Annotated in this window: 94 protein-coding genes (2 of these 94 cut by a window edge); 45 read left to right on the forward strand and 49 right to left on the reverse strand. The window is 41.0% G+C overall.

All coding sequences use genetic code 11. The features are described 5' to 3' along the window. Nucleotides 1-857 carry the 5' portion of a PhnD/SsuA/transferrin family substrate-binding protein gene (locus FW757_RS10710; protein ID WP_182794466.1) on the reverse strand. Its footprint begins 40 nt before the window's first position, so the window shows 857 of its 897 coding nt (coding positions 1-857); its start codon is at nucleotides 855-857; its stop codon lies off the left edge, out of view. Between the two features lie 221 nt (nucleotides 858-1,078). Here FW757_RS10710 and FW757_RS10715 point away from each other — a divergent pair, with 221 nt between their 5' ends. From FW757_RS10715 to FW757_RS10725, 3 genes are all read left to right on the forward strand, one after another. Next, nucleotides 1,079-1,942, forward strand: coding sequence for a S1/P1 nuclease (locus FW757_RS10715; RefSeq protein ID WP_182794467.1), 864 nt, complete (start codon nucleotides 1,079-1,081; stop codon nucleotides 1,940-1,942). A 31-nt stretch (nucleotides 1,943-1,973) separates the two neighbouring features. After that, a complete protein-coding gene (locus FW757_RS10720) occupies nucleotides 1,974-5,150 on the forward strand; it encodes a TonB-dependent receptor (protein ID WP_446441203.1) in 3,177 nt (1,058 codons plus the stop codon). 275 nt (nucleotides 5,151-5,425) lie between these two features. Beyond that, nucleotides 5,426-8,614, forward strand: coding sequence for a TonB-dependent receptor (locus FW757_RS10725; RefSeq protein WP_182760768.1), 3,189 nt, complete (start codon nucleotides 5,426-5,428; stop codon nucleotides 8,612-8,614). A 63-nt stretch (nucleotides 8,615-8,677) separates the two neighbouring features. Here the strand turns inward: FW757_RS10725 and FW757_RS10730 are convergent, their stop codons facing one another. Continuing rightward, the gene (locus tag FW757_RS10730; RefSeq protein ID WP_446441204.1) at nucleotides 8,678-9,109 is read right to left on the reverse strand and encodes a MarR family winged helix-turn-helix transcriptional regulator; all 432 of its coding nucleotides are present in this window, start codon (nucleotides 9,107-9,109) and stop codon (nucleotides 8,678-8,680) included. Nucleotides 9,110-9,238: 129 nt separating this feature from the next. On the opposite strand from FW757_RS10730, the gene hmgA reads away from it, so the two are divergent. Continuing rightward, nucleotides 9,239-10,540 (forward strand): homogentisate 1,2-dioxygenase, encoded by a 1,302-nt coding sequence (gene hmgA, locus FW757_RS10735; protein ID WP_446441205.1) that lies wholly within the window; start codon nucleotides 9,239-9,241, stop codon nucleotides 10,538-10,540. Nucleotides 10,541-10,547: 7 nt separating this feature from the next. Then, the gene (gene maiA / locus FW757_RS10740) at nucleotides 10,548-11,177 is read left to right on the forward strand and encodes a maleylacetoacetate isomerase (protein ID WP_182739507.1); all 630 of its coding nucleotides are present in this window, start codon (nucleotides 10,548-10,550) and stop codon (nucleotides 11,175-11,177) included. 6 nt (nucleotides 11,178-11,183) lie between these two features. Here maiA and FW757_RS10745 read toward each other — a convergent pair whose 3' ends face one another. Continuing rightward, nucleotides 11,184-11,417: a TIGR02647 family protein gene (locus tag FW757_RS10745; protein WP_145234371.1), complete on the reverse strand. Its 234-nt coding sequence runs from the start codon at nucleotides 11,415-11,417 to the stop codon at nucleotides 11,184-11,186. Nucleotides 11,418-11,598: 181 nt separating this feature from the next. Between FW757_RS10745 and FW757_RS10750 the strand changes: the two genes are divergently transcribed. After that, entirely contained in the window at nucleotides 11,599-11,901 is a 303-nt protein-coding gene (locus FW757_RS10750) for a DUF1496 domain-containing protein (protein ID WP_149979980.1), read from the forward strand. A 65-nt stretch (nucleotides 11,902-11,966) separates the two neighbouring features. Continuing rightward, nucleotides 11,967-12,233 (forward strand): VF530 family protein, encoded by a 267-nt coding sequence (locus FW757_RS10755; protein WP_145234376.1) that lies wholly within the window; start codon nucleotides 11,967-11,969, stop codon nucleotides 12,231-12,233. A 42-nt stretch (nucleotides 12,234-12,275) separates the two neighbouring features. Here the strand turns inward: FW757_RS10755 and FW757_RS10760 are convergent, their stop codons facing one another. Beyond that, entirely contained in the window at nucleotides 12,276-13,904 is a 1,629-nt protein-coding gene (locus tag FW757_RS10760) for a diacylglycerol kinase family protein (protein WP_446441206.1), read from the reverse strand. Between the two features lie 274 nt (nucleotides 13,905-14,178). Further along, complete coding sequence (locus tag FW757_RS10765; protein WP_182717589.1) at nucleotides 14,179-15,180, reverse strand: branched-chain amino acid aminotransferase; 1,002 nt, start codon at nucleotides 15,178-15,180, stop codon at nucleotides 14,179-14,181. A gap of 363 nt (nucleotides 15,181-15,543) precedes the next feature. Between FW757_RS10765 and FW757_RS10770 the strand changes: the two genes are divergently transcribed. The 7 genes from FW757_RS10770 (at nucleotide 15,544) to FW757_RS10800 (ending at nucleotide 21,965) form a co-directional block, all read left to right on the forward strand. After that, nucleotides 15,544-16,083: a sigma-70 family RNA polymerase sigma factor gene (locus FW757_RS10770; RefSeq protein WP_149980373.1), complete on the forward strand. Its 540-nt coding sequence runs from the start codon at nucleotides 15,544-15,546 to the stop codon at nucleotides 16,081-16,083. Then, the gene (locus FW757_RS10775; protein WP_149979977.1) at nucleotides 16,080-16,769 is read left to right on the forward strand and encodes an anti-sigma factor; all 690 of its coding nucleotides are present in this window, start codon (nucleotides 16,080-16,082) and stop codon (nucleotides 16,767-16,769) included. Before FW757_RS10770 ends, FW757_RS10775 begins: the two co-directional genes overlap by 4 nt. Before the next feature lie 174 nt (nucleotides 16,770-16,943). Continuing rightward, entirely contained in the window at nucleotides 16,944-18,536 is a 1,593-nt protein-coding gene (locus FW757_RS10780; protein ID WP_149979976.1) for a DUF4331 domain-containing protein, read from the forward strand. An 11-nt stretch (nucleotides 18,537-18,547) separates the two neighbouring features. After that, nucleotides 18,548-19,063, forward strand: coding sequence for an Ig-like domain-containing protein (locus tag FW757_RS10785; protein ID WP_149979975.1), 516 nt, complete (start codon nucleotides 18,548-18,550; stop codon nucleotides 19,061-19,063). Nucleotides 19,064-19,114: 51 nt separating this feature from the next. Further along, nucleotides 19,115-20,122: a hypothetical protein gene (locus FW757_RS10790; protein ID WP_446441207.1), complete on the forward strand. Its 1,008-nt coding sequence runs from the start codon at nucleotides 19,115-19,117 to the stop codon at nucleotides 20,120-20,122. Next, nucleotides 20,119-21,237, forward strand: a complete 1,119-nt coding sequence (locus FW757_RS10795; protein ID WP_446441208.1) for a HupE/UreJ family protein — start codon at nucleotides 20,119-20,121, stop codon at nucleotides 21,235-21,237. Before FW757_RS10790 ends, FW757_RS10795 begins: the two co-directional genes overlap by 4 nt. A gap of 140 nt (nucleotides 21,238-21,377) precedes the next feature. Beyond that, nucleotides 21,378-21,965: a GNAT family N-acetyltransferase gene (locus FW757_RS10800; protein ID WP_145234394.1), complete on the forward strand. Its 588-nt coding sequence runs from the start codon at nucleotides 21,378-21,380 to the stop codon at nucleotides 21,963-21,965. 91 nt (nucleotides 21,966-22,056) lie between these two features. On the opposite strand, the gene FW757_RS10805 is transcribed toward FW757_RS10800, so the two are convergent. From FW757_RS10805 to FW757_RS10825, 5 genes are all read right to left on the reverse strand, one after another. Then, entirely contained in the window at nucleotides 22,057-22,671 is a 615-nt protein-coding gene (locus tag FW757_RS10805; protein WP_182717593.1) for a TetR/AcrR family transcriptional regulator, read from the reverse strand. Nucleotides 22,672-22,808: 137 nt separating this feature from the next. Further along, nucleotides 22,809-24,218, reverse strand: a complete 1,410-nt coding sequence (locus FW757_RS10810) for an efflux transporter outer membrane subunit (protein WP_182783530.1) — start codon at nucleotides 24,216-24,218, stop codon at nucleotides 22,809-22,811. A gap of 5 nt (nucleotides 24,219-24,223) precedes the next feature. Beyond that, nucleotides 24,224-27,349 carry an efflux RND transporter permease subunit gene (locus FW757_RS10815; protein ID WP_182717595.1) on the reverse strand — a complete coding sequence of 1,042 codons (3,126 nt, stop codon included), beginning with the start codon at nucleotides 27,347-27,349 and terminating at the stop codon, nucleotides 24,224-24,226. 12 nt (nucleotides 27,350-27,361) lie between these two features. Further along, nucleotides 27,362-28,519: an efflux RND transporter periplasmic adaptor subunit gene (locus FW757_RS10820; RefSeq protein WP_182739500.1), complete on the reverse strand. Its 1,158-nt coding sequence runs from the start codon at nucleotides 28,517-28,519 to the stop codon at nucleotides 27,362-27,364. 408 nt (nucleotides 28,520-28,927) lie between these two features. Next, complete coding sequence (locus FW757_RS10825; RefSeq protein ID WP_446441209.1) at nucleotides 28,928-30,628, reverse strand: cyanophycinase; 1,701 nt, start codon at nucleotides 30,626-30,628, stop codon at nucleotides 28,928-28,930. Between the two features lie 339 nt (nucleotides 30,629-30,967). Between FW757_RS10825 and FW757_RS10830 the strand changes: the two genes are divergently transcribed. The 3 genes from FW757_RS10830 to iadA all read left to right on the forward strand — a co-directional run bounded on the left by FW757_RS10830 (nucleotide 30,968) and on the right by iadA (nucleotide 36,647). Next, a complete protein-coding gene (locus FW757_RS10830) occupies nucleotides 30,968-33,898 on the forward strand; it encodes a TonB-dependent receptor domain-containing protein (RefSeq protein WP_182717599.1) in 2,931 nt (976 codons plus the stop codon). Between the two features lie 163 nt (nucleotides 33,899-34,061). After that, complete coding sequence (gene yfcC, locus FW757_RS10835; protein ID WP_182717600.1) at nucleotides 34,062-35,468, forward strand: putative basic amino acid antiporter YfcC; 1,407 nt, start codon at nucleotides 34,062-34,064, stop codon at nucleotides 35,466-35,468. A gap of 12 nt (nucleotides 35,469-35,480) precedes the next feature. Next, nucleotides 35,481-36,647 (forward strand): beta-aspartyl-peptidase, encoded by a 1,167-nt coding sequence (iadA, locus tag FW757_RS10840; protein ID WP_182717601.1) that lies wholly within the window; start codon nucleotides 35,481-35,483, stop codon nucleotides 36,645-36,647. Nucleotides 36,648-36,674: 27 nt separating this feature from the next. Here the strand turns inward: iadA and FW757_RS10845 are convergent, their stop codons facing one another. The 3 genes from FW757_RS10845 to FW757_RS10855 form a co-directional block, all read right to left on the reverse strand. Continuing rightward, a complete protein-coding gene (locus FW757_RS10845) occupies nucleotides 36,675-37,973 on the reverse strand; it encodes a hemolysin family protein (protein ID WP_182717602.1) in 1,299 nt (432 codons plus the stop codon). Between the two features lie 131 nt (nucleotides 37,974-38,104). Continuing rightward, the gene (locus tag FW757_RS10850) at nucleotides 38,105-38,887 is read right to left on the reverse strand and encodes a substrate-binding periplasmic protein (protein ID WP_259398738.1); all 783 of its coding nucleotides are present in this window, start codon (nucleotides 38,885-38,887) and stop codon (nucleotides 38,105-38,107) included. 34 nt (nucleotides 38,888-38,921) lie between these two features. Further along, a complete protein-coding gene (locus tag FW757_RS10855; protein ID WP_446441210.1) occupies nucleotides 38,922-40,034 on the reverse strand; it encodes an arginase family protein in 1,113 nt (370 codons plus the stop codon). Nucleotides 40,035-40,463: 429 nt separating this feature from the next. On the opposite strand from FW757_RS10855, the gene udp reads away from it, so the two are divergent. Next, entirely contained in the window at nucleotides 40,464-41,219 is a 756-nt protein-coding gene (udp, locus tag FW757_RS10860) for a uridine phosphorylase (RefSeq protein ID WP_149979966.1), read from the forward strand. On the opposite strand, the gene cdd is transcribed toward udp, so the two are convergent. The 3 genes from cdd to ppc form a co-directional block, all read right to left on the reverse strand. Continuing rightward, nucleotides 41,200-42,132: a cytidine deaminase gene (gene cdd, locus FW757_RS10865; RefSeq protein ID WP_446441211.1), complete on the reverse strand. Its 933-nt coding sequence runs from the start codon at nucleotides 42,130-42,132 to the stop codon at nucleotides 41,200-41,202. The genes udp and cdd overlap by 20 nt on opposite strands. Nucleotides 42,133-42,180: 48 nt before the next feature. Continuing rightward, nucleotides 42,181-42,558 carry a hypothetical protein gene (locus FW757_RS10870; protein WP_446441212.1) on the reverse strand — a complete coding sequence of 126 codons (378 nt, stop codon included), beginning with the start codon at nucleotides 42,556-42,558 and terminating at the stop codon, nucleotides 42,181-42,183. Nucleotides 42,559-42,957: 399 nt separating this feature from the next. After that, nucleotides 42,958-45,603, reverse strand: coding sequence for a phosphoenolpyruvate carboxylase (gene ppc, locus FW757_RS10875; RefSeq protein ID WP_446441213.1), 2,646 nt, complete (start codon nucleotides 45,601-45,603; stop codon nucleotides 42,958-42,960). A gap of 220 nt (nucleotides 45,604-45,823) precedes the next feature. On the opposite strand from ppc, the gene FW757_RS10880 reads away from it, so the two are divergent. Genes FW757_RS10880 through FW757_RS10890 form a run of 3 tightly spaced genes read left to right on the forward strand, consistent with a single transcriptional unit; the run spans nucleotide 45,824 to nucleotide 47,547 of the window. After that, entirely contained in the window at nucleotides 45,824-46,189 is a 366-nt protein-coding gene (locus FW757_RS10880; protein WP_182717607.1) for a thiol-disulfide oxidoreductase DCC family protein, read from the forward strand. Beyond that, nucleotides 46,189-46,923 carry an SDR family NAD(P)-dependent oxidoreductase gene (locus tag FW757_RS10885; RefSeq protein WP_182717608.1) on the forward strand — a complete coding sequence of 245 codons (735 nt, stop codon included), beginning with the start codon at nucleotides 46,189-46,191 and terminating at the stop codon, nucleotides 46,921-46,923. Before FW757_RS10880 ends, FW757_RS10885 begins: the two co-directional genes overlap by 1 nt. A 9-nt stretch (nucleotides 46,924-46,932) precedes the next feature. Beyond that, entirely contained in the window at nucleotides 46,933-47,547 is a 615-nt protein-coding gene (locus FW757_RS10890) for a flavin reductase family protein (protein ID WP_145234432.1), read from the forward strand. A gap of 186 nt (nucleotides 47,548-47,733) precedes the next feature. Here the strand turns inward: FW757_RS10890 and FW757_RS10895 are convergent, their stop codons facing one another. Beyond that, entirely contained in the window at nucleotides 47,734-48,543 is an 810-nt protein-coding gene (locus tag FW757_RS10895) for a fascin domain-containing protein (RefSeq protein ID WP_145234434.1), read from the reverse strand. A 230-nt stretch (nucleotides 48,544-48,773) separates the two neighbouring features. Between FW757_RS10895 and FW757_RS10900 the strand changes: the two genes are divergently transcribed. Beyond that, nucleotides 48,774-49,748, forward strand: a complete 975-nt coding sequence (locus FW757_RS10900; protein WP_182717609.1) for a transposase — start codon at nucleotides 48,774-48,776, stop codon at nucleotides 49,746-49,748. Nucleotides 49,749-49,936: 188 nt separating this feature from the next. Further along, entirely contained in the window at nucleotides 49,937-50,455 is a 519-nt protein-coding gene (gene ycaC, locus FW757_RS10905; protein ID WP_145234438.1) for an isochorismate family cysteine hydrolase YcaC, read from the forward strand. Nucleotides 50,456-50,545: 90 nt separating this feature from the next. Here the strand turns inward: ycaC and FW757_RS10910 are convergent, their stop codons facing one another. From FW757_RS10910 to FW757_RS10930, 5 genes are all read right to left on the reverse strand, one after another. Beyond that, nucleotides 50,546-50,944 (reverse strand): hypothetical protein, encoded by a 399-nt coding sequence (locus tag FW757_RS10910; protein WP_145234441.1) that lies wholly within the window; start codon nucleotides 50,942-50,944, stop codon nucleotides 50,546-50,548. Nucleotides 50,945-51,014: 70 nt separating this feature from the next. Then, nucleotides 51,015-51,959, reverse strand: coding sequence for an ornithine cyclodeaminase family protein (locus FW757_RS10915; RefSeq protein ID WP_182717610.1), 945 nt, complete (start codon nucleotides 51,957-51,959; stop codon nucleotides 51,015-51,017). Nucleotide 51,960: 1 nt separating this feature from the next. Then, entirely contained in the window at nucleotides 51,961-53,046 is a 1,086-nt protein-coding gene (locus FW757_RS10920; RefSeq protein ID WP_182767320.1) for a M24 family metallopeptidase, read from the reverse strand. Beyond that, nucleotides 53,043-54,092, reverse strand: a complete 1,050-nt coding sequence (locus tag FW757_RS10925; protein ID WP_145234449.1) for a proline racemase family protein — start codon at nucleotides 54,090-54,092, stop codon at nucleotides 53,043-53,045. Before FW757_RS10925 ends, FW757_RS10920 begins: the two co-directional genes overlap by 4 nt. Nucleotides 54,093-54,297: 205 nt before the next feature. Next, on the reverse strand, nucleotides 54,298-57,291 hold the full coding sequence (locus FW757_RS10930) for a TonB-dependent receptor (RefSeq protein ID WP_182717612.1): 2,994 nt from the start codon (nucleotides 57,289-57,291) through the stop codon (nucleotides 54,298-54,300). Between the two features lie 330 nt (nucleotides 57,292-57,621). Here FW757_RS10930 and FW757_RS10935 point away from each other — a divergent pair, with 330 nt between their 5' ends. After that, on the forward strand, nucleotides 57,622-58,590 hold the full coding sequence (locus FW757_RS10935) for a dihydrodipicolinate synthase family protein (protein ID WP_145234584.1): 969 nt from the start codon (nucleotides 57,622-57,624) through the stop codon (nucleotides 58,588-58,590). Nucleotides 58,591-59,055: 465 nt separating this feature from the next. On the opposite strand, the gene FW757_RS10940 is transcribed toward FW757_RS10935, so the two are convergent. From FW757_RS10940 to FW757_RS10965, 6 genes are all read right to left on the reverse strand, one after another. Then, entirely contained in the window at nucleotides 59,056-59,277 is a 222-nt protein-coding gene (locus tag FW757_RS10940) for a hypothetical protein (protein WP_182717613.1), read from the reverse strand. Nucleotides 59,278-59,554: 277 nt separating this feature from the next. Then, nucleotides 59,555-60,346, reverse strand: a complete 792-nt coding sequence (locus FW757_RS10945; protein WP_182717614.1) for a Cthe_2314 family HEPN domain-containing protein — start codon at nucleotides 60,344-60,346, stop codon at nucleotides 59,555-59,557. Nucleotides 60,347-60,470: 124 nt separating this feature from the next. Then, complete coding sequence (locus FW757_RS10950; RefSeq protein ID WP_145234461.1) at nucleotides 60,471-61,139, reverse strand: GntR family transcriptional regulator; 669 nt, start codon at nucleotides 61,137-61,139, stop codon at nucleotides 60,471-60,473. A 135-nt stretch (nucleotides 61,140-61,274) separates the two neighbouring features. Further along, nucleotides 61,275-62,771 carry an aldehyde dehydrogenase (NADP(+)) gene (locus FW757_RS10955; protein WP_182717615.1) on the reverse strand — a complete coding sequence of 499 codons (1,497 nt, stop codon included), beginning with the start codon at nucleotides 62,769-62,771 and terminating at the stop codon, nucleotides 61,275-61,277. Nucleotides 62,772-62,784: 13 nt separating this feature from the next. Then, complete coding sequence (locus FW757_RS10960) at nucleotides 62,785-63,786, reverse strand: 4-hydroxyproline epimerase (RefSeq protein WP_182717616.1); 1,002 nt, start codon at nucleotides 63,784-63,786, stop codon at nucleotides 62,785-62,787. Next, on the reverse strand, nucleotides 63,786-63,968 hold the full coding sequence (locus FW757_RS10965; protein ID WP_145234469.1) for a hypothetical protein: 183 nt from the start codon (nucleotides 63,966-63,968) through the stop codon (nucleotides 63,786-63,788). Before FW757_RS10965 ends, FW757_RS10960 begins: the two co-directional genes overlap by 1 nt. A gap of 269 nt (nucleotides 63,969-64,237) precedes the next feature. Here FW757_RS10965 and FW757_RS10970 point away from each other — a divergent pair, with 269 nt between their 5' ends. The 4 genes from FW757_RS10970 (at nucleotide 64,238) to FW757_RS10985 (ending at nucleotide 69,169) form a co-directional block, all read left to right on the forward strand. After that, the gene (locus FW757_RS10970) at nucleotides 64,238-65,527 is read left to right on the forward strand and encodes an NAD(P)/FAD-dependent oxidoreductase (RefSeq protein WP_145234472.1); all 1,290 of its coding nucleotides are present in this window, start codon (nucleotides 64,238-64,240) and stop codon (nucleotides 65,525-65,527) included. A 25-nt stretch (nucleotides 65,528-65,552) separates the two neighbouring features. Beyond that, nucleotides 65,553-66,773 carry a M24 family metallopeptidase gene (locus FW757_RS10975; protein WP_182717617.1) on the forward strand — a complete coding sequence of 407 codons (1,221 nt, stop codon included), beginning with the start codon at nucleotides 65,553-65,555 and terminating at the stop codon, nucleotides 66,771-66,773. Nucleotides 66,774-66,917: 144 nt separating this feature from the next. Beyond that, entirely contained in the window at nucleotides 66,918-67,565 is a 648-nt protein-coding gene (locus FW757_RS10980) for a DsbA family oxidoreductase (RefSeq protein WP_138554903.1), read from the forward strand. A gap of 191 nt (nucleotides 67,566-67,756) precedes the next feature. After that, the gene (locus FW757_RS10985; protein WP_145234478.1) at nucleotides 67,757-69,169 is read left to right on the forward strand and encodes a YfcC family protein; all 1,413 of its coding nucleotides are present in this window, start codon (nucleotides 67,757-67,759) and stop codon (nucleotides 69,167-69,169) included. 89 nt (nucleotides 69,170-69,258) lie between these two features. Here FW757_RS10985 and ppiC read toward each other — a convergent pair whose 3' ends face one another. The 5 genes from ppiC to FW757_RS11010 form a co-directional block, all read right to left on the reverse strand. Further along, complete coding sequence (gene ppiC, locus FW757_RS10990) at nucleotides 69,259-69,537, reverse strand: peptidylprolyl isomerase PpiC (RefSeq protein WP_145234480.1); 279 nt, start codon at nucleotides 69,535-69,537, stop codon at nucleotides 69,259-69,261. 62 nt (nucleotides 69,538-69,599) lie between these two features. Next, complete coding sequence (locus FW757_RS10995; RefSeq protein ID WP_182717618.1) at nucleotides 69,600-70,511, reverse strand: hypothetical protein; 912 nt, start codon at nucleotides 70,509-70,511, stop codon at nucleotides 69,600-69,602. A 20-nt stretch (nucleotides 70,512-70,531) separates the two neighbouring features. Beyond that, nucleotides 70,532-70,957, reverse strand: coding sequence for a thiol-disulfide oxidoreductase DCC family protein (locus tag FW757_RS11000; RefSeq protein WP_145234484.1), 426 nt, complete (start codon nucleotides 70,955-70,957; stop codon nucleotides 70,532-70,534). 43 nt (nucleotides 70,958-71,000) lie between these two features. After that, nucleotides 71,001-73,373 carry an alpha-glucosidase gene (ygjK, locus tag FW757_RS11005; protein WP_182717619.1) on the reverse strand — a complete coding sequence of 791 codons (2,373 nt, stop codon included), beginning with the start codon at nucleotides 73,371-73,373 and terminating at the stop codon, nucleotides 71,001-71,003. Further along, complete coding sequence (locus FW757_RS11010) at nucleotides 73,363-75,132, reverse strand: MFS transporter (RefSeq protein WP_182717620.1); 1,770 nt, start codon at nucleotides 75,130-75,132, stop codon at nucleotides 73,363-73,365. The genes ygjK and FW757_RS11010 overlap by 11 nt, the downstream gene beginning before the upstream one ends. A gap of 68 nt (nucleotides 75,133-75,200) precedes the next feature. On the opposite strand from FW757_RS11010, the gene FW757_RS11015 reads away from it, so the two are divergent. The 5 genes from FW757_RS11015 to FW757_RS11035 all read left to right on the forward strand — a co-directional run bounded on the left by FW757_RS11015 (nucleotide 75,201) and on the right by FW757_RS11035 (nucleotide 82,293). Continuing rightward, nucleotides 75,201-77,702, forward strand: a complete 2,502-nt coding sequence (locus tag FW757_RS11015) for a hypothetical protein (RefSeq protein ID WP_182717621.1) — start codon at nucleotides 75,201-75,203, stop codon at nucleotides 77,700-77,702. Nucleotides 77,703-77,909: 207 nt separating this feature from the next. After that, nucleotides 77,910-78,722, forward strand: a complete 813-nt coding sequence (locus FW757_RS11020; RefSeq protein WP_182717622.1) for a hypothetical protein — start codon at nucleotides 77,910-77,912, stop codon at nucleotides 78,720-78,722. After that, nucleotides 78,723-79,763, forward strand: coding sequence for an extracellular solute-binding protein (locus tag FW757_RS11025; RefSeq protein WP_182717623.1), 1,041 nt, complete (start codon nucleotides 78,723-78,725; stop codon nucleotides 79,761-79,763). Further along, entirely contained in the window at nucleotides 79,763-81,262 is a 1,500-nt protein-coding gene (locus FW757_RS11030; protein ID WP_149981801.1) for an ABC transporter permease, read from the forward strand. Before FW757_RS11025 ends, FW757_RS11030 begins: the two co-directional genes overlap by 1 nt. 14 nt (nucleotides 81,263-81,276) lie before the next feature. Beyond that, entirely contained in the window at nucleotides 81,277-82,293 is a 1,017-nt protein-coding gene (locus FW757_RS11035; protein WP_182717624.1) for an ABC transporter ATP-binding protein, read from the forward strand. Nucleotides 82,294-82,381: 88 nt separating this feature from the next. On the opposite strand, the gene FW757_RS11040 is transcribed toward FW757_RS11035, so the two are convergent. Then, nucleotides 82,382-85,156 (reverse strand): collagenase, encoded by a 2,775-nt coding sequence (locus tag FW757_RS11040; RefSeq protein ID WP_182717625.1) that lies wholly within the window; start codon nucleotides 85,154-85,156, stop codon nucleotides 82,382-82,384. A gap of 423 nt (nucleotides 85,157-85,579) precedes the next feature. On the opposite strand from FW757_RS11040, the gene FW757_RS11045 reads away from it, so the two are divergent. After that, complete coding sequence (locus FW757_RS11045) at nucleotides 85,580-86,611, forward strand: LacI family DNA-binding transcriptional regulator (protein WP_149981804.1); 1,032 nt, start codon at nucleotides 85,580-85,582, stop codon at nucleotides 86,609-86,611. Between the two features lie 24 nt (nucleotides 86,612-86,635). Here FW757_RS11045 and gtfA read toward each other — a convergent pair whose 3' ends face one another. Next, complete coding sequence (gene gtfA / locus FW757_RS11050; RefSeq protein ID WP_182717626.1) at nucleotides 86,636-88,108, reverse strand: sucrose phosphorylase; 1,473 nt, start codon at nucleotides 88,106-88,108, stop codon at nucleotides 86,636-86,638. A 177-nt stretch (nucleotides 88,109-88,285) separates the two neighbouring features. Between gtfA and FW757_RS11055 the strand changes: the two genes are divergently transcribed. The 3 genes from FW757_RS11055 to FW757_RS11065 all read left to right on the forward strand — a co-directional run bounded on the left by FW757_RS11055 (nucleotide 88,286) and on the right by FW757_RS11065 (nucleotide 93,153). Further along, nucleotides 88,286-89,515 carry an MFS transporter gene (locus FW757_RS11055; RefSeq protein ID WP_149981806.1) on the forward strand — a complete coding sequence of 410 codons (1,230 nt, stop codon included), beginning with the start codon at nucleotides 88,286-88,288 and terminating at the stop codon, nucleotides 89,513-89,515. A gap of 167 nt (nucleotides 89,516-89,682) precedes the next feature. Beyond that, complete coding sequence (locus FW757_RS11060) at nucleotides 89,683-92,076, forward strand: TonB-dependent receptor domain-containing protein (protein WP_182717627.1); 2,394 nt, start codon at nucleotides 89,683-89,685, stop codon at nucleotides 92,074-92,076. A 129-nt stretch (nucleotides 92,077-92,205) separates the two neighbouring features. After that, nucleotides 92,206-93,153: a carbohydrate kinase family protein gene (locus FW757_RS11065; protein ID WP_182717628.1), complete on the forward strand. Its 948-nt coding sequence runs from the start codon at nucleotides 92,206-92,208 to the stop codon at nucleotides 93,151-93,153. A 91-nt stretch (nucleotides 93,154-93,244) separates the two neighbouring features. Here the strand turns inward: FW757_RS11065 and FW757_RS11070 are convergent, their stop codons facing one another. From FW757_RS11070 to FW757_RS11080, 3 genes are all read right to left on the reverse strand, one after another. Then, on the reverse strand, nucleotides 93,245-93,625 hold the full coding sequence (locus tag FW757_RS11070; protein WP_182739483.1) for an STAS/SEC14 domain-containing protein: 381 nt from the start codon (nucleotides 93,623-93,625) through the stop codon (nucleotides 93,245-93,247). A gap of 124 nt (nucleotides 93,626-93,749) precedes the next feature. After that, nucleotides 93,750-94,442 carry a cupin domain-containing protein gene (locus FW757_RS11075; protein ID WP_182831158.1) on the reverse strand — a complete coding sequence of 231 codons (693 nt, stop codon included), beginning with the start codon at nucleotides 94,440-94,442 and terminating at the stop codon, nucleotides 93,750-93,752. A gap of 21 nt (nucleotides 94,443-94,463) precedes the next feature. Further along, a complete protein-coding gene (locus tag FW757_RS11080; protein ID WP_182717631.1) occupies nucleotides 94,464-95,084 on the reverse strand; it encodes a glutathione S-transferase family protein in 621 nt (206 codons plus the stop codon). A 180-nt stretch (nucleotides 95,085-95,264) separates the two neighbouring features. Here FW757_RS11080 and FW757_RS11085 point away from each other — a divergent pair, with 180 nt between their 5' ends. Beyond that, nucleotides 95,265-95,783, forward strand: coding sequence for a TetR/AcrR family transcriptional regulator (locus FW757_RS11085; protein WP_182717632.1), 519 nt, complete (start codon nucleotides 95,265-95,267; stop codon nucleotides 95,781-95,783). Between the two features lie 81 nt (nucleotides 95,784-95,864). On the opposite strand, the gene FW757_RS11090 is transcribed toward FW757_RS11085, so the two are convergent. Beyond that, nucleotides 95,865-97,328 carry a carbon starvation CstA family protein gene (locus FW757_RS11090; protein ID WP_149981813.1) on the reverse strand — a complete coding sequence of 488 codons (1,464 nt, stop codon included), beginning with the start codon at nucleotides 97,326-97,328 and terminating at the stop codon, nucleotides 95,865-95,867. 244 nt (nucleotides 97,329-97,572) lie between these two features. After that, nucleotides 97,573-100,074 carry a S8 family serine peptidase gene (locus tag FW757_RS11095; protein ID WP_446441214.1) on the reverse strand — a complete coding sequence of 834 codons (2,502 nt, stop codon included), beginning with the start codon at nucleotides 100,072-100,074 and terminating at the stop codon, nucleotides 97,573-97,575. 591 nt (nucleotides 100,075-100,665) lie between these two features. Here FW757_RS11095 and FW757_RS11100 point away from each other — a divergent pair. The 5 genes from FW757_RS11100 (at nucleotide 100,666) to FW757_RS11120 (ending at nucleotide 104,294) form a co-directional block, all read left to right on the forward strand. Further along, nucleotides 100,666-102,180, forward strand: a complete 1,515-nt coding sequence (locus FW757_RS11100; RefSeq protein WP_182767328.1) for a curlin — start codon at nucleotides 100,666-100,668, stop codon at nucleotides 102,178-102,180. A 33-nt stretch (nucleotides 102,181-102,213) separates the two neighbouring features. Beyond that, entirely contained in the window at nucleotides 102,214-102,615 is a 402-nt protein-coding gene (locus tag FW757_RS11105) for a curli production assembly/transport protein CsgE (RefSeq protein WP_145234525.1), read from the forward strand. Then, nucleotides 102,605-103,045: a curli assembly protein CsgF gene (locus FW757_RS11110; protein ID WP_149981821.1), complete on the forward strand. Its 441-nt coding sequence runs from the start codon at nucleotides 102,605-102,607 to the stop codon at nucleotides 103,043-103,045. Before FW757_RS11105 ends, FW757_RS11110 begins: the two co-directional genes overlap by 11 nt. After that, complete coding sequence (locus FW757_RS11115) at nucleotides 103,046-103,819, forward strand: CsgG/HfaB family protein (protein ID WP_145234530.1); 774 nt, start codon at nucleotides 103,046-103,048, stop codon at nucleotides 103,817-103,819. It begins immediately after the preceding gene. A gap of 97 nt (nucleotides 103,820-103,916) precedes the next feature. After that, the gene (locus tag FW757_RS11120; protein ID WP_182767329.1) at nucleotides 103,917-104,294 is read left to right on the forward strand and encodes a DoxX-like family protein; all 378 of its coding nucleotides are present in this window, start codon (nucleotides 103,917-103,919) and stop codon (nucleotides 104,292-104,294) included. Between the two features lie 309 nt (nucleotides 104,295-104,603). On the opposite strand, the gene FW757_RS11125 is transcribed toward FW757_RS11120, so the two are convergent. The 4 genes from FW757_RS11125 to FW757_RS11140 form a co-directional block, all read right to left on the reverse strand. Then, entirely contained in the window at nucleotides 104,604-105,317 is a 714-nt protein-coding gene (locus FW757_RS11125) for a response regulator transcription factor (RefSeq protein ID WP_310736214.1), read from the reverse strand. 172 nt (nucleotides 105,318-105,489) lie between these two features. Continuing rightward, on the reverse strand, nucleotides 105,490-106,986 hold the full coding sequence (locus FW757_RS11130) for a trehalase family glycosidase (protein ID WP_446441215.1): 1,497 nt from the start codon (nucleotides 106,984-106,986) through the stop codon (nucleotides 105,490-105,492). Then, nucleotides 106,983-108,233, reverse strand: coding sequence for an MFS transporter (locus FW757_RS11135; protein WP_182794481.1), 1,251 nt, complete (start codon nucleotides 108,231-108,233; stop codon nucleotides 106,983-106,985). Before FW757_RS11135 ends, FW757_RS11130 begins: the two co-directional genes overlap by 4 nt. Nucleotides 108,234-108,334: 101 nt before the next feature. Next, complete coding sequence (locus FW757_RS11140) at nucleotides 108,335-109,342, reverse strand: LacI family DNA-binding transcriptional regulator (RefSeq protein ID WP_182717638.1); 1,008 nt, start codon at nucleotides 109,340-109,342, stop codon at nucleotides 108,335-108,337. A 256-nt stretch (nucleotides 109,343-109,598) separates the two neighbouring features. Here FW757_RS11140 and FW757_RS11145 point away from each other — a divergent pair, with 256 nt between their 5' ends. Next, complete coding sequence (locus FW757_RS11145; RefSeq protein ID WP_446441216.1) at nucleotides 109,599-111,869, forward strand: TonB-dependent receptor; 2,271 nt, start codon at nucleotides 109,599-109,601, stop codon at nucleotides 111,867-111,869. A gap of 187 nt (nucleotides 111,870-112,056) precedes the next feature. Here FW757_RS11145 and FW757_RS11150 read toward each other — a convergent pair whose 3' ends face one another. From FW757_RS11150 to FW757_RS11170, 5 genes are all read right to left on the reverse strand, one after another. Then, nucleotides 112,057-112,461 carry an MFS transporter gene (locus FW757_RS11150; RefSeq protein WP_446441217.1) on the reverse strand — a complete coding sequence of 135 codons (405 nt, stop codon included), beginning with the start codon at nucleotides 112,459-112,461 and terminating at the stop codon, nucleotides 112,057-112,059. A 35-nt stretch (nucleotides 112,462-112,496) separates the two neighbouring features. Then, nucleotides 112,497-113,129 carry an MFS transporter gene (locus tag FW757_RS11155; RefSeq protein WP_446441218.1) on the reverse strand — a complete coding sequence of 211 codons (633 nt, stop codon included), beginning with the start codon at nucleotides 113,127-113,129 and terminating at the stop codon, nucleotides 112,497-112,499. 123 nt (nucleotides 113,130-113,252) lie between these two features. Continuing rightward, on the reverse strand, nucleotides 113,253-113,858 hold the full coding sequence (locus tag FW757_RS11160) for a GDSL-type esterase/lipase family protein (protein ID WP_446441219.1): 606 nt from the start codon (nucleotides 113,856-113,858) through the stop codon (nucleotides 113,253-113,255). After that, nucleotides 113,859-114,383 carry a DsrE family protein gene (locus FW757_RS11165; protein ID WP_182794483.1) on the reverse strand — a complete coding sequence of 175 codons (525 nt, stop codon included), beginning with the start codon at nucleotides 114,381-114,383 and terminating at the stop codon, nucleotides 113,859-113,861. Nucleotides 114,384-114,415: 32 nt separating this feature from the next. Continuing rightward, entirely contained in the window at nucleotides 114,416-114,880 is a 465-nt protein-coding gene (locus FW757_RS11170) for a flavodoxin family protein (protein WP_182717641.1), read from the reverse strand. 97 nt (nucleotides 114,881-114,977) lie between these two features. Between FW757_RS11170 and soxR the strand changes: the two genes are divergently transcribed. Next, nucleotides 114,978-115,343 carry the 5' portion of a redox-sensitive transcriptional activator SoxR gene (gene soxR, locus FW757_RS11175; RefSeq protein WP_182717642.1) on the forward strand. Its footprint extends 96 nt past the window's final position, so 366 of the gene's 462 nt are visible here — the first part of the coding sequence; its start codon is at nucleotides 114,978-114,980; its stop codon lies off the right edge, out of view.

Below are 115,343 nucleotides of genomic sequence, written 5' to 3' on the forward strand. Positions count from 1 at the left end.
GCTGAACAATGCCAATATGGTTCAACATGATTAAAATAAGTCGACACTTGCTGCTTAGATAATTGGATTAATTGAGATTGGATAGCGCACAGCAAATCAGTGTTCTCATGCTGCATTTTAAAGTACCAACGTGTGCCTATTACATTATCGCTGATTGGAGTTATATAATTTTTAGAAAAATGCGCCTGATCTGCTTCCTTCCAAAAAGAGGCTATTAAATCAACCTGTCCATTGGCTAATAACTCCCTAAGCTCATTATGTGAACTGGCGTAAGTAATTTTTAAATTTTCAAGGTTGATCCCTAAATCTTTAAACTTTTGTTTAGGTAGTATATGCCCCGATCGGCTTGTAGGATAATCAAGTAAGCCAATCCGTTTCCCCAAAAAGTATTGCTTGTTAATTTTTGGCTTTTCTTTAGCTGAAATAAAAAACGCAGTATAACTTGGAAAGCCAACCACAGGCTGGTAGTTATAGGTCGATTCAGCTTTGAAGGCTGACATAATGTTGTTTTTTGCTAAAATTAAATCAGCAATACCTTTACCAATGAACTCAATGCTATCGGCAGTACGGTAACCCCATAAAGCGATCACTTCGCCATATTGTTTTGCTACAACGGGATCGTCACACAGGTTTTGTGTTAAAAAACGAGCAACCTTTTGCGACGAGGCATAGACAATTAATTGCAATTGGTTTTCTGTTGCCCTCGTCTGACAGCGACTAGATGTTTCAATTAAAGGCTTCAAGGTCCCCGTTGATGTAACCACACTCAGCTGGCCACTGAGCCAAACCAACAAAAAAAACAGTAACAAAACAGTAACAAAGAAGCTGTGTTGCAAAAGCAGCTGTTTAATTTTCAAAAGTTCAACAATCCAAAACGATTCATCCTCCTATTTGACCAATTTAAATTACTTATTACAACAAGTAATTTTACCCAAAACAGTTAAGCTTATGAATTGAAAGAACTATCAATGGGAAATTATGAATTTCTTTGAGTCCTTCCTATTTATCTCAAAATCAGGACAATTCGCGCCATAGAAGAGGCCGCTCTTGTCAAATAAGATCATTGAGGAAAACACAAATGTTACGCAAAATTACACATGGATTTAGTTATCTTTTAGTCGGCGCAGTACTTTTATCATCACAAAATGTATTGGCTTGGGGACAAAATGGCCACAGAATTGTCGGTAAAATTGCCGAAAATCACATAACAGACGCAACTAAAGCAGAGCTTAAAGAACTTTTAGAAGGGCAAAGCCTAGCGCAAATTGCTACTTGGGCTGATGAAATGCGCTCTGATCCGAGTCCTTTTTGGCAAAAAAAATCTTCTCGTTGGCATTACATTAACGCGCCAAGCAACTCATCTACATTTACTCACAGCCACGATGAAAATTTAAATAAAGATAATGTAAGCAACATTCTTGAAGGGATGTATTTTGCCATCGATACATTAAAAAACAAAAACAGCTCAATAGATGCAAAACGTTTTAGCTTACGCTTTCTTGTTCATTTAGTTGGCGATAGCCATCAGCCGTTTCATGCCGGACGTGCAGAAGACAGAGGTGGTAACCGTGTTAACGTTACCTTTTTTGGCCAGCCAACCAACCTGCACTCATTGTGGGACACTAAATTAATCGAAAATGAGAACCTATCATTCACTGAATTCGCGCAGTTTATTGATACTAATAATGCAGAAATAATTGCTGAGTACCTAGCCAGTTCACCAGAGCAATGGGTAACAGAGTCACACAATTTAGCTGACAAACTATACAAGCTAAATAATGACGAGATTGGCTTTAGCTACATTTACGAAAACACACCGATTATTAAAACTCGCTTACAACAAGCCGGTATTCGATTAGCAGGATTATTAAATACGTTATTTGATAGTTCAGCAAAACCGTTAGCAAAGGCACTTAAGATGTCAGCTAACACAAACAAGTAATAAACCTTAACTTTCCACGGGAATCAACAAAATGAATAAGCTTCGCCTTTCGAAATTAACTGGGGCTGTGATCCTAGCCTTAGGTGTTTCTACAAGCGTAATGGCAGCAGATACCTCATCCGCTATGCGTGGTAAAATTACTACACCTTCTGGCACTGCAGCTGCAAATGTGAAAATTAAAGTTATTCACCAACCAACTGGCACTGTAAGCGAATTAACAACCAATGAAAGCGGTACCTTTATTGCCAATGGTTTACGTGTTGGCGGCCCTTACACTGTGTTTATTGATTCAGACCAATTTACCGATACCATGCTTGAAAATATATATTTAGAACTGGGCGATACATATCGTCTTAATTCTCAGCTTCAAGCAGCTAACATCGAAAAAATTGAAGTATCAGGCTATAAAATTATTCAGCAATCTGGTGGTTCAAGCAGTACCTTTGGCGAAGATACAATCAATAACATGCCAAGCTTTAACCGTGACATTAAAGATATTGCCCGTCTAAATCCTTTAGCAAGTATCAATGGTAATGGCGAGTTAACTTTTGCGGGGAGCAACCCTCGTACTAACGGTCTAACTGTTGATGGTATCGGTCAAAACGATGACTTTGGTTTAAATTTTGGTGGCTACCCGACGTCTCAACCTCCTGTTTCACTTGACGCAATAGAGCAAGTTTCAGTTGACGTATCGCCTTTTTCAGCTTCTAAAGGTAACTTTGGCGGCGGTACAATAAACGCCGTAACGAAGTCTGGTACTAATGAATTCAAATTTTCAGGTTTCTATGAAACATCTACACCGGATATGGCCGGCGATGTTCAAACAATTAAAGAAGAAGATACTGATAAAGCCGGTTATAAAACTTATTCAACGAATAAAGTAAAACCGATTCAAACTGAACAACGTTTTGGTTTTAATGTCGGTGGCGCAGTTATTAAAGATGAACTATTTTACTTTGTAAACTACGCACAGTGGTCAAGTGAGCAGGATTTAGATTATGGCTTTAAGGATTCTGGTGCTGCAAATGAATTTAAAATAACAGAAGACAGCTACAATCGTTTTATTGCTATTTTAAATGACGAATATGGTTTAACCGATTCATTAGCAGGCGCGCCTGAAGACACCAACAAAAATTTATTAGTTAAACTTAGCTGGAATGCCAGTGATGAGCATCGCCTAGATTTCACATATCAATGGCAAGACGATCAAGCTGAGAAAAATGAGAGTAAAGGTGGAAATAGAGTAGTCTTAAAATCAAATACATATGCATATGTTACTAAGTTTAATAATTTTGCCACTAAACTTTATTCTGATTGGACTGAAGACTTTTCAACAGAGATTGGTATTGCCTATAAAGATGTGACCTCTGACAGTATTACTCGCTCAAACTTAGGTAGCATTACCGTAGAAGAAAATGGCAGAAAGGGCCCTAACTTTAATTTTGGTACTGATAGATATCGCCATGCGAACAAATCTGAAACTGAAAACTTAACACTGACACTTGATGCAACTTATCTAATGGACGAGCATGAAATTAACTTTGGTGCTCAATATGAGTCACTTCGTTTATATAACTTGTTTGCTGAAAACTCATTAGGTACATGGAAATTCACTAGTCTAGAAAATTTTGCTAACCGCGAAGTAAGTGCTTATGACTTCTCTTATCAAAATGCGTACACTAATAATTCAGCAGATACCGCCTATGATGTAACACGTAGTCAATTAGCTTTATATATTGAAGATACCTTTTACTTAAATGATGACTTAGAAGTGACAGCTGGCCTTCGCTATGAGCGCTTATCATCTGATGATAAACCGACTCTTAATGAAAGCTTTCTAAGCACCTATGGTTTTAGTAATCAAGAGAACCTTGATGGTTTAGATATTATTCTACCTCGCGTTGGCTTTAAATATTATGCAACTGAAGCATTAACTATTAACGGTGGAATTGGTCGTTTCCAAGGCGGTATTCCAAATGTCTGGTATAACAACTCATTTCAAAAAGATGGTATTACCCTCGTTTCTGCACCAAATAGTGTAATAAACGACTACTACCAAAATAACCCAGCAGATATCACTCAGGTCCCTGATGTTATTAAAAATTCGTTAGAGCAAGGGGCAGGAAGTACTGCTTACATTGATCCTGATTTCAAGTTACCTTCAAGTATTCGCGCTCAAGTTGGCTTTGAATATGAATTTGATTCTGAACTATTAGGTAATGGCTTTAAATGGCAGGCCGAAATTGCTTACCACAAAAAAGAAAATGAAGCTGTATGGCATAATACCTCTATCCGTCCTATCGGTTTAGCGGCTGACGGCGAGCGTGTAATTAATGAAACCATCTACAGTGGTGCATTGAAAGATAATGTTGATATTGCAATGACTAATTCAACCGACGATGGTCGCTCTATCATTATCTCTACTGGTATTGCTAAAGAATGGGATAACGGTTTATTTGTTTCTGCAAGTTATGCTCATCAAGATGTTACTGAGTCTTCTGTTGGATCAGCGTCGCAAGCCGAAGGTAACTATAAGCACAATATTACCGCTAATCGTAATCAAGATGTGGCAGCACGTGGCTTTTATGAAGTTGAGCATAGTTTCAAAATTAACTTAGGCTACAATGCTGAATTTATTGCCGGTTATGCGACTAAATTTAATATGTATTTTGAACGCCATTCTGGTCGTCCATTTAGTTATACAATGAATATGCATAAAGATGCTCACTTAGGTGACACAAGTTCTTTATTTAGTAGCAGTGCTTATTTGGCCTATATTCCAACGGGTGCTGATGATGCGAATGTCAATTGGGCTGATTCTGAAATGAATTGGGCACAATTAGCAGAGCGTTTAGATCGCGCAGGTATCTCTCAACGTGGCGGCATTATCGGTAAAAATACTGGAACGCAGCCTTGGGTTACCACCATGGACATCAGCATTAAACAAGAAATCCCTGGCTTTGCTAACGGCCATAGTGGCGAGCTATACCTTATGATTGATAATTTCGCTAACCTACTTAATAGCGATTGGGGTATAGAAAAAAGCTTGGGCTATTCAGACCAATCTATTTATGATTTTGGTGGTCTTGATGACCAAGGACGCTATATTATTGATAATAGCTTTGGTGGAGCTGATGTAAGAAACTATAGACAAATAACGAGCTCATCAACATGGCAAGCTAAGATTGGTATCAGCTACAAGTTCTAATTTTTAAAACTCTATGTAAAACCCGCTTTTAGCGGGTTTTTTTATGCATAAAGCACTGGGTTTCATACTTTTGTCATATTTAATGAGTAAATTGACCCATGGGTACTAAATTGCTCGAAAAACCGCAATTTTGTTCTAAACTACTTTTATTACAAATTTATGTGCAATGTAACTTATTTGTAATGAAATAATAGGGTACAATTTAGCTGCTTGGAAAATCCGAGTAAATTAATACCAAAACTAAAAAATATTACACCTTACACGGGAAATTAATAATGAAAATTCAACTACGCAAAACAGCACTTTCACTTGCTATCGCAGCTTGTGTTGGCGTAAGTGGCGCAGCGTTTGCAAATGAAACGACCTCTGCAATTAAAGGTCAGATCAAGGGACCTAATGGTAACCCTGCTGCAGGCACAAAAATTACTATCGTTCACGTTCCATCAGGTTCAACAAAAGAAACTGAAACAAACGATGCTGGTTACTTCACCGCGAAAGGTCTTCGTGTTGGCGGTCCTTACAGTGTTGTTGTTGATTCAGATGTATTTGCTGACCAATCATTTAATAACATCAACTTGCAAGTAGGTGCTGATTACCCAGTAAACGTAACGCTTGAACCACAATCGAGTATAGAACAAATTGTAGTCACTGGCCGTGCTATTAGCACAATGTCAGGTGGTACAGGTCCGGCTTCAACATTTACTCTTACGGACCTTGAAAACCAACCTGCAATTAACCGTGATCTAAGAGATATTATTCGAATCGACCCACGTGTTGCTATCGATGACAGCCGTGGCACAATCAACTGTGGTGGTGGTAACCCACGCTTTAACAGCTTAACGCTTGACGGCGTTCGTATGAACGATAACTTCGGTCTTAGCTCAAATGGTTACCCAACTGTTCGTGCACCTTTCTCTTTCGATTCAATCGAGCAAGTTGCGGTAGAGTTAGCGCCATTTGACGTTCAGTACGGTGGCTTCACATCATGTAACATTAATGCCGTTACCAAGTCTGGTGGTAACGAAATCCACGGTGGAGTTTTCTACGATTACACTAACGATTCGATGAAAGGCGACAAAATTGAAGGTGATAAAGTTGATAATGGCGATTTCAGCGAAAAGCGTTACGGCTTTAATGTTGGCTTACCATTAATTAACGATAAACTATTCTTGTTTACCTCTTATGAAAAACTTGAAGGTGTACAACAATTTAATTACTCATCGTTAGTTTCTTCTGATGAAATTGAGCAAATTAAACAAATTACTAAAGATGTATATGGCTATGATGCAGGCGCTACACCATCTAGTTCACCAGTTGAAGATGAAAAAATCTTAGTAAAACTAGATTGGAACATTAACGACAATCACCGTGCAAACCTTATCTATAACTATAACGATGGATTTACATTGTCACAATCAGATGCTGATGGTGATGAACTCGCTTTTGATAGCCATTTTTATGAGCAAGGCGCCGAGTTTACATCAATCGTTGCTTCTTTATACTCTGACTGGAATGATAACTTCTCTTCAGAAATCCGTTTAGGTAAATCAGAACTAGACGCACGAGTTGAATCTTTAGATGCAGCAAGTAGTTTCGGTGAGTTCCAAATCAGCACTGATAATGCAACTGTATACGTAGGCCCAGATGATTCTCGTCAATCAAATGACTTAAACTACGATACTACTACAGCTAAGTTTGCCGGTACTTACTACCTTAACCAACATACAATTACAGCTGGTTTTGAGTATGAAAAGCTAGAAGTATTTAACCAATTCGTACAACACACTGAAGGTGAGTGGCGTTTTGCATCAATTGATGCGTATAGAAATGGTATAGCTAATGCAGTTTATTATAATAACTCTGCAAGCACGAATAACCCTGATGATGCCGCAGCTAACTTTGCTTATTCACAAAATACATTTTATGTCCAAGATGAATACAGCTTCTCAGATATCGATGCTTCTCTAACATTTGGTCTTCGTTACGACAGCTATTCAAGTGATGATAAACCAACACTTAATCAGAACTTTACTAATCGCTATGGCTATAGCAACCAGTCAACTTTTGATGGTATTGATTTAATTCAACCGCGTGTTGGCTTTGAATGGTATGCAACTGATGCATTAGAAGTGCGTGCGGGGGTTGGCTTGTTCTCAGGCGGTAACCCAAATGTATGGCTATCTAACTCATACTCTAATGATGGTATTACCAATATTGGTACTTACATTAGCGATATCAGTAACTCTTATAAAGTTGGCTCTGGTGATGACGAAGTTACTCTAGTTGACTTATTTGATACGCCAAATGTAAATAGTGGCACTCCAGGTTATGAAGTTCCACAAGATATGTTTGATAAAGTTGCAAACACTGAAATTGGTTCTGGTGATGCAACTGCAAACGCAGTTGATCCTAACTTTGAAATCCCATCTGAGTGGAAGTACTCTTTAGGAGCAACTTACACAACTGAAAACGATTACGTGTTTGCTTTGGATTATTTGTATACCAAAAAACGTGATGCTGCTACGCTTGTAGATATTGCTTTACAAGATTCTGGTGATACTACTTTCGATGGACGCCCTATCTATGAAAGAAAGGAAGATCCATTAAACCCTGGTAAATATCGTAGTGGCGAACTATTACTAACTAATGTAAATGGTGACAGTGGTGATTCGTCGATCATATCCGCAGCAGTAAGTAAGTCATTCGATAGCGGTATCTCAGTACAATTCTCTTATGCTTATACTGATGCTAACGACGTAAATCCAATGACCAGCTCTGTTGCTAGTTCAAACTACGGTAACTTAGCAACAACTAACCCAGGAAATCCTGGAGTAGCTACATCAGATTACGAAATTCCACATCGCTTTACATTAAACCTTGCTTATAATCATGAGTTCTTCAATGGTTATAACACCCGCTTTAACCTATTTGGTGAAGCTTATAAAGGTTTACCATATAGCTTTACTTATAAGAGCAATAGAAACACAAATGCAGGTGATATCCAGTTTGGCGATAGAAACTCTAATGGCGCACGTCAATTGCTATATGTACCACTAGAAAACGATCCTAATGTTGTTTACAACATGAGCGCTGATGAAATTAACGAGTTTAACGACTTTATCGCTTCTGAAGGTTTGAAACGTGGTGAAATTTCTTCTCGAAATGCGCAAAACTCTGATTGGTTTGTTAAATTTAACTTCAAACTTACTCAAGAAATCCCAGGCTTTATGGACGGTCATAAAGGTGAAGCATTCTTCGTTATCGATAACTTAACTAATATGTTGAACGATGATTGGGGTGTATTGAAGAAAGGTTCTTTCGTTGGTAATAAAATGGTTGAAGTGAACGTCAATGACCAAGGTCAATACGTTTACTCAAACTTCAGTGCACGCAGTGCAGAGCAGTCAATACAACGCAATGCCTCTTTATGGGAAATGCGTGTAGGTGTTCGTTACACGTTCTAATTTGCTAAGGTAACTTACAAATTAAATTAATTTTAAAGCCCATCTTTTGATGGGCTTTTTGTTTTATTCATCTAATTTACTAGTTAACTTATCTAAACAACTAAGCAAGGTTTGATACTCGGCTTGAGTTAAAACATCCAATAGATTCTTCTCCCACGCTAAAGCAGCTGGGGCTAACTGCTGATACAAGCTCAACCCTTGCTCACTCAACGCTAACAAGCTGGCGCGTTTATCTGCCGGATCGATTAAACTCACCACATAGTGCTTATCTATCAATGCCTTAATTGCCCGTGATACAGTGGATTTATCCATTGCTGCTTGCTCACACAATGCTTTTGCGTTGCTTTGTCCAAACTGGGCTAAATTAAACAAAATACGCCACTGAGGAATGCTTAAATCACTTTGCTGTTGATACACGGGTGCAAACTGTTCACTCATTTTACTGGCTAAGTTAGCCAAACGATAAGGTAAAAATGTCTCTAAATCGAGAGCCATGGCGGCTATGTCCTGTTAATTTACAATCATGTTTAAGTGTCCATAAATATGTACAGTGACAAAAAGCATGATGTTTGAATTTAGTCTCACTTGAGAGTATCTTACAGTAAAACATAAAGGAGTCGAGTGATGACCAGCGAATTAAAATATATGACAGGATTTGGCAATGAGTTTGAAACCGAAGCTCTGTCTGGCGCATTGCCTATTGGGCAGTTTAGCCCGCAAAAAGTAAAATACGATTTATACGCTGAACAATTTAGTACCACCGCATTTACTGCGCCGCGTGCTGATAACCGCCGCACTTGGATGTACCGTATCCGCCCATCGGTTGTCCAAGGTGATTACAGCGCAATTGATAACGGTTTAATTCGCACCGCTCCAATTACCGAAGTCCCAACTCCACCTACGATGCTTCGTTGGGATCCAATTGATATTCCAACTACGCCAACCGATTTCATTGATGGTTTGATCACTATGGCTGCAAACGGCAGCGCCAATGGCCAAACAGGAATTGGCATCCATGTTTATGTAGCGAATAAATCAATGACTGATCGTTATTTTTATAATGCCGACGGCGAAATGTTATTTGTGCCGCAGCAAGGTCAGTTACTGCTGAAAACAGAATGTGGTAATTTAACGGTTAAAGCGGGTGAAATCGCAGTGATCCCGCGTGGCATTAAATTCCAAGTCGTTTTGCTCTGTGATACTGCTCGTGGTTATATCTGTGAAAATTATGGTCATGTTTATGTGTTAGCTGAGCGCGGCCCAGTGGGAGCCAACGGCTACGCTAACGACCGTGATTTTCAATACCCTGTTGCTGCCTTTGAAGATAAAGAAGGTGAGTTTGAGTTGGTTGCTAAGTTCAACGGTAATATGTTCCGCTGTGATATAGGCCACTCCCCTTTAGATGTTGTAGCCTGGACGGGCAACAGTGCACCCTATAAATATGATTTAGCACGTTTTAATGTAATGAATACAGTGAGCTTTGATCATCCGGATCCGTCTATTTTCACAGTACTGACATCACCATCAGGCACAGAAGGCGTTGCTAATATTGATTTTGCAATTTTTCCTCCACGCTGGATGGTGGCAGAAAACACTTTTCGCCCACCCTATTATCACCGCAATATTATGAGTGAATTTATGGGCTTAATTGAAGGCGTGTACGACGCCAAAGAGCACGGCTTTGTACCAGGAGGCATGAGTTTACATAATTGTATGTCACCGCATGGCCCAGAAGCTGATGTATTTGAAAAGGCCTCTAACGCAGAGCTTGAACCGCAACGCTACGAAAATACCCTCGCGTTTATGTTTGAATCACGTTACGTTATTTCACCAACAAAATACGCATTAGAAGGCAAAGAGCGCCAACCTAACTACACTGATTGCTGGCGAACTATTAAAAAACACTACAGTGGCCCACAAGGATAATTGAACCATGAAACTTTATACATATTTTCGTTCATCTGCCGCATATCGCGTGCGTATTGCGCTTAATTTAAAAAATATTAAGCATGAGTTAGTAACTGTTAACTTACTAAAATCTGAGCAACAAGCACCTGAATACCTAGATAAAAACCCACAAGGGTTATTACCTGCGCTGGAAACCAATGACGGTGTACTCGCACAATCGATGGCAATTTTAGAATACCTTGAAGAAACACATCCCGACACACCACTATTATTTGGTGATGCCTGGCAAAAAGCCCAGATCCGTAATTTATGTTATGCCATTGCCTGCGATATTCACCCTATTGATAACCTACGGGTACTGAAATATTTAAGCGGTGAACTTGGTGCTGACGATGCAATCAAAAATACCTGGTATCGTCATTGGGTAGAGGTTGGTTTTGAAAAAATTGAACAGCTACTTGATCATACAAATGAATATTGTGTGGGTGATAAACCTAGCCTTGCTGATGTGTGTTTAGTGCCGCAAGTATTTAATGCTTATCGTTTTAACGTCGATATGACTGCGTATCCGAAAATAGCAGCCATTTATGAACGTTGTAACAAGCTTGATGCATTTATTGATGCTGCACCACAAAACCAACCGGATGCAGCCTGATATTTTTTAATTACCCAACGCACTGTGTAGCACGGTTACGTGCTCTATCAGATCTAAGCCCAGATCGGTTAAGTAACCGCCATCTGGGCTATCTATAATACCTTTATCAAACAATCGTTGTGCCGCGCTTAATAAGCTTTCATCAGCATCACTATGTAACTTAATACCTTGCATTTTACTGGTTAATGGAAATTTTGCTAACAGTGTAAATTCGTCAATCATCGTTTGTTTAAATTGCATGTGTTCACCTTGTCTTTAGAAAATTATTTTTGTGGATTTTACCCTAACACATTTTATGGCCAAGTCACCCTAAAACCCTAAGTGGGCTGGTTTAAACGCATTTAATTGCAACTGAAACTAGTATTTTAGGGTAACTTAGGTATAAGCTTAGTGTAGTTATTTTTTAATGCAAAGGCTAAATATGCGAATTATAACGATTATAGGCATCTGTTTTATCAGTGTAATTTACTCGGCTAATAGTTTCAGTAATAATCAAAAACCAGCCTTGTTTCTTGACGCAAAAAATATAGTTAGCGAGCAGCAACTCTGTTGGTTTGAAGATCAACGCTACAGTGAAGGTGCAATTATTTTAATGGCTAATGTGCGGGTGATCTGTGCAGCAAAAAATCCTCATCACAATAATAGCGCGTTAAATTGGTTAATGCTCAACGAGCAAAATGAAATTATTTACCCAACCGCCCCTAAAACAATTCGCGTTAATTAATAGAATTGGTATCAACGCACAGTTACGTTACAATAGCAGCGACTTTTATCAAGCAATAGTGAATTATGAATCAGCAAGCAAACAACCCGTTACATGGCATTACACTCGAACAAATAGTAGTAAAACTCGAGCAAACACTTGGCTGGAAAGCAATGGGTGAGCATGTTGATATTCGCTGTTTTAAATCTGACCCAAGTGTAAAATCGAGCCTTAAATTTTTACGTAAAACACCTTGGGCTCGTACCAAGGTCGAGCAGTTATACCTCGATAACTGTGTCGATGCACAACCGCAAAACAGTGGCTTTGTGTGGCCTAGTATTAAAAAGAAGTAACAGCCATTGCGCGTTATAGCTTATAACGCGCAACAAGTTCAGTTACTCGACCTGCTCTTCTGCACAGATCACCGCCAGTGATTGCGGAGTAATTTCAATAGTTAGTTTATCAGCACTTTTAACTTCACCATCAAGTACATATTTTATTTCCTGAGTCGCCGATATTGCAACGCGGCGCGCATTGGTATGATGTGAATTAATCGCAAAATGTGCTTGGGTAATACTGCTAAATACCAGCTCAGCAATACTTAATACATTGGCTGATGCGTCTTGGTTTGGAGTGAGCCAATTAACATCGAGCAAGCCATCGTAATGATCTGGCTGTCCCCCACCTTGCGCTAGTAAAGTAGTAAAAGGTGCAGCATTAGCGACAATTAAACTATTGGTATGTATTTGCTGCGGCTCGTTATCATCTAGCTGTACGGTGAAATCTTGGGCTTTTTGTTCACCCAAAGCTTGCCAGAAGCCCTGTAAATATGCGAACTGACCAAGCTCATTTTTAGTATCCCGATCGGCTTTTTCAATCATGTGTTGTTCAAAGCCAATCCCTGCTAACAACAACATCAACTCACCATTGCAATATGCTGTATCCATTTGCTTGGTTTGCCCTTCAATAATCAAATCACATGCTACTTCCACAGGGATCAACTTTGACTTAATTCCCATTAACACATGTGCTAGAGCATTGGCCGTGCCAAATGGGATAATACCTAATTTACAGTCTGTGTTTACCAAAACACTTGCCACTTCTGCCACTGTGCCATCGCCGCCGCAGGCGATGATCATATCTGGTTTATCAGCTATCGCTTGTTTGGCCAACACAATCCCATTTTGCTCGACTGATGTGATCATCACTTTTAAGTTATAATAAGCAGATAAACGCGCAACAATTAAATGCTCTTTTTGCTGCCATAACTTAGTGCCGGAAACTGGATTAGCAATTAATACCGCTTTATTTTTGATTAATAACTCACCCTTTTTATGGCGTTTAACTAGTTGACGCAGTTGGTGTTTATTTAAATTAGCGGTTTCGCGTGTTTCTTTTATTTGCGCAAGCACTTGATGTACATCAGCCTCCTTATTTTGACTGAGTAAATAAGCCGCCATCACAAACACTGAACGACCACGACCCAACGCACAATGCACCACCACACGACGATTATCTTTAATATGATGGGCAATCCAGTTAATCGCTTGATTAAGCTGCGAACGTGTTGGGACTCGATGATCAAGCACAGGGATATTTAAATAGTTTATGTTTTCTTGTGTTGATGACCATTCAAGTCCATCAAATTCACAGGTTACATCTAAAATCGCGGTAATACCGTTATCTTTTAAAGTATCTATATCTGAAGGGAATAAGCGGCAGGCTAAAAATAAGTGTTCGTTAATTTGTTGTAATGGCGGTACTTTATCGTGCTTTCGGCTCCACGCGTTATAAACTTGTGCGCCCAATAAAAAAGGTATGAAAGCCCAACGAATGTAAAACGGGATAACACCGTTTTCTCGTTTACGAAAAATTTTTGCAATATTAAAAAAATAGGCACCGCTTACCAGTAATAGAGATAAAGCCGTCCAATAGAATAGCAGCGAAAAATAGCTAGGACTAACCTGCCACCCCATAATGATAAATACAATTGCCAGTAATAAGTAACTTATTGCGGCCCACATAAACGCTCCTTTTGTCGTTAGTTATACCCAAACAGAAATGCAATCTATGCGCCACTAATAAAATTTCACAGAAATAAATATTCATATATATTTCATAGCATTAAGATATCAACTGATTAGTTTAGTGATACTTGCTGTGTTTACATACGTTATTTTTACACACCTTTGCAGCTAACTTACACAGTTGAAAGTATAGATTATTAAATAATTTAGACCATAAAAAAGCCTAGGTTATAAATAACCTAGGCTTTTTATAAAAACATATCGTTTAACTTTACACGTCGATTTTGGTTAACCAGCCATGGGTGTCTGGTGCTTTACCCCATTGAATATCGTTAAGGGCTTGGCGCAAACGCATTGTCGTTGGCCCTGCTTCACCACTGCCCACTTTGTATTCTTTATCATTATGAATAAAAGTACCCACTGGGGTTAATACCGCAGCAGTGCCAGATAAAGCAGCTTCAGTACCCGGTTTTGCAGCACGCTCAAGTAATTCAGTGACTGTAAAATTGCGCTCGGATACTGTCATACCTAAATCTTTAGCTATGGTTAAAATACTGCTGCGCGTCACGCCATGTAAAAAGGTGCTATCTAGCGCTTTAGTAATAATTTCATTACCATCAATTAAAATAAAGTTTGCGGCACCAGTTTCTTGTACATCACCGCCTGGGCAGAATAGAATTTGGTCGGCTTGATGTTGCAAGCGTGCTGCCGTAATGGGTGCTAATGCACTAGCGTAGTTACCACCACTTTTGATCATACCCATGTGCGGGGCACAGCGCATACCATCTTCTTCTAGTAATACTCGCAGCGCAGTCGCGCCACCAGCAAAGTAATCACCCACAGGTGATAATAGCACATACAATAATGAACTTAATGACGGCACAGCCGCTTTACCAATGGCAGCTTCAGTACCGATATGAGTTGGACGAATATACATAGAGCCCGGTGGTAACGGCGTTTCATCAGCATACTGGCGGACAATATCAATGATCATTTTTTCAAGCTTGGCTCCATCAACTTCAGGTAAGCTTAATAAATGCGAGCTTTGTTTCATGCGGGCAATGTTAGCGTCCATGCGGAAAATATAGACTGAGCCGTCTTCATGGCGAAATGCTTTTAACCCCTCAAAACATGTACTTGAATAGTGAAGAACATGTGCACCAGCATGAAGTTCAATTTTATCTGACGGAACAACAGAGCTTTCGCTCCAAGCGTTATCAGTAAAACGTGCTTGAATCATCTGCGGCATAAATACGGTACCGAATGCGGCCATTTTAATCTCTCTTATGTGGTCTACTTTTACCCCATTGTATGACATTCATGCACTGTTTAACCATAACTAAAACAAGGCATTTATTGGAAGTAACAGGATTTTTTGCAATTTCGTCAGTATTTAACTTTGGTAGGTCCTATTATTCTGCTTTGCGGCGTCATTTCCAGCTCTCTAAACGATGAATGTAGGACTGCAGTCTCAGATATAAAACTGATCGCCGCAACTTGATAAGCCGTATTTTACTGCTAGGCTAACTGGTGGAAAAGCATGAAAATAATGATAAGCACCCATCATTTAGTTGGTTTTTTGCATCCATTTTACATCATCATACGTTTACTAACTGACAATAATAATAGGAACTCTATGGAAACCGACGAATTATTACCTCTACTAAGTGCAACCGCGCAGGGCAATAAACAGGCATTTGCTAAATTGTATAATGCCACAAGCGCAAAGCTGTTTGCGATCAGCTTAAAAATGTTAAGCAATCGTGCTCATGCCGAAGAAGCGCTGCAAGATGCATTTGTGAAAATTTGGCACAATGCATCTGATTATCAAGTAACCAAAGGCACAGTGATCAGCTGGATGATCAGCATTGTTCGTTATCGTAGCTTAGACTCTTTGCGCTATCACAAAGTGCGTAAAGAGCAATCCTTAGATGACGACTCTGCAATCTCAGATGATTTAACTGACTCACCTTTAGCTATTGATTACGAAGATAAAAGTAAACTCGTTGATTGTATAGAGCAACTAGATGAACAGCAAAAACAAGCGATCCACTTAGCCTACTACAAAGGCTTGACTCACAGTGAGTTAGTTGATCATATTGATACTCCGCTTGGCACAGTAAAAAGCTGGATCAGACGCGGCCTGCAACAGTTGCAAAGGTGCTTAACGTTATGAATTATGACAATCAAAAACTCATCGATATGTTGGCGGCTGAATACGTGTTAGGGACCTTAAAAGGCTCTGCTCGTAAACGCTTTCAACGTTTAATGCTCTCATCAAATCGTGTTCGAGAAGCAACCTGGATGTGGGAGCAACATTTAAATAATTTAGCCAGCTCAATCAAATCTGTGCCGCCAGATAGCCACGTTTGGGAAGCAATTTCACAGCGTATTGACCCACAGCAAGCAGTGGTACCAAACAATGTTATTCAACCTAAAACAAGTATTTGGCAAGCGTGGTCGTTAATTGCTACCGCAGCAAGTATCGTATTAGCTTTGATTATTTGGCAGCCACAAACGCCTGTCGGGCAAAACACTCAGCAAATTGCGCTGTTTAAAGATGCCAGCGAAAAACCATTATGGTTTATCGATATCAACGAACAAGGTTTATCAATAAAAGCCAGCGACAAATTGACCGCCAGAACTGATAAGGATTATGAACTGTGGATGATATTAAAAGGTCAAGATGCACCTATTTCGTTGGGCCTTTTACCAAAAGATGGCGTTAAATCGCTATTAAAAGACTCACGTTTCAACGCGCAAGATATCGCATTACTTGCCATAAGTTTAGAACCTATTGGAGGCTCACCAACAGGCTCTCCCACCGAAGTACTTTACACAACTGAGTTAATTTTACTGTAAGTAAACCAACAACACGCAATAAAAAGCCAGCAAAAGCTGGTTTTTTATTCCATTAAATTCAACGAGGTAATTTTAAATATACATTTCATTAATATTTTTTACTTTTTATTGCATCCAATGGTAATTGCTTTGCGTATTAGTAGTGACCACTATCTAAAACTAAAGGACAAAGTCATGAAAGCTTTAACTCCCTCAATATTAGCAGTTGTAGTATGTAGTACCTTAGTAAGCGTCCCATCAGAGGCGTCAAGTCACCGTGAAGCTCCAAATATCAGTCGCTTCCCGACTTTAGATTCAACAGATTTTTATGCATTTAACAGTTATGAACAAGGCCGTGGTGATTATGTCACCCTGATTGCAAACTATATTCCATTGCAAGATGGCTATGGCGGACCTAACTATTTTGCCATGGATCCTGATGCAACCTACAGCATCCATATTGATAACGATGGCGATGCGATTGAAGATATTAGCTTCGCCTTTAACTTCAAAAGTATGCTGCCTAATGACAATCAAGGTGTTGCATTAACCGTTGGCCCTGAAGGCAACCAACGTACTGTTGCTGTACCACTCAAAAATGTTGGTGGTGTTGCAGCTGGCAATAATGCCGCAGTTAACTTTAGCGAATCATACACTATGACGATGATCGCTGGTGATCAGCGTACAGGTAGCAAAACCATGCTAACTAATACCATGACCAGCAGTAATGAATTCCACAAGCCACTTGATTATATTGGCGATAAAACGTTTTCATCAATGGATGGTTATAAAAGCTACGCAGCGCAATTTGTATATCAAGTAGCGATCCCAGGCTGTGACGGTATGGCAAAAGTATTTGTTGGCCAACGTAAAGACCCATTCGTAGTGAACCTAGGCAAAACCTTTGACTTAGTGAACTATGTGCCGGTAGAAGGCGACAGTGCGCCGGGCGCAGGTGATGGCGCGGGCTTCCCTGGAGGCATTACACAATCGGCAGATAATGATGACTTAGCAGATAAAAATGTGACCGCAATTGCTATCGAAGTACCTAAAAGCTGTGTAGTTGGTAATGGCAACGGCACTATTGGTACATGGACTACAGCAAGCTTACCGCAGGCGCGTATTCTAAACCCGAATGCTAAATTTGCTAACAATGCAGTAAACGGTGGTGCGCTTACTCAAGTATCTCGTTTAGGTAATCCACTTGTTAATGAGTTGGTAATTGGTTTAAAAGACAAAGATACCTTCTCAAGTTCACAGCCTAAAGACGATGCTCAATTTATTGATTATGTTACCCACCCTTCTTTACCAGAGCTTTTAAATATTCTGTTTAAAGATGCGGTTAATACCACCTTAGGGGCAAATCTAGCGACCCTTGCACCAACGAATTTTCCACGTAATGACTTAGTAACTGCATTTCTAACTGGTTTCCCGGGCGTTAATCAATTAGCCACTGTTACAGGTGCTGAAATGTTACGTTTAAACACAGCAATTGCAGCTAAAGCACAGGCAGATCAATCAGCATTTGGTGTTGCTGGTGATGATTTAGCCGGTTTCCCAAATGGCCGTCGTCCTGGTGATGATGTAGTTGATATTGCGCTACGTGTGGTAATGGGTCGCTTATGCTACCCAATTCCAGTAAATGGCACAAATACTGATTTAGGCCTGTGTACATCTGATGATGCCAGTGTAGGTAACGTACCATTTACCGATGGTGCACCAGTGAACGCTACGATGATGGATGCAAGCTTTCCATATCTAGCAACTCCACTTGCAGGGTCTAAATAAGGAGAACACTCATGCAACATTTTAAATTATCACATCTTGGGTTATTGCTTGCTGCGCTTACACTCAGCGGCTGTAGCAATGATGACGACCATAACACCGTCGAGATACCACCGATGGTAAATAAAGCACCTACAGCAACAGCTGATATGGTAACCACACAAACCGAAGTTGTAATTGAAGACATGCTACAAGGTTCTGATCCTGAAGGAGATACTCTTACCTTCAGTCTGGTTACTGAGCCAATGCTAGGCATGGTAGTGGTTAATAGTGATGGTAGTTACACCTATACGCCGAACCTTGAAACTACTGGCTCTGATAGCTTTACCTTTGCAGTCAGTGATGGGGTAAACAGCCAAGTTACTGCGATGGTTGATATCACTATTGAAGCACTTGAAGTCGATTTTGCACTACTAGGCCGTGCAGCATTTAACCAAGCGGCTACCGATAAGCCACTGAGTGTGAACGGCCGTACATTCACAAATGCGGATGAAAATGCCACATTTGACGATTTGTTAGGTAACAACTAAATCACACAATAATACTTGCAGGCCATGGATGGCCTTTTTAAGGAGAATGCTATGATCACCCGTGCTTTTACTTACCTTTGTTTATTGATCTCAGTTAATGCAGGGGCTGAACCTTATACGCCAGCAGATGACGAGATCATCGCAAAAGCCCGCGCAATAAATACCGCACACCTTAATCAAGACGAATTAATGACGTTACTGATAAATAGCCAACTAGTAGGTCAAACTGAGCTTCGCCAAGGCTTATTAAAAAACCAGTTACAGCAGCGCTATGCGCAATCTCCCACACCACAAATTGGCTACATGTATGCACGCGTTTTACAACGTGAACATCAATTTTCAGCAGCCTTAGCAATCACCGATGCAGTACTAAAACGCGATCCTAACCATGTTAACACCCATCTATTACGCGCCAATATGCTAATGGTTCAAGGTGACTTTAAAGCCGCTAAACAACAATGCTTAAAACTCTTGGGTCTAACAGCAATGGATGTAATTAATACCTGTACATTTGATGTACTAAGCCAAGACGGTCAATTAGCACAAAGTTATCAAAGTTTAGCGAACAGTATTACAAGTAATAAACAAAGCGATGATACCCGCCATGTATTGGCTGAAATGGCACTGAGACTCAATAAACCCGATGAAGCGCTCGCTCATATCCAGTCATTGCCATTAAAAACAGCCCCCGTCAGCCTTGTAGTGTTATGGGCAGATATTTATTTAGCGCAAGGGAATTATCAAAAAGTGCTAAACACTTTGCCTGCACTGGTAAATGATCAACAAAATTTAGAAGATGCCTTGTTGCTGCGCTTGGCAATTGCAGAGCAACACTACAACGATACCTCGCTGAAACAATGGCAAAATTTAATGGCGCAAAGAGTGGCGCTGCGTGAATTACGTCAAGACCGTTTTCATGCCAGTGATTTAGCTCACTATTATTTAGACATCAATAAACAGCCAGAAAAAGCCCTATACTGGGCAAAAATAAATTGGCAACAAGCTAAGCTTGATGCCGATCAGCAATTACTTACACGTGCGCAAGGAGCCTCTTTATGAACGCATTTGTAACTGCGTTTTTTTGTAACCTGTGTTTATTTTTCATGTTGCAAGGAACAGCTCAAGCACACCAATTAAGTACCAGCTATATTAATTTAAACGCAACCGATGACAGCCATTTTACGGGTAGTTGGCAAATCAACGTTGCCGATTTAGAGCAACAGGTGGCGTTTGATTTAAACCAAGATGGGGCTATAGCATGGCATGAGATCAGTGCAAAACATAGCGCCATAAGTGATTTTGTCCTGACCTCACTGACAGTAACATCAGCGGACAAGCAAGCATGTACGCTTACCAGCGACGCTCCGTTGCAGCTTGATAGTCATTTTAATCAACCCTATGTAGTTGTTCAATTGCAATTATCCTGCCCAGCTCTGGGCACCAACCACAGCGCCATAGCATTTCATTATCAGGCATTTTTCGATACTGATGCCAATCATAAAGCAATTGTCACTATCAATCATCAAACTCGTGTGATGAGTAAAAATAATACCCTTCAAACTTTTGATTTTACTAAAAGCAGTTACCTCACCACTTTTAATCAATATGTTTACCAAGGAGTGCTGCATATTTGGCTCGGACTTGACCATATCTTATTTTTAATTGCATTGTTGCTTACCTGTGTATTAGTAAAAAAATCAGCAAAATGGCAAGGTGTAGAATCAAAAGTCACGATCTTCAAACACACCGCATGGATAGTTACCGCATTTACTTTGGCGCATTCAATCACTCTGACCGCCACTGCAATGCAATTAGTTACACCTAACAGTCGCTGGGTAGAACTGGGGATCGCTATATCTGTGTTGTTTGCAGCTCTTAACAATATTTGGCCATTAGTTGTGCGTTTAGGCTGGGTCACATTCGCTTTTGGTTTATTACATGGCATGGGCTTTGCGAGTGTATTAGGTGAATTAGGGCTATCCAGTGACTATCAATTACTCAGCGTGCTAGCATTTAATTTAGGTGTAGAGATAGGCCAACTGGCTATATTAGCAGTTACATTACCAGTCCTTATTTGGGCAAGAAACTATCACTGGTATCAAAAATGGGTGATGCCTGCAGGCTCACTCGCCATCGCGATCATCGCGCTCCAGTGGTCAATAGAACGGATTTGAGGGTATTGATTTATAGCTGAAATCAACAAATTAATTGTAAAATTCACTGTGTAAGTTGCTATCATTGAATCCTTAAAGGATCATCTCTATGTACAAAACGTTGAGATATTAAACAATGGTTTTAGGAGTAAGGGAAATATATGCAGTGGTTAAAACCAATGCCATTGGTTGGGCACTTTATAACGCTTGAGGTGTTAAGCTTACATCATATAGATGAATTAAAACATGCGGTGCTTGATGGAGAGTCTTGGAAATTATGGTATGCCAATGTTCCTTCGCCAGAACAAATGCACAGTTATGTTGAGCGGGCAATTATTGAAGCCAAAAACGGCAATAGCGCCTTCGCCGTAAGGTGTAATAGTAGCCATAAAATAGTTGGCACAACTCGATTCTATAACGTAGACGCACAGCATCAGCGCGCATTACTAGGCTACACATGGTATGCCAAGGCTGTACGAAGAAGTCCTGTAAATACTGAATGTAAACTTTTGATGTTGAAGTATTTATTTGATACTCACAATGCCATTGCAGTTGAGTTTAGAACACACTTTTTTAATCAACAGTCGCGAAAGGCAATTGCAAGGCTAGGCGCTAAACAAGATGGTATTTTACGCAGCCATCAAATAACAAGAGATGGATCGATTCGCGATACTGTTGTTTATTCAATTATTGCATCAGAGTGGCCAGCCGTGAAGAATCATTTACTGAACAAACTAAAATATACTTAACTTATAATTTAAGGTTTGCGCTTTAAGCCCCAAAATAACGCAGCAAAGAGGATTAAACGACACCTCTTTGCGGTTAAGGCCTCGGCTCTAATTAGAACGGTATAAGCAACACCCGCATTGCCGGGCGAAGCGCTAATAATAGCGTGGCTTTATCAACATGTGGATTAAGGGTTTTGCGTATGGTGATCCCATTTATCATTGCAAACATCACTTCGATACGGCTTTCAAGTTCAGTTGCACTAAGATCTTTTATCAAACTGCGTTCACTCAATAAAAGATTTCGCATTTTCTCTCTGGCGTAACAATCAGACTTTCGCAACTGCTCTGCCACTTTATCGTTGCGCGCAGCTTCAGCGAACATCTCTAAATCGAGTGCTCCTTGGTTTACATCAGTATGATGTTCCACTGCATAGTCTAGACCATCGAGTAGAATCGTTACTAAGTCACCAGGTTGATCTTCATACTCCTGAAAAATAGAGAACAGCTTTTCCATATCCTGTTCTATAATCGATTCAATGATCGCTTCTTTACTAGCAAAGTAATTGTAAATATGTCCTGCGCTCATCCCTGCGGTCTTTGAGATCTCGGCCATTCCTGCGCCATGATAGCCTTTTCGTCTAAAACAATCGGCCGCAGCACTAAGCACTTGCTCACGGCGTGCTTGCACAAGTGCAGGGTCGGTTTGTCTTTTAGATTTTTCTTTCATAGTAACTCCGAAAAGCGCTGCTTTTCTTTAACCTAATAATTATCACTAGCTTATATGCCCTTTTACATCAACTTTGTCAGTTGCCACAAAGAACTTAATAAACTAGTGATAAACTATATAGTGGTGCAGCCTAGCGGCTATTCACTCTGTTGAGCCGATCGTTGCCAACCGCCTCCAACCGCTTTATACAAACTAATTTGGCTCGTAATATAGGCTTTTTTACCGCTAATGAGTTGTTGCCCTGCACTGTACCAATTACGTTGTGCATCCAGCACTTGTAAATAGCTATCGGCGCCTTTTTCAAAGCGAGCTTCAGAGAGTGTAAACGACACTTGATTACTGTTATACAGATCTTCAAGCGCACTTAGCTGCTGCATATAGCCTTCCCTATCGGCAAGCGCATCAGAGACTTCTTTAAATGCCTGTTGAATCGTTTGTTCATAGGTAGTTAGCGCAATCTGTTGTTGAGTTTGCGCAACATCTAAGTTTGCTTGATTACGACCCATATTAAATATCGGTATCGTGATCGATGGCATAAAGCTCCAAGTGCCAGTGCCACTTGAAAACAAATTATCTAGATCACTCGACGCACTCCCTGCATTAGCCGTTAAGCTAATGCTCGGAAAAAATGCCGCCTTCGCAACACCGATATTAGCGTTAGCAGCTAATAACTGAAACTCTGCTGCTTTAATATCAGGACGTTGCTCAAGTAACTCGGATGGTAAGCCTACAGGCACGGTCGGGAAATTTAGTACTTCATCTAAACTCTCAACAGGTAACAACTGCGCTGAAACCGGCTGACCGACTAATAAATCAAGGGCATTTTTATCACGCTTTAACAAGCGCTGATAGTTAGCAATATCAACTTTTGCGGTGGCTACAGTGCTCTCAATTTGTGCCAACGTTAACTTTGATGCCGCGCCAAGTGCATAGGTTTTTTCGGTTAACGCCAGTGATGCCTGCTGACTTTTTAGGGTTTGCGTAGCAAGCGCTAACTGCTCTTTATCAGCAGCGTAATTTAGCCACGCAATTACCAACTCAGAAATTAAGCTAATTTTTACACTCGTTTGAGTTTGCTCTGACGCGTACAAAGTTTGCAGTGCTTGATCAGATTGATTACGAATTTTGCCCCATATATCGAGCTCATACGCGGTCATCCCCACGGTAGCTTGATAGCTATCGCTAATTTGTGCATTACCGGTTGACGTTAAGTCTCCCGGTAAGCGCTGACGCGTGCCCGACGCAGCAAAATCGATTGACGGATATAAGGCAGAGTCTTCGATTTGATAAAGCGCACGAACTTGCTGCACATTAAGTGCGGCAAGTTTAAGGTCTTTATTATGAGCTAATGTTTGTTCAATCAAGTGTTGCAACTTTTCATTCGCAAAAAACTGCTGCCATCTTAAATCAGCCGTATTACCTTGTTCGCTCTGTATTGCGTAGCTATCAGGCACCGGCAACACGATATCTTCACGCGGAGGTGCCATTTGGCAAGCACTGAGCACAAATATGCTTAGACTCGCTAGGCTTAACGTTTTGAATGTCATTATGATTACTCCTGTGTCACAGTTTTATGTTTACCTGGAAAAACTCTGCGCACTAATACAAAGAATAACGGTACAAATATCACAGCCAATATTGACGATGCGAGCGTGCCACCTATGACAGAGATACCTAGAGCATTTTGTGCACCAGAACCAGCACTTGATGCAATAGCTAAAGGTAGAACGCCACAAATAAATGCCATAGAAGTCATTAAAATTGGTCGTAGTCGTAGCTTAACAGAGTTAATTGCAGCATCCACCAGCCCCATGCCTTCATCCATTTTATGAATTGCGAACTCAACAATCAAAATGGCATTTTTAGACGCCAGTCCTATGGTAGTCAACAAGCCTACTTGTAAGTAAATATCATTTGATAAGTTACCTATAAAGGCAGCCATTGCAGCGCCGAATACACCTAAAGGAACAATCATCATTACCGCAGCAGGCACCGACCAACTTTCATACAATGCAGCTAAGCACAAAAATACCACTAATAACGACAACGCATACAATAATGGCGCTTGACCACCACTTAAACGTTCTTCATACGAAATACCAGTCCATTCAAAGGCAATCCCGGTTGGTAACTGGCTAACCAATTTCTCCATTTCATCCATGGCTTGACCGGTACTATAGCCTGGCGCTGCTGCACCTTGAATTTCCATTGCCGAAAAGCCGTTATAGCGTTCAAGACGCGGCGAACCATAGGTCCAGTACGACTGAGCAAACGCGCTAAATGGCACCATATCGCCATTACTATTACGTACATACCATTTATCTAAATCTTCCGGCACCATACGAGACTCTGGCGTACCTTGTAAAAACACTTTTTTTACTCGACCACGGTCGATAAAGTCATTCACATAGCTACTACCCCACGCGGTAGACAAAGTACTATTGATATCTGCTTGGGTCAGCCCAAGTGCTTGCGCTTTTGCTAAATCAATATCCAGTTCAAGCTCTGGTTTATCTTCTTGACCATTAGGACGAACGCCCGCTAATACAGGACTTTGTGAAGCCATGCCTAGTAGCATATTTCGCGCTTCGAGTAATTTGTCGTGACCAAGCCCAACCCTATCTTGTAAAAACAAGGTAAAGCCATTGGCAGTACCAAGCTCAACAACCGCAGGTGGTGGGAAAGCAAAAACAAAGGCTTCTTTTATCGTAGAAAAATAACCCATAGCTTTACCTGCAACTGCACCAACCGATAAATCATCGCGTTGACGCTCATCCCAGTGTTTTAAACCAACAAAGCCAAGCGCTGCATTTTGCCCAGAGCCTGCGAAGCTAAAGCCAGTTACACTAAACACAGAACGAACAGCTTCAGACTGATCTTCTAGGAAATGTTTTTCCATTTTCTCAACGACTTTTAATGTCTGCTCAGTGGTTGCTCCTGCTGGTAAACTTACTTGATTGAACAAAATACCTTGGTCTTCATCAGGTAAAAATGCTGAAGGAAGTTGTGAGAAAATATAGATCATACCGCCAACAATTAAGCCGTAACACAATAAATAGCGCTTACTTTGCTTGATCATACGGCTTACAAAGTTTTGTGCGCCGGTATTGGTCTTTTCAAAGCCACGGTTAAAGCCCATAAAAAAGCGACCAATAAATGATGAGTTATTATGTACGTGGCTCGGTTTTAACATGGTTGCACACAGTGCTGGTGTTAAAATAAGTGCCACTAAAACAGATAAACTCATAGCAGTTACTAAGGTTACTGAGAACTGACGATAAATAACCCCTGTCGAGCCTGCAAAGAACGCCATTGGGATAAATACGGCCGATAACACCATAGCAATACCAACTAGTGCACCTTTGATTTCATCCATCGATTTTCGCGTAGCTTCAAGCGGTGAAAGTTTTTCTTCGGTCATCACCCGCTCAACGTTTTCAACCACCACGATGGCATCATCAACTAACAAGCCAATGGCCAGTACCATAGCAAACATGGTCAAGGTATTAATTGAATAACCGAGTACTTGCAGCACAGCAAATGTACCCAATAAAACCACAGGCACTGCAATAGTAGGAATTAGAGTTGCTCTAAAGTTTTGTAAAAACAAGTACATAACTAAAAACACTAACACCACGGCTTCGATTAATGTACTCACTACTTTTTCAATTGATAATGATACAAACGGAGTGGTGTCGTAAGGTACAACACTGGCTAACCCTTCAGGGAAAAAAGGCTCTAGTTCAGCCAATGCAGTTTTAACACCCGCAGCAGTATCAAGAGCGTTTGCACCACTGGCAAGTTTAATACCTAAACCTGACGCTGGTTTACCATTAAAGCGCGCCACAACACCGTAGCTTTCACCGCCAAGTTCGACTTTTGCGACATCGCCTAAGCGAACTACAGAACCATCCTCATTGTTTTTGACAAAAATATTGCGAAATTGTTCTGGTGTTTGTAAGCGACTTTGCGCAGTCACAGTGGCATTAAGCTGCTGCCCTGAAATCGCAGGTAAAGCACCAAGTTGACCTGCCGATACTTGCGCATTTTGAGCACTAATAGACGCACTAATATCTGCAGGAGTCAGTTTATATTTTTGCAGCATACTAGGGTCTAACCAGATACGCATCGCATACTGTGAGCCAAATAACTGCACTTCACCTACGCCATCAACGCGCGACACGATATCTTGCACATTGGATGCAACATAATCACCAATGTCGATATTATTCATGCTGCCATCTTCAGAAACAAAACCAACAACCATTAAAAAGTTACGTGCAGATTTAGCAACAGATACACCTTGGCGTTGCACTTCTTGTGGCAATAACGGGGTTGCCAAGGCAAGTTTATTTTGCACTTGAACTTGTGCAATATCTGGGTCGGTATCAGCATCAAACGTTAGTGTTAAAGTTGCCGAGCCATTTGATTCCGAGGTTGATGACATATACAACAAGCCATCTAATCCTTTCATCTTTTGTTCAATAACCTGCGTAACAGTATCTTCTAACGTACGTGCGGAAGCACCTGGATAATTAGCTTGAACACTAATTGCCGGAGGCGCAATAGACGGATACTGAGCAATAGGTAGCGCTTTAATTGCAAGTATACCCGCCAACATAACAATAATGGCCAGTACCCATGCAAAGATAGGCCGGTCGATAAAAAATCGTGACATTAAAATGCTCCGTTATTGAGTTTTAGCAGCTGAGTCGGCAGGCACTGCATTAACAGGTGCGCCCGGTGCTATTTTTTGTAAACCTTCAACAATCAGTTGATCGCCGTCGTTCAAGCCACTTGTCACTAACCAGTTAGCACCTACTGTGCGGTCAGTTTTTAATACTCGCGCTTCAACAGTATTGTCTTTACTCACCACCATCGCTGTAGGCTCACCTTTGCTATTACGACTCACACCACGTTGTGGTACTAAAATAGCATCAGACTTAACACCTTCAACAACCACAGCTCTGACGTACATACCTGGTAATAATAGCTTTTCTGGATTTGGAAATTCTGCTCGTAAAGTCACTGAGCCAGTGCTTGGATCAACAGCCACTTCAGAAAACTGCAAAGTGCCAGTGTGCGGATACACTGAGCCATCTTCCATAGTGAGTTCAACCTTTGATTGCGCAGTAAGATCTTTGTCAAGCTCACCATTGGCAATCGCTTTTTTCAAGCGAGTCAACTCACTACTTGACTGTGTAAGGTCAATATAAATTGGGTCAAGCTGAGTGACGGTTGCTAACACGGTTGCTTGATTAGCACTTACCAAAGCACCTACGGTCACGTTCGATTTGCCAATTTGACCACTAATAGGTGATGAAACCTTACTATAGTTAAAATTGATCTGTGCGGTTTTAAGCTGCGCTTGAGCCGTTAATAAATCAGCCTGGGCGCCTTTATAGCTTGCGTCGGCTTCATCAAAATCTTGTTGGCTGACCGCTTTTATTGCTAGTAACTCAGAATAACGATCTGATTTAGCCTTTGCATTAGCAATGCTTGCTTGTGCCTTACTAATAGCGGCTTTACTGGTTGCCACTTGCGCTTCAAATGTAGCTGGGTCGATTTGATATAAAGCCTGACCTTTTTTAACTTCAGCACCTTGAGTGAATAAACGTGATTGAATAATACCGCTTACCTGAGGACGAATCTCCGCCACTTGAGACGCAGTTACTCGTCCAGGAAGCTCCTTAGTAAGTGTTAATGGTTGGCTTTTTAATGTAATTACGCCAACAGGAGCTGGCTGCGAAGCAGGCGCATTCGCCTGCTGAGTTTGATCGCAACCGGATAAAGCAACTGCACTTGCCAAAGCGGTGACAGTAAAAAGAACGACGCGAGAACGCTGCATGTTAACTACCCTTAATTTAGAATGAACGATCATTCTAAATTAAATTATTACATTTTCCAATGTTAATTGAGAATTATTTTTAAAAGATCTAAGAGCATGTAAAGTGATGTAAAAAGACTTGACGGTGAGCTAAAAAACAGAACAACTCGATTGCTAATTGCAGGTACAAAAAGAGTTAATTTTATCTTTAATGAGCATAACAATGCAGATGCAGTAAACATTAAAAGTAGTCATTTTGAACGTCTGGAACTAAAAGCGACACAGCAAGCAGATGTTCAATCATCGGTTGTAAGATTTGAGGGTAAATGGGTAGCAATATATCCAAATTGGTGTTGTTGACAATTTAACACATTACTTAGTCATTTAAAGAAAAGCTACTGTGAGTAACAGTAGCTCTTCATCAAAGCATCATTGAATCGTCGTAATATTAACGCTAAGTCGTTCAATTGCACAGCCATAACTGCTTGGACTTATTCTCTGATACTGGGTATTTTTGCTGGCATTTAAAGTCACTATAAACTCATCTTGCTGACCTACCGCTGACTGCTCATTAGCTAAACACATTGCTTGAGTAAGCGAGCGCAATTTAGCATCAGTGAGTATGTTATTAAAACGCTGCATTGGCAAAGGCGGTATTTTAATTGCAGGCAAAGCACTGTCTATAGTACGTTGGTTTAATTGGTAGCCTTGAGGTGTTACATCAATAATCGCACCAGCTGGCCAAAATGAATAATCAAAACTGTATTTATCTTTGCCCTTATTTAAATGCACAACCCCATGCTTACCTAGCACTGTCACAATCGTACTCTGTTGTGATTTTATGAACACTAAAGCTGTCGTTTCATCAACACCAAAGCCATACTGTTGCCCTGTTTTTGCAAGCAATGTCGCTAAACGCACAGTGCGATTTCGCTCACTAAAATGGGTGTCAACTATACCTGCACTAAAGCTGCCCAGCCCACCATTAGTTTGATAGGTTAATGTATCTGCGCTTAGCCCTTGATTACAATCATCTTCACAACGTTCACTCGGTGCAGGAACTGCGTGCGCACCATCGCGTAATGCAGCTAAACTAGTGCCATTAGTGATCATCGCAACACTACCAAACTGGTTACTGCCGCCACTTTGAATGGCTGTGCCTGCACTTGTACCTACCAATAGCGGACGTGAACGTATAGCATCGGTCCATGGATACGGCTTGCCCGTATCATCAAATAACACTTTTCGAGTTAAACTTTGATCGCCACCATTGAGCATAATACCTGTTGCAGATTCGATTTTTGCAACTAAATTATCAACACCCGCGTCGCATAGTTGTTGCTCAGCTTGAATACGGTCAGGATAGATTTTGTGGCGATTAAACACCTGCATGTTTTGCTGGCGAAATTGCGCTAGCTTTTCACATTGCCCAGTTGTGATTGCTTGCGCTAATGCCGGAGTTAATGCCAGCCATGAACTTTTAATATGATCAAAATCCAGTAAGCCTTCGTAAAAGTCAGCCGATTCATAAGGGTCGCGACTCGATGCTGTGATAGCTAATAAGCTCGGCTGTTTACTATTTACTTTAGCTGTTGCAGAAATAAAATTAACTATATCATTAGCAGCAGGCTCATTATTTTGTTTACTTTGCACCGTTTCTTTTATGCGCTGGCCTTTAGCATCAACAACCGCCACTTCCAGCATATCAGTGACAAAGTTATATTCTCGATCAGTTAAATTATTGAGCGAGCGGCTATCTAAATCCCGCCAAGCCCATAGCAAAGACCCTTTATCGATAAGATTAGGCTGTTGCTTGGCAATTTTTGATAAAACCCGCAAGGTTTCATTGCGGTTATTAGTACTATCATCAGGCCATTGGCTTTTTATTTCTTGTAGTGCTTTGCCCGTCAATTGAAATTGATTCGCTTTTTTTCCTATTAATGATGTTTTTTCAATGCAATTTTTAGGACTTAAACTTGAACAAGTCGTTAATGCGCCACCAATTAACAGCAAGGTTTGCTCAGTTTGATTTGCAGATATATTCGCCGAAAAAGCGGCCATTACCAGTGTAAAAGCAGCAAAAAAACCACATTTAGAGCTCTTTGTAAGATGTTCCCGAAAGTTTTCCATAATGTTATACTCATGTAAAAAATGATAAAAAATAGCTTGCAGTAAAACTTTATGCTTGCTATAAAAATAAGGAACTTTTAAATCGCGAGTAAGCTAGCACCCAAATACTAGCTTTGTCAAAAACCTTTTGGATTGGAATTATGTTTAAAAACGCAACATCGCTGTGTACATATTTCTACTCTCCTCACTACCTTTCGGAGTGGTTTGACGAGTAGCCACTACCTCACATTCTCTGTGAGGGGCTAACTGTGTCTATCGATCACGGCCCTGTCTAAATAATCAAAAAATAAGCACTGTGCAGTACACCTGTGCTTAAAATAAAGACAAAGGTAAACCAATATGTTTCGTCAATTAACTATTGCAACGGCAATAAGCGCAGTGCTTTGCCCAACTTTTTTGTATGCGCAAGAAAACACTAAAGCTGAAAACATTGAACGAGTAGAAGTCACCGGATCACGTTTAAAAGGCGTCGATCTTGAAGGAACGATTCCACTAACGGTATTAGACCAAGATGCCATCAAACGCTCTGGCGCCAACACGATTCACGAATTACTAAAGGATTTATCCGTGTTCAAAGGTGGTAGCGGCACTTTTTCCACTTCAGAAAGCGGTGGCACGTCCACTTCAACACCTGCGGGACAATCTGCAGCAAGCCTACGTGGCATGGGCCCATCAGCCACATTAACACTGATTAATGGTCGTCGTGTTGCGCCCAGTTCATTTGCCGCTGGCACGGAAAACTTTGTCGATGTGAACTCAATTCCACTTGCAGCTATCGAGCGCATTGATATTCTTGCAACCGGTGCATCAGCGGTTTACGGTGCAGATGCCGTAGCAGGTGTAATTAACTATATTTTAAAAGATGACTTTGAAGGCGCTGAAGTAAACGCATCCTACGCAAACAGCTTTAACAGTCATGATGAAGGTAAAAAACAACTTAACCTAGTATACGGTACAAACATTGGTGAGAGTAACTTAACGGTTTTTGCCGATATTTTTGACCGTAACGCATTTAAAGCAACCGATCGAGATTTCACTGCATCATCACCACTGGTGAATAGTTATTCGTACTTACCAAAACTTGAAAACGCGCCAAATATTTATTATTACAGCTCGCGTGATGGGAATGAATTGCCAGCGCCAAATTGCCAGACTGAATTAGTTACAACTGAATTTGGTGAAGACATTTGTGCCTATTACCCAAATCAAGACGATTATCTGGATACGCCATTTGAGAGTCTATCGACTGGCTTTATGTTCAATAGCAGCTTAGGCGGTCTTGATTGGCATACTGACTTTTTCTATAGCCAAACAAAGGCAAAAGCGTACTCGTCACCCTCACCGATTAATCAAATAAATGATGAAGATGGTCCTTTCATTTTAGAAGATGCGCTGTTCATTTATGATAATGCAGATGGCAGTAATGATTTGATGGATCAAGTGTTTATTGACCCATTTGAATTTGATACGCAAGCTGGCCGCGAAGTTTACGGCTTTGGCTTTGATGCGCGTTTTAATGCCCCACGTACTGTCGAAGTAGAAACTAAAAACTTCCGCTTAGTGAGTAGCCTTGCAGGTGATGTTGGTGACTGGAGCTGGGAGTCAGGCGTAACCTTTTCTCGCTCAAGCTCTGAGCAAGAAGCCATTGATGGTATTTACAATCGCTATCAATTTCATGCCGCCATTACTGGTGAACTATGCTCAGACGGTACATTAGCAAACTACGACGGCGCAAACCTTAACTGTGTATCAGGCGATTTACTGCCATTTTATAATCCATTTGTGCAAGGCGATGCCGCCAACGATGCGGTTTTAGCAACGGCACAGGCACGTCCAACACGCAGTGGCGAAAGCACCGTATACGGCTGGGATGTAAACTTTAACGGTGAGCTATTCACCTTTAATGATTTACCCGCTTATGCATCATTTGGAGTTGAAGCTCGCCGTGAAGAATTAACTGACATTCCATCACTTGACTCGCAAGCACGCCCTGAAAACGGCTACTTAGTGGATGTATTTGGTTTTGGCTCGAGCTTATCAGAGGCTGATCGCACTCAATACGCGGCGTTCGCAGAAATAAGTGTATCATTGACCGATCAAGTTGAGCTACAGGCGGCAGGACGTTACGATCATTATGACGATTTTGGCGGCACCTTTAATCCAAAAATAGGCTTAAGCTATCGTCCTAACGACTCGTTAGTGTTACGTGGCTCATGGTCTACGTCATTCCGTGCCCCTTCTCTTACGCAAGCTGGTGTTAAATTAAGAACCACTCAATCAACCTTCGATTGCGGTGCTAACCAAGCAGTATCTGATCTTTATTGTATGGGCCAAGGAACAGAGGTAAGTGTTAACTCACTCGAGCTTGGAAATAAAAATCTTAAAGCTGAAGAATCAGAAGCTATTAGTGTTGGTTTTGCTTGGAGCCCAAGCGCTGATACTAACCTAACCGTTGATTACTGGCAGTTTGATCACGAAGAAGTGATTGATACTAATATGACTGCGGTGCTAGATCGTGCCATTACTGATGCATCACTGCGCCATTGCGGTATTGTCCCAGAAGGTCAACAAGGTATTTCTTACGATAATGAGCTATGTGATATCAGTGACAATAGTGGTTTAAGTATCGAGCAAGATGGTGCCAACCTAAATGAAATTTTAGATAACTATATTACCGAGTTTAACCCACGTGATGATGAGCTATTTTTACCATTATTTCGTGACCATGTTATCCCACTTGAAAATACCGGCACACAAACATTAGCAGGGATTGATATTAAGTTTGATCACCGTTTTAGGCTTTCAGGTGGCGATTTAACTTTTGCATTTGATGGCACGCACTATCTTGAATTTGAGCGCAATAAACCAGGCTCTGATGCCATTGAAAAGTTAGTTGGCACGTATCGCTACCCTGAAAACATCGGTCGTATGTCAATCGATTGGGAAGCTCAAAGCTACTACCTAAACCTTGGCGCAAATTACACCAGCAGCTATGATGATGACATTGAAGGACTTAGAGGCCGTGAAATTGATGAACTGGAAAGTTTAGGTAAACTTGACTCACAAGGTAATCATCAAGTTGACGATTGGCTCGTATGGGATTTATCTGCAGGTTACTACGTAAATAAAGCCCTTACCTTAAGAGCGCGCATTGATAATATTTTTGACAAAGAGCCGCCACAGCTATACGGCTCAAGTCGTGGTTTTGATTCTATAAACCATAATGCTTATGGCGCGCGTTATACATTTAGTGTCAGCTATCGTTTCTAAAAATTATACGCGCCGTGCTAGTCGCTGTGCGTAACACCATCCAAATTGTACTAAGTGGCTTTGCTTTGTAGAGTAAGGTCACTTATTCAAATAAACTTCGTGTTAAAATAAGCAGGTGTGCGGCTTAGTCTAAGCAACCTATTTCTTTGCGAAAAGTGAAATTATGAAAAACAAACAATTTACTATGCCTGATGCAAGTATCATCTTGTTATCAGTTGCATTAATTGCCTACTTGGCAACCTTGTTTATTACTCCTGGGATGTTTAACGCCCAAAAAGATAGCCACAGTGTTGAACTTTCTCAATACCAAACAGTGGCTGTAAGCGAGCAAACGCCGCTGTTTGCTGAAGGCGGTGAAATTGGCCTGGCAAATGTGTTGTTTGAAGGTTTAGTATCGGGTGACAAGTACGGCGCAACCATCGGTGTCATGGCATTTATATTAATTACCGGCGGCGCGTTCGGTATCATTATGAAAACAGGCGCAATTAATAACGGTATTATGGCGCTTATCAATAAAACTCAGCGAGTTGAATGGCTGTTTCTACCATTATTATTTGTGTTATTTTCGTTAGGTGGCGCAGTATTTGGTATGGGCGAAGAAGCCATTGCTTTTTGTATTGTCTTGCTACCGATCATGAAACAGCTCGGCTATGATGCCAAAGTAACGGTTTTAACTACGTATGTTGCCACACAAATTGGCTTTGCAACGTCTTGGATGAATCCTTTTAGTATTGCAATTGCACAATCTATTGCTGAAATACCGGTTTTTTCTGGTGCTGGCTTTAGAATGATCGCATGGGTTGTGTTTACACTATTTGGTTTATTTTTTACTATACGTTATGCCAACTCGATCAGAACCATTAACACCGCGCAAAGCGACTCCCATACTGATATAAAATTAGATACCGCCGATAAACTTATCTTGATTACTTTTATAACGGGTATTACTTGGGTTGTGTGGGGTGTGATGGCGCGCCAATACTATATTCCAGAGCTCGCAGCACAGTTTTTTTGTATTGGTGTGATCAGTGCTTTTATAGCCAGTATTTTTAATAAACAAACAGCTAACCAAAGTGCTGATGCATTTAAACATGGCGCACAAGAATTGTTGCCCGCAGCCATGTTAGTCGCTCTTGCCAAAGGGGTGGTATTATTACTTGGCGGCAGTGATTTAAATGCACCGTCAACCTTAAATACATTACTTTATCATAGTGCTAGTAGTATCGCTGCGGTACCAGACTTTGTTGCGGCATGGGGAATGTTATTATTTCAAAGTGTGTTTAACTTTTTTGTTTCTTCAGGGTCCGGCCAAGCCGCTATCACTATGCCACTGATGTCTCCATTAGGCGATTTACTCAATGTCTCACGACAAATTGTGGTATTAGCTTTTCAGTTTGGCGATGGCTTAACGAATATATTCATTCCAACCTCAGCCAGCTTGATCGGTTGCTTAGGTATTGTAAAGCTTGATTGGAGCGAATGGGCAGCCTTTATTTGGCGTTTCACTTTAGCATTATTTACTTTAGCAAGCGGCTTCATATTTCTTGCTTATTTTATCAATTATCAATAAAAAGACTTCACTATGTTGACATTAATTCGAGGTGCAAACCTTTATACTCCAAGCCCTCAAGGGCAGATGGATGTACTCATCGCTGGTTCTAAAGTGATTGATTTTCGAACCGAGATCAAACTAGAAAGTAATACCGAAGTAAAGATTATCGATGGCCGAGGAAACATTCTAGTACCAGGCTTTGTTGACTCTTTGGTCCATATTACAGGCGGTGGCGGCGAAGCAGGTTTTACTAGTCGAACGCCAGAAATGAACTTAACTGATGCCACCTTAGCAGGTATTACAACCGTTATTGCAGCGCTGGGCACTGACTCAAGCAGTCGCACACTAACCAACTTAGTTGCTAAAGCGAAAGGCTTAAAAGAGCTTGGTCTTAATGTATTTTGCCATACTGGCTCTTATCACTTACCCGCTAAAACACTGACGGGTAGTATTACAAATGACCTAATGTATATTGACGAGTTTATTGGCGTAGGCGAAGTGGCAATTTCAGATCACCGTAGCAGCCAACCCACCGTTCAACAACTCGCAGAGTTGGCAGCAGAAGCAAAAGTCGCCGGCATGCTAAGCGCAAAAAAAGGCACCGTGAGCATTCATGTCGGCCCCGTTAATAGTCACTTAGCGATTCTGCATGAGGTTGATAAAAATACTGATATTTCATTGAGTCAGTTTTATCCAACACACATGAATAGAAATAAAGCGCTGCTTGACGCTGGGATTTTATTTTGTGAAGCCGGCGGTACAATTGATTTTACCACCAGCACAACTGAGTATGATCTTGCCCATGGCGAATATGCTGCCGCGCAAGCGTTAGCTTACTGTTTAACACACAATGTTAAGCCAACACAATTGACTATGAGTTCAGATGGCCATGCCAGCCTGCCAATATTTGACGAGCAATTTAATTTGCTCGGGCTTGAAATTGGTAAAGAAGCCTCTCTGTTAGGTGCTTTTCAACAAGCTGTACATCAATATGAGGTGAGTATAGAGCACGCATTAATGGCCATAACCACTAATCCCGCTAATGTACTGGGGATTAAAAAAGGCACTATTAGCAAAGGCTCAGACGCCGACTTAGTTTTACTTGATAGCAACACTTTAGCGCCACAACATGTATGGAGTAATGGCATTCATATGGTTGAGCAAGGGTTTGCAATAATAAAAGGCGCTTTTGAATAAATAATGAGGCGCATAGCGCCTCACGTTTTATTGTAAGACTGGTTCTACCGGTAGTATTTTAGACACCAATAATTGCTCAACTCGGATCCCTTCAACATCCACCACTTCAAATTTAAAACCTGCGAATTGAATATATTCTGCACGTTTAGGAATTCGCTTCATGGTATAAATTAAAAATCCGGCAACAGTTTCATAATGCATTTGCTCTGGAAATTCATCCACACCGAGCACTTTTGCCAGCTCAACGGCTGGAGTTAAACCATCAACTAACCATGAATTTGCATCACGTGCGATAATTAATTCATCACCATTATGGGTGATCAAATCTCCCATAAAGCCTTTCATAAGATCTTTAACTGTCACAATTCCCACGACAAGTGCGTATTCATTTACCACCACTGCGAAGGGTTTTGCTGCGCCTTTAAAGGCATTTAATGCCTCTGACAAACTCAGTGTTTCTGGTAGATAAAAAATCTCTTTTTCGAGCATTTCGTCGTTAATATTCGCTGCATCGCCTTTGAGCACTTGGCGAAGAATATCTTTTGATTCAACTGAGCCAATTAATTTATCTAAATTGCCATTGCATACCAAAAAATGATTATGTGGATGATCAATGATTTTGCCCGAAATACTATCGCTGGCTTCGTTAATATCAAAGTAGACTATTTGATCTCTAGGTGACATTACACTCGATAAAAAGCGCGCTTCTAAATCAAATACATTACCAATTAAATCATATTCTTGTTGTTGTAAGCTGCCATATTCTGCGCCTGCATCCATCATTGCGACTATGTCTTCGGTGGTTACAATGTCTTCACGCTCTGCCGGCACATTGAATAAGCGTAAAACAATGTTAGTTACACCATTAAAAAACAATACTAACGGTGTTAATGCATACGTTACCCAACGCATAATCGTGACTACGCGAACCGCAACAGCCTCTGGTAGGATCATAGCTAAGCGTTTTGGTAATAAATCAGCAAATAAAATAAACAATGAAGTAATTGTCAAAAACGACAGTAAAAAGCTAATTTGCGCCAGTAACGGTCCTTGATAAAATAACACAAGCACACTTTCAACATAAGGTGAAAGCGCTTGTTCGCCCACTATACCGCCTAAAATAGCAATTGCATTAAGGGCAATTTGGATCATGGCAAAAAAAGCACCGGGTTGCTCTTGCAGCTTTAACACTGCAGCCGCTTTAGCATTGCCTTCGTCAGCCATGACTCTTAATTTAATTTTACGTGATGCTGCGATGGCGATTTCCGACATAGCAAATAACGCACTGATCAAGATTAATAAACCAATCCCGATTAAGTCACCCATTTATAACTCCAAAAATAAGCGCTTTTATAAGCAAAAGCAGCTGGATTATAACCCCTTTTAAAGGTTGGGCAATTTAAATTTAATTAATATTAAAAGTAATTAAATATCAGTGCATTACCAACAATAAAAGCTTACTGATACGCGTTGAATGCGTTGCTGAGTTTGGTTTGAGTTGGCTTATCTAGCGCTTTGTTACAAGCAAAATACAGTGCTGGTTGCGTGATCTTGAGTCTTAAAATTGGTGTTAACTTGTCAGTAACCTGCCTTTTAGACTGTTCAAATTTAACGCGTTGTTCAGGTAATACGACGATATCGATAGTGCTTTGACGGCTTTGAACTATTTTAAAAATATTATCAAAACTATTCATCAGCATTAGATTTACACCTTCTTCAAAGCCCTGTGATAATAAAAAGTGATGGCTGTAATTATCTTTTAATACCGCAATTCGGTATTGCTTTGCTTGCTCTAGGGAATCGATAACGATGCTTTTCGAATTCAAAGCATAAAGATAAGTGTTCAACTGTGCTAATTCTGCAATCCAAATAAATTGCTTTTCACGAGAAGTTGAGCGCGCCATAGAAAAAATGCACGTTTGCGGATCGCGCAGTACCATATTAAATGCGGTACTCCAACTATACACTGAGATTGTATAATCGAGTGTTGAAGAAGCTAACACCATTTGAACTTTATCAGCGATATAGCCAACAAGTTGTTCGTTTTCATCAAGATATTGAGCAGGCGGAAAATATTCCGTCACCACATTTAATTTAGCGAGACTTTGATTACTTAAGATTATAAATAAAAAATAACACCACTTAGCCACTCTTGCCCCACCGATTATTACTTTAAGCATCTGTTGATGTAAATTAAATATAACGGCAAATAGCTGATTTGTGAATTTAAAAAGCAGCATGCCGTAGCAGGCTGCTTAAATGAACTGTTATTGACTATGCGCGGTTCATGGCATTAATTAAAAATGCTGAAATTTTTGCACCTTCTCTAAGCGTTGTATCTGAACTCGATTGACCAATCAGTGAACTGTCAGTAAATGGGGCAATTTCCATCATATCAGCGCCAGTGATCGGAAATTCATCAGCCAAAGCAACCAAGATATCCAAAGCATGCTGCGGCGTTAAACCGTTCCCTTCGGGTGTGCCTGTTGCTGATGCAAACTCTTCATCGAGGGCGTCAATATCAAAGCTGACGTAGAGTTCATCAACATTATCAGCTTTAAGCTGAGCAATTACTTCTGCGGCAATTGCCGGCGCGCCTCGTTCGATGATCTCATGGGCCCAATGTTGTTTAACGCCAAAGGTAGATTCCCAGTGTTCTTTTGGCTTACCGCTTGAACGAATACCAAATTGGATCAGATGATGTGGTGCAGGTAAAAACTCTAAAATATGCGTGCACCACGAGCCAAAACATAAATCGATACCTAAACGCTCAACGAGTAAATCGGTATGCGCATCAAAGTGAATAATCGCAGTGCGTTTACCTTGCGCACGCTTTGCCTTCAAATACGCTTTAGTTAACGGGTAACTAATTGAATGATCACCACCAATACCAAAAATGCCTTTATCAGTAAACGTTGCATAAAAGCTATCGCATACATCTTCAGTGATAGACAACGGGCTGACATAATACTCACTGCTTGGATTATCATATAATGCCTGTTGGCAATTACTGATAGTCGCGTCGTTTAAATATTTATCATGCAATAAATGTGGAATAACCCTTACATCACCTAAGTCAAACGACTTTGCCTGAGGCTGCTGATCAATCAATGCTGAACGTAAAAACAACGGCCCCCAGTTGGCGCCGCGTAAAATGCCACCACCACAGTCAGAGCTAATGCCTAAAGTCACCGCTTTATGCTCACTTTGACTAAGTGTATCGAGTGATGCACGCCATAGCGTATCGATATTATCTTCTTGCCCATACAGTTTCATACGCAGCGCCGCTTTACGTTCTTTTGCAGTATTAACCGTAAAAACGCCATCGCCCGGCGGACATAAACAGTGCTCAACTTTACTTTTAAATGTGTGCCATTGTGTGCTCATTGCAATTCCTTACTGTGTGCTTTTGCGTAGTTATGCAAAAGAGCGTTGTTGAAAATAAAATTAATAAAAGATTCACGCGCCGATTTTCACTCGCAATTTTATTACTCTCGCCGCTTTAGCTACATTTTAAATAACTATATAAATCTCTATAATAACAATTGGTTATACTTATTCGTCCAACAACGTATAAACTAAAATAGAGTGCCTAGTAGGATTGATATAGTGTCTATGAATACAAGTCAACTACCGGCGATGACACAAATTAAAGTCAGTTGCTTGAATATTCAAAGAGAATGAATAAATTTGATAACGGACATCCGTCCTGTACAAGGCAATGCATTGTAGTAATTATGCTAAATTGACAACAACTCTTTATAAATTAGCGTTATTAACTGACGTTAGAACAAAAGTTATAAATAAGGCCCCGCTATGGAAAAGGTATTTCACTTAGGACTCACCCGCGACGATCTACACGGTGCAAAACTTGCAATTGTACCGGGCGATCCAGATCGTGCAGCACGTATTTCAACTTTTCTCGAAAACCCAACTTGCCTCGTCCAAACCCGAGAATTTCATGCTTACTTAGGTCAACTTAACGGTAACTCTGTGGTTATTTGCTCAACCGGTATTGGTGGTCCTTCAACCTCCATTGCAGTAGAAGAGCTGGCGCAATTGGGAGTTGAAACATTCTTACGAATTGGCACAACTGGCGCTATTCAACCTCATATTAATGAAGGTGATATTTTAATCAGCCAAGCATCTGTGCGTTTAGATGGTGCGAGCCAACATTTTGCGCCATTGAACTACCCTGCGGTGTCTGACTTTTTCGCCACTCAAGCGATGGTAAATGCGTGCGGTAATTTAGGCATTGATTTTCATATTGGTATTACTGCATCAAGCGATACTTTTTACCCAGGTCAAGAACGTTACGACACTTACTCGGGTTATGTACCAAAAGCATTTCAAGGTAGCTGTGAAGAATGGCAAAAGCTGGGCGTGATGAACTATGAAATGGAATCAGCAACCTTATTTACAATGTGTGCAGCACTGGGGCTAAAAGCCGCCTGTGTAGCTGGTGTGTTGGTTAATCGTACTCGCCAAGAAATCCCCAATGTAGATCACGGCGAGATTGAGAAAAAATCAGTCGCCGTGGTACTCGAAGCCGCTAAACTGCTGTTGGCTTAATATTTAAACTAATACTTTGTAGTACTGGCAAATCAGTGTAACTTGCCAGTACTGCTTGACTGACACTCAACTGATTTCCCTTGCCCTGCGTTTGTAGTAACTCAATCCCTTTGACAACATCTTTAGTCATTGCCAAACCGGCTAAATGCAATTGACTCACCGCACTTTGCAGTGGTGATAAGCTCGGGCTATACGCGGCATTTTCCGCATAACAACCATAAAAATTACCATTTTCGAAAGTACTAATTTTCACTGCGCTGTAATTTTCAGAGTAAGGTACATATGCAGCCAACGCATAACTTAACAACGTTTTATCCAGTTCATCAGTTACAACAAATTCATGCTGTTGTGGAGCGGGGTTAAACAAGCTATAAGAATTACCTAAATCTTGCGGACCAAATGAGTGAGGGAGTAAATCAGCCAGCTTGAATTGCTGCTGCGGTAATAAAATATCAAAGCTCTGCGCATCAGCCAACTCATTCATAAATTGACGACAATAACCACATGGCGCATCACTGATAGCAATTTTAGCTATTTTTTTCGCGCCATTGAGCCAAGCGTTATTAATTGCCGATTGCTCAGCATGAACCACTAAGTTTAATGCTTGTTGTGCAAATTCAACATTCGCCCCAAAATAAAAATGTTGCTCACCGTGTTTATCGTAGCCAACTACAATAGCCCCAACAAAAAAATGTGAAATAGGCACAACTGCAAATTTTGCAGCAATAGGTAAAAAGGCACGCAGTATAACCTCGACAGGTTGCTTATATTGCGCGCACAAAGCTGTGATATCAGCGGTATTTAAAATACCCTTGTGCTGTTTTACGTGAAGATATAACTGCTGCTGTTGTTTTTCACTGAAGCTAAAAACGCAGCTAGTTTGAGTACTTACTGTAGGCGTTAATGAAGACATAGACTAGTTTTATGATTTAATGGCTAACTAGTTTAGAAGGTTCAACGCTTAAATGCTAGGTTGATTTACTAACCAATTTTTCGCGCTGTTAAAACAATCAAAATTTTCTGCTTTTATATCAAAGCGCTGTGCATTTTGTAAGAATAAATCGTGCATAAAACCGTCAAAACTAACAACGCGAGCAATAAAGCAGCTGGATAACCACTTTGACACTGCAGGCATAATAGTCAGTAGATCACTAGCCGGAAATTTATGCGTTAATTCAGACACATCAACGAGTAATTTATTACTGCCGTAAATAGATACATACTGCTGCGCAATTTGATAAAAGTTCATCACATCCTGTGCACTTGCCGTCCCTCTAAGCGTCATCATTATTAATGACGTAGATGCATCATACGTGATGCAAGTAGACACATTTGACATAATTACTACTCGATTATTAGTACAATTGCCATAAAATGACAAAACAGCCGACATTCTAGATAAAAAAAACAGACAGTCAATATCTAGTAGCAAATCAGGTCTGACCAGAGCGTTAATACAGAATAAAGGATGGTTTTTTTTGCTAAAATGATACCAAAAAATACCTTGTTGTAACTAAGTTATAACCTGAAACAGCTTAACGATAGGAAGTAACTGTATTCAATACATCTAAGCTGAACTAAGATTAAATAAGATGTTTAATGCGGATAAATATAACTTACTTGGTAATATATGCGCCGAACCTTACCAGCACAGCGCACTGTTAGTGCTCAATTAACTAATTAATGGACCTCTCGCTGCTAAACACAGCAAAGAAGTCCACACTTAATTATTGGATAATCAACCGGTATTACGCATACCTGCGGCAATCCCAGTCATAGTAATCATTAACGCGTTATCAATGTCACCAGAGCTGCCTTCTGCCGCTTCGCGCGAACGTTTTAACAACTCAACTTGAAGCACATTCAATGGATCCGTATACGGGTTGCGCAAACCAATAGACTCTTTTATCCAAGGTTGATCGGCAAGCAAACTTTGCTGTGGACTTAACGATTGTACCAGTGAAATAGCCTGCTTGAGCTCTTTACGCAGTTTTTCACCTAGTGGTTTGTATTGCTCTTCAACTAAAGCGTCGTCGTAATGCGCACTTAACCAACAGTCCGCTTTACTGAATACCATTTCAAGCATTTCTAGACGGGCTCTGAAAAACGGCCAGCGTTGACTCATCTCATTAAGGGTGTCTATGCCGTGTTTTTCAAGTGCAGCTTGTAAACCAGTTAGTGCCCCAAGCCATGCTGGTAGCATTAAGCGATTTTGACTCCAAGCAAAAATCCACGGAATAGCTCGCAGGCTTTCAACACCACCATTGGGATTACGCTTTGCTGGACGCGAACCAAGCGGTAATTTTGATAGTTCCTGCTCTGGTGTTGCCATTCTAAAGTACGGCACAAAGTCTTCATCAAAACGCACTACATTACGGTAATGCTCACATGACTTTTCACTGATCAATGCCATTACATCACGCCATTCATCTTTTGGCTCTGGTGGTGGTAACAAATTACTTTCAAGCACAGCACCGGCATAGATGTTTAGACTTTCCAGCGCCACATTAGGTAGGCCAAATTTAAAGCGGATCATCTCCCCTTGTTCGGTAACACGCAGGCCACCTTTGAGTGAACCTGGTGGCTGTGAACGCAAGGCTTGCGCAGCAGGTGCGCCACCACGGCCAACAGTACCACCACGGCCATGGAATAAGACTAACTCAATACCGCGCTGCTCTGCCAATTGTACAAGCTTATCCATTGCCTCGTATTGCGCCCATCCGGCAGCCATCATGCCAGCATCTTTGGCTGAATCTGAGTAACCAATCATGACATTCTGTATGCCCTCAGCTTGGCCTCGATACCAGTTATTATCAAGCAATTGAGTAATAACATCGCTGCCTGCATTTAAGTCATCTAAGGTTTCAAATAATGGCGCAACAGGCAGTTTAAAACTACAACCACTTTCTTTTAATAGCAGTTGTACTGCTAATACATCAGAGGCTGTGCGTGCCATTGAAATAATATATAAACCAAACGTCGACGCATCTTGCTTGGCGATTACATCAAAGGTGTCGAGGACTTCTTTTACATCAGCGCTTGGTTGCCAATGTTTAGGAATAAGCGGGCGACGAGAGTTAAGCTCGGCTAATAAAAATGCCTGCTTATCTTCTTCTTGCCATTGGTCGTAATCACCTAAACCCAAATAACGAGTGAGCTCTGAAAATACCTGACTGTGGCGTGATGAGTCTTGGCGCACATCTAGTTTAGCTAAACGAATACCAAAGCTATTAATACGACGTAACACATCTAATAATAAGCCATTGGCTACCACCGCAATGTTACTCTTAAGCAAAGAACGGTAGCATGCCTCAAGCGGCTGCTTTAACTGCTCAATGTCAGTGACGATGTCTTGTGCATCGGTGCGCTTATTCATAATTTTAGCGCCAAGATGAGCAACGGTTTCACTCACTTGCGCTTTGAGTACTTTTAATACCGCACGATACGGTTCAAAATCTTGTCTAGCGAGCTCGACTAGCTCATCACTGGCTTGTGACATAGAAAGCTCAGTGCTTAAAGTGTCGATATCGCGACTGTATAAATCCAGTGCCATCCAGCGCCCATGATCCAGCACTTGCTGCGTCACTAATGCTGTTACAAATGGATTGCCATCGCGATCGCCCCCCATCCATGAGGTAAATTCAACGGGGCTGTAATCGTTTGGTAACTCTAAATCAAGGTGCTCTTTTACTTCTTTATTAAAGTCTCGTAAAAAACGCGGAACGGCATGCCATAGGCTATTTTCGATAACTGCAAAACCCCATTTTGCTTCATCAATTGGGGTTGGACGTGAACGACGGATGTCGTCTGTATGCCATGCTTGGCTGATCAACTGTGCGATACGGTTTAATATATTTTCACGCTCATAAGGCAGGTTATCGGTACGCTCAAGAGCTGCTAAACAATCACTTAATTCAACGTGTTTGTTAATAATTGTACGACGAGTTACTTCAGTTGGGTGTGCAGTTAAAACTAAATTGATATGCAGTTTAGCTAAACTTTCTGCGATTTCATTGGGATTTATTTTACCCTGCTGTGCGTGGCTAGCTAATGTTTTTAAAGTTTGTGTTAACGGGCTTAGCTGACAAAAACCCACGTCATTAAAACGAGAAATAGTATGAAACTGCTCTGCAACATTGGCTAGATTCAAAAAGTGATTAAAAGCACGTGCCACTGGCAGTAACTCTTCATCGGTTAAAGCATGCAGAACATTAATTAAGGTATGGCGGTCTTGCTCGTTTCCTGTGCGGGATGACTTAGCTAAAGCTCGAATTTCTTCTACTTTATCTAAAATCGCTTGTCCTTGGGCGTCTTTGATTGTTTGGCCTAATAATTGCCCCAATAAATTAACGTTCCCACGCAAGGCGGCATATTGTTCACTCATTCCTGATACTCCATTGTTGATGTTTATACCATAAAGGTACTAATAATAAGCCGTGTTCAATTTTTAAGTGTGGAGTGTAAAATGCGGTAAAAAATCGACACTTTGCTTACCTTTATATTTGTAAGACTCTATTAATATCATCCAAATGGATAATTTAACAGATCCAAGGCTTATTCTATTTCGTAACAAGACATAATGAATCGATGAATTTTGAGTAACTATGATTATTTTTTACGATGGTAATTGCCCGCTTTGTGTTAAAGAAATGGATTCACTTAAGCGTGCTGACACACACAACAAAATAATACTCGAAGATATAAATAAAGATGATTTTGAGCAGCGCTTTAAAAACATAAAACGCCACGATGCCATGGCGTTTTTGCATGGCCAGCGTGATAACGGTGAAATGATTTACGGATTAGATGTCACATTTGAAGCATGGCAAACTGTTGGCCGTCATTCATGGCTAAAGCTGCTACAATTGCCCATAATACGCTTTATTGCCGATCTAGGTTATCGCCTGTTTGCTAAATACCGCAGACAGATCACACGCATTTTCTGTAAATCAAGTTGTGGGATAAAATAATGACTAACGCTTATATTATTTTCGGTGCAAGTAGTGAAATTGCAAATGCGTATCTAAAAGAAATTGCCAAACACGATCCACAGGCTATGGTTTTTTGTGTAAGTCGCAGCTGTATTGACACATCCGCTGTCGGTATTGCTGTTGAGCAGTTTGTTTGTGACTATTCCAAAGCACGCTTAAGTGAATTAACAAACTTACTTAAAGAGCGCGCAATATACCCAACTCAGGTAGTTATTTTTAACGGCCAGCTACATTATGCGCAATCTATGCCTGAAAAAAAACTCGACGATATCGATGAGCATTATTTCAATACCTTACTCAACACCAATACATTGACTCCTATTTTGTGCCTGCAAGCAATAGCGCCGCTACTTAGCCACAAAATACCTTGTACCATAACGGCCTTAAGTGCGCGAGTAGGTAGTATTACAGACAATAACTTAGGCGGCTGGTACAGCTACCGCGCCTCAAAAGCAGCACTTAATATGTTATTCAAAACAGCAGCTATTGAACTGCAACGACGCGCAAAACAAACCCGTTTAATTCTTTTTCATCCGGGCACAACAGATACTAATTTATCTAAGCCGTTTCAAAAAAATGTACCCGCAGGTAAGCTCTTTACACCTGAGTTTGTAGCATCACAACTTTATACTCTTTTACAACAACCTGAACAGCTCACTGAGGTAGGTCAACCCGCCTACATTGATTGGCAAGGTGAGCACATACACTGGTAAGGATAAACCATGCACTTTACAACAGACGCCATTAGTCAGTTAGATAAACACTACCGTACGCATTTAATAAACTCACTATCTGGTTTTAAAAGTGCCAACTTAATTGGTACTCAAGATAGTGCAGGCAACACCAACTTAGCAATTGTAAGTTCGGTTATTCACCTTGGCGCGCATCCACCGCTTGTAGGTATGATTATGCGCCCACATAGTGTACCTCGTCATACTTTCGAGAATATTTTAGCAACCGGTGTTTACACTATTAACCAAGTGAATAGCGAGATTGTGGAACAAGCTCACCAGACTTCTGCCCGTTACGATAAAAATGAATCTGAATTTGATGCTACAGGCCTTACAACCGAGTATCTGGCTAATTTTTCGGCTCCGTTTGTTGCTCAAAGCCGTTTAAAGTATGCAGTTAAATTTGTTGAACATCAACACCTTGCCGTAAATGGCACTGAGTTAGTAATCGGTGAGATTATAGACTTACATGTTGAAGACTCAGCAATTTTAGAGGATGGTTTTATCGATTTAGAGTCAATCAACACCGTCACCATTAGCGGCTTAGATAGTTATCACAAAACACACGCTATAACGCGTCTACCCTATGCTAAAAAACCTCGTTAAATAGAGCAGCTGAGCTTTGAAAATGATTGTTAAGAGTGTCATATATACTTTGAATAATTAAATATCATACTTTGATATGGTTGTTAACACTGCGCTATGGAGTAAACCTCAGCAGCAAGTGCAACGTATTATATTGAAAGTCGCAACTACCTTACAATAGACTGTTTTGGTAATTGCGACCCACACTTAAAATATTATTTTAAACATTTCTAATGAGCAAGGATACATTGCATTACAACCTATAACTGTAGGCAGAACATTGGTTCCAAAACCACCATTATTGACCGCTTGTACGTAATAACCATTAATCGATTTAAGCGCGATGTTGTCACCATTTTGAATTAATGCACCAGGGTTATTTGGTAATTCTATAGTGAACGTTTCCCATATGGATGCCGCAGTTCGGTTTGCATTAAGTGCAGCCCCACCACCTTGCTCTGCCACAAAATAGTATCCTGATGTTGTTTGGATATGTATTTCATCACCACTTAGCAAATCACCGCCATTAATATCTATTAAATTAAATTGCTCCCATGGACCAATTGCAAGACGATTTGCATTCACTGTATCCCCCCCATTATTCTCAGCCACAACGTAATATTGGCCACCTGTTTCTAGGGAGATATTGTTTAATATAGTGGGGTTACATGGTAGCGTGGTAAAAGTGAGATCTTCACCTTGCAGTGTTGATCTGGGCGGTTTTGGATCACCATGAAACCGAAAATGATACTGCGTTCCACAATCTAAATTAGCTACTTGCGCACTCACAGGGCCATTAACTCCTGCGGGTGTGACTAAAACACTAAAGCCATAGTTTGTGGTTTCACCATAATCAATTATTTCACCACTTAAGCCAATAGTAGATGCCGAATAACCATTTAACTGCGCCGATGTTGTCGTAATATTGCTTGCAGGTTGTGTTGTGTACTGCGTACCAGCATGCGCAATCGATGCCGTACCAAGTAAAACCACAAATAAAAGTTTTGAAGTAATCATTGTCGAGTTCCTGTGACGTTTACGCTGCTAGGATTAACAGCTCTATAAGCGTAAACGTCGACATGAAATAAAACATTACACCTCATTACAAGTCGCATAATGATAAAAAATTTACATGACACCCACTTAAATCTAAATTCAACAACTGATTCCAATTCAAACCCATCATAAAGTTGCAGTCCTATATAAAGTGACTAGTATTTTTATAGAAACACAACATTGGAGGTTTTATGGCAATCGCTCGAAAAAGACAAATTAGCCTAAGTGATACTCGCTACTATCACTGTATATCTCGTTGCGTAAGAAAAGCTTATTTATGTGGCATAGACAAGCATACGGGCCAATCGTATGAGCACCGCAGAGAATGGGTTGAAGATAAAATTATAATGCTCGCTTCAATATTTTGTATTGATGTATGCGCCTATGCTGTGATGAGTAATCATACACATATCATCCTTCATGTAGCTAATAATAAAGCTAACCGCCTAAATGATAAAGCCATTGCTTTACGCTGGCACAAAGCATTTAAAGGTACTTTATTAACTCAACGCTTTGTGAAAAATGAGGTACTCTCTTCTGTCGAACTGCAATTAGTAAAGTCTAGCATTGGAGAATATCGTTCAAGGCTAATGGACATTAGCTGGTTTATGCGATCACTTAATGAGTACATTGCTCGCAAAGCTAATAAAGAAGATAATTGTAAAGGTAGATTTTGGGAGGGACGCTTTAAATCTCAAGCTTTACTTGATGAGTCAGCACTAGTGGCTTGTATGGCCTATGTCGATCTAAACCCAATCCGTGCTGGAACCGCTTCATCACCTGAAAACTCAAATTATACAAGTATTAAAAAACGTATTGCAGCAGCACAAAATGCCAAACAACCTAGGTCCTTATTTCGCTTTGCAGGTTTAACAACAAAACACACTGTAAATGGTTTGCCTTTTGAACTGAACTCTTACCTAAACCTTGTTGATAAAACAGGGCGCTGCATAAAAACAGATAAAACAGGTTATATAGATCATTCTTTGCCACCGCTACTAGAGCAACTAAACATATGCCCTGAAAACTGGCTAAAAATCACCAGTAGGTTTACTAAAGTCTTTCATGGTGCAGTTGGTAAACCAGATGCAATTGACCGGTATTGTGAACACCAACACTTTAAACGACGAAGTAACCGCAAAAATTGCGAAAAACTATTAGCGTAATACCATATAAAACAACTTTTTACTTTTTATCAGCTCAAGGCTGAAGCTTGTGCTGCCAGTTATTTGCTATACTCGCCCAAAAATGAACATTTACTATTCTGAGAAGAGTTTTTTAATATCATTAGACACATAAAAACTCTTGTAACTGTATTGAAGTTAGGTGTCATTTTAATTTTTAAAAGTAGTGGATGTCTTTTAACTTACTCGCATTGGCAGACTGTGCAAAATACTTTGCGATGCCAACAATCTTAACCACCAGCTTTGAAGAAGGCCCCAACGGCCCGCTAGTACCTGAGTTAAAAGAAATGTTTCCAGATTCGCCCTACATTGCTCGGCCTGGACAAATTAACGCATGGGATAATGAAGAGTTTGTTGCCGCTATTAAAGCTACAGGAAAAAAACAAATCATTATTGCTGGAGTAGTAACTGAAGTATGCGTTGCATTCCCAGCTTTATCCGCTTTAGCAGAGGGTTTTGATGTATTCGTGATCACTGATGCTTCAGGCACCTTTAATGTAATGACTCGTGATGCAGCTTGGGATCGCATGTCAGCTGCTGGCGCACAACTTATGACCTGGTTTGGCGCAGCTTGCGAATTACATAGAGACTGGCGCAATGATGTGGAAGGACTGGGGACTCTATTCTCAAACCACATTCCAGATTATCGCAACCTAATAAATAGTTACTCAACCTTCCAACCTAAATAACATACTATTTAACAAGGGGCTGGCCCCCTTTTTTTATAACTAAAAACTAAACAATATAAGTGAGTTGCATACCAAGCATGCTCGTTTACCTCACGTTAAAAAATAGCTCCCCACGCACAAACTTAGACCGCTAACCAACCAAACTAATGCATAGCTTTGCCATAGTTGTGAGTTGTTATAAACCTTTTGCGGGTTATTTTTATCAACCAATACACTGCAAGGCTCGCCTTGTTTGAATCGTGTGAGCAGGGTGTTGTCGTGACTGACCAATACGCTATACAAATGATTGTTAAATCTAAAGCTAACTAACATTGACTGTGACGGCAATAGTTCATGAGCACCAATACGAGTATTAACCGCATTAGTGATGTTATCAATCACACACACGCGCCAGTGATGTTTGCTTATTTTACACTTTAACCACCTAAAAAGAGGCAGTAACCCTGCAAAAATAAAACACACACCCAATATCAATAGCACAGTATTCATCTTTCACTTACCTTATAAAACTAAAACAGACACACAGCACACACATTAAAAACTCACCACAAATTATCTATTAGTTCTGTAGAGATTGATAAACTTGATTTGCAGCAATCAAGTCACTCAGTGCTGTACCAACTGATTTAAATACCGTTATATCCGTTTCGTTAAAACGGGCTACGGTATTTACCTTCGCTAAATCAGCTAATTCAGCACATACGCTTTGCTCGCAAAATACACCTTCACTTATTGGTATTAATAATTCACCTGCTTCTCCTAATACATTGGTTTTACTATCAACATAAACGCGGCTACGAGTAATTGTGGCGGTGTCGCATTCGCGATGGTCACTCTGATGATTACCGATTAGGTCAACATGCGTGCCTGATTTTAACCAGTTGCCATCAAATAATGGCACTTGAGAGCCGGTCGCGCAGCTGATCACGTCAGCACTGTAAATTACTTCTTGCGTACTTTGCCCAATGACAAACTCAACATCAGGATATAACTGCTCTAAACAACTTTGCAGGGCGACTACTTTTAAATGATTACGCGCCACCAGCGTTACTCGTTTAAAATTACGAACAGCCAAATGCGCACGCACCATATACTCGGCTAAGTTACCACTGCCAAAAAATACTAAATGATTACTATTCTCTCGGGATAAATAACGACTCGCAAGCGCCGATACGCTTGCCGTACGCCATAAAGTAATACTCGTGCCATCTACCAGTGCCAACGGTTCGCCGTGCTCGCGCGAAAACAACATTATTTTAGAATACAAAGAATCAAAGCCCGCCTCGCCATTATTAGGAAAATAAGTAAATGCTTTTACGCCAATCACTTGTTCATTCCATGCAGGTAACACAGCAAACGCATCCCGGCTACCGCTGTTGCTATCTAACTCATAGACGTTACGCTTTGGCATAGTAAAATCGAGGGCAAAACCTTGCTGCATAGCAGTGATTAACGAGTCAAAATCAAGGGCGTTATCAATGTGTTTTTTATCAATAACTTGCATTTTATAACTCCAGTTCGAATGGTTTAGGTGCGTGAGTTAAAATTTCATAACCCGTGTTGGTGATCAAGATGTCCTCCTCTAAACGCACCCCGCCATATTCAGAGATATAAATACCTGGCTCTATGGTGATCACATTGCCCACTTCTAATACGTGCTTAACGTTGCTATTGATAAACGGCTGCTCGTGTAAAAATAGCCCTAAACCGTGGCCAAGCCCTTGTCCTGCCCATTTTCCAAAACCAGAGCCATCCAATACTTGTTGTGATGCATTTTGTAAATCAATGCAATCAACCCCTGGCTTAATTAAATTAATAGCAGCTTGTTGTGCAGTCGCAACTGCATTGTAAATTTGAACTTGTTTGCTTGACGCTTTACCTAATACATAACTACGTGTCATGTCTGAGCGATAGCCATTAACAACAGCGCCAAAGTCTAGGGTAATAAAGTCGCCTTCTTTAAGTGTTCTATCACTGGGGCTACCATGGGGCAGCGAGGTACGCTCTGCGAACATTAAAATCGTTGCAAATGACATTCCTTCAGAGCCTAATTTTTGCATTCTAAACTCTAGCTCTAAGGCTAAATCACGTTCGCTTACACCTACTTTAAAATATGGAATAGTGTGTGCAAGTGCTTCATCCGCAATCGCAGCCGCAGCTTTTATTTGTGCTACTTCCCAGTCATTTTTGATCATGCGCTGACGTTCAATTACTCCTTGAATTGGCATTAATGTGTGACCACTCAAATCACTAGCAATTTGCTGCCACAATGCCACATTAATAAATGCCGCATCAAAACCTAAATGGCTGTTAGCAGGTAAAAAACGGTTAATACAACAGCCTAAACTTTCGCTATCACGGTCGCGGCTGATCACTTCAAACCCTTGGCACTCAGATTGTGCGCGCTCAAAGTAACGATAATCAGTAATAAGTATGCAGCTAGCTTGCGTCACAATTGCATACGCGGCATTACCACTAAACCCGCTCAAGTAGCGAATATTCTCATGCCCTAACACTAATAACGCCGTTAAGTTTTGCTCTACCATACGTTGTTTTAGTAATTGTTGGCGTACTAAAAAATGATTATTCATCGAAAAATAAATCCTTGTTTTAGGGGATCTGTTGGATCAATTAAAAAGGTATGTTTACCCGTCACAAAGGCTGTACCCGTAACACGAGGAATAATCGCAGACCGTGCTTTAACCTCACATGTTTGCTTAACCATTACATTAAATGCTGAGCCTAAAATGCTCTCAATATTTACACTTTGTCCTACCGCTAATTCGCCTTTGGCAAAAGCTAATGCAGCACGAGCGCTTACGCCCGTGCCTGTAGGGCTTCGATCAAGTTCACCTTCGGCAAATACACACACATGACGGCTAAAGTGGTTAATTTGTGATAACTGGCTATTGGAGTAAAAAATAACCCCATATAAAAAACCCAGTGCCTGATCGGTTGGGTGCGTTGGCTGATATTGATTAGTCACTTGCTGTTTAATGGCTTTCCCAAGGCTAATTATATGTCCATGATTGTCAGGTGCTAAGCTTAAATTAAGAGTATCTGCATCAACAAATGCGTAGTATGCACCGCCAAACGCTATATCACAGCTAACCGAACCACACATCGGCAAGCTTATTTTAACGTCTAATTTATCAACAAAACTGGCGACATTATCAAAATATACTTGCTGTAACTGATTATTGTTAAGTTCAACATACGCTTTTATAAGCCCAGCTGGAGTGTCTATTCTTAGTTCATTATAGCCATCTTTAAAGTCAACAAGTGCGCAATCTTTTGCAGCGGTAGCCAGTGCAATAATCGCATGCCCGCACATGGTGCTATAACCTTCATTATGTAAAAAAAGTACGCCAAAATGGCTATCTGAGCGCACAGCACAAGTGATCACTGCGCCATACATATCGGCATGACCACGAGGTTCAAACATCAATGCTTTTCGTAAATAATCAAAACGCGCTAAACAATCGGCACGCTTTTCAAGCATCGTATCACCTGTAAGTTGCTCAAAGCCATCAACTATAATACGCAATGGTTCACCACCAGTGTGCATCTCTAAAGTATGTATTTGTAACCAATCATTATTAGGCTGCTGCCAATGGGAAAATAAAGTCTGGGTCATAATTAACTCCTTCACTTTTGTATACAATATATCTCAATATTTTTTAGTGCAATAACTTTAATAAAAAATGCTGAGCAGTTACCTACTCAGCATCAAGGCTGTGTTACTCTTAATGAGAATGTGCTTAAACATTTTGTCAGTTTTAGTTTTCGCTTGTTAGATACTATTTACTAAAACGACAATTTACAGCCACTTACCAGGGAACTTAAAATTCTATACGTGCGGTTAACGATATATATCGAGCACCTTGGCGGCCAGTTACTAAACCATAATCTGGGTTGAGCTCTAAGCCATTATCGCCATATTGAGCTCGCTCCTCGTTTATCGATACCGCGCTATCTCCATCGAATAAGTTATATACCGTGCCTTTTAAGGTCATGTCAGAGCCAAAAAAGTCAGTATAATAAGTCAGTGACATATCCACATTAGTTAACCACGGTAAGTTACCTTTGCTTCCGCGTGGTGCCGGGTTACCATTTTCATCATAGTGCGATGCTTGGTCATAGTATTTACTCACACATGCATCCCACGGGCTTCCTTGCTCGCAGCTATCAACACCTTCAGGGTGAACTGAGAAGTAGCTCTTTGGACGACCCGATGTAGTTCGCGCAACTAAACCTACAGTCAGTGAATCGGTAATATTATACGCGCCACTAAATTTGATTGCGTGGCGGTGGTCATTTGGTAAATTACCATAGCCATGATCCATCAAATCGCCATAGTCGTAAGAGGTCGTCCAACCAGGATCTGCTTGGTCGTTATCCGTTTTAACTAAACCTTCCGTATTACCGTAGCTATGTGACCATGTATATGAAGTATTGATACGCAAGTCATCGGTTACATTGCCATCTAAGGTAAACTCAAGGGCCAAATATTTGCGTTGTGCTTCGGCAAGTGCAAGCTCATCAGCACTTAAATTAACGTTATCTATTTCTCCATCACCATCAAAGTCATACGACATTTGAATCGCTTCACCAGGATTATTAAGCACATAATATGAACCCTGCCCTACGTTATCGGTGATCCCCATTTCGGCAAGTTTCTTGGCAAGTATAGGGCCTACATCCGTGTCTTCAACACTGCGCCCAAGGTCGCGGTAAATAGCACGTACGCCGGCAGACATAGAATCAAAAACTTCTTGTTGATACCCTATTGTGAACTCATCGCTGTACATTGGTTTTAAAGAAGACGAGGCAATTAACCCAGGTTCAGTAATACCACGCTGGCGCCAGCGTCTATCTCGTAACATATCACCTCTGCTAGGTGAGCCGTCAGCTAATAAAGTAGGCGAGCCATTGCCTTCTAATTGATCTAATTCAAAATACTCAAACCATTCAATTGATGCAGAGCCTTGAGTGATATTCATGTTCGCAGATACTGGCTGAAAATAGCGCCCGTAAGTGGCAAATATTTTAGCGCTACCGTCACCCGATACATCATAAATAGCCTGTAAGCGTGGCGCTATTTGATTATCAATATCAACAAATGCTCGGCCATCTGTCACCGTATTTTCAAACTGGCTATAACGCAAACCCATATTAAGGACTAAATTATCAGTTGCTTGCCATGAGTCATTAATATAAAACGCCAGTGAAGTTGTATCTGAATCGACCTCACGGCTACGGACCCGCCTTTCGATAAAGTCACTCCCCAGCGCAGCACTTGATATATCATTTTCACCAGCAGTTTTTATAGTCCACCAGCCTTGTGCATCCCCAATACCATTTTGGCCTTCAAAATAATCAACCTTCACATTGGTGTAATCAATACCAAATTGAATTGAATGCATATCCAAGTCCCAGTTAAAATCAATTCTGGCTTGGTCACGAATATACTCTTCTTCCGTTATACCGGAATTTGTATGCTGGCTTAGAGTTACAAAACCGTCACGTTCATCCCACACGCCGGGATTAGGTGATGCTACAACGTTCTCAACATTTTCAGTAACACGACCAACAACGGCTGACACTGAAAAAGTATCTGTGAGGTAGCCATTGTAGTTAATACTGTATACATTGCCGCCATCTTCGCCTGGTGCATCGACACCTTGTTGATCACCTACCACATTATCTTGCCAACTATACGCAAACGTTTTATCAGTCCAAGTACGTTTATTGTTCATTGCAGAGAAACCAATAGAGTGATCTTCATTAATAAACCAATCCACTTTGGTGAACCAACGGTCTTCATCACGCTCAAAATCAGAAAAAGTGGTTTGCCCTGCGCTATTAGACTCTTCTCTGCGTGGTGCAAATAAACCATAAAAGAACAGGGTATCTTCAATAATTGCACCACTTGCCCATAGCTGTACTTCTTTAAAGTCGTAACTGCTTTGCTGTGTATTAGTGTTTATTGTCCCACTATCTTGAAATATTGAATCATGTTGACTACGAAGGCCATCAGGATCCCAGCGCACCTCTGCACCGAATTTAAAGTCGTTATCGCCCGATTTAGACACAGCGTTTACAATGCCGCCTAATGCACCACCAAATTCAGGGCTTACACCACCGGTTTTAACTTGAGTTTGGGATATAGCTTCCCAAGGAAGGCGAATGGAACCTAAACCAGTACGAATACTCGTTACATTTAAGCCATTAAAATAGTAGCCATTTTCAGCAGCCGATGAACCACCAAAACTTGATGCGCCTTTAAAATTAGAGCCACCAGGTGCAGCGGTACCTGGCGCAAGTAAAGCAATGCTCTCAAAGCCTGTATTAACCGGCATTGCTTTAAGCTCAGCATCACTAAACGTTAAACCGGAGGTAGAGGAAGCCATATCTACACGACGAATTGCCGAACCTGTTACCGCGATACGCTCTATATCAGTACCAGCTTTATAAAGTTGTACATCGAGAATGATTGATTGACCAATGGTCACTGCTACATCTTCTTCAATTAGTGTTTGATAGCCATCTTTTACAATCGTTACATCGTACATACCCACCGGTACATTACGTAATAAGTAATCGCCTTCAGCATTACTCGTAATAGTGTAAACAAGCCCTTTACTCTTGTGTTTAAGTGTAATTGTTGCGCCAATCAAATCATTACCAGAGTGTGCAACAATATGACCTTTTACAATACTACTACCATCTACGGCCTGCGCAGCTGGTGTCATTATTAATGCAGCTGTAACAGCTGTTGCCAGTAGGGTTTTAACACCCACTCCCCGAGTTTGCTTTTTATTATTCGTAAACATGAAATGTTCCTTTGATCCTGTTGATTTTTTGTTGCCAGGCTAACCTTGACGTAAAAAATATACACTCTTTACATATTGTATACAATATGTAATATACATTTAATTTACGTAAAATTAAAAAACAAGATGGTTCATGTCAAACTTATTCAAAAACAATATTTATAATCAATTGCTTGCAAACTCACACTGAACACCTAAAAAGTAACAGAAGTGAGCAAAGTAATTAATACAGGGTTTAGTTTATTTTTATTCCGGCCTTGCCGAAAGCAATTTAGCTGATACAATCTAAATGTATAATGTATACAATATGTATTTATAAGAGGAAATATGATGCAAACGAACAGTAAAGATTGGCGATATACAGTTATGCCGGCCGTATTTACATGGCTAAAAGAGTCAGAGTCCGGAGCCCTGGAAATAGACCTTGATACAACAAAAAAATACGCTGCAGATATTTTAAAAGTGCAAGGAAAGGGGGGTACTCGTATGGGTGGACTTGTTGGCTCTGGTACGCTGGGTGAAAACAGCTACCTAAGTGCTGAGCAACGCCTTTCTTTACTAAAAGCCCTTTCAAGTGTTGCTAAAGAACACAACGTTCCTTTAATCAGTGGCGCAGCGGCAGAAACCAAAGAAGAACTAGCCAAAATAGTAAAAGAACTCGCAACGGTCGGCGTAGATACCGTTATGGTAATGCCACCAAAAACCAAAGAAACACCTTGTGATGAACAGATGTATGCTTACTACGCGCTTAGCGCCTCAGCGGCAAAAGAGGCCGGCATAACAATAATGCCCTATAACAACCCTGACGCAGCGGGCTACCATGCGCTTTCAACTGATCTGCTTACAAGGCTTGCAGCTCTACCAGAGGTAACTGCGCTTAAAATATCAACTATCGATGTGTCAGTTATTGAAACAATGATGTTAGAGAACAAAAATTTAAAAGTATTGGCCGGTGTTGACACCGTTACTGTACATGCAGGACTCGCAGGCGCATGTGGCGGCATTACAGGTGTGGGCTGCATATTCCCAAAAGCGAGTATTACAATGCAAGAGTATGTAAATAACGGAGAATGGGCCGAGGCAAACAAAATCTCTCAAGCGATGAACTCTATATCCTATCTTGATGCACAGCCGTTACTTTTAGAATACCTTAAGTTTGCTTTTGGCATTCATCATAATGATCTAACAGGTGGGCTTCGCACCTTTGGCAAGAAGTTAACCCAACAGCAAATTGATGACGTGCACACACGGTATGCCCTAGCAAAAGAACGACTTGAGGTCCTCGATTTACTAGACTGATGTTTTAAAATATTCAAATAGCAAAAACTCCGTTGTTACGGAGTTTTTATCTTTACAGATTGGCTATTTTTGAGATTGTTACATCTTATTTTATTCAAAACAGGCCTAGGCTACTTGCCATGATTAGGTTAACCGATGAATGTCTCGGCTCTGGCATCCTGCTTCGTTCTACCTTCTAAATCTATTTAGTCGTAGTGCCCCAGAAAGTCCAAAAGGATATGGGAAAAACCTGGCTGCGATAAGATCGCAATAAGAGATTACTGCGTAACGCACCCTAGATGTGTTTGCCGTAAGCTACTTGCTTAACAGCCACATCGACATACGAAGTAAACGAATTTGCTTATTGAATTAGAGTTGATTTTTGATTGACCTTCAATTTATAAAACGGTCAAAAAGAACACTATTGCCTATTGACAGAGTTAAGGCTCATATGTATTAGGCAATTGATTCTGCAACATAAATACATCAAACGCAATTACTAACTTCACCCGCAGCAAATGTAAGAGTTTTACCTTTAGTTTTAATAAAGTAAGGTGTGATTTTATGACGTTGATCTGGATATTGAGGATGAGGCACTTCAAATGATGGTTCGTCCATGTCGTTCCAAGGATACTTCCAAATATTAATACCATTGATTTTTTTAGTTTGGGATTCAAAACCAATATCGTGATACTGCCAACCATCCATGTAAATCACCTAACGAGGCTGTAGTATAACTCCAACAGCCAAATTCAATTAAAAGACGAGCTCCTGTAATTAACTCTAAGCGTTTTTAAAGCATTAGGTAATGCATTTGGAACCCATAAAACTGGCTGTCTTTCTTAAAAAAAGAGTAATTCTACAGCCTCAACCCCCAATTAAGGTGTGGGCCACGCTACCACGATGCTCAAATTGAACACCGTAAACACTGAACTAGCCCTAAACTGAAACTGCCAAGCGTGGGGAATCACTCTTAAATTGCTTGTTAGCTATCTTTTTCACAATGCAGTGGGAAATGCTGCGACACTCCCATTGCAGAACCGCATGATAGCCTAAGGTGTGTATCACGATAGTGGTCATAGCAATTATCAACTAAATTGATTGTAGCTCTTAATGCCACCTGCACTTCTTGAACTACTAGATCACAAATTTTGTCACGGGAGTTTTCATAAATACCGACCAAATCATAATCAGTGTTGTCGATAACTTTGCCTTCCATCCACGACATATTTTTGAACATTTTATCATCGCCAGTATAGAGTTCACTGAATCCCTTGTGTGCTCGGTCATTACGATCAGTCCGCAATTCTTCACCGGTTTTATCAAGAGTTTTTAAGTCCTCTAGAATTTCAGGGTACTCTGTTTTGAGAGCTTTTTTGAGTTGCTTAATATTTAACTGAAAATCAGAAAGTCCTAGCTCCAAAACTTCATTCACAAAATGAAAGGCTATATCTCTCAAGCTGGAAAAACGGAATAAAGTCAAATCAACGATAGATTTAAGCCAGTCGTATCTATTTATGTCTTGAACGCTGGATTTAACTGGAACAGTTTCAACCCCAAGCATTTGAGGGATAACCCGCAAATCAATGAATTGTTGTTCAAGCATGTTAAATCGGACATAGGTTAATTGTGCATAAGCCATATGTGGGTCAGCTTCAGAAAACTCTTCCCAGTTTTTGTAAGGCAAGTCATGCAAGAAATAACAATTTATCGAGTCGTATAAAACACCCTTGAAGCTAGAGTCTTCCAGATCCCACCAATGATATTCATTATTCATAGATACTCGCAATTTCTGACAGATAGCTAACAGCCTTTTACCAAGAATACCGATAAACACTCTTGAGTGATTACCCTGAACTGCGTAAACACACATTAAAATTTATAATAACAACTTATTAAGGTTACCTTTTTTCGTCTTCGATTTTTAATAATAGCTTTTTAATGTCGTTTTTGGCGCCCAAGATATGCTTTTTCAAAAAGTCACAGGCTTTTTTAGTGTCTTTTGCGCGACAGTGATTTAACAATGTGCGGTGCTCTTCGGGTGCGGTGGTTAAACCACCAGCCAGTAAAATATGCATGCGCACGTAGCGCTCTGAATTTTTACTATACATATCTACCAGCTCACGGGTTTGTGGCCGTTGCGCGCGCGAATATAATTTACCATGAAATCGACTATTTAAATCGCCTGTGGCAAGGTGGGTGTCGCCCGCATCCATAGCGCTTTCAAGCTCAGTTAAAATAAGCTCAGCGTCGATTAAATCTTGATCTGTTAAACCGTCTATTGAATGGCTTAATAGCTCTGCTTCAAGTAAGGCTCTTAAATCAAAAATCTCATCAATTTGTGATGCTGAAAGCTCTGTTGCCGTAGCTCCTTTGTGCGCTTCAAAGTTAACAAGCCCTTCGGCTTCAAGCTGAAGAAGTGCCTCACGTACAGGAATACGACTTACGTTCATCTCTGTTGCCAGTGCAGCTTGACGTAAGGGCTCGCCTGCTTTAATTTCACCAGAGAGAATTTTTGCGCGAATTGCTTCTGCAACAAGCTGGGTGCGGGTTTTGTGCTCGATAGCCATGGTGATCCTCTTACATTGCATTTAGCATACATTATACTCAAGTTCACTCATATGCCAAGTGAGAATCTGTCTGTACCCTATATAAACAAGGGGGAAAGCGGGAATATACAATTTGCATATCCCGCCCAATAAATCCTATGCTTGATAACAAATTGGTCGCATAAAACGTAACATTGCATTTGCGCCCACAGAGGTACTGCGTACATCGGTTGAACTTGGGAACGGCCCACCGTGGTTCATTGAAGCGCACACTTCAACACCTGTTGGCAGCTGATTTTTTATCAAACGACCTACTTTATATTGCAGCGCTTCGATAAGGCTATCGGCGTTGTTTAAATCAGCTTCAGTGCCATGAATACTGGCGGTTAACTGCCCTTGTAATTGGTTTATCAATGTCATGAGCTGCTGTTCACTGTCGTAGCGCACCACTAACGCAGCAGGGCCAAACACTTCTTCTTGCAAAGCTGAGATTGCTAAATAGTCATCAGCATTACAAGCAAATACATGTGCATTAGCATGAAATTCATGCTCCAGCTTGCCTTTACCCAGCACGCTAAGCTTATCAAGCTGAGTTCGCTCTGCTATTTGGTGTTTAAAGGTTTTAACAATCCCAGGGGTGAGTAAAGTGTCTGATGGGGCATCATTAATACACGCTGTTATATGTGCTTCGAGTTCGTCACACCCGGTTGGTACTAACCAAAGCCCTGGGCTAGTGCAAAACTGCCCGTTCCCCATCAGCATTGACTGGCAAAGTGATTGTGCCATCTCTTTGCTATGTTCAATGGCTTTATTGAGTAAAATAACTTGTGGGTTAATACTGCCAAGCTCACCATAAAATGGTATCGGCTCTTCACGCTTGGCAATTGTTGCTTGCAGCTTGCTGGCCACATTAAATGAGCCTGTAAACCCCACCGCTTTTATTGCCGGCGCAGCCACTAATTGATGCGATATGTCGTAGGCTTTACTTTGTACCATTGCAAACACGCCTAACGGCATTGCACATTCTTTAATGGCTGCAAGCGCCACACGTGCCATCAACTCACCCGTTCCTGGGTGCGCGGTGTGGTTTTTTACAATTACTGGGCAGCCTGCTGCAAGGGCTGCGGCGGTATCGCCGCCCAGTGTTGAAAAGGCGTAAGGGAAATTAGATGCACCAAATACAGCCACCGGCCCCAGCGGTAAATAGTTAAGTTCAGTGTGCGGCTTTGGTAACGGTGCTCTGGTGGCATCTGCTTCATCCACTATTTTTAAACCCAGTGGCGATTCAGGGTTGTCACGTAATGCATTAGCAAAGGCTTTAAGCTGATTTACGGTGCGCATACGCTCACCTTGCAAACGTGCCAGCGGTAAGTTGGTTTCTTGCTGTGTTTGCTCAAGTAACTCATCACCAAGCGCTAAAATATGATCAGCAATACATTCTAAAAAATCTGCTCGTTGTGCAAAACTGGTTTTACGATATTCATAAAACGCCGATTGTGCGGCTTCTATTGCACTGTCTAACTCAGTGGCGCTGAGGTTAAAAAAGCGCGTTGCGAGTGGTTCATTGCGGGCGGGGGAAAATGCGTTAAATTCACCATTTCCAGAGTGACCGAGCCATTGCCCTGCTACTAAACTTTGTCCTGTTAATGTCATGCTTTGCTCCTCATTAAATTACTTGAAACCCAAATGCGTATGGGTCATCGTCATCTACGGTGATAGCACTTGTGCCCGTCACCCTAGACCAACCTTGAATACTTGGTAAGATAGCTGTTATGCCTGCGATCTCTGTTACGTGTTCAATGCAACCAATAAACTGGCTGCCAATATAACTTTCGTGAATAAAATTTTGCCCTTGAGCCAACTGCCCTTTGGCAAATAGCTGTGCCATACGAGCGCTGGTGCCTGTTCCACATGGCGAGCGATCAATGGCTTTATCACCATAAAAAACTGCATTTGCGGCGTCTGAATTGGCATTTTTTGGGGTGCCTGTCCATAAAACATGGCTTGCGCCTTGAACGGTTGAGTCAAGCGGATGAACACATTTAATTTTGGCGTTTATTGCATCACGCACTAGCGGGCTATATTGCAAAATTTGCCCAGCCGTTAAATGTTCAATGCCTTTATAATTACCCTGTGGTTCAACAATAATGTAAAAGTTGCCACCATAGGCAATATCTACCTCAAGCTCGCCCAATTCAGGCACTTCAATAACTATCGACTGATGTGCTAAATACGCAGGTACATTATAAATTTTTACCCACTGTACTTTACCACCGGTCATTTCATAATTGATTTGAACACGCCCAGCAGGTGTGTCTAACAATAGGGTCCCTGGCACTTTTGCATGTAACAAACCATGCTCTAAAGCAAACGTAACGATACCCATTGTGCCGTGGCCGCACATAGGCAAACACCCAGATGTTTCAACAAATAAAATAGCGGCATCGCCGTCTTCCGTGGTCGGTGGATATAAAAATCCGCCCGACATCATGTCGTGACCGCGAGGTTCAAACATCAGTGCTTGGCGGATCCAATCGTGATTTTGCAAAAAATCTTGGCGCTTCTCACTCATGCTCTGCCCGCTCAATTGCGGGTGACCACTGGTTATAAGCCTAACTGGGTTGCCACAAGTATGGCCGTCAATACAAAAAAAACTTCCTTTACGCATCACTTAGCCCACTTTAATTTTGTTAGGTTAGTAGGGCTTGCTATAGCCAGTGCAATCATGCCGTGAACAGCTTTGTTGATCAGTTCATCGCTCATGTTTGCTGTTGTTGCAAAGTTAATGGAGTCGTCTGCACTAAACTGAGCCATTACTGCTGCACAGACTCCTTGCCAAGTTACTGTCATTTTAATTACCTGATTGATGTTTAGGCTTGATATCATAGGTATATTGTATACAATAATCAATATCCCACCTTAAAGTTTGTTAAAAGGTTTATCTTCTGAGGCTCTTTTGGGATTGGGAATAACTACTTAAGAAACTGAAAAACAATGCTTATTTACTGATTTAATACAGCGGGATTTTTTTCATAAATCACTGTTTAAAGTGAGATGCAATGTATACGCGCCTACAAATCAAGTGTTTGGTATTACTTTTATAGAAGAGGTAAATTATTTTGGCGGATAAAAATAAACAGCAAGTCGCCGTTATAGGAGCTGGTATTATTGGCATTTGTAGCGCATTACAACTACAACGAGCAGGTTTTGCAGTCACCTTGTATGATGAAAATGGTTTAGCGCAAGGCTGCTCTAAAGGCAATGCTGGACACTTTGCGACTGAGCAAGTGTTTCCGCTTGCGCACCCTTCACTATTAAAGAAGCTACCCGGTATGTTATTCAATCCATTAGGGCCGCTACGGATTGATTGGCGTTATGGCTTTAAAGCCCTACCTTGGTTTTGGCAATTTGTTAAAAACATGCCAAGCAAGACTTATCGCACTAACACACAAGCACTTAAGGCGTTAAACCAACTAGCGATCCCCGCTTATGAGCGCTTACTCAGTGAGTATAATTTAGGCCACTTACTAACTAAAAAGGGCAGCTTACTGACTTTTGAGACCACCCCTCTTAGTAAAATTAACGCTATGCTGCGCAGCTACCTTGATCAGGGTATTGAGGTGGAGTTACTTGATGGCGAACACGTGCGTCTACTAGAGCCCAATTTAGCTAAAACCATTACCTACGCTTTATTATTTAAAGAGGTGGCTCACAGTGTTGATCCGCATTTATTTTGCCTCAACTTAGCAGAACAATTTAGCGCGTTGGGCGGCCAATTTTGCCAACAAAAAATCACCTCGATACAGCCTGCAAAGCAAGGTTATACACTCAGTTGCCAAAATCAAATTGTCACAGCGAATAAAGTAGTCATCGCCGCAGGCGCATGGAGTAACACACTATTGAAACCTTTAGGCTACAAAGTGCCGCTTGATACTGAACGTGGTTACCATTGCATGCTAGCCAGTAATTACGGGCTTTCACGCCCTGTGGCCTCTGCCGAGCGTCACTTTATTATGACTCCCATGAGCCAAGGCCTACGCATTGCTGGCACGGTAGAATTTGCCGGCACCAAACGAAAAATGAATAACAAACGCGCATTAGCATTATTACCCAACGCTAAAGCATTACTGAATAGATCAGCCTTTTCATTACATGCTAACAGTACCTGGATGGGCTGTAGGCCATCGCTACCGGATTCATTGCCCGTTATTGGTAGCGCCCCGAACCACGATAACCTGTACTTTGCTTTTGGCCACCAGCACTTAGGATTAACCCAAGGCGCCGTAACCGCAGAGCTAATAACCGCACTGTGTTTAAACCACCCGCCGCAAATAGATATACACCCTTATTGTGTGAGTCGCTTTTCAACGCAACCCGCTTGCAGTAAAGCACAGCCACACGCACAATAGCCGCATATAAATAAAGGAGAGCACCATGACAACATTCGGAATTGGTACGCAAACTAAAGAGCAAGCACTCGCCGGTCTAAGCGATATGACGGGCGATTTAATGCCTATTCAGGCTGATGAGCATTTAGCGCGTATTGCCAAAGCACAAGCCTACATGCAAGCCAATTGTATTGATGCAATTTACTTAAATGCAGGCACTAACTTAACCTACTTTACCGGTATGCGTTGGTATGCCAGTGAGCGTATGGTAGGCGCAATATTACCGGCTAAAGGCGACGTACAATACATTGCCCCGTATTTTGAAATTGGCTCACTAAACGGTTTTAAAGTCATCGATGGCCCTATTCGTGGTTGGCAAGAGCACCAAAACCCTTATGCTTTATTTGTTGAAATACTCGCAGAAATGGGCATTGCGGCTAATGGCACTGTTGGCATTGACGAAAGCGCACAGTTCTTTATTTTTGATGGTATAAACAAAGCACAAACTGGCTTAAACCTAGTCAATGCACAACCTGTGACCGCTCATTGTCGAATGCATAAATCAGCCAACGAGCTGGCACTGATGCAACGCGCTATGGATATGACGTTAGCGGTTCACCAAGCAACTGCAAGTATGTTACACGAAGGAATCAGCACGAGCGAAGTTGAAGCGTTTATCAAGCAAGCACACCAAAAAGTAGGTGCTCCAGGTAACTATTTTTGCATCGTATTATTTGGCGTTGCAACCTCGTTCCCACATGGCGTGAAAGACCCGCAAATTCTTAAAAAAGGCGATATGGTACTGATTGATACTGGCTGTAAAGTACATGATTATTTATCAGATATTACCCGCACCTATGTGTTTGGTGAGGCCACAGAGCGCCAACGCCAGTTTTGGGATTACGAAAAAGCCGCGCAAATCGCCGCCTTCAACGCTGCAAAAATTGGTGCGCCTTGTGAAGCAGTCGATGCCGCCGCGCGTAGTTACTTAGCCGCGCAAGAGCTAGGTCCTGAATATCAAACGCCAGGTTGCCCCCACCGCACAGGCCACGGTATTGGCTTAGATATTCACGAATGGCCTTATTTAGTCGGCGGCAACAAAACCCCACTTGCAACAGGTATGTGCTTTAGTAATGAGCCTATGCTAGTTATACCTGATGAATTTGGCGTTCGCTTAGAAGATCATTTCTATATGACTGATAAAGGGCCAAAATGGTTTACTGAGCCTGCCCATAGCATCGAAGACCCTTTTGGTTTAGCTGACTAAGCTAGTCCATCATAACGACTGCACGGTAAACGCTTACCGTGCAGTTTAAGCACTTATTTCTGTAAATTGAAAATCCCCCCTCTTGAATTAACCCCTTCGCGCCTGCATATAGACCCGTACACACTGTAAAAAATAGGCTCACTCATGAAAAAGCTAAAAATCGACATCGTTTCAGACGTAATGTGTCCTTGGTGCATTATTGGTTATAAAAACCTTGAAACAGCATTAGCGCAATTAAGTGACGAATTTTCAGCTGAGATCAGCTGGAAGCCATTTGAGTTAAACCCAGATATGCCAATTGAAGGGCAAGATTTAAATGAGCATTTACAACAAAAATATGGCCTGAGCGAGGAGCAAGGCGACGAAAACCGCAAACGTATTTTAGAGATGGGTGAAAAAGCAGGCTTTACCTTTAATTTTGACGGTAAACGCATCATGATCAATAGCTTTGACTTACATCGCTTACTCACTTGGGCTGCCACTGAAGGCAAACAAACCGAGCTAAAACTCGCTTTATTTAAAGCCCACTTTACCGATTTAATTTTCCTTAATGAGCAAGACAACCTACTTGATGTAGTACAAAGTGTTGGTCTTGATAGAGCCCGCGCAAAAGAAATTTTAGACTCAGGCGAGTATTTCCAAGAAGTACGCAGCGAGCAAAATGCGCTACAGCAAATGGGCATTTCCTCAGTGCCAACCTTTATCATTAACGATCAATACGCCCTCACTGGCGGCCAGCCAAGCGACGCATTTGTGCAAGCATTTAAACAAATCGCCGAGCAAGAAGCGTAATAAAATGACAAGCGACGCAATTTACCTGTTGCGTCGCTTTTTAACTAACTTTCTTCTTTAACTTAGTGCCCCCCGTTACATTCCTTTACAGACTGACGTTGCTATTTTTATTGTGATTTTATAACTCGTGTTATCCTTAACAAAAAACAGCGAGGCATATCTGCTGCGCCAATTATAAAAATGGAGAACGTATGAGTAATTCTTTCAAAGTACCGCATACTTTGATTTTACTGCTAGGTATGATGGTCACTGCGTTAGTTGCTACCTGGTTAGTACCACAAGGTTTTTTTGACACAACACTCACCGAGTCTGGTCGGGAAATGGTCCTTGCGGGCACCTATCATACGGTCGCTGAACGTCACTATCTTACCCCTTGGGATTTATTAACGGCGATTCCGCGCGCCTTTGCTGCGGCGCAAGATGTGATCTTTTTTGTCTTGATTGTTGGCGGTGTACTGGCCATTGCCCGTGCTACCGGCACGGTTGATGCGTTGATTGGCCGTTTACTTGAGCGCCATGGTAAAAAGCCGCAACGACTTATATTTATGGTGGTTTTTTGTTTTGCCTTAGCATCAAGCAGTATTGGTACAGCGGGTGAATATATTCCATTTGTATTAATATTAGTCGCTCTTTGTAAAGCTATGCGCCTTGATGCAATGACAGCAGTAGGGATGATTGTAGCCGGTTACGGGATTGGTTATGGCGTGTCTGCGTTTAACCCATTCACAGTGTTAATTGCCCAGCAGATTGCTGAAATTCCTGTTTATTCTGGTTTATGGTTGCGCTTAGCGATATTTGTGCCCTTTGTACTAATTGGTTTTCATCATGTGTGGCAGTACACTAAAAAGGTGGCCGCCGATCCAAGTAAATCCATGATGCTTGATGTGCCTTGCCCTCTCAATGATCAAGCAACACCGCATTACCCTGAACTTGCACTGCGTCATAAATTAATTTTAGGTAGCTTTATTGTCACGCTAGGTGTTGCTGTATGGGGTATTGCAACCAAAGGCTGGTACTTATACGAATTAGGCGGCGTGTTTATCGCGTGGGGTGTGTTGATCGCTATTCTGGGCCGTTTATCTGCCGATGATGCTGCAAACCGCTTTATTGAAGGTGTTTCAGATCTCGTCACCACCGCTATTTTAATTGGTGTTGCCCGTGGTATTGCTTTAATCCTTGAAGATGGGCAAATATTGCATAGCTTAGTGCATGGCATGTCACTGCCATTATCTTATGTGAGTGCTGAAATATCAGCCATTGGCATGTTAGTAATTCAAACAGTGCTTAATACCTTTATTCCGTCAGGTTCTGGGCAAGCGTATGTCACTATGCCACTTATGGCACCACTGGGCGATTTAGTCGGCGTGCCACGCCAAGTTGCAGTGCTTGCGTATCAATTTGGTGATGGCTTTTCAAATATGATTATCCCTACCAATGCGGTATTAATGGGAATTTTAGGCATGGCGGGTGTCCCTTATGGGCATTGGTTCCGTTTTTGTTTACCACTATTACTTAAATTGATGTTAGCAGCATCGATTGTGCTCGTACTTGCAGTGATGTTTGGTTATGGTTTGGATGTACAACCAAGTGCCGTTGGCAGCTAAAGTTACTGGATACTTAAACGAAAAAACCACCTTTGTAGGTGGTTTTTTCGTTAAATCGAAGTCACTCGTTTTTCTAGCTAACTTTACTCTTACGTTCTATAAAGCACTTTTATCACATGCCAACCAAATTTAGTTTTTACTAAATGTGGTTCTAATATTTCTGCGCCAAAAGCCACTTTATCAAATTGCGGAACCATTTGGCCACGTTTAAATTCGCCTAAATCACCCCCTTTTTTACCCGATGGGCAAGAGGAATGTTTTTTAGCGAGCACATGGAACTTAGCGCCTTTTTTTAACTGCTGAATTATGTCTTCGGCAAGTTCTTTATGCTTAACTAAAATGTGTAATGCGTGTGCGGTGCTAGCCATGATCTATCTCTACAAAATTAAACTGAGGGGATTTTATCATAATAGATAAAAACTAGTCATTATCACTGGCCATAATAGCCAATTAAACGAATCGCGAATCCTACTTCGTCGCGATAATTGAGTTCTTCTCGGTATTCTATAAACGGCTCTAATTCATAAAACAGCCAACTGTATTTTACTTGCTGCCGGTAACGGTACGATACTGTATAGATAGTAAAGTCATCAAAACTATTCTGTACATTGGCACCAAACACTGCGGCTCGCTGCGCATCGGGTATATAACTTAAATAAACACCTGAGCGCATTTCGCTATCTATTTCGTCATCAATTTCACGGTAATTAGCAGAGACATTCAGCGAATAAAACTCATTGATCTTAGTATCACTGGAGAGCTTAATAAAGTAACCAAAGCCATCAGAGAAGTAATACTCTAAGCCGGCAGATGCAAAGTACTGCGTTTGATTAAATGTTTTATTCCAACGAAGTGCACTGCGTCCATAAAGTTGGCTACGTGATATGCCAACACGATTATCAACCTCTAAGTTAGCGGTACGCTCAACTAAAAATTGCAGCGCAGCATTTATGTCTTCAGTACCATTGTTTTGATTAGCTGGGGAGTCGGTTTCAAAAGGCAACCGGCTAAATTCGTCAGCGTCATTATCTATTATTAGATTTAAGCGGTTTTCCCAGCTAGGTAAGCTTAATGATACTTTAAAGCGTACTTCTGTTTCAGCTAGATCAGCACTGCGGGGAAGCCAGCCTAACCGCAAAAAACCTCTAGCATGGGCTTTGTTTGGGTTAACCTCTTCACCGAGTAAATCGTCTAACCACTGGGCGGTATTTTGCATCCGCAGATTAATTCTGTCGCGAACATCTACCACGATTGCAGAGTCATCATGGGTGTCATTTTGAGCATATAGTCCAGCACTAAACACTAAAAACAGTATATTAAGTTTAACCAAATAACCTGCCAACAGTCCGCCTTGTAAAGAAATTATAAGTAGTGGTGATCATACTCATGACTTGGGATCACGCAATAATTATATTTTCCAAATAAGCGATACCGGTTAAGTGCAATGGCATCATACCCCCAGTTGCGTATCCGTTTCGGTATTATTCGTAATATGTTAGCTAAGGGCCATGGCCAACCCAACTGTGAAACAACATTAATCACACCATCACTTTTGGTAACACACTGATTATTTTCAACATAGATCATGGTTTTAAAATTAGCTGTTGGGTAACCAAAGTGCGTGAGGATTGCTTGGCCTTTTAAAGACTGCACACTGCATAATTTAAAACACAGCTTTTTATCGTGCTTAATAATAAAATTACACCATGCATTACAAAGCTTACACTGCCCGTCAAAGAGTATTATTTTATTGTTTTGCATAAGCTGTTGAGCATTTATTTCACACATACTTAGCCTTTAATTGAACGTTTATATCAATATTTATTTAGCCCTACTCACACCAACGTCCTTGTTTTTGCATTATCAACAATAAATGCGCGGCACTCCACGAGAAATTAGGCGCGCCTTGTTGTTCGCCCGTCAAAGGATTGTAATTTTCGCGAATAGGAGCACTGGCCAATAAGCCATCAGCATGAGTAAGTAGTTGCTCACTGAGTTGCTGCGCCTTTTCACAATAACCGTAATGACTCATACCCACCAAACCAAAATACAGCTGATCAAGCCATACTCGACCTCGCCAATAGATATCTGCACCAAAAGCAGGGTTGCTCAAAGCCGCGCTGCCAAGTGGTACGTAGGTATTGAACTCTTTTTCATCAAGCATTACATCAACCACTTGCTGCGCTTGTTCAACCGTGGCTACTTGATTAAATAGCGGCGACCAGCCTTCAGGGCCTTTACCGCGCTTAACTAACGGCTTGCCTGCACAGCCACTTGCTAACGGTTGTGGTGCTATTTCAATGTCATAATAATAGCCAGTTGTTCTATCGAACATACATCGATTTATATACGCTCTTAGTTTGGCTGCTTGTTTTAAAAAATAACTCGCTTGGCGAGGATAATTCAGCTCTTTAGCAATTTTACTTAAATAGCGATTATCCGCTGCCATGTATGATGCCTGATCGACTGATTCTTGCAGTAATGAGTAGCCAATCAAACGCCCCGCTTTATCAAAATTTTCGGCAAAACCTACGTGCCAATCAGTGGCTTTACCGCCATTTTTTATATACTTCGCGAGTTGTTCACTGCTAATGAAACCAAACACCGCTGCATCATCTCGGCCCGACTCCCACGATGCCGCTGTTTGCGCAGGGATCTTTATCTGTTTTTGTGGATGGGCGATAAGCTGATCCTTATAATTTTCAAGACCACTTTGCGCAGCCCAACCCGTTGCTGTTTGCACCTCAAAGCGTAATTTACCGTCATCCGTTGTATGGGCCTTATCAACTGTTGCGCCATACTCTGGCACACCATTGCCATTGTGATCTCGATTAGTTAGCCACCAGTTTCTATAGCTGACCAACTTTGGGAATATTTCCGCAAGCCACTGCTTATCATTTGTGTACTCATAAACTTGCCACACAGCCCAAGCGGCTAAACTGGGTTTAGTATTACGTTCGTTCCAGTTAGTCCCATCACCACCCCGTTCAGGGCTTAAATTATAAGCCACTAAATCAGGAATAAACCCTACATCCCACGGTCTTACAGCATCATTTGCTGTTATTTGGTGCTCAAATACCGCATTGAGATTTTGCTTTGCGAGTACTGGGTGAAAAGTCGCCAGGGCAAAAGCGTGCTTATAACTATCCCACGGCCAAGTCTGATTACCGGAAAACCAGCGTCCCGTCACGGCAGGACTTACGGTATCAAAGCCAACAGCACCGGCTTTAGAACGCCAATTACCAATCAAGGTTTCAATACTTTTGACGGCTAACTTTTTATGCCTTTCATCGGCACTGGCTAACGGGCGCAGCGCACTATTAATATACCCTTGCCAACGCGTGGCACTGCGGGCTAAATACAGCTCGGGCTGGTTTAAAACATCTTTTATAATAGCCTGCTCGTTTGCCGCTTCTTGGCTATTTAATAAGTACGAATAAGTTGTGTAAAACGTGGTATCGCTATCAATTGTTGTGTCACTTGCATAGCTTAATGCTTCATGAGTGGTGTTGACTGATAGCGTTTTATGCAATTGTAACTGCGAGCTGCCAGAAGTTAGTAACTGGCCATGTGCACGCACTTTGCCAAACTTTAGCGTGATAGTATTATCACTCACTTGCCATTGAGGTAACAGTTGCGGGTATACTTCAAAAGGTGAACGCGCATCTTTTGCGATACCGTCTTGAGCTGTTAACTTACTCACTAACCGCCCTTCCCAGCGCAAAATGAGTGGTTTTTTGGTTGTGATCTGTGTTTTAACTAACGAAGTACGATTACTTACAAAACGTAACTCCATGCGAATACTTACGCCATCACCCGTTAATTCTTGCACTAAAGCACCCGGCAAGCTGTAACTATTCATGGCGAGTTTAACTTTATGACTTTGGTCTTTATAGACGCTGAGCTTTTCTAAATAAGGGGCGATAAAATTAAGGTATTCTTCGCTAATAATTGCAGGCCCGGTAAAGCTTCCGATATTGTCATCGCTTGGCAGTAAATGACCATGCCATGCACCTAAGTCAAATAATGGACTAAAGCGTTGATGCTCGCCTCTAGCAAAGTCTTGCATATAATATGGACTTCCCGTGCGATCAATTAAATTTTTATAATGACTATTTTCACCGCTCACTGGGTCATTTGCTGTGGCTTGTAAGCTCAACATCAGCATGGCAGCTATTAAAATAAGTCGCTGTTTAAGTTTCACTGTGGGTATCCTTATTATTTCGCGCTAGAAGGTAAAAACCAAAGCCAGTGAAAAGCGCGATCATTGCAAATAATAGCCACATGAGTGCCGGACGTTGCAGCTCTTTCACTAAGTAACCATAGCTCCAACCTGATAAAAAACCAGCAAATAAAAAACCCAGTGCCATAGATACAAAATAATAACCCATAAACATTGCAGCGCTATCTTTAGGGGCAATACTGGCAACATATTCTTGGCTTTTTGGCGAGGTGAGCATTTCACCCAAGGCAATCAATAAAATAACCGTGATCATGACCGCTCCGCCCAGTTGCGTCATTAATAAACCCGCGCTCATTAGCAATAACACTAAAAAAGCACCCGCAGTAACAATCAAACCACTGATCAAAACCGATATCACCTTAAATCTTTGGCATTTTACACTAACGATTATTTGTAATAATACTATGGCCGCAAAGTCTAAATTAATCAGGTACTCGGGATTAACTTGTCGGTAAACCAGCCATTGCTGGGCAAGTTGTTTACTTTGTTGCAGGGTAAAGTCGCTAGTCGCTATTTGCTCAATAAAAAGCGCTATTTCGCTCACTGGCACGTTTACTTTTAAATGCACTAATTCAAGGCGTATTGCTTCAAGCTCAGTGCTCGCTAAAGGTGATGAAGATGCATAATTGACTGATAGAAGCTGAATTTTTTCACTCAATGCTCCACTATCAACAAACGCAAAAAAATCCACTGTTGATTGACCAAAGTAACTGAGTAAAACAACTAACTCTTGAGTGTTTGTATAATCGCGTATAAACAACGGTAAAGTGTAAAATAGCTGATTATACACAGTCCAAAACCCTGTCAATATGGCTAAGTACAAGGCAAAATTACGGTTACTTACCCGCACCGGCTGTAAGTGCCAGTTATGGCTTTGCTTAGTACTGACACTTTTATCCCACAACCAGTTTGTCCCTAACCATAGAGCAATTAATACAAAAGCTTGCGTATAACTGAGCCAACTCACGCCTGCGGTCATTAGAATAATCACACAAGTAAATAACAACAGTGCAAAGCGGCTGTTGCCTAATACTTGTTGAGCTTGTTGTAATACCTGCTTAAGGCTGGTATTTGCTTGCGAAGATGGGGTTGTTTCGCGATAAAATAGCAGCGGAATAAAGTTAAGCAAAATCCACACGGCCGACATTACAAATACCGCATCCCAGCTGATCGCACGCATATAACCGGCGACTAATGGGCCAATAAAGCCGCCCAAATTAACCATAGTGTAAAAAATACCAAACCCTAGGCCACGGTTAGTATCATTCGTGCTGCGACTTATAGTACCAACCACCACAGGTTTAAAACACGCCGCACCAAATGCCACCAACATTAAAATCATAAAGAACGAATTAAAGTCAGTTACTTGGCCTAAAAAGTAGTAACCTGGCGCCATAATTATAAAGGAAATTATAAACAGCCTTTTATAACCATACCGATCAGCCAGCGCGCCTGTTAACACCGGTAATAAATATAAAAAGAAAGGAATAATACCTTGCACAGCACCACGCTGTGCATCATTAAAGCCCACCCCACCTTGTTCAACTGGGGTAGTCATATAGACAGATGAAACCGCAAAAAAGCCATACCAAGCTAAGCGCTCAAAAATTTCCATGGTGTTTGCAATATAAAATGCCACACCAAAGCCTTTATTAGCTGGGGTTTGCTTACTCTGCTTTGCTGCTGAGTTGGTTGTTATTGGTATTTGATTATTATTCATAGTTTACTTTCACAATTAAACACAGTATTTTATATTGCATACAATATACACATAAAACAACTATAATTATGAAAAAACTCTCACTCACTTTGTTATTACTGTTACTTGCCGCGTGTCAAAAAGAGCCGCAAGCCGATACTGCGCAGACCGTACAACCACAAACAACAACGTCAAGTGCTATGGAAACTGATCCACAACAGATGCAAGTAGACCTATCAGTACAAGGTTACACCAGTACGTTACACAAAATGGACATTGCATTCTTAGGGAAAACCATCCCCTATACATATAGCGATGGCAAAATTGGTAATAGCCGAGGATATGATTGGTGGGTAAGTAAACACTTTGCACTGAAGAGTGATTTACCAAAAGAAAAAGTAACGCTGTATTTAGCGCTTTTAGAAATGGCTTATCCACACTATGTTGCACTATTCGGTATGGAGCCACCTAATATTGAACGCCAGCGTATCGCTGTAGTGTATGGTAGCAGCCGCGATAGAGTGCGCGAGGCCATGCTTGATGACGGTTTTTTAAGAGGCGTACATAAAACCGCAGGCGGCGAAACTATGTTTTATAACCGCGCAGGATATAATTTCCCAAGCCATCGTGAGCATCACCAACGCTATATTGTCATTCACGAAACCATGCATGCTTTTCACATGGCTTTAAACGGTCATTCAACCTGGGCGCCTAATTGGATCACCGAAGGCTTAGCCGACTCGGTCGCTCACCATGTTTACGATGCCAAGCAAAAACAACTGACTGTGATGGTGTTTGATCGTGCCCCTATGAATTATATTGAGACCGGTTTAAAGCAATATTACAGTGCTGATAAACCCACTCTTGAGCAAATAAACGATGATCCTGCACTTAAACGCGGCCTTAATTTTTTTATCATTCATTACCTTTTAAGCTCTCCAGAACGCGCACAATATTTTGCATATTTTGTGCAGCAACTTAGGCTTGCCAACCCACACAGTGACGCCACGCTCAGCACAGCCAATTCACTCCTTAAACACACTTTTAAAGATTGGCAGGCAATAGAGCAAGGCTTTGCTGACTTTGTGCAAAATATAAAACCCAGTTTTCATATTGTATCAGGCCCGTGGGAGCAAAATGGTAATGCTTATTGGCTACGAAATACAGATTCAAATACCTTATCTCGATTGGATATAAACCCCGCTCTCACTACTGATGTATCGCACCCAGTGATGGACTTTCCCGCACCACAAGTAAATGCGTTAATCGATCTGACAAATAAGCACCAAGTGGCTGCTTTAATTGAATTTGAACCGGCACAATTACAGCGCGGTGAAATAGGCATTGCCATGCAAGGCAAGCGCAGCGAGCAAAACCAACAATACCGCACTACGTTTATTGGTAATGAGCAAGCGAATGACGACCAATTACTAAAACTATTAATAGAAGATGCTGAGCGGTTAATAATAACCGCACGTAATTTCAAGGATTTTCAGCCTGTGCAAATCGCACTTAGTCCTGAGTTAAAAGCCGCTTTAGCTCAACACGCAACACTTGGTTTAAACCTTACATTAGAGAGCAGCCAACTAACGGTGGGCTTAAAAGCGGATAACGGGACGAATATCATTGGGCAAACATTTACCCTTGCTTTATCGACTAAAATAACAGCCGCACTCGATACACAAAAAATCAGCTTATTAAGTAAAAATAACAATCACCAGATCACACCTTACTTATTTGCAACGCCAGCTGGCGATGCTAAATATTTAAATTTAGCAGCACAAAACCAAACACAGCTTACTGATCCGTGGCTATTTACAGGTTATAAATTATTAAATCGAGTGTTTAGAACCTGCCAACAACATCAGCGCAAACTGGTTAATTGCGATGTCGAGCTGAGTAAGTTAATGGCAAAATTACCTCAGCCGAGCAACCATACAGCCATAAATGCTGAACTTGCAGTTATATTTAACCGCTATAAAACCCTATTAGGTAATAGTGGTTTTAGCGCACTCAGTGGTATTAATTCTGGTGTTTACTATCACCACAACAAAGCCTTTTTACGCGTCGAAAACCCTACCGATTTTGAGCTGCAATTGGCCGCCCAAGTTAGCTTTGCAACTGCAGGTAAGGTGCTTAACAAGCACCATCTCCGTCAGCTCTTAAAACCCGGTATCCACAACATTCACTTACCAGCGTCAACACAAGCTCAAACAATTGTTGTCGAACAAGATCTTAATTGGCAAGGATTAAATAAAACCCGTGAAATTAGTGCTGCTAATGTCCCTTTCAACGGAGTTGGGATGACACTCACTCAGACTAAAAATAACGCGGGTGATTGGCTATTTACCGCGACCCTATCAGGCCCTTATTCAGGTGCGACAACGGGGCAAATAACACTGACAGCTACGCCCTTTATACAGCTTGAAAGTGTAATGACACAAAAACACCCTGTGGAGATTGCGCCTTATGCAGTACAAAACTATCAATTTAAATTCACAGCGAGTAGCGAACCGATGTTGATCACCGTCACTGCGTTATTAGATGTCGATGGGGAGGAGATCCGACTTATCAAACGGATAAACTTATAATTTAGTTAGCAGCTAAGAAATAACCTCTTAGCTGCTTTGCTTTAGCCACAACTCAACGACCCGTTGGCACGTCCCTAATATCGCCAAATGCTTTATAAATAAAGACAAAATAGAATTTAGTCCGTAAAATTAGTATCCTTGATTTTAGTCATGGTTACATATATGATAATGCCTATCATTTACAATCATCTTTTCGGATCCACTTTCATGAAAGCATTATTTAAATCAGCAACAACCTTAGGTGTGAGCCTTCTTTTAGTATCAGCATTTGTTGCGCAACCTGCATTTGCTAATGGCCCTATTGGCGAACATGTAAATCACTTACAAGCAAATATCAAAGATTACTCAGAAGAAGTTGAATGGATGATCGGCAAAGTCGATACCATGGTAAGCGACTATGAAAGCAAAGGCGTAAAAGCAGTAAAAAGCGATGACCTAATCGAGTATTGGGAATCAGTGAAGTTTCACAGCGCGATTGAAACAAATTTTGTGCCGGTATATGCGTCAATCTGGCAAGGTATTTATGGCGTAAAAATGGCCATTGATAATAACAAGCCGGCGACTGAAGCTCGTAAAGAACAACAAGCGATGAATGCTGCCTTGTGGCAAGGTCTTGGCGCAGTTAAACTAGCGGCGCAATTTCAACAAAAAGGTTTGCTTGCAAACGTTAAAGCAACTGCAACCACAAGCATGACTCAAAGTGCTACAATCGATGAAATTAAACATAAACTTGATCGTGTCATTGCCAAATATGCAGAGCGTTTAAGTGATGAAGCAACCAGCATTGTGCACGATACTTACCTTCACCTATTTGAAGGTGTTGAAGGCACACTTATCGAACAAGATGCCAAACTTGTTGAAATATTAGAAAAAGATTTTAACGTGACACTGCCAAAAGCAATTTCAGATAACAAAAGTGTTGATGAAGTACGCGATGTGGTAAGTAGCATGCACACTAAATTAGACCGCGCCAAGGTATTACTCGAAAAAGCCGAAAAAGCACGTAAGGATGTATTTTAAGTGAAGCGTAGGACCTTTATACAAGGCCTAGCTGCGTTTGGGGCAATCGGTGCATTACCATTGCCTCTTTCTCGCGCACTAGCTGCCAACATAGCAAACCCAGTTTCTGTTGATGACTTACCTAAACTTGAAGGTGAGCTGACCTTATACCTAGGTCGTGGTGAAGGTGGTTTGTATGAAAATGTGCTACAAGCAATTCAAGACAGAAACCCCAACTTTAAACTAGGCATTCGTCGTGGTCCTACAGCAGCTTTAGCCAATACCATTGTTGCTGAAGCAAAAGCAGGGGTGCGTAGAGCCGATTTGTTTTGGGCTGTTGATTCTGGCGCTATTGGCTTGGTTTCAGATGCCGGCCTTGCACAACCAATTCCGAGTGATCTATCAGCGCAGTTGCAACCACAGTTTCGCTATAAAGATTGGGCCCCTGTCACCGGTCGTGTGCGCACCATACCCTATAACACTTCGCGTTTGACCAAAGAGCAAATTCCAACCAGTATTATGAACATTGCTGATAGTGACTTAAGCATTGGCTGGGCACCTGCGTATGCATCGTTTCAATCATTTGTAACGGCAATGCGTATTCTCGAAGGTGACGATAAAACAGCGAAATGGCTGAAAAAGATTAAGAAGCGTGCTAAAACCTATGCCGGTGAGTTGGGTGTAGTAATGGCCGTTGAACGTGGTGAAGTGGATATTGGTTTTGCTAATCACTATTACACCTTACGTTTAAAATCAGGCAAACCAGATGCCAAACTTGATTTAGCATTTACCCAACAAGATGCTGGCTGTTTAGTCAATGCATCAGGTATTTTGGCATTGAACGACGACCCTCTTGCCACTCACTTTATGCGCTATTTATTAAGCATCGAAGTGCAAGGTTACTTGGCTCGTGAAGCCTATGAAATTCCGCTGGTAAATGGTGTCCCTCTACCTGAAGGGTTACCATCTTTAGCCAATATTTCACCACCCAAAGTGGACTTAACACAGTTAGCTGATCTTCGGCCAACCATAGCTTTGATGCGAAATAGCGGCGTACTGTAATGCGACTACCAGCTTCTTACCCAATGGCGCTGCTTGCAGCGCTTATTGTTTTATCTCCTATCTTTATTTTAATAACGCTGGCCACTGATGCCAGCTCTTTGTTTGATAATCATAATTTAAGTATTCTCGGCAATACTTTGTCCTTGATGGTATTAACGGTCATTGGTTCTATTTTAATCGGAGTACCGTTAGCATTTATCAGCGCTTATGTGCGCTTACCGTTTAAAAAAGTATGGTTGGTGTTTTTTGCCGCGCCTCTAGCCATTCCCAGTTACATTGGTGCATTTACGCTTTATGCGGCTTTTGGCTCCGGCGGAGAGATACATAATCTACTTGGTATTGAACTGCCATCGATGGATGGACTCAGCGGCGCAGCTATTGTCATGACTCTTTACACATTTCCATTTGTAATGATGACTACCCGCTCATCTTTACTTAGTCTTGATGCAAGCATGGTTAATGCGGCCCGCACCTTAGGTATGTCGATGACCGAAAGTGTATTTAAAGTCATTTTACCCCGTGTAGTAAATGGCATTGCCGCAGGTTCGTTATTGGTTGCACTGTATACTTTGTCTGACTTTGGCACACCTGCAATGATGCGCCTTGATACCTTTACCCGGGTTATTTATGTCGAGTACAATGCGTTTGAGTTAAGTCGTGCAGCAATGTTATCGTTACAGTTGTTGGTGATTGTGGGCTTTTTACTGTTGATTGAGTCACAAATTAAAACGGCTAGCGAACGCCATGGCCGGCCATTAATTTTGTTTCCTAGTAAGTTGCAACTAGCGGCTATGTTTGCCACTTTTGCGCCTATTTTATTATTAGCCATTGGCTTACCTCTGGCGATATTTTCGCTGTGGTTAGCACGTGATGGCTTTAGCTCATTTGATTTTAGCATCGCGTGGAATTCAGCGTATGCCTCAGCCATTGCTGCAGTGGTTGCGGTGATTGTAGCTATCCCTGTTGCCCATGCTGCACTTAGCGGTAAAGCGGGTCGTATCATGGAGCGTGTTACTTACTTTGGTTTTGGTATTCCAGGTATTGTAATGGGCACCGCGCTAGTTTACGGTGGTTTGCAATTGCCGTTTTTATATCAAACATTAGGGCTGTTGATCATTGCCTATATGCTGCGTTTTTTACCCTTAGCGGTAGGCTCTGTGCGCACTAGCACTGAGCACCTTGATCCAAGTTTAGTTAAATCTGCGCGGGTCTTAGGCGCCAGTCCGCGCGAAGCATTTACCCGCATAACTTTACCACTAACAATGCGTGGGATCATAGCCGGTGCCGCTTTAGTATTTTTAGAATCCATGCGTGAATTAGAAGCAACCTTATTACTTGGCCCAACTGGCTTTGAAACACTATCGACTTATTTATGGCGTGTTTATGAGGCGGGCTATTTTGGTCGTGCTGCTATTCCTGGGTTATTGTTAGTACTGATTTCTGCGTGCGGTTTAGCTATTATGATGTCTGGCGAAAAACGTAACCAACTCGAACATTGAGGATTTAAATACAAATGCTATCTGTAAGCCAGTTGTCTATAGATTATGGCAGTAACCGTGTAGTAAGCGACCTAAATTTGTTGCTTGGTGAAAGTGAAATTCTCATGCTAGTAGGCCCTACGGGCTGTGGTAAAAGCACAATTTTACAAGCGCTCGCCGGACTAATTCCTATTAGCGAAGGTGAAATTAACTTAGGTAAATGGCAGGCTACCCCTAAATTGACTGTGCCACCTGAGAAACGCAGCGTAGGTATGGTATTTCAAGACTTTGCGTTATTCCCTCATTTAACCGTTGAGCAAAACATTGGCTTTCGTTTAAAAGATACCGCCGTTGCTGATCATTGGATAGCCCTACTGGGTCTTGATGACTTTCGTCATAAAAAGCCAGCCACCCTTTCAGGCGGTCAAAAACAACGAGTTGCACTAGCACGTACCCTTGCCCACCAACCTGACTTTGTGTTACTTGATGAGCCGCTTTCAAACCTTGATGCGGCACTAAAAGATATGCTGCGCTGGGATATCCGAAATGCCCTGAAAAAAGCTGGCGTGCCTGCAATTTGGGTGACTCATGATCAAGAAGAAGCTTTATCAATAGGCGATCGTGTGGGTGTGCTCAAGGCCGGAAAAATCCAGCAACTTGATACTCCTGAGCGTTGTTTTAGTGTGCCCAACAATCGCTTTGTTGCACGTTTTTTAGGTGAAGCAAGTTTCATTAACGGTTTTTTTGAGAATAATCAAGCAACTACAGCCATCGGCAATGTGCCCGCTCACGGCGTAGATTGCCAACAAGGTGAGGTGGATGTCCTACTTCGCCCCGACGATGTAATGCTAGTACAAGGTGAGATCGGCAACAACGGTGTGGTCGTATGGGTACGCTTTGAAGGAGGGAGTCGTTTATGTGCAGTAGAGCTTGCCTGTAAAACAGTGGTTACTAGCCGCGTAAGCCACGAAGTCGTTGTATACCCTGGCGATAGCGTGCACGTATCGTTAAGTACTTCGCATCCACTCGCGGTGTATAAACGAGCAATCTAAACTCACTTTAACGCTTAAGTTACAACACTAAAAAAGCCCATCTAGATGGGCTTTGCTGTAGGTGCTTTACTTTTTTAATATGATAATTTTAACGACACCCTTGGCTATTAAAATCAACCACTAGACTTGCACCAGTACTATTACCCGACACCTTTAAATAACCCCAATATTGGCTTTGATCACTAATATAAATACATTCGCTATTGCCGCTATTACTGGACTGAGCCTGTTCATTACTGCCATTTGGCCAGCTGCTGTTTGAATAACTTAGGCTGATGTCGCCACTGCCATTAGCGGTAGTTATCGCCACACCACTTTGACTTTGTACGTCAGCAATACTAAACCACATAGGATCGCTGTTACCCAAACAAATCACTTCACCGTCATTTAAACGGCCATTGCTACGACTACCTTGGGTAGCACATGCATCAGGTACACTACTACTTACTCCTGTGTATGAAGCGGTTAATTTCACATTATCAAACATGTTATAGCCACGAATCATTACTTGATAAACACCTGCTTGCGCAGGATTTATTACACATTGTTCACTATTACCACCGACATAAGGACGACAATCATAACTATCCATTGTTGGTGTAGCAGCATAACTCACATATAAATCAGCATCGCCCGTGCCACCACTTAAGCTAAACACTAAGTCGCTGGCACCTTGCGGTACATCAAAGCTGAAATACAACAGCTCATCTTGCTCGCCAGCAATAGTCATTGGTTGAGCGTTTATCAACTCGCCGTTACCAACGCTGCTATCCTCTTCAATACTAGCCAATGTTGATGCGGTTTGGCTGGCACCTTGGTTATCAACAACCGTTAACGATACGCTATATTGTCCTGATGTTGTATAAGTATGCACCGGGTTTGCTTGATTAGAACTACTGCCATCACCAAAGCTCCACTGATAACTAACAATTGAGCCGTCACTGTCAATACTGCCATTGCTCGTAAAATTGATCTCATTGTTTTGCATACCGGCATAAGGTCCATTGATGTATGCGATTGGTGGCGTATTAGTGGTTGTACCTGCAACTAAGTCATCACACCATTGTACAAACTCGTTTTCATAATTATTTGCCCACTGCACAGTTTTCGCTTTATAAGCACTCCAATTACCAATGCGTGTATCTGCAAGCATGGCATTAATTTCACTGTAATGGCGTTCGAACATAAAGCGCACAGCTAAGTAACCCCAGCGATAAATACGGTCTTGATCAAAACCGTCATAGTTAGTGGCAAATACTTGCGCTAAGGTATAACGCGAACCATCACTGATGGTATTTTTAGCGGCGTCATTATTATCAAGATTAGCAACATATTCTGCAACGCCTTCTGACCACCACACAATATCTTCAGTTGGTGAATTAAAGTTTCCATATAAGTCAAAACGACCATCTAAGTAATGCACATATTCATGCTCTAGATTCCACACGTAATGCTCAGCATTGGCGTAGCTCGCCTCATAGGCAATAAAATTTGCTTGATTACCCACAACTGCGGGGTCACCTTCTAAATACATGCCGCCATTATTGGTGTTAATGCCAAAAATCGCACCTGCGTATTTACTATAATCATCGCTGCTATCAAATATATTTACTTGTAAAAAACTATTGTTATCATCGGCAACTGGGGCGTTATTGGTGGCAAGTTTAGTGTGAAATAAACCTTCTTCTGCGCCCATTGCAGCACATGCAGCTGTATGTTGTGCTGCAGTCATATTTTGTGAGCGAATTTTAATAGTGCTACTACAGCTATAATTTTGCGAAAGCGCTTGCTGAGTAAGTTCATCAACAAAGCCACAAATACCATAGTCATTACAATCAGCGTAATAACTGACAGAATCTGCCGCAGCAAGCCATACTGCATCACCATAGCCAAAGCTGTTATAAGTACTAAAAACCGCTTTTAAGCCAGTATCAACAGTAGCTTGAATAGCAGTGTCGGAATATTGCTTAAGGCGCGCAAGCTCACTGGCTGCATTAACAATTAAATATTGTGCGTCAGAGTCAATCATCCACTGCTTTTGGGTAAATGCATTCAGCTTAGTAACTAAATCAGTATCGCTAGCTACAGCTGTAACAAATGCATCATTCCACTGGCCGCGATAAAGCAAAGTAAAAATACCATTCACCGCACTGCGTATATTCCATTTTGCAGCATAGCTTTCGTTAAAACGCGTTAGCCACTGTTTCACCACATACAAGTAACGATGTTGCTGTTCAGCGCTGTCCATCGTAATGATCACTTCAGAAAGCGTTTTACCGTGGCCGTCATTATCGTCATAAAAATGGCTGTTGTTTACAAAAGCATCTATCGCATCAATTACGGCAGGCGTAACCCAAGAGCTAAAGCTCACGTTGTCGTTGTAAAATTCCGCATAAAAACCAGCTCGTAAATATAGGAACAATGCCTCGAGTTCAATGTCACCACCGCCAGCATAAGTCTGTGAGAGTGACTTTGCATGATTAGCAACCGCATACATATTATCAGAACTAAATACTAGGCTCTGAGTTGATGCTGATGCACTAAATAGTTCATTAACACAGCCACTACCTTGATTTTTAAGCTCAGTAATAATGCTCGTTGAACTAGCATTAGCCAGTGCATTTAAATCGCAGCTGACTGTGGCCGCTTGGCTACGCATCATTAACATACTAAATTTTTGGGGTTGTGATTGCAGCTGTGCTATTGGTGCTTTTTCATTATGGCCGTGTTCAACGCCATGATGATGCACACGTTCAACAATCGCAGCTTGTGGCTTGAATACGCGCTGATGGGTCGTATTAGCAAGCGCCATAGAGCTTGCCCCTAGTAACGGTAACGCCAAAATCAATCTATTCATTTTCATAATTTACCTTTGATAAATTTTATTATTTCAATCCAGAACGGGTTATCGAGGACGCAATTTGCAACATATAATCGCCATTACATACAATATACTTTGCCTAAAACTAAAAAATTTTTAATTCATTAGTTGTAGCAAAATAGAAAACAACAGTACTTTATCATCAAAAAGGGTACATATGTAAAGATATAAATGATAAGGCGACTTTGTGAAAAATCACCCAAACAGTAACGTGTGAGTTAGTAAGCTATCAGATATAAAAAAGCCAGTACTTTATTATTAATAACAACCACTTTCTAGTTCATTCTTGTTCCTAATACCTAATTACGTAACTTGCTATACACGCTACAATATAATTAACACTTTGATTTAGCGTGAAATATGGTAATTTATTAGTGAATCGCGTTCACTATCATGAGAAGTCGTATGACCCAAAAAAAACATTGGACATTAAAAAGCATCGCCAAAGAATTAGGCGTTTCTAACGCCACCGTTTCAAATGCATTTAATCGTCCAGATCAACTATCAAAAAGTCGTCGCGAGTCTATTTTATTGGCGTGTAAAGAGCTTGGCTATTTTGGCCCCAATAAAGCAGCGCAGTCATTACGCCGTGGTAAATTTAATATTGTTGCGCTGGTATTACCTGACAGTATTGAGTATATGGTGTCGGATCCTGTGGCCAGTAGTTTTATGCGTGGTGTGGCTTCTATCCTTGAAAAAAACAATATTAACTTATTATTATTTTCGGGAAATAGTCAAAACCTTAACAGCGTATTAGATTTTGTTGATGGCTTTATTTGTTATGGCCGTCCGCGCAATCAATCACTTGTAGATCAATTAAAAATTGTACCCAAACATGTGGTTACCGTTGATTTTGATATTGATCGTAATGCCTCAGTAAACATAGATAACGAACAAGCTAGTTATGAAGTGGCCAAACACGTATTAAAAAGCAGTGCTGATCAGGTCGCTATATTGGGACTGCGGTTATTAGATGAAAATGTATTGTGTCGTGTATATGAGCACCATGAATGCGAAGCAGGTCAATCAATTGCACATCAAAGATTACGAGGTTATCAAAAAGCATTAAGCGAAGTTAACATTACCTTAGGTGACGATAGAACTTGGAATATTCCAGAAAGTAGCGAACGTTATGCAAGCATCGCAGCAAAAGAAGCGCTCAACTGCATACCTAGACCCAATGTATTACTTTGTATGAGTGATCTTATTGCCCTCGCGGCAATTCGCGAAGCAGTTAAAATAGGTATAAAAATACCCCAAGAATTGCGAATTGTTGGATTTGATGGCATTGATGAAGCGCAGCGCTCTATGCCAACATTAACAACTATTCATCAAAATAGTGAAGAAAAAGGAGCATTAGCAGCTAATTTATTTATTAGCAAAAAAGAGCAAAAAGCACTTATCAACTACCAATTACAGTTAGGTCATAGTGGCTGATAAGTGACTGATTGTAAGGTTAACTTAGTTTAACAAATCATTTAGTGAGGTGAGTATTTGCTCATTCCCAGTGCGTGCAATTATTAACGCTTCGCGACGTGCAAAATTAACTTTTAGGACAATTTCACTGTCGTTTAATAGCCACTTTAAAGCACAACTATTGTCATCACCTTCAACACTAAACTCACCTGCAAAGGCACTGTGAGTATTACGTATCTCAATTAATTTTAGTAATCCCTGTACAACAGGCTTTGCAAGAGACTGCGCAATGATATCAGCATCTAAATATGGACGATTAATATCACGACCTACATTTGATTTTGCTAGTAACGCCATATCATTTTCAGCTGCGAATAAGCCACCGTAGTAAACTTGTGGTACGCCGGGTGCAAAAAATTGAATCGCGCGCGCAACTAAATAGTCAAAATCATTTGCGCCTAACGCATTGTAATAAGTGCAATTTACTTGGTACAAGTCGACATTACTGGCAGCAGCCCCAGTTGCTTGGCGGCTTTGGTTATTGCTATTTGCATGAATAGTTTCAACTAGATTATCAATTTGCGCTGCATTTAATAATCCTGGCTTATCACCCATTGGACCCGCATCAATAATACCAATGCCATCATGGGTATCGAGTACTGTTAAGCAATTACGTGGTGAAATATTTAACCACTTTACAAGTGCATCACTGTTATTGGTAAATAAGCTGTGCAAAATCAATGGTGGTAATGCGAAGTCATAAACCATATTGACCCGCTTTGCGACGTCAACTTGAGTTTGATAATGGCTGTGGATTTCAGCAATTGTTTCCATACCCAATGCATTAGCTTGCGCCGATAACTTATCTAAATAATCAAACGTTTCATCTAGCATAAAGCAGTTTGTGCCGGCTTGCTTAATCGCGTAACCCGCCGCATCTAAACGAATAATATTAACGTTATTAGCAGAGAACTTCGTTAATACATTATTTAAATACGCAATGCCCGCAGCAACTTTAACATTAATGTCGATTTGATTATCGGTAAACGTGGTCCAAAAATCATACGTTTGACCATCGCCACATGGCATTGGAGTAAAACAACTGCCAGGGCGCGGGCGATAAATCGCTTTTTGCTCGGCGTCGCTCATGCCATTTGGAAAGACATCTTCTTTAGTTAAAAATAAATCCCAAAACGAAGATGCTTTGCCTTTTGCCAGTACGTCCTGAAACTGAAAAGATTGCGCCGATACGTGGTTTACAATCAAATCGGCCATCAGATCATAGTCTGCGCCTAACACTTGAATGTCTTGCCAAGTACCGATCCGTTCATCCACGGCACTATGATCAATAGGGTCAAAGCCTGCATCACTACCATCAATTGGATTATAGAAGGGCAATAGGTGCACACCTCCAAATACGCCGTGTAATGGGCCATTTAAAAGTGTGGTCAATGCGTTGATATCTTGACCAGTGATCCGATCAGCGTATGTGATCAATTGAACTTTATTCTTCATCATTGTGTGATTACCATGTTGAAACTTAATCGATTAAGATATATCTTTAACTAGCGAGTGAGAATTTACAAGTAATTTTTAATAATTTTACATACAAAAATCGTGGCTTACGTAATACTACAATAAGTAACTAACTGACTTACTGAGTGTTAACTGAGCATTTAACGAGGAAAAAAGTACATGACAAAATCACACACACACGTAAGCAGCGACCCGTTGCAACAAATACGCTGGCTTACATATATGATGTTTTTTATGTTTGCCATGACTTCTGATGCGGTGGGCATGATCATACCTGAACTTATTAAAGAGTTTGGTTTAAGCATGACCCAAGCAAGCGCGTTCCATTATGCACCTATGGCGCTAATTGCTTTTAGTGGATTGTTTTTAGGTTTTTTAGCAGACAGTTTAGGGCGTAAAACAACCATCATGCTAGGCCTTTTAATATTTTCGGCGAGCTGTTTCTTGTTTGCGTTTAGCACCAGCTTTACCTTCTTTTTATTGCTACTTTGCTGCATAGGCTTAGCCATTGGTTTATTTAAAACGGGTGCGCTTGCGTTACTTGGTGATATTTCACATAGTAACGAAGATCACACTAAAACGATGAATAAGGTAGAAGGCTTTTTTGGCATAGGCGCCATTGTAGGGCCAGCTCTAGTAGGCGTCTTACTGGTGCAAAATGTAAGCTGGACTTACCTGTACATTATTGCAGGTGTAATGTGTTTAATTCTCGCTTTACTAGCGTGGCGTGCAGACTACCCAGCCGTTGTAAAAACCACAGCAAAGCCCACTTCGCTTGCCACCACCATGAAAATGATCAAAAATCCGTATGCGCTAGGTTTTTCTCTGGCAATTGCCCTTTATGTGGCCACGGAGGTTGCTATTTATGTATGGATGCCTACGCTGTTAAAAGATTACACTGGCTCTTGGCCACTACTTGCAACCTATGCATTGACAATATTTTTTGTACTGCGTGCCGCAGGGCGATTTATTGCCGTATGGTTACTAAACCGCTATAGCTGGCAAGGTGTTATGGCCTATTTAAGCTTAGGCATTGCGCTGTGTTATGTCGGTACATTATTCGGTGGCGTTGATTGGGCTGTGGGTTTATTGCCGCTTTCGGGGTTATTTATGTCGATGGTTTATCCGACTTTAAACTCTAAAGGTATATCCTGCTTTGCAGTGCAACAGCACGGTGCTGTGGCGGGCGTGATATTATTTTTTACCGCACTTTCGGCGGCTTTAGCACCCTTGTTCATGGGTATGATCAGCGATTACTTTGGCCATGTGCGTTACGGTTTTTATTTAGCTACGGGCTTTGCTGTCATTTTATTTTTAGCTATGCTGTTTAATTATTTTAAAGATCCATCAGCAACGGCTTTACAGCAAGATAACCCTGTAACTGAGTAAACCTATATTCTAAGACAATAAAAAATACTTTATAAATCAATGAATGAATAAAAAAAGAGCAAATTAAGCACAAAATAATTTGCTTCTTGTAAAATATTTGTTATTTTTACTTAATCGATTAAGTAAAAATACAAATCCAATTGGGTTCAACACAACGAGGCGTAACCATGACAACACACAACACACCTTTATATTTAATCAGTGCATTAGCACTTGCCGTAAGCCAAGGCGTACATGCGCAACAACAAGATCAAAATTCTCAAGTACAAGCTAACAAAGGTCTTGAAACAATCGTTGTAACTGGTGTACCACGTCGTACAACGATTATGGCATCAAGCGTATCAGTCAGTAGCTTGTCGCTTGAACAGGTTGAAGTGTCTACACCTCGCTCAACCGCTGAGGCGTTTAGAATCATTCCGGGTATTCGCGCAGAATCGACCGGTGGTGAAGGTAACGCAAACATTGCTGTGCGTGGTTTACCTGTGGCATCTGGCGGTGCGAAATTTTTACAATTACAAGAAGACGGTTTACCTGTACTGCAATACGGTGATATCGCTTTTGGTAACGCTGATATTTTTATGCGCTTAGATAATACAGTACAAACAATCGAATCAATTCGTGGCGGCTCAGCATCGACGGCTGCAAGTAATGCACCTGGTGGCATTATTAACTTTATTTCTAAAAATGGTGAAAACGAATCAGGCAGCGTATCAACTACTCTGGGCCTCGATTACGATAGCGTTCGTACAGACTTTGAATACGGTACTTACCTAAGCGATAGTGTACGTTTTCATGTCGGTGGCTTTGTTCGCCAAGGTGAAGGTCCACGCGAAACAGGTTACACATCAAATAAAGGCGGGCAAATTAAAGCCAACCTAACCAAAGATTTTGAAAACGGCTATGTTCGAATTTATTACAAGCATTTAGATGATAAAAGCGTAGGTTACTTACCGATGCCAATGTATGCAAATGGCGATTCTATCCCTGGGTTTGACGCACAATCGGATACACCACACTCGGCATTATTTACAAAAACAGTGCGTCTAAACGGCGAAAACCAAATTAGCAGTGGCGATATTCGCGACGGTATGAACCCTAACGTTGACTCAATTGGCTTTGAAGCAGTATTTGACTTAGATAATGATTGGCGTATCGAAAACCGTTTTCGTAAATCATCTGTAAGCGGTAACTTTAATTCACTTATTCCTGCTGAAGTAGGCAGTGCAACGTCGATTGCAGAAAGTATTGGCGGCGCAGGTGCAACACTCAGCAATGCAAATACTGGGGCTGCATTTAAAGACAATTTAGCAATGCGTATTCATACGTTTGACGTCACAATGAACGACTTTGACTCTATTGTGAACGACTTTAAATTGACTAAATCGCTCGATGACGACACCAGTATTACGTTTGGTTACTACGCATCAACGCAAAACATTGCCATGTCGTGGTTATGGAACTCTTATCTAATGGAGCTTAAGGGCGATAACGCAGCCTTATTAAATGTCACAGCTGCCGATGGTACTGAGTTTTCTGAAAATGGTTTATACGCATACGGAACACCTTTTTGGGGTAACTGTTGTCAGCGTGATTACGACACAGAATACGACACTCGCGCCCCGTACGTTGCATTTTCTACAAAACTTGGCGATGTAAGTATTGATGCAAGTGCCCGTTACGATAGTGGCGAAGCTCGCGGTAATTACGCAGGTGCAGTAACCTCTACAGTTGATATGAATCGTGATGGTGAAATATCCGTTCCTGAACAAAATGTTGCAGGCATTGATATTACTAATGCCAGCCCAGTTAACTACGACTGGAACTACACATCTTATTCAATTGGTGCTAACTATCAAATTGACCCAAGTCTGGCAACATTTGCTCGTATCAGTAAAGGCGGACGAGCGAATGCTGACCGACTTTTATTTGGTAAAATACGTGCAGATGGCTCTGTTGCGAAAGAAGATGCTGTAGATGAAGTTAATCAATATGAGTTTGGGGTTAAAAAACGTTTTGATTCCTTCTCTGTATTTGCAACTGCTTTTTATGCAGAAACTGAAGAGCAAAATTTTGAAGCTACATCACAAACCTTTTTCGACCGTGAATACGAAGCCAAAGGGATTGAGATTGAATCAACTTACTTCATCGATGCGTGGGATTTTCGCGGTAACTTAACCTGGACCGATGCTGAAATCGTTAAAGATGCACTAACACCGGAAGTAGAAGGTAATACGCCTCGACGCCAAGCAGATTTAATTTACTCACTAATGGCGCGTTATAGCTACGAGAAAGGTGCAGCTGGTGTAAGCTTTATTGGTACTACCGATGCATACGCTCAAGACAACAACGACCTTAAATTTGATGGTTACACCCAAGTAAATGGCTTTGTAAGCTACGATTTATCTGAAAACCTTAGCATCGCGCTTAATGTAAATAACCTATTTGATACAGTCGGTATTACTGAAGCCGAAGAAAGTTCTATCCCAGATAATAATATTATTCGTGCCCGCACTATTAACGGCCGCACAACGTCACTAACACTTAAATACCTATTTAATTAACCGAGCTTTAGTATTTTTAAGCGCTGAATAATGTATTTTCAGCGCTTGATCTCCTAACATCTATTTACCTTGAAAGACTCTCCCACTACTTTTGACCTAGCCCTTGCTAGGTTTTTTAGGATTTACAATATGACCAAATTACTTAGCCTTGGCGAGCTGCTTATTGATATGCTGCCGCAAGATTCTCAAAACAGTGCTTATTTGCCCATTGCTGGCGGCGCTCCTGCCAATGTAGCGGTAGGTTATGCCAAACTGGGCGGCAAAGCGGCTTTTTGTGGCGGTATGGGCGATGACTATTTTGCTAAACAATTAAGTAAATCGCTTGCGCAATATAAGGTAAGTACAGAGTACTTATTTACAATTAAAGACTCTCAAACGGCCGTGGTTATTGTCAGTTTGGATGAAACCGGTGAACGCAGCTTTAATTTTTATCGCCACAATACCGCCGATTTACTGTTAACGAGTGAGCATTTAAACCATATCAAATGGGATGAATTGAGTACCCTACACTTTTGTTCCAACACGTTAACTAATTTAGCCATTGCGCGCACCACGATCAATGCTTTAAAGCTGGCTAAAAAGAACCATAAGCTAGTCAGCTTTGATGTGAATTTACGCTATAGCTTGTGGCAAAATAGCAATGACATTGAGCAAAATGTACACGCGTGTTACGCCTATTGCGATATAGTTAAGCTATCGCGGGATGAGCTAAATTTTTTAGCTGAGCAAACACAGCAAACACCTGATGATTACTTGCAATCGATTCTAGATACGGATGTTAGCTTAGTGTTTTTAACCGATGGTCCCGCGCCTGCAACCGTTTACCATAACGCATTTGCATTTACTGAAGCTGCACCAATTATTACGGCGGTTGATACCACCAGTGCGGGCGATGCGTTTATTGCCGGGGTTTTGTATTATTTAAATCATAATGATGAAAATATATTGCTCACGGATAAACTCAACAATCAGCAAATAGTAAAACGCGCTTTAAATTTCGGCCTTCGCTGTGGTTCAAAAGCCTGTTTAGCCAAGGGAGCATTTCCCGCATTACCAATGTTAGTTGATGTAGTTTAAAAGATTAAAGCCCATGTTAATGCCAGTTAATTAGTATTGACTGGCATGAAACAATAACAGCGCTTGGTATTTACAGTATTTTATAAATACCCTACTCTTCTAGCCACTCAATTGCAGCTGTCGCATTTTCAAAATAGGCCATTTCACCTGATACAACGCGGTTTCCTATTTTAGCAATATTGGACTGCCATTTTTTATTGCCATAAATAGCAACTTTTTTCAGCTCTTTATTGTGTTTTATACCTAACTTTAAATCATCCCATGCGGCTCTAAAGCCACCGCCCTGAAACTCGATACTATCAATGAGTACATTTATTATTGGCTGTTTTACTTGCGATAAGGCTGAATCAATCATCGGGGGGATGGTTTTATAATCTTCGTGAGTAAGCTTGCCAACCGCTTTTAAGGTTAAGAAAAACTCACGGCCTGCGCCTTCAATATCAATAGATAAACCATGGTTTAAATGTGTCATAACTTAGTCTCATTTATACGTTAAGGTTTGAGAATACGTTAAGTTAGATTAATAAATTATGAAGCAAATCAAAATACAGCTGGAAAAGTAAAAAGTGAGCATTTGCTCACTTTTTATATAAGCTTTAAGGGTTTTCCAAGCGATGAATTTGCTTATCTGCATCCGTTAAATGACCTGTTTTAAGCCAAGCTTTTGCGCCTTCACTGCCTGCTTTAGCATTAACCATGCTGTTTATGGGAACTCTTAACCAACTGTTTTTTACAAGTGTATCGCCCTGCTCTTCAAGTGAACCTTCAAGTACTAAAAGCTCAGCCCCACCGGGTGCATTTATCGCTATCTCGGCGTTCGCTTTAAAATGCATTAAACTCACCTCTTCAAAGGCGTCTTTATAAAGAGGAGCTACATTTACATCACTAAACTCAGCGTGAGGAACACCTTGCATGGTATTAGTTTGTAAACGTACATGCTCTCTGTCCTCTGGCTGAAACTGCCATAATTTTACAAATATAACGCAGCCGCTTTCGGAGCCTGGAGTATGCTTTGATTCGGGCGGATTACGAATATAAGAACCCTTGGGGAAATCACCATGTTCATCTTGAAAAACACCTTCAAGCACAATAAATTCTTCACCGCCGGTATGTGTATGGGCAGAAAAATGGCTATTTGGCGCATAACGTACAATGCTGGTTGCGCGTGCAACCTCATCGCCTACTCTATCAAGTGGACGCCTATCAACACCCGCCATCGGTGACGCTATCCACTCGAGTGATTCACTGTGCACGACAACACGTTTGCTAAAGTCTGCTGCAATTTTCATATTTGCCTCCAAATTATAAATCTATTTAGCAATACTTGGACGCTGCGCGACCTTTTGTTGCCATGCAATTAAATGTGATAGCTCACTTGGAATAACAATTTGTGCAAAGCCTGCAAACACCAGACCGGCGTACAAAGTAATATCTGCAACAGTAAATTGCTCACCGGCAACATAAGCAGAATTGGCTAACACTGTATTAAAATAAACAAAACCTTGGTGCGCTTTTTCACCTTGCTTTGCTCCCCAAGCAACATTTTGATAGGTTTCAAGTGCTGGGCCTAAACCATCCGTTGCATGATGAAAGTAACTGGCTACCGCATCAAGGACCATTGACTCCGCACGCTTTTGCATCATATTAATCACCGCGCGTTCTTTTGCCTCAATACCCGTTAATGAAGGGCCAGCAAAAGTGGTATCAATATATTCAGTAATCGCGGTGCATTCCGCTATATATGTCCCGTCATCTAGCTCTAAAACAGGCACGCCTGCTAAGGGGTTTTTAGCTAAAAAGGCTTCAGTACGATGCTCACCATTTAATAAATCAACAGCAACAAATTCAACTTTGTCAGTCGCATTTTTTTCAGCAAGAGCAATACGTACACGTAATGGATTAGGAAAGTTTTCTACGTCATAAATTTTCATAATTATCTCTTTATATTTTTAACCACAGTTTGAACTAATATTGGTAAGATCAAGCCCGCCTACCTACTGATAGGTAACTTATATTAAGATCTCGATCTTTGCAAACTAAAAATAAAAGAGCTTGAAAATAACTACCTACTGGTTGATAATTTTTTGCAGCGATATGAAGGAAGTTTTAAAATGACAAAAAAAGCAGCCCTGTTAAAAGCAGCAGAAAATAAGGTTAGACTTGGTGGCTATAGCAATTTTAGCTTTAGAGAGTTGGCGAATGAAATTGGTATTAAAAGTGCGAGTGTGCATTATCATTTTCCAACCAAAGCTGATTTAGGTGCTGAACTCGCGCATCAATATACGGATGCCTTTATCGCTGTGCTTGGCGAACCGGAGGCACACAAAGCAAACGGTAAAAACCCTATTGATATTTACACGCAATTATTTACAAACGCGTTAGTTATAGATAAAAAGATGTGTTTATGTGGCTTACTTGGCGCACAAAGTGACAGTCTTCCTGATAAAGTGCGCGATGAAGTAAAACGCTTTTTCATTAAAAACTTAGCCTGGTTAACTCAAGCACATAAAATAAATGGAGAGCTTAATCCTGAACGTGCCGCGATTAAAACAGTGAGTTTATTAGAGGGTGCGATGATGATCAGTAACACCCTTGACGATATTAGTTACTTTGAACAAGCCATTTTCTAACAGGCATTACGTCACTTTAGAACTATAAAAAAAAGCGAGCTTTACAGCTCGCTTGTTACGTCATTAATACACTGCAGTGTATTAATTTACACGCACTTTATGTTTTGAATGTACTATAGCTAGTGCAATAAATCCTACCACAGCAACCACAACACCAATTGGTTTGCCCATATCACTTGATAAGTTAAGGCCAATTGCAGCGGTCATGATGTACGATAACGTAACGGCTGTAGCTATTACTGCAGGAATACTCGCAATCCAATGGAATGTTCCACGGTCAAATAAGTACTTAGTCGCAAGCCATAACACACTCGTAGAAAGCAGCATGTTTGAAAATGCGAAGTAGCGCCAAATAACAGAGAAATCGAGTTTTGTCATAAAGTATGCGATTGCTAAAATTGGCACCGCAAGCAATAAACGATTACGCAAACTTTGCGGAATATTAAACGCATCAACCACGGTTAAGCGCAGTGAACGAAACGCCGTATCACCTGAGGTAATTGGGAATACTGCTACTGCAATAATCGCCATAATTCCACCAAACACACCTAAATAACTGTTTGCTATATGATTAACCACTAAACCTGGGCCGCCTAAATCAAGCATTGCTTTTAAACCTGCATAGCCTTCTGGGAACGCAGCAATACCAGCCAGTGCCCATACACAACCAACAATACCTTCACACATCATTGCGCCATAATAAACTGGACGAACGTATTTTTCGTTAGTTAAGCAACGTGCAATAATTGGTGCTTGCGTAGAGTGAAAACCACTAATCGCACCACAGGTTATGGTAATAAACAATAATGGCCAAGTAGGTAATCCATCTGGATTTGGAGTTAAAAAGTCGTGGGCATGATCAGCTTCAAAATACGCTAAAAAATCACCTGCTACTGGTAAATGCGGCGCATTAATTAACAGTGATACAGCAATTGCAACTGTCATCACAATCATTAATAAACCAAAAACAGGGTAAAATTTAGTAATGATTTTATCAATTGGCAGTAAAGTAGCTAAAAAATAATAGGCCAAAATTGCCAAAACCCAAAAGGTATTATTGGCAAATATAGTATCTTTAAATACGTCTAAGTTACTTAATAATCCAGCGGGGCTCATTATGAATACCACGCCGACAAAAAACAGTAACATCGCCGTAAATATTAACATAAAGCCTTTAAATACAACGTTATAATATTTACCTGCAATTTCTGGTAAGCTTTTGCCATCCTCTTTGATACTCATAACACCTGAGTAAAAGTCGTGTACAGCTCCACCTAATACATTACCGAGTACGATCCAGACCAAAGCAATTGGTCCATATAGAGCACCTAGAATAGGGCCAAATATTGGGCCTACCCCTGCAATATTTAAAAACTGAATTAAAAACGCACGAACAGGATGAATTGCAACATAGTCAACACCTTCGCTAAAGCGTTTTTGTGGTGTATCAATGGTGGCGTCCATACCAGCTTGTTTTTCTACAAAGGGACTGTAGAACTTGTAACCTAATATTAAAATAGTCAGGCAGATAAAAAAGATGATCATAAGCACGTTTCTCTTTTTGTATTATAGAGCGCGTTGTCAGTCGCCCCGAATTTCAAACTATGGGTAATCGTTGAACGTTAGCAGAGCCTGTTAAAATCCACAATACGACTATCTGATAATATTATTAGATGTTTGAAGTGCCGAGTTTAACTATCAGGAACAATATAGTAGGCAATAAAAAAGCCTTGCAGGGGAACAGCAAGGCTTGGGACTTCACGGGGAATTATTTAAATGTTAAGTGCACTTATTCAAATGTCACTGTTACGATATTTGAACATACATCTGCTGTAACACAAACTTGGTAATCATAGGCTGGCAAAGTTGCATTACGTAAGAAGTCACGGTGACGGCCGTTATCAGTCGTTGTTCCTACAAACTCACCATTACGATATACATTAAGTGACTGAGCACCCACTTGTTCCCAGCTAAGATCAACACGCATAGTATTAAGGCGTGTTTTATTGGCACGTACCAAACTCAACTCTATCTCAACATCACTCACAACCACGGTTTGCGTTGTTGTATCAGTATTGCCTTCGCTATCAGTAACCGTAAGGCTAACGTCATAATTACCTGCTTGTGCATAGGTATGAGCGGGGCTTGCATCGGTTGACGTTGCACCATCACCAAAGTCCCAGCTCCACTGCGTGATATCATCATTTGCATCACGGCTGCTGTCTGTAAAGCTCACAGAAAGACCTTGTGCATCAAACTCAAAACCGGCCTCTGGTGGCTGCGGGCTGACTTCACCAATGGCACTAAATGTAAGTGACCAATTATTCAGCGTACCTGTATCTGCTGCATAGGTATCTTCAATATGTAATACCCAATCACCCGTTGCCACTTCACCATTAAAATCAGCTAAAGAGTAGCTTTGAACTATATCATCTGCGCTACCGCCTGATTGACTATGTAATGTAGAGCTTGTTCCGCTAGGCGAAGTTAACGTAACGATTAAATCACCAATGTAAGTATGTGAAATATCAATACTCGCTTGAGTTGCAAAAACAGTCAGTGGATCATTTACGGTGATCACAGAATCAACACCGTCAACATTGTTATCGGGGATTGCTACTGCGGTATCATTCGTATAGGTAAAATCATTTAAGCCAACAGGATCAACTAATAAGCTTACTGACTTCTGCTTAGCCAACTCGCCAGAAGATGCATTTACGCTAAAGTCATAGCGCCCCCATTGTGTTGACTCTTGAGTTGGCACACTAAGTATCACCACATCACCAGGCGTTGCAGTGTTTGCTGATAAACTAGCACCAGCTAAATCGCCAATTAATTCAAGATCTACAACCCCTTGCCACTGGGCAATTGAGCCAATTTCAAATGTATATGTTGCCGTTTCACCGGCAGTGATCTGCTGAGCTGTTGGTGTAACAGATAGTTTAAAGCTTGGTGTAGGGTCTGCCTGCTCAAGAGCTTGATTAGCGTTTAAGCGTTTGCCCGATACGGTCTTCCCTGCCAGTTGTGCATTATCATCGCCACTATCCATAAGCAGCTGTTTAAGCTCACTTGTTGATAAGTCAGGATTGAGTGATAGTACCAAAGCAGCGACACCCGCAACATGCGGTGTGGCCATTGATGTACCAGAGTAAGTGGCATAACCATTACCCGGTACGGTTGATAAAATAGCGCTCCCTGGTGCGGCTAAATCAACACTGGTTAAACCCCACTGTGAAAAGTCTGACATATTATCGTTACGATCAGTGCTGGCCACTGACAACACGCTTTCATGCTCATAATTGGATGGATAATGTGGATTTTGATCATTATCAACGGCGTCATTACCTGCAGCGGCAACAAATAAAATGTCAGCTTGTTCGCTGGCGGTTATCGCATCAGCAAGCGCTTGGCTAAAGCCACCACCGCCCCAACTATTATTTAGTACGCGAACATTTACACCCGCATTTTTCAGACTCACCATATAGTCAATACACTTAATAGCGTCGGATGTAGAGCCACTGCCTGATGCATCTAAGAACTTACAACCAACAATCGCCGCTTCATGATTAACACCCACAACACCATTATTGTTATTACCTGCAGCGCCGATTGTCCCTGAGACATGCGTACCGTGACCTTGGTCATCCATTGGGTCGCCAACATTTGTAATGGCATTAATACCATGCACGTCATCAATGTAGCCATTACCATCATTATCGATGCCATCGCCTGCGATTTCATTCGGATTTATCCACATATTTGCCGTTAAATCACTATGACTGTGATCTACACCAGTATCGATAACGCCCACAACGACATCTTTACCACCTGTTGTAATTGACCATGCTTCGAGTGCATCTATATCCGCATCGGCCGTTCCACCAGATTGGCCTTCATTGTGTAATCCCCACAACTTTGAAAAATCAGGGTCATTAGGAGCCGTAGCAATGCTCACGCGATAATCTGGCTCAACATATTCAACCGCTGCATGTGTTTGCAGTAATTTAATTGCTTGCTTGGTGCTCATGCCAATTACTTCAAACTTAGCTAGACGACCAGATAAAATCGACGAATAGTTATCATCAACACCATCTTTATTTAAATCACTTACTTTAGCTTTTACTAAACTGCGGGCTTGACTTCGCATTGCCACAGAAGTGCCTTTTTTATACATAACAAGCAATGAGTCTTGAGAAGCTCGTGCTGAAGGCTCTGCAGCAATGGTTGTTACTTGTGCTGCAGCTAAACATGGCAAAATAGCCAAGCTTAAAATAGATAATTTAGTTTTCATATTTTGTATCCATAGTTAGAAATATTAACTTAGCTTTGTTACTAAGTTTCGCTAACTTCACTACTTTTGAAATATCACTGGCAAGCACCATAAATGACAGAGAAAACCTAAACCAGACAAGAAAAATTCAATAAATTACTAAAAAACCAGTCTTTAACACTGTTTTTAACGGTCAATTTATTAACAACACAATCGTTTTTATGAGTAATTAGCGCTCAGTAGATGCCTTACTCGCCTCATCTTTTATTACCAGATTATTCAACATTCCAAGCTGATTACGGTGGAAAACAAGTAAGCAATTGAAAAGAAAGTAGATTAAAAATCATAAAAAGAGATGATTTCGAATATTACGTTTACACAATAAAGTTAACCGTCAATTGGTAGCAGTGCGTAAGTAAAAAAGCATTAATTGCATAAAACACAACACTGCATATCAATATAATTCTTCACTCACTTTTGTATGAGTGAGCTTTTTGCTCTTGATATCACAAAACTTAAATCGGCAAGGCATGCCGAACAAACTATGCAGAACATTAAGGTATCCACAACCCATTAATGACTGCTCTAATAATTATAAGTTAAGGAAAAATCATGAAGTTAAATAAATCTTTATTGACATGTGCAATCGCAGTTGCATTAAGTTCAAGCTTTGTTGCACACGCAAATATCGACGATAAAAACCAATCAACCTCTGTATTAGCAAGTCAAGTGTCAACTACTGCGGTAGGCAATGTCCTCACTATTGAACAAACATCATTGCAAGGTATGGGTAACGATGTAATGGTCACGCAACAAGGTGATGGCCTTGAAGCAAACGTAACAAGTTTAGGCGATAACAACAGCATTAATGTTGATCAAAAACAAATTCAAAACTTGTCTTTAACGTACGTAATAGGCGATAACAACACCCTAAGTCACAGCCAAGATGGTGAAGTTAATGGCGCTCTATCAGACATAACAGGCGATGATAACTCAGTCAATGTTGTGCAGTTTGGCACGGGCTTTTTTGGTATTAATAACGAAGCGATTAACGTAGTTCAAGGTGATGCTAACGACATTGCAGTTACTCAGCAAGATGGCGGCCATTGGTTTTATAATTTGGATTTGCAAGGTAATAGCAACAAAATTAGCGCATCTCAAGCAGGCCTTTTAAATGAAGCAACGCTGGCAACTATTAGTGGTGACGAAAACACCATTGAAGTTACTCAAAACGGCTTGTTTAACGCTTTTACACTTACTGAACTCGTTGGTAATACGAATGAAGTAGTAATAGCACAAGAAGGTAATTTCAACGGCGTTACGGTTACTTCTGTTCGCGGCGATGAAAACAGCTTAGAAATCGAACAAGCGGGTGATTCAAATACTGCGACTTTTGCAAGTGTTGAAGGAAACGAAAACACCCTATCAATCGACCAAGAAGGTAATACCAATACCTTCACATCTGAGTTATTTGCCGGTAATGACAATCAAGTTTCGGTTGATCAACAACAAGATAATAATCAAGTTGGGGCTGATGTATTAGGTGATAACAATGAACTCACTGTTATGCAAAATGGCTCAATGAACGAGACCTACTTGGGCACAATTGGCGCTGACAATGAATTCTCAAGCGTTCAAATTGGTAACGAAAACAGCGCTCACATCGCTAATTTTAATGGTCAAGGCAACGACGTTGATTTAGCTCAAGCCGGTGACATGAATACCGCTTTAATTCAATCTTCGTACCCTGACACATCGCTTACTTCAAACGATAATGACATTAATATCAGTCAATTAGGCAGCACAAATGAAGCAACATTAACCTTTGCAAGTGTGCTAAATAGTAATAACAATAGCGTTGATTTTAGCCAAAGTGGCGATCTGAATGCGATTGATTTAGTTATGGAAGGCAGCAACCATTCTATTGATATTTCGCAGCAAGGCGATATGAATATGGTAGCAGGTATCGATACGGGTGCATTTATCGTTGGTGGTGACAACATCAACTTCACAGTCACACAAGTAGGCAATGGCAACTTAGTTGAAGGTGCTATTACCGCTTCTAACACTTCAGTCGTGATCACCCAAGTGGGCGATTACAACACAGCAACTGTGAGCCAAGAATAAGGATATTGGGGGGCACGTCCCCCCATATTAAACATGACATTAGTTAGAACGCTTATTACCGCGCTAAGCCTGCTTTTTTTAACTACCTTTAGCCACTTATCTCAAGGCGCTGACGAATTAGAAATAGATGGCCTAGTGCTCGATCGCAGCATTAGTCGCTTTGGTCACCAGTTTTATTTTGAATTTTCAAACCTTTGGCGCGACCTACCCTCAACCGCTGGTTTTAATATAGAAATAAAAGAGACCGTACTTCCTCGGGCTGGCACAAAACTGACCTTAGTAATGAATAATCAAATTGTATATGTAACCTATTTAGGGCGTCGCTTGGAGCCTATTGATGAGCGTGTAGAACACGCTTTATACAGTGTTATGGATGCGATGGCGCGCTCTAATTTACATAAAGCTTCGCCCGATATGGCAAAAAATGGATGGTAAAATGGCCCCCTACTCAAGAAAATATATAACAACAATTATAATGATATTACTCCCCTTATCTGTATCTGCAACAGAGCTTGTGTATACCCCCATTAATCCAAGTTTCGGAGGTAGTCCACTCAATGCCAGTATGCTATTAAATAAAGCGCAAGCGCAAAATAAACATAAAGCACCAATAATTGAACAAAGCTACGCTGAGAAATTTCAAGATTCTCTAGAACGTACCTACTTAAACCGCATGGTAAGAGAGATCACTGATATTGCCTTTGGTGAAGATATAGATGAAAGTATTTTTAACCAAGATTCAATTTTTTTAAGTGGTGATTACGAAATTCAAGTGATCACCAGTACCGTAGATTCAATTACAGTGCGAATAACCAACACCACTGACAACAGTGTCGTGGTCATTGAAGTACCGAGGTTTAGCTAAATGAAAGCGCTATTTATTGCAGTACTTACCCTGGCATTATCCGCATGCAGTAGCATGGGCAATTTGATCCCACCTTCGCAACAGTTGGCCGCAAGTTTAACCCCCACTGAAACCTTTAAAGCACTTCAACAGTTACCAACACCTGCTGGCAGTATCGCTGTATCGGTATATTCTTTTCGTGATCAAACGGGGCAATATAAACCGCAAGGCAATGTTAGTTCATTTTCAACCGCCGTCACTCAAGGGGCTAATTCCATCTTAATACAAGCGCTACACGAATCTGATTGGTTTATTCCGGTTGAACGTGAAGGTTTGCAAAATATTCTGACTGAAAGAAAAATTATTCGTGCCGCCCAAGCCGAACAGCCAAATGCTGTTGAATTACCACCACTAACCACCGCTAAAATCATTTTAGAAGGCGGTATAATTAGCTACGACACCAATGTAAAAACCGGTGGTTTTGGCATGGAATATTTTGGCATCGGCGCGTCAGAACTCTACCGCGAAGATGCAATCTCGATTTACTTACGTGCCGTAGACGTGCGTACTGGGCAAGTATTATTGTCCGTAGCCACCAGCAAAAAAGTGCTCAGCCAAGAGATGCGCGCAGGGTTCTTCCGTTATGTTAGTTATAAACGTTTAGCCGAAGCCGAAGCGGGTTTTAGTGATAACGAACCGATGAGCATTTGCGTAACCCAAGCAATTGAAAAAGCCCTCAGTGATCTAGTCATCAAAGGCATAGATAAAGGCATATGGGCAACAAAGCGTAGTTAATTAAACACTTAACATGATTGCTTTGGTAAATAGTTAATTCATTTACTAAGGCCACATGCTAATCTCTAAAATTAATCTTGCTTGAAAAGGAAGCTGTATGTCATCAGTCCAAATTGCCCGATATATCATTAGTTTTAGCTGGTTATACCACGGCATATTTCCAAAACTTGTGCATATTGCCCCGCTTGAAAAACTAATAACTGCAAGCCTTGGCTTTTCAGAATCGATGTCTTATTTAATCACTAAATCGGCGGGGGTCGGCGAGGTCGCCTTCGCTATACTGCTATTTATATATTATCAATCTAAAATAATCATTGTTTTAAATATCATTGCATTAGTTGGGTTACTATTCTTTGTTGCTGCGCTACAACCACAACTTTTAGTTGAAGCATTTAACCCCGTGACTACAAACTTGCCAATTATTGGCCTAAGCTTAGTGCTATTAAATTGCCTAAAGGCTCAGCCCAATAACTAAGTTGGGAAAATAATCCAATGGTAATTACCGATTGAGTGCTATATAAAACAAAGGTTTTACGTGCTCTGAGATCTGTTTGGCTAAAGCTGCAAACTCACTGTCGTCGGCTCTTTCACAATCGTGAGATGATAAATTTCAAAAACATACCTGTTCGCCCCACTCCCTCTAGCGCAGAGTCAAAAATGCCAAGGCACCTTGTCTTCCCAAACAGGATGATAAGGTGCCTTACCTGAAACAATATCACAAAATATGCAGTTACTAATGGTCCATCCTACTGATTATAATTGGGCGTATATTATGTTTGATTTGTCAGTCATGCAACGGTAACCGTACCGCCATATAGCGCTGTGCCCAATTAGATAGCTCAATACGATTTCGTGAGTTGGTTTTTTTAAATGCGCTATAAAGGTGTGTTTTTACGGTGTGATCACTGATATTTAACCGCTCTGCGATACTATGATTATTCGCCCCTTGTGCGAGTAAATGGATCACTGACTTTTCACGTTTGGTTAGATTTGCTAGTGCTTCATGTTCACTATCAGCATCGTAGTTAGAATGTGGCTCAAAACGACTTACCATGGCGAGCACTTCATTAAATGTAGAAGAAATAATCTTGCGACTGAACCAGAGTTCATCATTAATGATCCGCATTAATCCGGTAAATACGTCTTCAGGAAGATCATTGTTATAAAAAACTCCCTTAAAGTTATTAAGTAATAAGTTTTTTTCACAAATAGCGTCAGAATGCGCATTAAACACAATTACAGGTTTCACTTTGGCTAAGGCTAATAAGTCTGCTGGTATTAAATTTTGCCAATTGCAGCCGCTGCTATCAATTAAGAAAAGATCAAACTCATTACGGTTGTCATTATGGGGGAGACTGTCGTCCATTTTTACTTTACTAAAAAATGCATCTAGCGTTTTAATTAAGTATGGATAACACTGTGAACGAACTGGCATTTTAAATACGGTTTTGATAAATACGGAGGTTGGTTGAATCATTGCATCTCGTCCTTGAAACATTTCGTTCACAATACCTAAAACAACTCCAATGTTCAACCTATTTTACTCAAATCTATTGATTTATAAAGAGAATAAAAATTCTAGACGTCTAGATACTTGACTACCAAGCAGTTTAAAAGTCAACCCTTTTAATTATAAAATCTATTTAAATCAACCCTTTGTTACTAACTTGTTACTTTATTAAATGATAAAATCGAGAAGTAACTCCGTTGGTCCAACCAAAGCCTTGCTGCACTTTGTACTCGCCACCTCCAGCTCTATTTTCAGGCTCATAAACATTGTATTTTTCGAGTAGACAGTGGTCGGTTTTAAAACTGTTTTCTATCATCTGTAACCAATTGCTCATTATGATGTTTGCATCTGCAACAAAGCCATACTGGTGAAATCCGTGTACAGCAAACCACTGCAGTGGTGCCCAACCATTAGGGCTATCCCATTGCTGGGAAGTCTCATTGAGGGTTGTTACTAATCCGCCTGGTTTTAAAAAGTCACTCATAAGCTTATTTTTAACCAACACCGCCTGCTCTTCGCTGGCACAATTGACAAATAATGGGACGGTGGCGGCAAGCGACAGCACTGTAGATTGTTGCTGGCTTTGATAATTAAAATCAACAAAAAACCCCATATCAGTACTGAATAAATACTGATTAATTGCCGCACGTCTTTGAGCTGCTTGTTGCTCAAAATACTGTTGCTTATTTGTATTGTTTAATACCGCAAAATAATGACCCAGCTGTTTTTCAAGGTAATAAAGTAAACTATTGAGGTCCACAGGAATGATATCCGTGGTTTGAATACTGGTAAGCTTATTATTACCCAGCCAGCGACTACTAAAATCCCAACCAGACTCGCACGCAGCTCTAATATTTCTATAGTAATTAGCTCTTTGCTGTTCAGGAAGTAATGAGGCATCATGCAAATCTTCACGCAGTGATTCTGGCCGTGGTGTTGCTTGATCATCCCAATAACGGTTAAGTAATGCACCATTTGCCATTTTTACTACACGCTTATGGCTTGATATTTGCTCACTCAGTAGCTCTGCCCCCTGCATCCAAAATGTATATTCTTGCTCAAGGGCAACAACGCAATCAGTTAACCATGCAAAGTCACTATTTTTACAGTATTTTGCTTGCCAAATTAAATCAACCATCAGCGCTAGAATAGGAGGCTGCGAGCGAGAACTATAGTAACTGCGGTTACCATTGGGAATACAACCATTACGATTTTGCAGATCAATAAAATTAGCAAGCATGGCTTCGATACTGTCTATATCGCCAATATCTTGCAAACCTAACGCAGTAAAATAACTATCCCAATAATATATTTCTTGAAAGCGCCCACCCGGTACTATGTAGCTGTGTTTAAGGGGTAATAAAGAGCTGGCTTTAGCTGTGTCTGCATTGCGATGCAAATACGGCCATAAATTAGCAATATAGCTTTGCACACTATCGCTGTTGCTTTGCTGAGTTGGGAGCTGTGTTGATTCAAACGTAAAATGCTGTGCTACAAATTCTGTTAACTGTGGTGTAGTAAGTGGTTTAACGCGTAAGTAAAGGTCGCATGCTAACTGCCAACTTTCATTAGCAATCGCATCAGCAAAAGTTTTACTGTCACTAAATATAGCCGCCAGTTGCACATCTAAAAATAATTGGCTATTTACAAAGTTCATATCGTTCCTTTTTCTGGCACTGCGCCTAAGTTTACTGTCATTTTTTTAAATAAAGTTACACTGATCAACAACAAGCTAATTGGGATCAAGGTAAGATAAAAGGCATGTTGGCCACTAAATTTATCAAAGATGAAGCCGGTAATTACTGAACCAGTGGTGCCGCCTAATGCTGAAAAAACCACGATAAGTCCGGTCATAGCTGCCTGCTGGTGAGCGGCTAACGCACTGAGCATCACAGAGTTAAGTAATGGGTAAAGAGGAGCCATAAAAAAGCCAATGAGCGGCAGCATGTATGCTGCAAAAGGCACATCAAATACACTCGTTACTTGGCTGCCATCAATTTCATGAGTCAGCGGTAAAACTAGTAGCACCAGCACGGCCATAGCAACCAAGCAACTTAACAACAAACTATACCAGCCAATAACGCGTAATATCTGCCCCGCCACTAGTCTACCTAGCGCCAGTGCTGCGGCAAACACACTGGCCAATTGAATACTAATATCAACTGGCAGCTTAAGTACTTGATTATTAAAAGTAGGTAACCAAGTCCCTACCCCTTGCTCAATCAACACATATAAAAATGCACTGATAATAAATATAACCACTAGAGGTTTATAAGTGAGTGTTAGCATGTCAATAAAAGCTGCTAATTGACTGGTACGTAACGTTGCTTTTTGAGGTGCTTTTATTGGCGCTATAAGCACTGTAATAAAAGCCATACCCGCTAACAAAGCCAGCAAATAATACACGTTCAACCATGCTGTATTTTGCGCATTACTACTATCAATAAACCATGAGAACACCCAATAGCCAGATAACACCCCAAGCATAAAAATACCTTCAATGGTGTTAAGCAATGCTGAGTGCTGATTGGCGTTATCAGTGACTTGGCCAATAACCGAGTAAACGGATACTTTCATAATCGCGAAACTGCAACCGATCACAGCAAACAATACTTTGAACGCATAAAACTGTGCAATTGAGGGCATTAACAAGCACATTAAGGCAACCAACCCCAACGCTACAAGCATGGCCAGTTTATAGCCAAGTCGTGGAATAAATGATGCAACAATAAAAGAAACTATTGCTATGGTAAGGTCTTTATAGCCTTCTAAAATAGAAGCTTGCGTTTTTGTTATGTCAAAACTATTGATGGCTTGTAAAATTACGGTGCCAACACTATTGAGTAAAATAGCGAACACGAAATAGCTACACGCCAACGCTATGGTTATTCTTATTGGGTTCATACACGTTAACCTGATGTTGATTTCTTTTAGCATAGTGTAGCGCAAAATAAAATGCAAACGTTTGCATTTTATTTCTAAATTGAGTTAACTCACCCTACAGTTTATCCTTTGCTAGATTGACGATTAATTAATTCTATTTCAACAACTTGCGATTCAGCTGACTGGCCTTGTAACTGCGCTAATAATTTTTCAACCAGTAATACTGAGGCTCGCTGAGTGTTTTGTTTAATGCTCGAAAGTGATGGGTGACTCACATCTGCCATGGCAATATCATCAAAACCAACTAACGTAACATCGTTAGGAATACTGATATAGCGCTCTTTTAACGCTTTCATAGCGCCTAGTGCCACCATATCGCTGCACGCCATAATGCCGTCGAAACATAAACCTTTCGCGACTAGTAATTGGTTGATCCCGTGGTATGCTGCGCTACTAGTAATATCGATAGACACTACGTGTGCTATAGCGTTAGCCGTATTTAGAGCCGCTAAATAGCCACGGTAACGTTCGCCAATTTCAGCATGTCCTGGGTCTCCCAAAAATACAATATTTTTAGCGCCACCTGCTAATAAGTGTTCAGTCGCAAGACGACCCCCAACAAAGTTATCACTGCCTACAATGGGATAATTACTGGGAGTTTTTGGGTCACCCCAAACAACTAAGGGCACGCCTGCATTAGCGGCGGCTTCAATGTTTGCCGGATCTTTGCCTTGCCCAACCACAATAATGCCATCAGCCCGACGGCTATTGATAAAGTAATTAGCCCAGTCATCACCGGCCATAAATGAGTTTGAGAGTAGAAGTTCTAGCCCTTGTTTATTCAACGCGAGGTTTATCTCTCCGACTACCTTAAGCAAAAAAGGGTCGTTAATTGATTGCTCAGTGCCACTGTCGAAATTTATGATCACTGCTACAACATTGGTTTTTTGTGAGCGAAGGCGGCTCGCAGCCGTATTTAAACTGAAGTTATGTTGCTTTGCTAACTGCTTTAATTTATCTCTAGTTTCTTTTTTTATCAATGGGTTATCATTTAACGCACGAGAAACAGTCGAGGTTGATACTCCAGCAAGCTTGGCTAGATCCGCTAACTTTAGTTGTTTGTTATTCATTGCTAAGTACGAAGCCTTCCTTAAATCGTGAAGTTGCAATATACCATCATTATTAAAATTAGGCTGCGCCAAGGCCTAAATTTAGTCATAAACATAACCGTGTATAAAAATAATACAGAAAGTTAAAAAAATAATTGCAAACGTTTGCATAAAGTTCTAAGGTTTAAAAGAACACAGCATTAACATTTCATTAAATTAGTTAGTGCTTTGTTATTTATAGTTTTTTAAATAACGAACAAAAAATGGGAATACCAACATGACAACAACACACACACCAAGCAAACTTGCTTGCGCTATTATTTTAGCGCTATCCAGTCAAACCGTGCTTGCAGATCAACCAGCAACAAGCGCGCAAACAACCACAGATAAAAAAGTTGAACGCATTGTGGTTTCTGGCACACCTGCAGGTATGGGCGTTCGTAAAATTGATGCCAGCTATGCTGTGACAAATATTGATGCTGAGCAAATAATTAAACTATCACCAAAAAGTACTGCGGACTTATTTAAAGCAGTTCCCGGTGTGTGGGTTGAAAGCTCGGGTGGTGAATCTGGCGCTAATGTATTTGTTCGTGGTTTTCCTGGTGGTGGTGATGCGCCATTTTTAACCCTAAGCCTTGAAGGCTCTCCTATTTACCCAGCACCAACATTATCGTTTTTAGAAAACTCATCATTATTTAGAATCGACGAAACCATTGAAACCATGGAAGCATTACGTGGTGGTCCAAACCCAGTGGTTTCTAACGGCCAACCGGGCTTAACAACCAACTTTCGTTTAAAGCGTGGCAGCGAAGATACTCAAGGCTTATTTAAATACACCACCTCTGATTACGATTTGCAACGTGTTGATGCTGTTTTAAGTGGCGAAATCAGCGACGACCTATATTTTATGGTAGGCGGCTATGTAAAAAGCTCACCAGGTATTCGTGATGCAGGCTTTACCTCTGAGAAAGGCAGCCAGTTTACGGTTAATATCACCAAAGAACTCGAAAACGGTGAAATGAATTTCTACACTCGCCAAACAGACGATCATGGCGCATGGTACTTACCAACACCACTCAATGTTAATGGCATTGATGCTGAATATACCCAACTTGGCACACTAAACCGCCAAGCGACCATTTATACCGGGCCAAATAATGACGCGCACCAAGTTGATATTGGCGATGGCCGCGGTTGGAATGGCCATGTATCTGGCGGTAGTATTAAACTTGAATTTGACAATGGCTGGAGTTTTTCAGACCGCTTTAATATCACCAAAGGCGATGCTAATACACTTGGTTTAGTGCCCGCAGGCTCCGCAACAACACTAGGTGAAGTGGCTGATAATGGTCAGTCTGCAACAGGCGCCGCGACAGGCACAGCTTATGACAGTGATACACCCGTACAACAAGTGGGTCGTTGGGTGGTACTCAAAGAAATTAGTTCATTTACTAATGATTTAGCATTTTCAAAGCAATTTGAAGACCTATCTGTTGCTGTCGGCTATTACACTGCAAGCACCTCTGCCAACGACTGGTGGAGCTTAGGCAATACGGCCTATCATGTTCTTGAAGCGGGTGGTGAAATGCTCAATGATATTACTTGTAATGAAAGCGCCGAAGGCTGTGACTTTAACTACGACATTAATTCATCAGGTGATGCACGCACTAATGCTTTTTATACCACGGCACAGTACAAGCTAAGCCAAGATCTCACTCTTGACGGTGGACTACGTTATGAAAGCCATGATGTACAGTACAGTGTTGATGAAGGCCTTGACGGTATTATCAATAAAACCGTTGATTACGATGAGAGTAAAACCTCATGGACAACCGGTTTAAACTATTCAATTAATGATGACATGGGCGTATTTGCTCGCGTTAACCGTGGTTATAAAATGCCATACTTCGATGATTTTAGAGATAACTACGTCGCATACCACCAAGACGGCGAGAAACTCATTAAAGAAGTCACTCAAGCTGAACTTGGCTATAAACTGATCACTCAAAGCACTGACTTTTTTGCCACTTTATTTACCAACGAAGTCAAAGGCGATACCTTTGTAAGTCGCCCAGACGTGCCCGCTGAAATCTTAACCAACGAAGCGTATGGTGTTGAACTTGATTACAACTTTAATCATGAATCTGGCTTTTCTGTTAATTTAAATACTACATTACAACAAACAGAAATCACGAAAAGTCCAAAAAATAAAGGCAAAGAAGCACAGCGCCAACCTAAATGGCAAGTACGTGTAACACCAAGCTATGACTTTGAAGTAGACGGCATGTACGCCACACTCTATGGTACTTTGTCAGCAGTGGATGACCGCTTTGGTAATAATGAAAACACCGTGACACTTGATGGCTACGAAAAAGTTGACTTAGGTTTTATCCTTGAGCCAATGGAAGGGATCAAACTGCAATTAGCAATTGATAACTTAACCAACGAGCAAGGTATTACCGAAGGCGACCCACGTAATGATGACGCCCCCAATGGCCGTTACATTATGCCTCGTACAACACGCTTAAGCGTAAGCTACGAATTCTAACCCTCATCTCTCTGGATCAATACCCAAAGCCGTGGTGGTTAATACACTGCGGCTTTTTTAAATCACGTTTTGAACAAAAAGCTGCTCTTGCGACTCGCTCTCTTGGCGCTTTAAATAACTAAATATTATTAAAAAAGTCATAGCAATGCTTGCCGCAATAAGCGAGCCTAGCGTGGCAAAACGAAAACTAAACCACTGTGCAATTAAACCGGTACTGGCAGTACCAAGCATGACCCCCTACTTTAATGGCATTGCCATAAAAAGCAGAGGTAAAACCAATTCGTGATGGTAGCTGCTCTTGTAAAATAGTCAGGCCGATACCCGCAAATATCCCATAAAAAATAGCATTTACACCTTGCAGTACAAAGAATTGCCATACTTGATCGGCAAAAAATACGCCAATATAGAACAAAATAGCGCAACTAAAAGCAAAACCTAACAAGCCTGTTTTAGTGATGCGTTTACTGAGCTTTGCGCTATACAACATCACAGGGATCTCGATTAATGCCACCATGCCCATAAATATTCCAGGTATATTATTAGCAAAGCCCAGTTCATTTATTGTATAAAGCGGTAAGGCACTGGCGTACATAATATTGCCAATTGAACCAAAGGTTATAGCAGCCCCTAAGGCCCAAAATGATTGATCGGCTGATTTGGCTCAGCTTTCTTAGCTCTGTCGTTAGCATTAACACTGGGCAAAAACTTCATTGCAAAAATTAATGCCAACAACGCAAACGTAGCTGCGGTATAAAATGAGCGACTAAAGGCAACTCCTGATGCAAGTAAATAGCCAAGCGGCGGGCCTGCGACCCATGCAAATGAAATTGCCGCTCTAAGGCGAGTATTAAACTGGGTGATATCAATATGATCTTGCTCATCAGCCCACTGGCGAGCAATAGTCATAACTTGCGGTATCGCGGCATTGCCCATTGAAAGCAAGAGTACTCCGGCAGCAAATACCTGCCAAAAAGACGTTGCGTTAGCGAATATGATTAACGCCATCCCCATGCCAGAGACCGCAATCATAAACATCTTTTTAGCGCTCACGCCCTTATCGGCCAATCCACCTAACCATTGGCTAAAAAGAATGCCCATCAAAGTGACACCTGTAGTGTACACACCCAAATATATAGGTGGACTTTGTAAGCCTTCAACAATAAACAAACCCATTAGTGGATTAACAAATGCGCCTATTAAGCCCGTTAATAAGCTTAACAAGATAAATACCACACCATATTGTTTGAATATCGACTTCAAAAAACACCATACAGACACTAAAAATAAGCCGCGCATTATACGCGGCTTTAAGTAATATTAAAATACAAAGCAGGTTGTTTAATAATCACGATGTACTCTCTATAGTTGATGAGCAAAACCTTCTCATTGTGTCAATAAGCTAACTAAGTGCTCAGCAAGTAAGCTTTGTGTAGCTGGTGCTAAGTGAATCCCTTCATCAGGACATGGATTTACTTGCGAATAAGCATCTAAAAAATTACATCGATGCAATTTTGTAACGTCAGCAAAGTGTTGTGCTAACTGTTGTGATTTAATTTCAGCACCAGCATAAATACGTTGATATTGATTAACTTCATAAACTTTAGGCGGGCTAATAATAATACGTTTTGGTAAAGTGGTATTACTATAAAAGTTATCTATCTCAAGCAGTAACTGATTTAAGCCCCGCGAAATTTGCTCTGGTGTTAAGTCAAAGCGCGCTTTTAAATCATTAGTACCGAGTTGAATAATAACAACATCAACAGTATGTGCTTCCAAATACGGTTTTAAATACTTAATGCCCGATTTGTCGCCCATAAACGGGGGATTATTGACTAAAGTACGATTAGGCTCCCCGGCTTCAATCACTTCAAAGCCTGTGCCCAACAGCTGCTTTAATAAAGTAGGCCAGCGTTCAGTTTCGCTCAGCCGTTTCCCATCAACAGGAGAAATACCAAAGGTATTAGAGTCGCCAAAACACAAAATATTCATTTAAAATGGATTCAGCGTGTAGCCTTGTTGCTGTAACTGGGCGTGAGCGGTCATTGCAGAAAGCGCCATTTTCACTCCAGGGATAAGCTGCTCTGCTGCTACCTTCATATGCATTGCCGACTGCCCGCACACATATACCTGCGTGTTATTAGCAAGCAGCTGTTTAATTAAAGATTCGGTTTTATTATCAACATCAAAGCGGCTTTTATAAACGCTGTTTTCCAGCACATCAACACTCGCGCTACCGTGTACAACGAGAGCTAGCTGGATGTTTTCCGGCTTTACCCCATGGGCAACATGCATATTGATAAAGCGCGCTAACGAATTAATATGATTATTTTGCGCGCCTTTTTCAGCGCCATCTCCTACATCAAAGGCAATTTTAAACTGCGCTTGGCTTAAGTCTGATACATGAGCTGGTACATTGTAAAAATAACCAAAGTCATTGATAACAGGAGTTGGCTCAGCAGCGATCGTTGTTAAGCTAGTTGCAAGAAGGCCAAAGCCTAAAAGTGAAGTTTTCATAAATCATCCTTTTTTGTTTAGCCTACCCGTATTTAACCAGCCTGTACATGTGAATGAGCTTTAAAAGTCATTCCTAAATAATTAAAGGTTTGTTTAAACATGTCTATAAATGCGTCTGGCGCAGAGGGAGATGAGGCATTAGACAATAGTGAAAACTGTTTTTGACGTAAAGTTCTAAGCTTCGGTTTTAACGCCTCGTCATCCATGTAATCTGTGATCCTATCCATAAATGCTTTCATTTGTGGCGTGGTGTTATACCAGTACACAGGCGATGCGAACACCCAATGTTCGTAGCGAAGTAACACTTCAAACAAATTATAAAAATCATCATTGTGATACTGCTTATCGTAGCGATAAGGTGAAATAACATAATCATCTAAGCAAAAAACAATGCCGCTTTGTTGCTTACTATAGGCATTAACTTGCGCCGTAGTATTACCGTTTTTACGGCCACTTGAATAAATAATAGCGGTGTTATGCATTGATTTTTCTTGCATTTTATTTCTCCTTTTTTATGGTTGCAAAGAGCATAAAACCTCAAGTAAGATTGAGGTCAACCTTAAAAATTGATTTTTAATAAAAAAGAAGAAAACTATGACCGATCAACAAAAAAAACTTGTTGAAGCTAATTTAACTGTGGGCTTTGTAGCTAAACGCAGCGGCGTAAAAGTCTCCGCACTACACTTTTACGAAACCAAAGGCTTGATCCGCAGCTGGCGGAACAACGGCAACCAACGCCGTTATAAGCCTGATGTACTGCGCCGTGTGGCGGTCATCAAAGCAGCGCAAGCAATGGGCATTACTCTTGAAGAAATCAAACAAACCCTCGCCACTTTACCTGATAAACGTACCCCCACTAAAGAAGATTGGTCAACATTATCAAAAAACTGGCAAGCACAACTTGATGAACGTATTGCTTTTATGCAGCGCCTACGCGACAGAGTCGACGGCTGCATCGGC

This window comes from Pseudoalteromonas sp. 1181_04 (genome assembly GCF_052850545.1).

What these genes read in the sequence shown, in the direction of transcription:
- FW757_RS10715 (WP_182794467.1), top strand. Translation starts at nt 1,079, where the DNA reads ATGTTACGCAAAATTACACATGGATTTAGTTATCTTTTAGTCGGCGCA.
- FW757_RS10720 (WP_446441203.1), top strand. Translation starts at nt 1,974, where the DNA reads ATGAATAAGCTTCGCCTTTCGAAATTAACTGGGGCTGTGATCCTAGCC.
- FW757_RS10725 (WP_182760768.1), top strand. Translation starts at nt 5,426, where the DNA reads ATGAAAATTCAACTACGCAAAACAGCACTTTCACTTGCTATCGCAGCT.
- FW757_RS10730 (WP_446441204.1), bottom strand. Translation starts at nt 9,109, where the DNA reads ATGGCTCTCGATTTAGAGACATTTTTACCTTATCGTTTGGCTAACTTA.
- hmgA (WP_446441205.1), top strand. Translation starts at nt 9,239, where the DNA reads ATGACCAGCGAATTAAAATATATGACAGGATTTGGCAATGAGTTTGAA.
- maiA (WP_182739507.1), top strand. Translation starts at nt 10,548, where the DNA reads ATGAAACTTTATACATATTTTCGTTCATCTGCCGCATATCGCGTGCGT.
- FW757_RS10745 (WP_145234371.1), bottom strand. Translation starts at nt 11,417, where the DNA reads ATGCAATTTAAACAAACGATGATTGACGAATTTACACTGTTAGCAAAA.
- FW757_RS10750 (WP_149979980.1), top strand. Translation starts at nt 11,599, where the DNA reads ATGCGAATTATAACGATTATAGGCATCTGTTTTATCAGTGTAATTTAC.
- FW757_RS10755 (WP_145234376.1), top strand. Translation starts at nt 11,967, where the DNA reads ATGAATCAGCAAGCAAACAACCCGTTACATGGCATTACACTCGAACAA.
- FW757_RS10760 (WP_446441206.1), bottom strand. Translation starts at nt 13,904, where the DNA reads ATGTGGGCCGCAATAAGTTACTTATTACTGGCAATTGTATTTATCATT.
- FW757_RS10765 (WP_182717589.1), bottom strand. Translation starts at nt 15,180, where the DNA reads ATGGCCGCATTCGGTACCGTATTTATGCCGCAGATGATTCAAGCACGT.
- FW757_RS10770 (WP_149980373.1), top strand. Translation starts at nt 15,544, where the DNA reads ATGGAAACCGACGAATTATTACCTCTACTAAGTGCAACCGCGCAGGGC.
- FW757_RS10775 (WP_149979977.1), top strand. Translation starts at nt 16,080, where the DNA reads ATGAATTATGACAATCAAAAACTCATCGATATGTTGGCGGCTGAATAC.
- FW757_RS10780 (WP_149979976.1), top strand. Translation starts at nt 16,944, where the DNA reads ATGAAAGCTTTAACTCCCTCAATATTAGCAGTTGTAGTATGTAGTACC.
- FW757_RS10785 (WP_149979975.1), top strand. Translation starts at nt 18,548, where the DNA reads ATGCAACATTTTAAATTATCACATCTTGGGTTATTGCTTGCTGCGCTT.
- FW757_RS10790 (WP_446441207.1), top strand. Translation starts at nt 19,115, where the DNA reads ATGATCACCCGTGCTTTTACTTACCTTTGTTTATTGATCTCAGTTAAT.
- FW757_RS10795 (WP_446441208.1), top strand. Translation starts at nt 20,119, where the DNA reads ATGAACGCATTTGTAACTGCGTTTTTTTGTAACCTGTGTTTATTTTTC.
- FW757_RS10800 (WP_145234394.1), top strand. Translation starts at nt 21,378, where the DNA reads ATGCAGTGGTTAAAACCAATGCCATTGGTTGGGCACTTTATAACGCTT.
- FW757_RS10805 (WP_182717593.1), bottom strand. Translation starts at nt 22,671, where the DNA reads ATGAAAGAAAAATCTAAAAGACAAACCGACCCTGCACTTGTGCAAGCA.
- FW757_RS10810 (WP_182783530.1), bottom strand. Translation starts at nt 24,218, where the DNA reads ATGACATTCAAAACGTTAAGCCTAGCGAGTCTAAGCATATTTGTGCTC.
- FW757_RS10815 (WP_182717595.1), bottom strand. Translation starts at nt 27,349, where the DNA reads ATGTCACGATTTTTTATCGACCGGCCTATCTTTGCATGGGTACTGGCC.
- FW757_RS10820 (WP_182739500.1), bottom strand. Translation starts at nt 28,519, where the DNA reads ATGCAGCGTTCTCGCGTCGTTCTTTTTACTGTCACCGCTTTGGCAAGT.
- FW757_RS10825 (WP_446441209.1), bottom strand. Translation starts at nt 30,628, where the DNA reads ATGGAAAACTTTCGGGAACATCTTACAAAGAGCTCTAAATGTGGTTTT.
- FW757_RS10830 (WP_182717599.1), top strand. Translation starts at nt 30,968, where the DNA reads ATGTTTCGTCAATTAACTATTGCAACGGCAATAAGCGCAGTGCTTTGC.
- yfcC (WP_182717600.1), top strand. Translation starts at nt 34,062, where the DNA reads ATGAAAAACAAACAATTTACTATGCCTGATGCAAGTATCATCTTGTTA.
- iadA (WP_182717601.1), top strand. Translation starts at nt 35,481, where the DNA reads ATGTTGACATTAATTCGAGGTGCAAACCTTTATACTCCAAGCCCTCAA.
- FW757_RS10845 (WP_182717602.1), bottom strand. Translation starts at nt 37,973, where the DNA reads ATGGGTGACTTAATCGGGATTGGTTTATTAATCTTGATCAGTGCGTTA.
- FW757_RS10850 (WP_259398738.1), bottom strand. Translation starts at nt 38,887, where the DNA reads ATGCTGCTTTTTAAATTCACAAATCAGCTATTTGCCGTTATATTTAAT.
- FW757_RS10855 (WP_446441210.1), bottom strand. Translation starts at nt 40,034, where the DNA reads ATGAGCACACAATGGCACACATTTAAAAGTAAAGTTGAGCACTGTTTA.
- udp (WP_149979966.1), top strand. Translation starts at nt 40,464, where the DNA reads ATGGAAAAGGTATTTCACTTAGGACTCACCCGCGACGATCTACACGGT.
- cdd (WP_446441211.1), bottom strand. Translation starts at nt 42,132, where the DNA reads ATGTCTTCATTAACGCCTACAGTAAGTACTCAAACTAGCTGCGTTTTT.
- FW757_RS10870 (WP_446441212.1), bottom strand. Translation starts at nt 42,558, where the DNA reads ATGTCAAATGTGTCTACTTGCATCACGTATGATGCATCTACGTCATTA.
- ppc (WP_446441213.1), bottom strand. Translation starts at nt 45,603, where the DNA reads ATGAGTGAACAATATGCCGCCTTGCGTGGGAACGTTAATTTATTGGGG.
- FW757_RS10880 (WP_182717607.1), top strand. Translation starts at nt 45,824, where the DNA reads ATGATTATTTTTTACGATGGTAATTGCCCGCTTTGTGTTAAAGAAATG.
- FW757_RS10885 (WP_182717608.1), top strand. Translation starts at nt 46,189, where the DNA reads ATGACTAACGCTTATATTATTTTCGGTGCAAGTAGTGAAATTGCAAAT.
- FW757_RS10890 (WP_145234432.1), top strand. Translation starts at nt 46,933, where the DNA reads ATGCACTTTACAACAGACGCCATTAGTCAGTTAGATAAACACTACCGT.
- FW757_RS10895 (WP_145234434.1), bottom strand. Translation starts at nt 48,543, where the DNA reads ATGATTACTTCAAAACTTTTATTTGTGGTTTTACTTGGTACGGCATCG.
- FW757_RS10900 (WP_182717609.1), top strand. Translation starts at nt 48,774, where the DNA reads ATGGCAATCGCTCGAAAAAGACAAATTAGCCTAAGTGATACTCGCTAC.
- ycaC (WP_145234438.1), top strand. Translation starts at nt 49,937, where the DNA reads ATGTCTTTTAACTTACTCGCATTGGCAGACTGTGCAAAATACTTTGCG.
- FW757_RS10910 (WP_145234441.1), bottom strand. Translation starts at nt 50,944, where the DNA reads ATGAATACTGTGCTATTGATATTGGGTGTGTGTTTTATTTTTGCAGGG.
- FW757_RS10915 (WP_182717610.1), bottom strand. Translation starts at nt 51,959, where the DNA reads ATGCAAGTTATTGATAAAAAACACATTGATAACGCCCTTGATTTTGAC.
- FW757_RS10920 (WP_182767320.1), bottom strand. Translation starts at nt 53,046, where the DNA reads ATGAATAATCATTTTTTAGTACGCCAACAATTACTAAAACAACGTATG.
- FW757_RS10925 (WP_145234449.1), bottom strand. Translation starts at nt 54,092, where the DNA reads ATGACCCAGACTTTATTTTCCCATTGGCAGCAGCCTAATAATGATTGG.
- FW757_RS10930 (WP_182717612.1), bottom strand. Translation starts at nt 57,291, where the DNA reads ATGTTTACGAATAATAAAAAGCAAACTCGGGGAGTGGGTGTTAAAACC.
- FW757_RS10935 (WP_145234584.1), top strand. Translation starts at nt 57,622, where the DNA reads ATGCAAACGAACAGTAAAGATTGGCGATATACAGTTATGCCGGCCGTA.
- FW757_RS10940 (WP_182717613.1), bottom strand. Translation starts at nt 59,277, where the DNA reads ATGGATGGTTGGCAGTATCACGATATTGGTTTTGAATCCCAAACTAAA.
- FW757_RS10945 (WP_182717614.1), bottom strand. Translation starts at nt 60,346, where the DNA reads ATGAATAATGAATATCATTGGTGGGATCTGGAAGACTCTAGCTTCAAG.
- FW757_RS10950 (WP_145234461.1), bottom strand. Translation starts at nt 61,139, where the DNA reads ATGGCTATCGAGCACAAAACCCGCACCCAGCTTGTTGCAGAAGCAATT.
- FW757_RS10955 (WP_182717615.1), bottom strand. Translation starts at nt 62,771, where the DNA reads ATGACATTAACAGGACAAAGTTTAGTAGCAGGGCAATGGCTCGGTCAC.
- FW757_RS10960 (WP_182717616.1), bottom strand. Translation starts at nt 63,786, where the DNA reads ATGCGTAAAGGAAGTTTTTTTTGTATTGACGGCCATACTTGTGGCAAC.
- FW757_RS10965 (WP_145234469.1), bottom strand. Translation starts at nt 63,968, where the DNA reads ATGACAGTAACTTGGCAAGGAGTCTGTGCAGCAGTAATGGCTCAGTTT.
- FW757_RS10975 (WP_182717617.1), top strand. Translation starts at nt 65,553, where the DNA reads ATGACAACATTCGGAATTGGTACGCAAACTAAAGAGCAAGCACTCGCC.
- FW757_RS10980 (WP_138554903.1), top strand. Translation starts at nt 66,918, where the DNA reads ATGAAAAAGCTAAAAATCGACATCGTTTCAGACGTAATGTGTCCTTGG.
- FW757_RS10985 (WP_145234478.1), top strand. Translation starts at nt 67,757, where the DNA reads ATGAGTAATTCTTTCAAAGTACCGCATACTTTGATTTTACTGCTAGGT.
- ppiC (WP_145234480.1), bottom strand. Translation starts at nt 69,537, where the DNA reads ATGGCTAGCACCGCACACGCATTACACATTTTAGTTAAGCATAAAGAA.
- FW757_RS11000 (WP_145234484.1), bottom strand. Translation starts at nt 70,957, where the DNA reads ATGTGTGAAATAAATGCTCAACAGCTTATGCAAAACAATAAAATAATA.
- FW757_RS11010 (WP_182717620.1), bottom strand. Translation starts at nt 75,132, where the DNA reads ATGAATAATAATCAAATACCAATAACAACCAACTCAGCAGCAAAGCAG.
- FW757_RS11015 (WP_182717621.1), top strand. Translation starts at nt 75,201, where the DNA reads ATGAAAAAACTCTCACTCACTTTGTTATTACTGTTACTTGCCGCGTGT.
- FW757_RS11020 (WP_182717622.1), top strand. Translation starts at nt 77,910, where the DNA reads ATGAAAGCATTATTTAAATCAGCAACAACCTTAGGTGTGAGCCTTCTT.
- FW757_RS11030 (WP_149981801.1), top strand. Translation starts at nt 79,763, where the DNA reads ATGCGACTACCAGCTTCTTACCCAATGGCGCTGCTTGCAGCGCTTATT.
- FW757_RS11035 (WP_182717624.1), top strand. Translation starts at nt 81,277, where the DNA reads ATGCTATCTGTAAGCCAGTTGTCTATAGATTATGGCAGTAACCGTGTA.
- FW757_RS11040 (WP_182717625.1), bottom strand. Translation starts at nt 85,156, where the DNA reads ATGAAAATGAATAGATTGATTTTGGCGTTACCGTTACTAGGGGCAAGC.
- FW757_RS11045 (WP_149981804.1), top strand. Translation starts at nt 85,580, where the DNA reads ATGACCCAAAAAAAACATTGGACATTAAAAAGCATCGCCAAAGAATTA.
- gtfA (WP_182717626.1), bottom strand. Translation starts at nt 88,108, where the DNA reads ATGATGAAGAATAAAGTTCAATTGATCACATACGCTGATCGGATCACT.
- FW757_RS11055 (WP_149981806.1), top strand. Translation starts at nt 88,286, where the DNA reads ATGACAAAATCACACACACACGTAAGCAGCGACCCGTTGCAACAAATA.
- FW757_RS11060 (WP_182717627.1), top strand. Translation starts at nt 89,683, where the DNA reads ATGACAACACACAACACACCTTTATATTTAATCAGTGCATTAGCACTT.
- FW757_RS11065 (WP_182717628.1), top strand. Translation starts at nt 92,206, where the DNA reads ATGACCAAATTACTTAGCCTTGGCGAGCTGCTTATTGATATGCTGCCG.
- FW757_RS11070 (WP_182739483.1), bottom strand. Translation starts at nt 93,625, where the DNA reads ATGACACATTTAAACCATGGTTTATCTATTGATATTGAAGGCGCAGGC.
- FW757_RS11075 (WP_182831158.1), bottom strand. Translation starts at nt 94,442, where the DNA reads ATGAAAATTGCAGCAGACTTTAGCAAACGTGTTGTCGTGCACAGTGAA.
- FW757_RS11080 (WP_182717631.1), bottom strand. Translation starts at nt 95,084, where the DNA reads ATGAAAATTTATGACGTAGAAAACTTTCCTAATCCATTACGTGTACGT.
- FW757_RS11085 (WP_182717632.1), top strand. Translation starts at nt 95,265, where the DNA reads ATGACAAAAAAAGCAGCCCTGTTAAAAGCAGCAGAAAATAAGGTTAGA.
- FW757_RS11090 (WP_149981813.1), bottom strand. Translation starts at nt 97,328, where the DNA reads ATGATCATCTTTTTTATCTGCCTGACTATTTTAATATTAGGTTACAAG.
- FW757_RS11095 (WP_446441214.1), bottom strand. Translation starts at nt 100,074, where the DNA reads ATGAAAACTAAATTATCTATTTTAAGCTTGGCTATTTTGCCATGTTTA.
- FW757_RS11100 (WP_182767328.1), top strand. Translation starts at nt 100,666, where the DNA reads ATGAAGTTAAATAAATCTTTATTGACATGTGCAATCGCAGTTGCATTA.
- FW757_RS11105 (WP_145234525.1), top strand. Translation starts at nt 102,214, where the DNA reads ATGACATTAGTTAGAACGCTTATTACCGCGCTAAGCCTGCTTTTTTTA.
- FW757_RS11110 (WP_149981821.1), top strand. Translation starts at nt 102,605, where the DNA reads ATGGATGGTAAAATGGCCCCCTACTCAAGAAAATATATAACAACAATT.
- FW757_RS11115 (WP_145234530.1), top strand. Translation starts at nt 103,046, where the DNA reads ATGAAAGCGCTATTTATTGCAGTACTTACCCTGGCATTATCCGCATGC.
- FW757_RS11120 (WP_182767329.1), top strand. Translation starts at nt 103,917, where the DNA reads ATGTCATCAGTCCAAATTGCCCGATATATCATTAGTTTTAGCTGGTTA.
- FW757_RS11125 (WP_310736214.1), bottom strand. Translation starts at nt 105,317, where the DNA reads ATGTTTCAAGGACGAGATGCAATGATTCAACCAACCTCCGTATTTATC.
- FW757_RS11130 (WP_446441215.1), bottom strand. Translation starts at nt 106,986, where the DNA reads ATGAACTTTGTAAATAGCCAATTATTTTTAGATGTGCAACTGGCGGCT.
- FW757_RS11135 (WP_182794481.1), bottom strand. Translation starts at nt 108,233, where the DNA reads ATGAACCCAATAAGAATAACCATAGCGTTGGCGTGTAGCTATTTCGTG.
- FW757_RS11140 (WP_182717638.1), bottom strand. Translation starts at nt 109,342, where the DNA reads ATGAATAACAAACAACTAAAGTTAGCGGATCTAGCCAAGCTTGCTGGA.
- FW757_RS11145 (WP_446441216.1), top strand. Translation starts at nt 109,599, where the DNA reads ATGACAACAACACACACACCAAGCAAACTTGCTTGCGCTATTATTTTA.
- FW757_RS11150 (WP_446441217.1), bottom strand. Translation starts at nt 112,461, where the DNA reads ATGTACGCCAGTGCCTTACCGCTTTATACAATAAATGAACTGGGCTTT.
- FW757_RS11160 (WP_446441219.1), bottom strand. Translation starts at nt 113,858, where the DNA reads ATGAATATTTTGTGTTTTGGCGACTCTAATACCTTTGGTATTTCTCCT.
- FW757_RS11165 (WP_182794483.1), bottom strand. Translation starts at nt 114,383, where the DNA reads ATGAAAACTTCACTTTTAGGCTTTGGCCTTCTTGCAACTAGCTTAACA.
- FW757_RS11170 (WP_182717641.1), bottom strand. Translation starts at nt 114,880, where the DNA reads ATGCAAGAAAAATCAATGCATAACACCGCTATTATTTATTCAAGTGGC.